Source organism: Mycetocola miduiensis (assembly GCF_900115155.1).
Classification (GTDB): domain Bacteria; phylum Actinomycetota; class Actinomycetes; order Actinomycetales; family Microbacteriaceae; genus Mycetocola_A; species Mycetocola_A miduiensis.
Genome location: NZ_FOVM01000003.1, coordinates 257,422 through 354,554, shown reverse-complemented (window position 1 = coordinate 354,554; position 97,133 = coordinate 257,422). Strand labels below are relative to the sequence as shown.

Annotated in this window: 87 protein-coding genes, 1 tRNA gene and 2 pseudogenes (1 of these 90 running past the window's edge); 57 read left to right on the top strand and 33 right to left on the bottom strand. The window is 63.7% G+C overall.

What is annotated here, in order from left to right; all coding sequences use genetic code 11:
- Positions 1-1,442: HNH endonuclease signature motif containing protein (locus tag BM197_RS07515; protein WP_143095031.1), on the top strand; the 1,442-nt coding region annotated here is incomplete at its 5' end.
- Positions 1,443-1,586: 144 nt separating this feature from the next.
- Here the strand turns inward: BM197_RS07515 and BM197_RS07510 are convergent.
- The 4 genes from BM197_RS07510 to BM197_RS07495 are packed head-to-tail and all read right to left on the bottom strand — an operon-like array spanning position 1,587 to position 6,438.
- Complete coding sequence (locus BM197_RS07510) at positions 1,587-3,254, bottom strand: glycoside hydrolase family 13 protein (protein WP_090710193.1); 1,668 nt, start codon at positions 3,252-3,254, stop codon at positions 1,587-1,589.
- Between the two features lie 50 nt (positions 3,255-3,304).
- Positions 3,305-4,237 (bottom strand): carbohydrate ABC transporter permease, encoded by a 933-nt coding sequence (locus tag BM197_RS07505; protein WP_177216766.1) that lies wholly within the window; start codon positions 4,235-4,237, stop codon positions 3,305-3,307.
- Positions 4,234-5,199, bottom strand: a complete 966-nt coding sequence (locus BM197_RS07500; protein WP_090710192.1) for a carbohydrate ABC transporter permease — start codon at positions 5,197-5,199, stop codon at positions 4,234-4,236. Before BM197_RS07500 ends, BM197_RS07505 begins: the two co-directional genes overlap by 4 nt.
- A 24-nt stretch (positions 5,200-5,223) precedes the next feature.
- Positions 5,224-6,438, bottom strand: a complete 1,215-nt coding sequence (locus BM197_RS07495; RefSeq protein WP_090710190.1) for an ABC transporter substrate-binding protein — start codon at positions 6,436-6,438, stop codon at positions 5,224-5,226.
- A 160-nt stretch (positions 6,439-6,598) separates the two neighbouring features.
- Between BM197_RS07495 and BM197_RS07490 the strand changes: the two genes are divergently transcribed.
- Positions 6,599-7,852, top strand: coding sequence for an ROK family protein (locus BM197_RS07490; RefSeq protein WP_090710188.1), 1,254 nt, complete (start codon positions 6,599-6,601; stop codon positions 7,850-7,852).
- A 132-nt stretch (positions 7,853-7,984) separates the two neighbouring features.
- On the opposite strand, the gene BM197_RS07485 is transcribed toward BM197_RS07490, so the two are convergent.
- Genes BM197_RS07485 through BM197_RS07475 form a run of 3 tightly spaced genes read right to left on the bottom strand, consistent with a single transcriptional unit; the run spans position 7,985 to position 11,257 of the window.
- Positions 7,985-9,649 carry a tripartite tricarboxylate transporter permease gene (locus BM197_RS07485; RefSeq protein ID WP_090710187.1) on the bottom strand — a complete coding sequence of 555 codons (1,665 nt, stop codon included), beginning with the start codon at positions 9,647-9,649 and terminating at the stop codon, positions 7,985-7,987.
- Between the two features lies 1 nt (position 9,650).
- Positions 9,651-10,241 carry a tripartite tricarboxylate transporter TctB family protein gene (locus BM197_RS07480; RefSeq protein ID WP_090710185.1) on the bottom strand — a complete coding sequence of 197 codons (591 nt, stop codon included), beginning with the start codon at positions 10,239-10,241 and terminating at the stop codon, positions 9,651-9,653.
- 2 nt (positions 10,242-10,243) lie between these two features.
- Positions 10,244-11,257 carry a Bug family tripartite tricarboxylate transporter substrate binding protein gene (locus BM197_RS07475; protein ID WP_090710183.1) on the bottom strand — a complete coding sequence of 338 codons (1,014 nt, stop codon included), beginning with the start codon at positions 11,255-11,257 and terminating at the stop codon, positions 10,244-10,246.
- A 182-nt stretch (positions 11,258-11,439) separates the two neighbouring features.
- Between BM197_RS07475 and BM197_RS07470 the strand changes: the two genes are divergently transcribed.
- The 7 genes from BM197_RS07470 (at position 11,440) to BM197_RS16615 (ending at position 16,079) form a co-directional block, all read left to right on the top strand.
- Complete coding sequence (locus BM197_RS07470) at positions 11,440-13,089, top strand: ATP-binding protein (protein ID WP_090710182.1); 1,650 nt, start codon at positions 11,440-11,442, stop codon at positions 13,087-13,089.
- Complete coding sequence (locus BM197_RS07465; RefSeq protein WP_090710181.1) at positions 13,089-13,811, top strand: response regulator; 723 nt, start codon at positions 13,089-13,091, stop codon at positions 13,809-13,811. Before BM197_RS07470 ends, BM197_RS07465 begins: the two co-directional genes overlap by 1 nt.
- Before the next feature lie 51 nt (positions 13,812-13,862).
- On the top strand, positions 13,863-14,252 hold the full coding sequence (locus tag BM197_RS07460) for an ester cyclase (protein ID WP_090710180.1): 390 nt from the start codon (positions 13,863-13,865) through the stop codon (positions 14,250-14,252).
- A 125-nt stretch (positions 14,253-14,377) separates the two neighbouring features.
- Positions 14,378-14,451 (top strand) — tRNA-Pro (locus BM197_RS07455).
- Between the two features lie 181 nt (positions 14,452-14,632).
- On the top strand, positions 14,633-14,887 hold the full coding sequence (locus tag BM197_RS07450) for a helix-turn-helix domain-containing protein (protein WP_245762445.1): 255 nt from the start codon (positions 14,633-14,635) through the stop codon (positions 14,885-14,887).
- 21 nt (positions 14,888-14,908) lie between these two features.
- The gene (locus BM197_RS16620; protein ID WP_245762444.1) at positions 14,909-15,370 is read left to right on the top strand and encodes a hypothetical protein; all 462 of its coding nucleotides are present in this window, start codon (positions 14,909-14,911) and stop codon (positions 15,368-15,370) included.
- Complete coding sequence (locus BM197_RS16615; RefSeq protein WP_245762443.1) at positions 15,330-16,079, top strand: tyrosine-type recombinase/integrase; 750 nt, start codon at positions 15,330-15,332, stop codon at positions 16,077-16,079. Before BM197_RS16620 ends, BM197_RS16615 begins: the two co-directional genes overlap by 41 nt.
- Positions 16,080-16,699: 620 nt before the next feature.
- Here the strand turns inward: BM197_RS16615 and BM197_RS07440 are convergent.
- Entirely contained in the window at positions 16,700-17,044 is a 345-nt protein-coding gene (locus BM197_RS07440; protein WP_090710176.1) for a DUF5335 family protein, read from the bottom strand.
- A 153-nt stretch (positions 17,045-17,197) separates the two neighbouring features.
- On the opposite strand from BM197_RS07440, the gene BM197_RS07435 reads away from it, so the two are divergent.
- From BM197_RS07435 to BM197_RS07415, 5 genes and pseudogenes are all read left to right on the top strand, one after another.
- Positions 17,198-17,647, top strand: coding sequence for a DUF1931 family protein (locus BM197_RS07435; protein ID WP_090710175.1), 450 nt, complete (start codon positions 17,198-17,200; stop codon positions 17,645-17,647).
- A 111-nt stretch (positions 17,648-17,758) separates the two neighbouring features.
- On the top strand, positions 17,759-18,457 hold the full coding sequence (locus BM197_RS07430; RefSeq protein WP_245762442.1) for an SDR family oxidoreductase: 699 nt from the start codon (positions 17,759-17,761) through the stop codon (positions 18,455-18,457).
- Between the two features lie 48 nt (positions 18,458-18,505).
- Positions 18,506-18,850, top strand: a pseudogene (locus tag BM197_RS07425) (EamA family transporter); the annotation flags it as partial.
- Between the two features lie 471 nt (positions 18,851-19,321).
- Positions 19,322-19,702: a hypothetical protein gene (locus tag BM197_RS07420; RefSeq protein WP_143095030.1), complete on the top strand. Its 381-nt coding sequence runs from the start codon at positions 19,322-19,324 to the stop codon at positions 19,700-19,702.
- A 121-nt stretch (positions 19,703-19,823) separates the two neighbouring features.
- Complete coding sequence (locus BM197_RS07415; protein WP_090710170.1) at positions 19,824-20,015, top strand: hypothetical protein; 192 nt, start codon at positions 19,824-19,826, stop codon at positions 20,013-20,015.
- Positions 20,016-20,628: 613 nt separating this feature from the next.
- On the opposite strand, the gene BM197_RS07405 is transcribed toward BM197_RS07415, so the two are convergent.
- Entirely contained in the window at positions 20,629-21,405 is a 777-nt protein-coding gene (locus tag BM197_RS07405) for a tyrosine-type recombinase/integrase (protein ID WP_177216765.1), read from the bottom strand.
- A gap of 52 nt (positions 21,406-21,457) precedes the next feature.
- On the opposite strand from BM197_RS07405, the gene BM197_RS07400 reads away from it, so the two are divergent.
- The 4 genes from BM197_RS07400 to BM197_RS07385 all read left to right on the top strand — a co-directional run bounded on the left by BM197_RS07400 (position 21,458) and on the right by BM197_RS07385 (position 25,671).
- On the top strand, positions 21,458-21,679 hold the full coding sequence (locus BM197_RS07400) for a DUF7687 domain-containing protein (RefSeq protein ID WP_177216740.1): 222 nt from the start codon (positions 21,458-21,460) through the stop codon (positions 21,677-21,679).
- Between the two features lie 394 nt (positions 21,680-22,073).
- Positions 22,074-22,328 (top strand): helix-turn-helix transcriptional regulator, encoded by a 255-nt coding sequence (locus BM197_RS07395; RefSeq protein WP_245762441.1) that lies wholly within the window; start codon positions 22,074-22,076, stop codon positions 22,326-22,328.
- Between the two features lie 21 nt (positions 22,329-22,349).
- Positions 22,350-23,522 (top strand): tyrosine-type recombinase/integrase, encoded by a 1,173-nt coding sequence (locus BM197_RS07390; protein WP_245762440.1) that lies wholly within the window; start codon positions 22,350-22,352, stop codon positions 23,520-23,522.
- Between the two features lie 559 nt (positions 23,523-24,081).
- A complete protein-coding gene (locus BM197_RS07385) occupies positions 24,082-25,671 on the top strand; it encodes a serine hydrolase domain-containing protein (RefSeq protein WP_090710161.1) in 1,590 nt (529 codons plus the stop codon).
- 721 nt (positions 25,672-26,392) lie between these two features.
- Here the strand turns inward: BM197_RS07385 and BM197_RS07375 are convergent.
- The 5 genes from BM197_RS07375 to BM197_RS16105 all read right to left on the bottom strand — a co-directional run bounded on the left by BM197_RS07375 (position 26,393) and on the right by BM197_RS16105 (position 30,307).
- Positions 26,393-27,202, bottom strand: coding sequence for a CPBP family intramembrane glutamic endopeptidase (locus BM197_RS07375; RefSeq protein WP_090710157.1), 810 nt, complete (start codon positions 27,200-27,202; stop codon positions 26,393-26,395).
- Positions 27,199-28,536 carry an MBL fold metallo-hydrolase gene (locus BM197_RS07370; RefSeq protein ID WP_090710155.1) on the bottom strand — a complete coding sequence of 446 codons (1,338 nt, stop codon included), beginning with the start codon at positions 28,534-28,536 and terminating at the stop codon, positions 27,199-27,201. The genes BM197_RS07375 and BM197_RS07370 overlap by 4 nt, the downstream gene beginning before the upstream one ends.
- Positions 28,533-29,483 (bottom strand): CPBP family intramembrane glutamic endopeptidase, encoded by a 951-nt coding sequence (locus BM197_RS07365; RefSeq protein ID WP_090710153.1) that lies wholly within the window; start codon positions 29,481-29,483, stop codon positions 28,533-28,535. The genes BM197_RS07370 and BM197_RS07365 overlap by 4 nt, the downstream gene beginning before the upstream one ends.
- 398 nt (positions 29,484-29,881) lie before the next feature.
- Complete coding sequence (locus tag BM197_RS16260) at positions 29,882-30,043, bottom strand: hypothetical protein (RefSeq protein WP_177216764.1); 162 nt, start codon at positions 30,041-30,043, stop codon at positions 29,882-29,884.
- A gap of 150 nt (positions 30,044-30,193) precedes the next feature.
- Positions 30,194-30,307 carry a flavodoxin domain-containing protein gene (locus BM197_RS16105; protein WP_143095029.1) on the bottom strand — a complete coding sequence of 38 codons (114 nt, stop codon included), beginning with the start codon at positions 30,305-30,307 and terminating at the stop codon, positions 30,194-30,196.
- Positions 30,308-30,503: 196 nt separating this feature from the next.
- Here BM197_RS16105 and BM197_RS07360 point away from each other — a divergent pair, with 196 nt between their 5' ends.
- From BM197_RS07360 to BM197_RS07350, 3 genes are all read left to right on the top strand, one after another.
- Positions 30,504-31,271: a hypothetical protein gene (locus BM197_RS07360; protein ID WP_090710151.1), complete on the top strand. Its 768-nt coding sequence runs from the start codon at positions 30,504-30,506 to the stop codon at positions 31,269-31,271.
- Between the two features lie 63 nt (positions 31,272-31,334).
- Positions 31,335-32,114, top strand: coding sequence for a hypothetical protein (locus tag BM197_RS07355; protein ID WP_245762439.1), 780 nt, complete (start codon positions 31,335-31,337; stop codon positions 32,112-32,114).
- Between the two features lie 70 nt (positions 32,115-32,184).
- On the top strand, positions 32,185-32,991 hold the full coding sequence (locus BM197_RS07350; protein WP_177216763.1) for an alpha/beta fold hydrolase: 807 nt from the start codon (positions 32,185-32,187) through the stop codon (positions 32,989-32,991).
- A 924-nt stretch (positions 32,992-33,915) separates the two neighbouring features.
- Here the strand turns inward: BM197_RS07350 and BM197_RS07340 are convergent.
- The gene (locus tag BM197_RS07340) at positions 33,916-34,380 is read right to left on the bottom strand and encodes a hypothetical protein (protein ID WP_143095026.1); all 465 of its coding nucleotides are present in this window, start codon (positions 34,378-34,380) and stop codon (positions 33,916-33,918) included.
- 293 nt (positions 34,381-34,673) lie between these two features.
- Between BM197_RS07340 and mobF the strand changes: the two genes are divergently transcribed.
- Positions 34,674-37,679 (top strand): MobF family relaxase, encoded by a 3,006-nt coding sequence (mobF, locus tag BM197_RS07335; RefSeq protein ID WP_090710251.1) that lies wholly within the window; start codon positions 34,674-34,676, stop codon positions 37,677-37,679.
- 135 nt (positions 37,680-37,814) lie between these two features.
- Here mobF and BM197_RS07330 read toward each other — a convergent pair whose 3' ends face one another.
- The 7 genes from BM197_RS07330 to BM197_RS07300 form a co-directional block, all read right to left on the bottom strand.
- A complete protein-coding gene (locus BM197_RS07330) occupies positions 37,815-38,939 on the bottom strand; it encodes a mandelate racemase/muconate lactonizing enzyme family protein (RefSeq protein ID WP_177216762.1) in 1,125 nt (374 codons plus the stop codon).
- A 134-nt stretch (positions 38,940-39,073) separates the two neighbouring features.
- Positions 39,074-40,012, bottom strand: a complete 939-nt coding sequence (locus BM197_RS07325) for a dihydrodipicolinate synthase family protein (protein WP_090710143.1) — start codon at positions 40,010-40,012, stop codon at positions 39,074-39,076.
- An 83-nt stretch (positions 40,013-40,095) separates the two neighbouring features.
- Positions 40,096-40,920: a carbohydrate ABC transporter permease gene (locus BM197_RS07320; protein WP_090710141.1), complete on the bottom strand. Its 825-nt coding sequence runs from the start codon at positions 40,918-40,920 to the stop codon at positions 40,096-40,098.
- A 2-nt stretch (positions 40,921-40,922) separates the two neighbouring features.
- Complete coding sequence (locus tag BM197_RS07315) at positions 40,923-41,876, bottom strand: carbohydrate ABC transporter permease (RefSeq protein WP_090710139.1); 954 nt, start codon at positions 41,874-41,876, stop codon at positions 40,923-40,925.
- Positions 41,873-43,126: a sugar ABC transporter substrate-binding protein gene (locus BM197_RS07310; protein ID WP_177216761.1), complete on the bottom strand. Its 1,254-nt coding sequence runs from the start codon at positions 43,124-43,126 to the stop codon at positions 41,873-41,875. Before BM197_RS07310 ends, BM197_RS07315 begins: the two co-directional genes overlap by 4 nt.
- A 161-nt stretch (positions 43,127-43,287) precedes the next feature.
- Positions 43,288-44,196, bottom strand: coding sequence for a dihydrodipicolinate synthase family protein (locus tag BM197_RS07305; protein WP_090710136.1), 909 nt, complete (start codon positions 44,194-44,196; stop codon positions 43,288-43,290).
- A complete protein-coding gene (locus BM197_RS07300; RefSeq protein WP_177216760.1) occupies positions 44,189-44,929 on the bottom strand; it encodes a FadR/GntR family transcriptional regulator in 741 nt (246 codons plus the stop codon). Before BM197_RS07300 ends, BM197_RS07305 begins: the two co-directional genes overlap by 8 nt.
- A gap of 49 nt (positions 44,930-44,978) precedes the next feature.
- Between BM197_RS07300 and BM197_RS07295 the strand changes: the two genes are divergently transcribed.
- Positions 44,979-45,323 carry a type IV toxin-antitoxin system AbiEi family antitoxin gene (locus tag BM197_RS07295; protein WP_218151841.1) on the top strand — a complete coding sequence of 115 codons (345 nt, stop codon included), beginning with the start codon at positions 44,979-44,981 and terminating at the stop codon, positions 45,321-45,323.
- A gap of 317 nt (positions 45,324-45,640) precedes the next feature.
- Here the strand turns inward: BM197_RS07295 and BM197_RS07285 are convergent, their stop codons facing one another.
- Together BM197_RS07285 and BM197_RS07280 are read right to left on the bottom strand one after the other, a co-directional pair.
- A complete protein-coding gene (locus BM197_RS07285) occupies positions 45,641-46,726 on the bottom strand; it encodes an alcohol dehydrogenase catalytic domain-containing protein (protein WP_177216759.1) in 1,086 nt (361 codons plus the stop codon).
- Positions 46,727-46,781: 55 nt separating this feature from the next.
- Positions 46,782-47,666 carry an IclR family transcriptional regulator gene (locus BM197_RS07280; RefSeq protein ID WP_090710128.1) on the bottom strand — a complete coding sequence of 295 codons (885 nt, stop codon included), beginning with the start codon at positions 47,664-47,666 and terminating at the stop codon, positions 46,782-46,784.
- A 121-nt stretch (positions 47,667-47,787) separates the two neighbouring features.
- Between BM197_RS07280 and BM197_RS07275 the strand changes: the two genes are divergently transcribed.
- From BM197_RS07275 to BM197_RS07200, 17 genes are all read left to right on the top strand, one after another.
- The gene (locus tag BM197_RS07275) at positions 47,788-48,453 is read left to right on the top strand and encodes an ABC transporter permease (protein WP_143095025.1); all 666 of its coding nucleotides are present in this window, start codon (positions 47,788-47,790) and stop codon (positions 48,451-48,453) included.
- Between the two features lie 94 nt (positions 48,454-48,547).
- Positions 48,548-49,507, top strand: a complete 960-nt coding sequence (locus tag BM197_RS07270) for an ABC transporter ATP-binding protein (RefSeq protein ID WP_425435695.1) — start codon at positions 48,548-48,550, stop codon at positions 49,505-49,507.
- 1 nt (position 49,508) lies between these two features.
- Positions 49,509-50,309 carry an ABC transporter permease gene (locus BM197_RS07265; protein ID WP_090710124.1) on the top strand — a complete coding sequence of 267 codons (801 nt, stop codon included), beginning with the start codon at positions 49,509-49,511 and terminating at the stop codon, positions 50,307-50,309.
- A 112-nt stretch (positions 50,310-50,421) separates the two neighbouring features.
- On the top strand, positions 50,422-51,357 hold the full coding sequence (locus BM197_RS07260) for a glycine betaine ABC transporter substrate-binding protein (protein ID WP_090710122.1): 936 nt from the start codon (positions 50,422-50,424) through the stop codon (positions 51,355-51,357).
- Positions 51,358-51,416: 59 nt separating this feature from the next.
- Entirely contained in the window at positions 51,417-52,193 is a 777-nt protein-coding gene (locus BM197_RS07255) for an SDR family oxidoreductase (protein WP_090710120.1), read from the top strand.
- Between the two features lie 52 nt (positions 52,194-52,245).
- Positions 52,246-53,709, top strand: a complete 1,464-nt coding sequence (locus BM197_RS07250; RefSeq protein ID WP_090710119.1) for an FAD-binding oxidoreductase — start codon at positions 52,246-52,248, stop codon at positions 53,707-53,709.
- Positions 53,706-55,115 (top strand): FGGY-family carbohydrate kinase, encoded by a 1,410-nt coding sequence (locus tag BM197_RS07245; protein ID WP_090710117.1) that lies wholly within the window; start codon positions 53,706-53,708, stop codon positions 55,113-55,115. Before BM197_RS07250 ends, BM197_RS07245 begins: the two co-directional genes overlap by 4 nt.
- 31 nt (positions 55,116-55,146) lie before the next feature.
- On the top strand, positions 55,147-56,265 hold the full coding sequence (locus BM197_RS07240; RefSeq protein WP_090710115.1) for a zinc-binding dehydrogenase: 1,119 nt from the start codon (positions 55,147-55,149) through the stop codon (positions 56,263-56,265).
- A 29-nt stretch (positions 56,266-56,294) separates the two neighbouring features.
- Positions 56,295-57,776, top strand: coding sequence for an NAD-dependent succinate-semialdehyde dehydrogenase (locus tag BM197_RS07235; RefSeq protein WP_090710114.1), 1,482 nt, complete (start codon positions 56,295-56,297; stop codon positions 57,774-57,776).
- A 46-nt stretch (positions 57,777-57,822) separates the two neighbouring features.
- The gene (locus BM197_RS07230; RefSeq protein ID WP_090710112.1) at positions 57,823-58,356 is read left to right on the top strand and encodes a formaldehyde-activating enzyme; all 534 of its coding nucleotides are present in this window, start codon (positions 57,823-57,825) and stop codon (positions 58,354-58,356) included.
- Positions 58,357-58,962: 606 nt separating this feature from the next.
- Complete coding sequence (locus tag BM197_RS16605) at positions 58,963-59,244, top strand: hypothetical protein (protein ID WP_245762438.1); 282 nt, start codon at positions 58,963-58,965, stop codon at positions 59,242-59,244.
- A gap of 288 nt (positions 59,245-59,532) precedes the next feature.
- Complete coding sequence (locus BM197_RS16600; protein ID WP_245762437.1) at positions 59,533-59,904, top strand: exonuclease/endonuclease/phosphatase family protein; 372 nt, start codon at positions 59,533-59,535, stop codon at positions 59,902-59,904.
- Positions 59,905-60,415: 511 nt separating this feature from the next.
- Positions 60,416-60,865, top strand: a complete 450-nt coding sequence (locus BM197_RS07220) for a hypothetical protein (RefSeq protein WP_143095024.1) — start codon at positions 60,416-60,418, stop codon at positions 60,863-60,865.
- Between the two features lie 84 nt (positions 60,866-60,949).
- A complete protein-coding gene (locus tag BM197_RS07215; protein ID WP_090710109.1) occupies positions 60,950-61,543 on the top strand; it encodes a DUF305 domain-containing protein in 594 nt (197 codons plus the stop codon).
- A 477-nt stretch (positions 61,544-62,020) separates the two neighbouring features.
- Positions 62,021-62,512: a M23 family metallopeptidase gene (locus tag BM197_RS07210; protein WP_090710107.1), complete on the top strand. Its 492-nt coding sequence runs from the start codon at positions 62,021-62,023 to the stop codon at positions 62,510-62,512.
- Positions 62,513-62,664: 152 nt separating this feature from the next.
- Positions 62,665-62,922 carry an SHOCT domain-containing protein gene (locus tag BM197_RS07205; protein ID WP_090710105.1) on the top strand — a complete coding sequence of 86 codons (258 nt, stop codon included), beginning with the start codon at positions 62,665-62,667 and terminating at the stop codon, positions 62,920-62,922.
- Positions 62,922-64,391: a multicopper oxidase family protein gene (locus BM197_RS07200; protein ID WP_090710104.1), complete on the top strand. Its 1,470-nt coding sequence runs from the start codon at positions 62,922-62,924 to the stop codon at positions 64,389-64,391. Before BM197_RS07205 ends, BM197_RS07200 begins: the two co-directional genes overlap by 1 nt.
- An 863-nt stretch (positions 64,392-65,254) precedes the next feature.
- On the opposite strand, the gene BM197_RS07190 is transcribed toward BM197_RS07200, so the two are convergent.
- Positions 65,255-65,905, bottom strand: a complete 651-nt coding sequence (locus BM197_RS07190) for a GntR family transcriptional regulator (RefSeq protein WP_177216758.1) — start codon at positions 65,903-65,905, stop codon at positions 65,255-65,257.
- A 189-nt stretch (positions 65,906-66,094) separates the two neighbouring features.
- Here BM197_RS07190 and BM197_RS07185 point away from each other — a divergent pair, with 189 nt between their 5' ends.
- The 14 genes from BM197_RS07185 (at position 66,095) to BM197_RS07120 (ending at position 82,592) form a co-directional block, all read left to right on the top strand.
- On the top strand, positions 66,095-67,369 hold the full coding sequence (locus BM197_RS07185; RefSeq protein WP_090710100.1) for an iron-containing alcohol dehydrogenase: 1,275 nt from the start codon (positions 66,095-66,097) through the stop codon (positions 67,367-67,369).
- Positions 67,366-68,796, top strand: coding sequence for an NAD-dependent succinate-semialdehyde dehydrogenase (locus tag BM197_RS07180; RefSeq protein ID WP_090710099.1), 1,431 nt, complete (start codon positions 67,366-67,368; stop codon positions 68,794-68,796). Before BM197_RS07185 ends, BM197_RS07180 begins: the two co-directional genes overlap by 4 nt.
- A gap of 39 nt (positions 68,797-68,835) precedes the next feature.
- Positions 68,836-70,008 (top strand): CaiB/BaiF CoA transferase family protein, encoded by a 1,173-nt coding sequence (locus tag BM197_RS07175; RefSeq protein WP_090710097.1) that lies wholly within the window; start codon positions 68,836-68,838, stop codon positions 70,006-70,008.
- A complete protein-coding gene (locus BM197_RS07170) occupies positions 70,005-70,778 on the top strand; it encodes an enoyl-CoA hydratase-related protein (protein ID WP_090710095.1) in 774 nt (257 codons plus the stop codon). Before BM197_RS07175 ends, BM197_RS07170 begins: the two co-directional genes overlap by 4 nt.
- A gap of 111 nt (positions 70,779-70,889) precedes the next feature.
- A complete protein-coding gene (locus BM197_RS07165; RefSeq protein ID WP_090710093.1) occupies positions 70,890-71,852 on the top strand; it encodes a tripartite tricarboxylate transporter substrate binding protein in 963 nt (320 codons plus the stop codon).
- Between the two features lie 5 nt (positions 71,853-71,857).
- Positions 71,858-72,415, top strand: coding sequence for a tripartite tricarboxylate transporter TctB family protein (locus BM197_RS07160; protein ID WP_177216757.1), 558 nt, complete (start codon positions 71,858-71,860; stop codon positions 72,413-72,415).
- Entirely contained in the window at positions 72,412-73,920 is a 1,509-nt protein-coding gene (locus tag BM197_RS07155; RefSeq protein ID WP_090710089.1) for a tripartite tricarboxylate transporter permease, read from the top strand. The genes BM197_RS07160 and BM197_RS07155 overlap by 4 nt, the downstream gene beginning before the upstream one ends.
- A gap of 1,035 nt (positions 73,921-74,955) precedes the next feature.
- Positions 74,956-76,017: a LacI family DNA-binding transcriptional regulator gene (locus BM197_RS07150; RefSeq protein ID WP_090710088.1), complete on the top strand. Its 1,062-nt coding sequence runs from the start codon at positions 74,956-74,958 to the stop codon at positions 76,015-76,017.
- Positions 76,018-76,134: 117 nt separating this feature from the next.
- The gene (locus BM197_RS07145) at positions 76,135-76,884 is read left to right on the top strand and encodes a cupin domain-containing protein (RefSeq protein WP_143095023.1); all 750 of its coding nucleotides are present in this window, start codon (positions 76,135-76,137) and stop codon (positions 76,882-76,884) included.
- A 58-nt stretch (positions 76,885-76,942) separates the two neighbouring features.
- The gene (locus BM197_RS07140; RefSeq protein ID WP_090710085.1) at positions 76,943-77,953 is read left to right on the top strand and encodes a substrate-binding domain-containing protein; all 1,011 of its coding nucleotides are present in this window, start codon (positions 76,943-76,945) and stop codon (positions 77,951-77,953) included.
- A 29-nt stretch (positions 77,954-77,982) separates the two neighbouring features.
- On the top strand, positions 77,983-79,503 hold the full coding sequence (locus tag BM197_RS07135) for a sugar ABC transporter ATP-binding protein (RefSeq protein WP_090710083.1): 1,521 nt from the start codon (positions 77,983-77,985) through the stop codon (positions 79,501-79,503).
- Entirely contained in the window at positions 79,496-80,539 is a 1,044-nt protein-coding gene (locus BM197_RS07130) for an ABC transporter permease (RefSeq protein ID WP_090710082.1), read from the top strand. The genes BM197_RS07135 and BM197_RS07130 overlap by 8 nt, the downstream gene beginning before the upstream one ends.
- Entirely contained in the window at positions 80,536-81,549 is a 1,014-nt protein-coding gene (locus BM197_RS07125; RefSeq protein ID WP_090710080.1) for an ABC transporter permease, read from the top strand. Before BM197_RS07130 ends, BM197_RS07125 begins: the two co-directional genes overlap by 4 nt.
- The gene (locus tag BM197_RS07120; RefSeq protein ID WP_090710078.1) at positions 81,549-82,592 is read left to right on the top strand and encodes a DUF4432 family protein; all 1,044 of its coding nucleotides are present in this window, start codon (positions 81,549-81,551) and stop codon (positions 82,590-82,592) included. The genes BM197_RS07125 and BM197_RS07120 overlap by 1 nt, the downstream gene beginning before the upstream one ends.
- 107 nt (positions 82,593-82,699) lie before the next feature.
- On the opposite strand, the gene BM197_RS07115 is transcribed toward BM197_RS07120, so the two are convergent.
- On the bottom strand, positions 82,700-83,320 hold the full coding sequence (locus BM197_RS07115; protein WP_090710076.1) for a DUF1349 domain-containing protein: 621 nt from the start codon (positions 83,318-83,320) through the stop codon (positions 82,700-82,702).
- A gap of 790 nt (positions 83,321-84,110) precedes the next feature.
- Between BM197_RS07115 and BM197_RS07110 the strand changes: the two genes are divergently transcribed.
- Positions 84,111-85,154: a glycosyltransferase family 2 protein gene (locus BM197_RS07110; protein ID WP_143095022.1), complete on the top strand. Its 1,044-nt coding sequence runs from the start codon at positions 84,111-84,113 to the stop codon at positions 85,152-85,154.
- Between the two features lie 99 nt (positions 85,155-85,253).
- Here BM197_RS07110 and BM197_RS07105 read toward each other — a convergent pair whose 3' ends face one another.
- The 7 genes and pseudogenes from BM197_RS07105 to BM197_RS07075 form a co-directional block, all read right to left on the bottom strand.
- Positions 85,254-86,039, bottom strand: a complete 786-nt coding sequence (locus BM197_RS07105) for a cytochrome c oxidase assembly protein (RefSeq protein ID WP_245762435.1) — start codon at positions 86,037-86,039, stop codon at positions 85,254-85,256.
- Positions 86,032-86,499 (bottom strand): DUF2243 domain-containing protein, encoded by a 468-nt coding sequence (locus BM197_RS07100; RefSeq protein ID WP_090710074.1) that lies wholly within the window; start codon positions 86,497-86,499, stop codon positions 86,032-86,034. Before BM197_RS07100 ends, BM197_RS07105 begins: the two co-directional genes overlap by 8 nt.
- 12 nt (positions 86,500-86,511) lie before the next feature.
- Positions 86,512-86,976: a DUF4383 domain-containing protein gene (locus BM197_RS07095; RefSeq protein ID WP_090710073.1), complete on the bottom strand. Its 465-nt coding sequence runs from the start codon at positions 86,974-86,976 to the stop codon at positions 86,512-86,514.
- 335 nt (positions 86,977-87,311) lie between these two features.
- Positions 87,312-88,262, bottom strand: a complete 951-nt coding sequence (locus BM197_RS07090) for an integrase catalytic domain-containing protein (protein WP_143095021.1) — start codon at positions 88,260-88,262, stop codon at positions 87,312-87,314.
- A gap of 36 nt (positions 88,263-88,298) precedes the next feature.
- Positions 88,299-88,495: pseudogene (locus BM197_RS07085) on the bottom strand (aldo/keto reductase); the annotation flags it as partial.
- A 62-nt stretch (positions 88,496-88,557) separates the two neighbouring features.
- On the bottom strand, positions 88,558-93,528 hold the full coding sequence (locus tag BM197_RS07080) for an isopeptide-forming domain-containing fimbrial protein (protein ID WP_245762434.1): 4,971 nt from the start codon (positions 93,526-93,528) through the stop codon (positions 88,558-88,560).
- Positions 93,529-93,789: 261 nt separating this feature from the next.
- Positions 93,790-95,910, bottom strand: coding sequence for a fibronectin type III domain-containing protein (locus tag BM197_RS07075; RefSeq protein ID WP_090710069.1), 2,121 nt, complete (start codon positions 95,908-95,910; stop codon positions 93,790-93,792).
- Positions 95,911-96,419: 509 nt separating this feature from the next.
- On the opposite strand from BM197_RS07075, the gene BM197_RS16255 reads away from it, so the two are divergent.
- On the top strand, positions 96,420-96,584 hold the full coding sequence (locus tag BM197_RS16255) for a hypothetical protein (RefSeq protein ID WP_177216756.1): 165 nt from the start codon (positions 96,420-96,422) through the stop codon (positions 96,582-96,584).
- A gap of 180 nt (positions 96,585-96,764) precedes the next feature.
- On the top strand, positions 96,765-97,133 hold the 5' portion of the coding sequence (locus BM197_RS07070) for an NAD(P)H-dependent oxidoreductase (protein ID WP_090710067.1). It continues 267 nt past the right edge of the window; only the first 369 of its 636 coding nucleotides appear in the window; it begins with the start codon at positions 96,765-96,767; the stop codon falls past the right edge of the window.

Genomic DNA, 97,133 nt, shown 5'->3' with positions numbered 1-97,133 from the left:
CCGCGGCGCTGGCCGATGGGTGTTCGAACATTGTGGGTGAGATCGCGGACTTGCAGCGGGCTGAGGCGCGGCGGCAGGCGTGGATGGTGGAACTGATCGACGAAGCCCGGCGGGCGTCCGAGGCGAGCTTGCACGGGGTGCGGGTGCTCGGCTCGACCCTGTCCGAGGCGCGGCGGCAGGAAATGGCCCGACGCTCCCTGGTCGCGGAACTCGCCTGCGCGTTGCTGATGCCGGAGACCACGGTGATCGGGATGCTGACCGACGCCGAAGCGCTGATCCACCGGCTCCCGGCGACGATGACCGCGCTCCGGGCCGGGGAGATCACGTACAAGCATGCGAAGGTGCTCGTCGACCAGACCGCGACCCTCTCCCCGGAAGCTGCGCTGCTGTTGGAGGAGCAGGCGGTGCCGTTCGGCCGGTCGTTGACGGTGTCGAAGTTCCGGGCCAAAACCCGGCTGCTCCGGGAGCACCTCGACCCGGACTCGGTCGCCGCCCGGGTCGCGAAGTCAGCGCAGGACCGGCGGTTGGACTTCCAGCCCGCCGATGACGGGATGGCGTGGCTCAGCCTGTACACGACCGCCCCTGAAGCGACCTCGATTTACACCGCCGTGCGTGATCATGCCCTCGCGGTGCGAACCCCGGCCGATCCCCGCACCCTGACCCAGCTGAGCGCGGATGTGTTCACCGACGCCGTCTCGGCGGCGCTGTGCGGGGAACTGCCCGCGGGTGATGGAGGCCCGGGCGATGGAGGCGATCAGCTGGAGAGCCCGGGCGACCTCTCCGACGACGGCCAGAAACAACTTTTCGACGCCCAGAAGCGAAATTCCACCGCCCAGAAGCGACGTTCCGGTTTCGGCTCGGGTGCGGCGTTCCGCAGGATCCGGCCGACGGTCACGGTGACGATACCGGCGATGACCCTGCTCGGCAGGTCCGAGGAACCCGGGACGCTCGAGGGGTACGGTCCGATCGACGCGGACACTGCCCGGGAGCTCGCCGGCCAGTCGAACGTCTGGTACCGGATGCTCACCGACCCGACCGCCGGGGTCCCGGTCGCTCTGGACCGGACCAAGTACAAGCCGACGAAGAAGATGAAACAGTACCTCCGCTGCCGCGACGGAACCTGCCGGTTCCCCGGCTGCAACCGCACCGCCCGGCATTGCGACCTCGACCACACCAACGATCACGCGCACGGCGGCCCGACCGAATGCGACAATTTGGCCCATCTCTGCCGAAAACACCACCGGCTGAAGCACCAGACCACCTGGCAGGTTCAACAACGCGGCAACGGAGTCCTCGAATGGACCTCACCCGGCGGACGCACCTACACAACCCAACCCGAGACATACTCATCCCCGCACCTGCAGGCTCCCGACGAGCCGGAATCCGCGCCCCCGCCACCAGCAGAGGCAGAGACCGGTCTCGACGACGCAGCGCCCTTCTGAACCATCCCGCCCTGAACCATCCCGCCCTTCTGAACCATCCCGCCCTGAACCATCCCGCCCTGAACCATCCCGCCCTTCTGAACCATCCCGTCCACCTCAGCCAGCCCGACGCCTGGACGTGGCCCGAATGGGAGAACAGGGCAGTCAGTCGCGACGAAGCCAGGCGGTCGTTTCGCCGGGGAGCAGCCCGCCCTCGAGGGGACTACTGAACAGCAACACTTCGCCCTCGGGCAGCTCCACCGGCGTATTGCCGAAATTCATCACCGTCTCCCACCCGTTGGGTCGGCGGAAATGCACAACGTCAGACTTCGACGGGATCCACTCGAGTTGCTCACCGGTCTGCAGCACCCGCCGCAGCGCGAGAGCATCCCGGTAAAGCCGAAGCGTGGACTCCGGGTCTCTCTCCTGGACCTCGACTGCGACGGAACCCCATGACGCCGGCTGGGGCAGGTGGGGTTCCCCGGGTCCGAAGCCGAACGAGGGCCCCGTAGCCGTCCAAGGAAGGGGCACGCGACATCCGTCACGGCCGATGTCCACACCGGGGTTCCGGAAGAACGCCGGATCCTGACGTCGATTGGCGGGGATGTCGGCAACCTCGGGTAGTCCGAGCTCTTCGCCCTGGTACAGATAGGCCGAACCGGGCAGAGCGAGTTCGAACAGCGTCGCCGCGCGGGCGCGGCGCAGCCCGCGTTCAGCGTCGAGCACCGGAGACGTGCCACCAGAACGCAGCCAGTCGCTGCCGTGCTTCGTCTTCGGGTCGGCGGGCTCAGGCAGGCCATACCGGGTGGCGTGCCGCACGACGTCGTGATTGGAGAGCACCCAGGTCGTCGAGGACCCGGACAGTCCAGCCAGAGCGAGATTCTCAGTCACAATCCGGCGGAACGTAACCGCGTCGAATCCTGCCTCGAGAAGATCGAAGTTGAAGGCCTGGCCGAGGCCCTCCGGGCTGGCGTACCGGTGCCGCCGGCTCGACTCCACCCACGCTTCGGCCACCCCGGTGCGTGGTGGCGTGTAGCTGTTGAACACGGCCCGCCACTCGGCGTAGATTTCGTGGACTTCGTCGCGGTCCCACAGCGGATGCCCCCCGGCGTCGCGGGGGAGTGCGTCCATGTCGGCCTGGCTGGGCAGGTCGAGGTCGAGCTTCTTGGCAAGGCCGTGGGCGACGTCGATGCGGAACCCGTCTACCCCCCGGTCGGACCAGAACCGCAACGTCGTCAGGAAGTCGTCGCGGACCTCACGATTGTCCCAGTTGAGGTCGGGCTGCTCGGTCGCGAAGTAGTGCAGGTACCACTGGCCGTCACCGACCGGCTCCCACGCAGGCCCGCCGAACGCGCTCGTCCAGTCGGCCGGCGGTTCTGAACCATCCGGCCCGCGGCCGTCACGGAAGATGTACCGGTTGCGCGCGGCCGAGTCGCGCGGCGAGGCGAGGGCCTCGACGAACCACTCGTGCCGGTTCGAGGTGTGGTTGGGCACGATGTCGACGATGAGCCGGATGCCGCTCGAGTGGAGGTCGGCGACGAGGGCGTCGAAGTCGTCGAGGGTGCCGAGGCGGGGGTCGACATCGCGGTAGTCGTCGACGTCGTAGCCTCCGTCTGCGAGCGCCGACGGGTAGAACGGGCTCAACCACACCGCATCGATATCGAGGCGGCGGAGGTACGGAATACGCGACCGGATGCCGGGCAGGTCGCCGATCCCGTCACCGTTGGCATCCGCGAAACTGCGAGGGTAGATCTGGTACACGGCTGCCTGCCGCCACCAGTTGGGGTCTGCGTCGAGTTCTCGGGCGGTTTCGCGCGTGCGCACGTCGGTCACGGGTGATCCTTTGGTGTCGGGAGTGGTGACGAGTTACGGTCGCGAGAGCATCAGCCCTTCACAGCGCCCTGGGTGACACCTTCCATGACCCAGCGCTGAGTGAACAGGTAGACGATGATCGCCGGGGCCATCGCCATGAGGTACGACGCGAATGAGACGTTGTAGTTGGTGCTGAACTGCGTCTGGAAGATGTTCTGCACCACGGGGATGGTCTGCTGGTCCGCCTGGGCGATGATCAGCGACGGCATCATGAAGTCGTTCCACGACGCGAGGAAGGCGAAGATCGCGACGGTGGCGCTCATTGGGGCGAGCAGCGGGAAGATCAGCTGCCAGAACGTCTGCCAGGTCGTGGCACCGTCGATCCGCGCGCTTTCCTCGAGCTCGAGTGGAATTGAGCGCAGGAAGGCGGTGAACAGCAGGATGCTGAACGAGAGCTGGAACATGATGTGCAGGATCGTCACACCGACCGGGTTCGCGAGACCGACCAGTCCGGTGAGCTGGATCTGGGGGAGCGCGACGACGGGGAACGGCAGGAACATGGCCGCCAGCAGGTAGAAGAAGGACCAGCGGAACAGGCGGTGTTCCCAATTGCGCACGATGGCGTAGGAGGCGAGGGCGGCCAGGAGCACGGTGCCGACGACGGTGCCGAGCGTCACCAGGACGGAGATGGTGAAGGTGACGGGGAAGTTGGTGAGTTCCCAGGCCTCGACGAACCCGGAGAAGTCGACCGGCGCCGGGAGCGAGAAGGCATTGCCGTCGACGGCTTGCGCTGTCGTCTTCATCGACATCGAAATCGTGACGTACAACGGCAGCAGAACCGTCAGCGCGCAGAGGAACAGGATGATCATGACCGGCCAATTGGTGGTCTCCTGTCCGACCTTTCCGCGCCTGCTGCGCGTGCTGCGCGTTCCGGCATCCCCGCTCCCCTTGTCGGCGGCTGACCGAGTCGCGGGAGTCGCCGTCCGGATCTTTTCCTGCGTCATGAGATGGCTGCCTTTCCACGAGTAAGTCGAAGTTGAAGGAGCGAAATGAGAATGGCGATGATGAAGAAGAGCGTCGCATTCGCCATCTGGTAGGCGTAATCGCCGCCGGTGAAGCCGGTGAAGATGGTCATGGCGATGCTTCGCGTCGACGTGCCCGGCCCACCGTTGGTCAGACCCACGATGACGTCGTACGCGCTGAGGAAGTTCTTGAACCCGAGAATGACGTTGATGACGACATAACCGGCGACGAGCGGAAGGGTGACCGAGCGGAGCCGGACCCAGGCGCTCGCGCCGTCGATGTCGGCTGCTTCGTATACTTCACCGGGGATGGACAGCAGGCCGGCGATGTAGATCAGCAGGGCGCCCGGGATGGACTGCCACGCCGTGACGATGACGATCCCGATCCAGGCGGTGCTTTCGTTGGCCAGGATCGATTCCTGCAGCCACGGTATCCCGGTGGCGGCGCCCAGCGCCGGCAGTGAGTTCGAGAAAAGGTACTTGAACACGAACGCGATGACGATGCCGGAGATGACCATCGGGATGACGAAGATGGCCCTCAGCGGGGTCTTCAGGCGGATCCGGGAGGTCAGAGCCACCGCAAGGAGAAACGCGATGACGTTGACCACGATCACGGTGACGAGAGCGAAGCCGAAGGTGAAGAGGTAGCTCGAGAGGATCGCGGGGTCCGAGAATACCGCGATGTAGTTGGTGAACCCGACGAGTTGCCAGTCACCGAAACCGATGAAGTTCGTGAAGCTGTAGAAGATCCCCACGAGCGCCGGGAGGGTGATGAACAGGGTGAAGAGGATGAGTGTCGGCAGGAGGAACAGGTAGTAGACCCCGTCGACCTTCGGTTTGCCCCTCTTCGTGTGCGCACCGGCGAGATGATCGGTCTGCCCGTGCTCGGCCGCGGAGACGAGGTCGCCGGCGGCCGCCGAGGCCGGTGTGATAGGAATCGTCATGTCGTTGTCCTCCGAGGCTTCTGATTACTCGCGGAAGGCCAGGCGTGCCCAGTCGGCGTCGAGTCGGGCAAGCGTCCGATCGATGTCCGCACCGGTCGCCATGGCCTGGATGTAGTTGGCGGTGGGGATACTCAGGTGGACGCGCTGTGACGGGCCCAGGTAGAAGCGGCCGTCCTGGTAGTAGTCGGCCATGCCGATGATGCGTTCATCCGTGGGCGGAGCGGCGTCAGTGGTGGTTCCGAAGCCGAGGAAGGCGGCGTTGTACTCGTCCATCGTGTCCTGCTGCATGAGGTACGAGACGAAGGTGCGTGCGGCTTCCTTGTCAGTGCCGGCCTCGGGGACCCAGAGCGCGAGGTCGACGTTCACCCGAACCTTGAGGTCGTCGGGGTCATTCGTGGCCGGAAGGGGGAAGGTGCCGAGGTCGAGACTGTCGTCTGTCTTGGCGATCTCGCCGAGTGCCCACGGACCCTGCATCAGCATGGCCGCTTCACCCTTGGCGAAAGCGACGTTCCCGTCGCCGTAGGTGCGGCTCTCCGCATTATCGTTCGAGTAGGCGGAAAGTTCCACCATCTTCTCGACGGGTTCCTTGAAGTCCTTCTGGAAGGAGACCGGCGATTCGGGCCCCACCTCCGTGCCGAGTTCGTTCATTTGCTCGAAGAAGTCCGGGAGATCGAGCGATCCGCCGGCTGTGTAGTCGAACAGTCCCTGCGCGATCGTCCACGGCTCCGAGAACGTGCTGTAGATCGGGGTGATTCCGGCGTCCTGCAGCGTGTTGCACACCTCGATCAGTTCATCCCAGGTCTCGGGGACCTCGAGGCCGTTCTCTTCGAAGATGTCCTTGTTGTAGATGACGGATGCCGCGGCGACCGAGTACGGCAGCACGCTCGTGCGTCCGGGATAGGTGGAGTACTGGTCGACGAGGTCCTGCACGTCCGGGCGGATGCGGCTCGCCTCCTCCATGTCACCGAGGTCGGAAAGAGCGCCGCGTTCCATGAACCGCGACATCTCCATGTTGTAGTTGAGAAGTCCGACGTCGGGCGGGTTGCCGCGCAGGAAGCCGGCTGACAGGTTCGACGCTGTGTCGAGTGTCACATGGACGTCTGACTGCTCTTCATTGAACTGGGCCGTGAGTTCGCGGAAGAATTCGATCGCTTCCGGCTTGCTCATGTGGAAGGTGATTTCGGCTGGGCCGCTCCCGTCGGCGGCGCACCCTGACAGGGCGGCGGATACGCCCAGCATTCCGGCAAGAGCAAAGCCGACCCGAGTGAGAGATTTTCTTTGGAGCACGTCGTTGTCCCCCTTGATAGAAGCGATCCGGCAGGCGAGGATCGACTAAATATAGGTTGTGCATTTATTTGTGTCGTAAATATTGCGCCCGCCCAATGGAAAGGTCAAGGGGTTGAGTCACTCCGTCGCAGCGTCTTCGCCGCAGCTCATGCGGACGCTCAACGCGCGTCACGTGTTGGAGTTCGCGTGGCAGGCGACTGTTTTCACGGCATCCGATCTCATGGCGGCGACCGGGCTCACCCGCGCCACAGTGATCGGGCTCTGTGACGACCTCGTTGGATTGGGCTGGCTCGACGAACTGGGTAACGCGCGAACCGGCAGCGACTACCGCAAGGGACGGCCGGCTCGTCGCTACACGCTGCGCGACCGCGCTGCCGTCGTCGTCGGCGTCGATGCGGGCTACGACCGGATGTCAGCGACGGTTGCAGATCTTCGTGGCCGGGTCCTCGGCCAGGCGGACGAGAACATCCCTGCCGCAACACCGCAGAGCGTCGAGCGACTCGCGGATGCCGACGATCGCCGCCGGATGGCACGGTCGGTTTTCGATCGGGCGCTCGTCGAATCCGGCATCGACGCGTCAACGATTCTTGCCGTGACCATCGGCGTGCCATCGCCAATCGATGCGGCCGGGGACTCACCGCCACACCGGACCGGGTTCTGGCAGCTGATGAACCCAGGCCTTCTCAACGAGTTCGACCAGGATGCGCCGCTCGTCACCGTGGAGAATGACGCCAACCTCGCGGCGATCGCCGAGCGAACCTCGAGTAAGGGCAGTGGTCGCACGGTCGACTCATACATAGCAATGCTCGTCGGCGAGGGTATCGGCGCAGGGCTGATGATCGACCGGCGGCTCGTTCGCGGACGACGGGGCGGCGCGGGGGAGATGCGGTTCCTCGACTACGTCGACGGAGTCCGTTCGGCAGACGGCCTGGCGCTGATTGCCAGGCAATGGGCCGCCGAGGCGATCCGGTCCGGGAATCTGCCGTTTGGCAGCCCGCTCAGCCAGCTTGACCCGGAGTCGCTGAGCGCTCGCGAGGTCACGGACGCTGCCGCGCGCGGTGATGAGACGGCGGCCGGCATCCTGGAGCGGCTCGCAGAGCGCCTCGCGCGCATCTGCATCGTGCTCGGCGACCTGCTCGACGTCGACCGTGTCATCGTTGGCGGTGCCGCTACCGCGACTTTGCCGACGGTGATCGAGCGGGCGGCTTTGCTGATTGCTGCAAGCGACGACCCGACGGCGCCCGATCTGGTGCCATCGGCGCTCGGCCCCGAGGCGGTTGGCATGGGGGCTGTCGAGCAGGCCCTCTCCCTCGTGCGCGAACGGGCGTTGGAGCTGACGCCCGGGCGGATGTCGCCGGTTGCGTGACGTCCGTTGGGTCTCGCTACGCAAGCTACTCGACCAGCAAGTGATTCGCTACGCGGGCTACTCGACCAGCGAGTGAATCGCTGATCGAGTAGCGCCCGAGCGCAGCGAGGCCGCGTACCGAGATCCCCTGTCCTAGCGACCACCTCGCCTGCGCGACCCTTTCTCCGTCGGCGGCTCTTCAGCGGGAGCCTGAACGCGGATGTCCGATGTCTTCACATCGGTCGGCCGCTCTCCGGCATCCCAGGCCTGGTTCACCGCAGCGGACAGCGACGTGTCCGCAGCCGCGGCCGCGGCCAGGGTTCGCTCGAGGCGGCTTTGGCGACGTCGGAGCCACAGCCCCAGCGCGATGATGAGGATGAGCGCGATGTAGCAAACCGCGGCGAACGGACTGAGGAACAGTGCGCTCAGGTCGCCCTGGCTGAGCTGCAGTGCACGCCGCAACTGTGCCTCAGCCATCGGACCGAGGATGAGACCGATTACCAGCGGCGCAATCGGGTAGCCGAACCGGCGCAGGAAATAGCCGAGCACACCGACGAACAACAGGATCACGATGTCAGCCACGGCAAAGTTCACCGCGTACGCCCCGAGAACCGCGAACGTGAGAATGCCCGCGTAGAGATAGGGCCGCGGGATCTGCAGCAGCTTCACCCAGATGCCCACGAGCGGCAGGTTGAGAATGAGTAGCATGACGTTGCCGATGTAGAGACTGGCGATGAGCGCCCAGACGAGCGCCGGCTGGTTCGTGAACAGTTGCGGGCCGGGCTGGATGCCGTATGACTGGAACGCGGACAGGATGATCGCTGCGGTGGCCGTCGTGGGAAGCCCGAGCGTGAGCAAGGGAACGAGCACGCCCGCGGCGGCCGCGTTGTTAGCCGATTCCGGCCCGGCGACGCCTTCGATTGCACCCCGACCGAACTGATCCTTGTGCTTGCTCAGCTTTTTCTCGCTGGCATAGGAGAGGAACGTGGCGACGTCTGCGCCGCCCGCTGGAATCGTGCCGATCGGGAATCCGATCGCGGTGCCGCGGAGCCACGGTTTCCAGGAACGGCGCCAGTCGTCCTTCGTCATCCAACTGCGCCATCCACGGGTCACCGGGACGAGAGCGATTCGGCCGTGTCGCATCCGGCTCGCAACGTAAAGTGTCTCGCCGACGGCGAAGAGGCCGACAGCGACGAGGACCACGTCGATTCCGTCCGCCAGAGGAAGCAGCCCGAACGTGTAACGCTGCTGGCCCGACAGGATCTCAGTACCGACGAGGCCGAGGAAGAGGCCGATGCCCAGCGAGGTGAGTCCGCGCCAGACGGAGGAGCCCAACAGTGCGCCAACGGTGATGAAGGCGACGACCATGAGGGCCACGTAATCGGCCGGCGCAAGGTTCACCGCCCAGGCGGCGATGATGGGAGCGAGCATGGTCAAGCCGAGCGTCGCGATCGTGCCGGCGACGAAGGAACCGAGTGCCGCTGTGGCGAGGGCGGCGGCCCCACGCCCGAGCTTCGCCATCTTGTTGCCCTCGAGGGCGGTGACGATCGACGCGGATTCCCCAGGCGTGTTGAGCAGGATGCTCGTGGTCGAGCCTCCATACATTCCGCCGTAATAGATGCCCGCGAAGGTGATCAGAGCGGCGGTGGGGTCGAGCGTGTAGGTGAGCGGCAGGAGCAACGCCACGGTCATGGCGGGTCCGATGCCCGGCAGCACGCCGACAGCGGTTCCGACGAGCACGCCGATGAAGCCGAAGATGAGGTATTGCGGCTGGAGGGCGGTTGCGAAGCCCTCCATCAGGCTCAGGATGTTGTCCATGTCAGCCTCTCAGGCTCTGCAGCAGTGGGTCGAGCCAGGTGAGTAGCGGACCCGGCGGGAGGGAGAGCCCGAGGAGTCCTCCGAACACGATGTAGACGACGAATCCGAGGGCGAGACCGATGAGCAGTGCCACCCACCAGCGTTTCGCACCGAGCGACCAGGCCACGCCTCCGAAGAGGAGGGCGGCCGCGAACGGCCAGCCGATGATCTCGAGGAGCGCGATGAAGGCGGCGACGAAGGCGACGATCTTGGCGAGCGTGATCCAGTCGGTTTTCGCTTGGGTGTCGACGTCTTCACCCTGTTCGAGGTCTCCCAGTTTTCCTCTTGCGATGTCGACGATCACCATAGCTGCCGAGATCACGAGGATCGTGCCGACCATGAACGGGAAGACGCGCGGCCCGACCTGGGTACCGGAGGTCGGCAGGCGAATAGCGAAGGCGCCCACGAAGACGAAGATACCGAGCGCGAGCGCGAGCCCCGCGAAAATGTACTCGCCCAGCTTGGAGCGCGGGGCGGATGCTTCGGCCGGTTCTCCACCGGCCGAAGGGCGCGCCGGGCCTGTGCCCGCCGCGCCCATCGATGGTGTGGACATGGTCAGTCGACCAGCCCGATGTTGGTGAGCGTCGTCGTGACCGAGGCGATGTTTTCCTCTAGGAATGTTTCAAAGTCATCACCGGCGAGGAAGGCATCCGCCCAGCCGCGAGTCTCGAGCACCTCGGTCCAGGCCTCGCTGTCGTGCATCTCGGTCACGACATCGATGAGCGCTTCGCGGTCGGCGTCCGAGATGTCCGTCGGAGCGAGCACGCCACGCCAGTTGGTCAGCGTGACGTCGTAGCCCTCTTCAGTGATCGTCGGCACGTCGGGGAGGTTTTCCGCGGGCTCTGCCGAGGATACGGCGAGGGCCTTCATTGTTCCAGCCTCGATGTGCTCGAGGAACTCACCGATGCCGGAGATGCCTGCCGATGCGTTGTTGCCAAGGATCAGCGCGACGGCTTCGCCACCGCCCGAGTTGGGGATGTAGTTCAGGCTTTCCGCGATTTCGGAGCCGGACAGGCCGGCTTCTTCGAGCATCAGGCCGGCGAGGATGTGGTCGGCACCGCCGGCTGATCCGCCGGTGACCGAGACATCCTGGCCGTTCTCCTTGATGTCTTCGACAAGATCCTCAAGGGTGTCGTACTTCGACTCCGCCGGAACCACGACGACGAGGGCCTCTTCGGTCAGGCGAGCGATGGGGGTGGTGTCTTCCATCCGGATCTCGGCGTCATTCGTCTCGACGGCGCCCACCATCACCAGTCCGGTGACCATGAGGGTGTGCGGATCCTTTTCGTTCGCCAGCGAGGCGAGGCCGACCGTTCCGCCGGCGCCCCCGATGTTGGTGACGGGGGCGCTGTCGACCAGGTCTTCGGACGTAAGGGTTTCAGACATGGCGCGTCCGGTCTGGTCCCATCCGCCGCCGGGCTCAGCCGGGACGATGATCGAGAGGTCGCTGACCTTGACGCTTTCTGCTGTGTCACCGTTACCCGTTCCGGTGTCGGCAGCTGGTGTGCTGCAGGAGGCCAGGGTGACAGCCGTTGCTGCGGCCACGATGACCAGTGCGAGTCGTCGCATGATTTTTCTCCTCATTGAGTGATTGCCTCGTTGCAAAACGCGATGATGCTGAAGAGAACGGTAGGTCCCGTCGGCGACGTCGCGCCTCTTTTGTAAGTATTGGACGCAACGACCGCCGGGTCCAGTGGCTTTTTCGGTCGTCGACGGTGGGGCGTTCGGGCGACAATGGGGGAGTGAAGGCAATGTCGCTTCGGGTCCAGCTCCTGCTCTTGCAGGCACTGATCGTGTGCGCCGTCGTGCTGGTGACCGGCATCGTGACGGCCAACCTTCTCGAGCGCGAGATGCGCGACGCCTACCTGGATCGCATGATCGGGGTCGCCCAGTCGGTGGCGACGCTGCCCGCCATCCGCGACGCCTACGACGACAAGAATCCCGCTGCGGTGATCCAGCCGATCGCCGAGTTGATCCGGGAGGCGTCGAACGTGACGTACGTCGTCGTGACGGATGCCGACGGCATCCGTTATTCGCACCCGGATCCTGCTCGTGTCGGCGAGCGGGTGTCGACCGACCCGTCTGTGCCGCTCTCCGGGAAGATGTTCGTGGGGACGCAGACCGGCACGCTGGGGGAGTCGTGGCGGGCGAAGGTGCCCGTGCGGTCCGACGACGGTGAGGTGATCGGCACGGTGTCCGTCGGCATTCTGGAGTCGGCGCTGCAGGAAGACTTCCTTGGTGGGCTGGGTGCGCTGGTGTTCCCGCTGATCGCGTCCGCTGTGGTCGGAATCTTCGGTGCGGCGTGGGTGACGGCGGTGATCCGCCGGCGGATCTACCGGCTGGAGCCGAAGGAGATCGCGTCGCTCGTTGACTCTCGGGAGACGATGCTGCACGGCATGAGCGAGGGCATGATCAGCGTGGATGAAGCCGGTGTGATCGTGCTCGTCAACGATGCGGCGCTCGAGCTGCTGGGACTCGAGGAGGATTCGCTGACCGGACGGTTGGCTGCCGACGTGCTCGACCCGTCGCTGGTCGGTGTGCTGAAGCGCGGTGAACCGGGTGGGCAGCTCGTGCTCGCTGGGGAGCGGATCCTCGTGGCGCGCAGCACCGGAACCGAACTCGATGGCCGCGCCGTCGGTGCGACCTTGCTCGTGCGTGACCACACCGAGCTGCACCAGCTGCTGCGGGAGATGGATGGAGCGCAGTCGCTGACCAATGGTCTGCGGGCCCAGGCCCATGAGTTCGCGAACAAGCTGCATGTGATTTCGGGCTTGCTTGAGCTCGGCCTGGTCGATGACGCGCGCGCATTCGTGGAGCGGACGGGAACCGGTGGTGCGCTTCGGGTTCCCGGCGAGGAGGTTCTCCGTGAATTCCCGGAGCTCGCCGCACTGCTGCTCGTGAAAGCCAGCCACGCGCGGGAGCTCGGCATGTCGGTGTCGATCACACCGTCGGCTCCTCTCCCCGCCTGGTTGCGGTCGGATGCTGCGCTCACTTTGCGCGGAGACCTCGTGACCGTCGTCGGCAACCTCGTCGACAACGCGCTCGAGGCGTGCGCGGCGGGCGACGAAGTTCAGCTCGGATTCGCCGTGGATCCCTCTCTGATCCGGGTCACCGTGGACGACGACGGCAACGGCATCCCGCCAGACCAGTACGAGCGCGTGTTCGAGGAGGGCGTCTCGTCGAAAGCGCTGACGGATGCCGACAGCCCCGCGTTACGACGCCGAGGCATCGGCCTCGCGCTGGTGCGACGCACGGTTATGCGGGCCGGCGGCACGGTAACCGTTGGGCGGTCTGAGCGTGGGGGAGCGGCGTTTACGGTCGAGCTGCCTCTCGGGGATCTTCCGAAGGCTGCGGCGCAGGATCTGCCCGCCACCGTCGATGTTGCGGCGGTGCTGAAGTGATGGTCTCGAATCCGGTCTCATCGCATCCGGTCGCGTCCAAGCTCCGGACGACCATTGTGGACGACGACGTTGAGGTCGCGTCGTTGCACGCGAAGTTCGTGGGGGCGCATCCGGCGTTCGACGTAGTGGCGATCGCGCACAACGGTCCGGAAGCCCTGACGCTCATCGCCGACCACCGTCCTGACCTCGTGCTGCTCGACTTCGACCTGCCGGGTCTGCCCGGGCTGGATGTGCTCCGCGATGTGCGGGCGATGGGCGGCGCGCAGCCGGAGGTGATCGCGGTGACCGCCGCCAGGGATGTCGACAGTGTGCGGCAGGCGCGCAGTGCCGGGATTCAGCATTACCTGGTGAAACCGTTCACGGCGCTCGACCTGCGGGCGCGACTGGACGATGTGGCGCGCGACCGGCTCGCGCTCGTGGCATCCGGAACCCGGGAGGAGTTGGCGCAGCGCGACATCGATGCGCTGATGCGGACAGGTGGGCGTGGACGGGTGCAGTTGCCGAAGGGGCTGAGCGGCGAGACTCTCGCGATCGTCGAGGAGGCGCTCGGTTCGGTGCCGAACAGTTCGGCTGGGGAGATAGCGGAGCTGTCGGGTATCTCGCGGGTCAGTGCACGCAGGTACCTCGAGTACCTGGTGGAGACGGATCGGGCGCGGAAGACGCTCGATTATGCGACATCCGGGCGGCCCTCGACGCGGTTCGCGCGGAGCGTCGTGGGCTGAGCGGAGAGGCAGCGAATCCTCACTGCGGCGATCGGCGCCGATAATGAGGGGGTGGAACTGTGGCAGATGCGCGAGTGGTACGCCGATTACCTCGACGCGTGCAATCGGCACGACTTCGATGCGATCCGTTCCTTCGTCGATCCCTCGGTTCGGCGTGCGCACTTACCCGGTGGTGCCGATGCGTGGATTGCCGACCTGGCCGAGCTCTTCCAGGGGTTTCCCGACTGGCGTTGGCGCCGCATCCAACTCGTCATCGAGGGCGACCGCGTCGCGGTGCATCTGCGAGGAAGTGGAACGCATCTGGGGAGATATGCCGGCATCGCGCCGACGCGTAAGCACGCCAACGTCGCCGAGTTTGCGATGTATCGCGTGGCAAACGGGCGAATCGTGGAGTTCTCCGGCACGGGCGGTCACGAGCTGCTCACCCAGCTGGAGGGATGAATCACTGCCCTCGTCGTGGATCCAGCACTGAGGTGCATCCGGTCGATCTGAGCTGTTCGGAGTGACCGAAGGGCCCCGGAAAGTCCTGTAGCATTGACGAGGTTGCCCGTGAGGGTGACTGGTCGCGGGCTGTGGCGCAGCTTGGTAGCGCACTTGACTGGGGGTCAAGGGGTCGCAGGTTCAAATCCTGTCAGCCCGACCGAATGTCCCGGAAACTCAAGGGTTTCCGGGACTTTTTAGGTTAACGGAATTGACTACCCCATCAAAAACCCACCTTTTACTCCTCTCACAAGGCCCTGAGGCCACGCTCCCGTCCGTCGTGCTGACGTCGTTCTGGGTCCGCTCCGATCATTCGGGATTCTCGTGCACACCTACTGGGTATGAGCATTCACGACAACCACCCAACCTCTCCTCCTACCGACTCATGGGGTCTGGAACCCCTGATGGACGTCGCCGAACTGGCGTCCTACCTCGGCATACCGCTCTCCACGGTCTACGACTGGCGCGTGCACGGCAAAGGCCCGACGGCCTACCGGTTCGGCAAACACCTGAAGTTCGCCGTCTCCGACGTTCGGGCCTGGATTGCCGAGCAGCGCGAACCGTCCAACCCACCCGGTCACACCGATCGGCGGTGAACTGAGATGGCCCGGCCCCGGTTGACGATCGGCACGTTCGGCGACATCACCACGCGGGTGATGCCATCCGGCCGATTCGAGGCACGAACCCGCTACCGCGACTGGGACGGTCGGGCCCGCCAAGTGCAGGCCACCGGTGCCACCGCCAAGGCCGCCGAAGGCGCGCTGAAAGCGAAGCTCGCTGAGCGGTCCCTGTTCCGACCCGCCGACACCTCCCTGACGCCTGACAGCCTGTTCGCAGACCTCGTGGCCTACTGGTTGAACGACATCGATTTGGAGGGCCGGATCTCCAAAACCACCCGGAACCTGTATGAGCGCAACATGCGCACCCTGGTTTCTCCGGCGTTCGACAGCCTCACGCTGCGCGAGATGTGTGGCCCGGTGCGATCAGTTCATCAAACAGCTGGCGAAGCTCTCCTACAGCCGCGCCAAGCAGGCCCGGGTGGTGTTGCGGCTCGCCTTGGAACTGGCGGTGCGGCATGAGGTCCTCCCGCGCAATCCGATGGACCACGTCTCCCGCCTGCACCGCGAGCCGCACATCCCCGATGCGCTCATGGCCCCCGAGGTGAACATGATCCGCGCGGCGATCGCCCAGTGGGAGGGCGCCACTGACCACATCTCGGGGCCGAAGCCCGACGGCCAGCTCGGCGCGATCATCGAGGTGATGCTCGGCACCTCAGCACGGATCGGCGAGGTGCTGGCCGTCCGCCGCCGGGACGTCGACGTCACGAGCTCCGTGCCGTCCATCCGCCTGGCCGGCACGATCATCAGCCGCAAGGGTGAGCAGACGTTCCGGCAGGATCACCCCAAAACCGCCAGGTCCACTCGCGTTGTCGCCATCCCCACCTTCACCGCCGACGCAGTCCGCCGGCGACTCGCCAAGGTTGGCAGCCTAGGCCTGGATGCATTGCTGTTCCAGTCCCGGGACGGCACACCGCTGACGACGGCGAACGTGCGCAGACAACTGCGACAGGTACTCGAGGGGGCGGGCATCAAAGGAGTGACCCCACACATGTTCCGCCGTACTGTTGCCACTGCGGTCAACACCAACGCCAGCATTGAGCTCGCCTCAGAGTTGCTCGGCCACACGGACACGAAGATCACGGTGCAGCACTACATCCAACGCAGCGAGATGGTGAACCCGGTCACCGCCGCGCTCCTCGATCGCGCATTCGCGAAGGATGAAGAGTGAACGCGGTGCTGCCACGGTGGCTGCGCCGCGCCACCCGGGGTTTCGCCGCTCTGCAGCGAATTAAAGACCCGGAACCGCTCTTGGTTTGGTTAATTCCTGACTTGTGACGATTTCGGTGCTCGCGGAAGGACGTTTACTGGGTCCAAAGCTTCTCCTCTGGAGTCGGTCGCGACGTCGTCGCTGTCGTCCGTAAGGGGGTTCCATCGGACCAATCTTGCTGAAGTTTGACCGGGAGCTTCTAGACCCCTGTTCTAGCTGTTCATGTTGACCGGAGGCTAAGGCACTAAGCAGTGAACCGTGAGAGTCGTTCGGCCTTACCGCACCCTGCCACGTTCAAGCGCAACCAGAACGGAGCGAAGCCCTCATGACTCGCGGAGATCCGTGCTCAGCGCTGCGTGCGTGGCGGCCGCCATCAGGGTCGACGCCGCGGCAGCCGCCGACCTCGCCGTACGAGGGCTCGAGGAGTACTCCCTCCTGTTCAGCACGGTCCGGTCCGTACCCGCCGAGTGAGCCCTCACCCGCGCGCCTGCTCCGAACGTGACACAGGCGCCTACCCGGCAGAGCGGATGCACGGTCGGCAGCTCCGGCCGACGTCGACCCGGACCGAGAAGCACCGGCCGTCAGCTGCCGGACGCGGAGAAGAAGGTCACGATGGTCGTGGTGCCGTCCTGCTCGACGACGCGAAAGGCGCCCACGTCCGGGTCGATGTCGACCTGACTCGGGTGCGGAACCATGTGGCGCAGCACGACGGGGTGGCTTGAGGACCTCCCGCCCACGGCCACCACCACCACGTCGTCCTTGGGGTCGTACGACGTGTACGCGAACGGCAGGCGCTCGGCCTCCGTCTGGTCGCCGAACGAACGGTCGAGGACTTCGATCGTCACGTCCTGTCCCTCGCGGTCCTTCGTCAGGCGATCCAAACCCTCCACCCAGCTCGTGCGGTCCGTCGTCGAGATGTCTGCCATCGGTCCTGATCCTTCCGGGCATTGTTCGGGTGCCGAAGCTGCGGCCGATACCCATCTTCGGTCGACCCGGCGAATCGGCGCATCCCGTGTATCCGGGATGTCCTGTGGCGCCGCGTGCGCGAGGCTGGGACGACCCACAACACAGGAGGAACGATGGAGCTCTTCGGCGTCGCCCGTTTCGAACGCTTCTTCCGCGCGGCCGCCGGTCTCGACGTCGACAAGGACGACCTGCGCCGCTTCGACGACTTCGTGAACGACAAGATCTACGACCTCCTGCTGCGCGGACAGGCGAACGCGAAGGCGAACGGCCGCGACGTCATCGAGCCGCAGGACCTGCCGATCACCAAGGGCCTCCAGGAGTCCATCCACGCCTTCAAGGCGATCGACCAGGAGCTGTCCCTGGAGGCAATCCTCGAGCAGCTCACCCGGCGACCGCCGCTCGATGTGACCTACAGCGACGAGGCCCAGGCGCAGCTCCCGCTGGTCGCGGGCGGGCTGGGCGTCGCTCTCGCGCGGACGTTCCCGATCCTCCAGCGGGACCTGGTGAACCCGCAGACCGAGCACTGGGACCGCGCCGTCCAGATCTTCGACCTCCTGCTGTAGCGAGCTACGACGGCCCGCGCGCGGGACGCCTTCGGGGCCGGTGCCGTTCCTCGGCGCGTGCTCCGAACATCCCGTGTTCACGGGCTACCGCGAAGGTCCGCGACATCTACCGTGGATGGATGGCCAGAGTCGCTGTCGTGGGGGGCCACGGGAAGGTGGCCCGCCACCTCCATCCCCTGCTGGTTCGGGCCGGTCGCTCTCGTTCGCAACGAGGCCTACTCCTCGCAGCTCGAGGAACTGGGCGCCGAGGTCCGCCTGCTCGACATCGAGAGGTCCACGGCGGAGGACTTCACGCGTGCCTTCGACGGGTGCCGGGCCGTGGTGTTCGCCGCTGGAGCCGGCCCCGACGGCAAGGTCGAGCGCAAGCGCACGGTCGATCTCGAGGGTTCGCTGAAGTCGATCGAGGGGGCCAAGGGCGCTCGTATCCGGCGCTTCGTACAGATCTCCGCGATGGCCCTCGACGACCCAGTTCCCGCGGATGCGTCACCGGTGTGGCGCGCCTACGTCGAGGCGAAGCGCGAGGCGGACGAGGCGCTGCGGGCCAGCGGGCTCGACTGGACGATCCTGCGGCCTGGGTGGCTGACCGACGACCCCGGCCGGCGCCGGGTGGTCATCGGACGAGACGTACCGGAGGGTGACATCCCCCGGAGCGACGTAGCGGCGGTGATCGCCGCCGTCCTCGAGAACGACGGGACGATCAACAAGCAGTGGAACGTGGTCCAGGACGGTCTGATGATCGTGGAGGCGATCGCCCTCGCCATGCTCGCCGAGGCGGCACCCGGCGCCGGATGGGCTGGACATCACACCTAGACCCGCGGCCCCAGCGTGCGTCGTCGAGCAGGTTGCCGGGACCGAGGCCTCGTCGCCGCACCGCTGATGGTAATCCTCACTGTCGTCGCCTCGGTGCAGCAACCGCCGACCGGCACACCGCTCGAGTGGGCCGCATTCGCCTACCTCGGCGTGGTGAGCATGTTTTTCGGCTTCTTCGCCTGGTATCGCGGACTCGCGATCGGGCCGATGGCGCAGGTCAGCCAGGTGCAACTCATCCAACCCGTACTCAGCATCATTTGGGCTGCCCTGCTCCTGCACGAGGAACTGCTCTGGTCAACAATCCTCGGCGGCATCGCGGTGATCCTCTGCGCGGGTATCGCAGTGCGGGCCCGCCTGAACCGCCCGACACTAATCCCATCGGTCGCGCGATAGAGCCGCCCTGCTCCATGAGAGCCCGCGGAGAGTCCTGACTGTCGCGCTGAGGGTTCCGCTTTCGAGAGGAGCTGGGTCGAAGCAAACGAAGTCTTTCTGGTCAGCCAATGGTGGTCTGTCCGACCAGCGCTGGTCCTCGAAAGAGTCGCTCGAAAACCCCATCATTTACCCATCATTAACCCATGAAAAACAACCGTGAATGAGCGTGTCTGTCCGCGTACAATTGGAGCAAGTGAACCGCCCGGTTCCCTGTAAACACAAGGGAATCCGCCAGTTTTCAGAGATTTTCGGTAAAACCCGAGTTTAGGAAATAACCTCCAAGGGGTCGCAGGTTCAAATCCTGTCAGCCCGACCACGAAAGCCCCGATAGAACCATGTTTCTGTCGGGGCTATTTCTATGCCCAGAAACAAAAACCCGTCCAAAACCCGTCCAAACGGAGAAGCCCCGGAGGGATGCGAGACAATGCAGTCATGAATCCACACGACGGTTTCCCCGGTCCGGACGAGCGACTCAACTCGGCCATCCCTCCGGTAGCAATGATGAGCGGTCGCGAGGTGGACTTCTATCTGCCGGTCGTCTGCACTGATCGGGGGCAGCACAAGGAGACCCGACTCACAGCAGCGATCCGGGAGATGAACGGCGAACTCCACATGCCGAACGCATTGGAAGCCTTTTCTCCGCCAATGGGCAAGGAGGCAACCCCGGGCTCGATGATGAGCCGCGGTGCGTACACGTTCATCTGCCCGCGCTGCTCCCGCACGCCTCAGATTAAGGCCGCAAGGTGGTGGGAATTAGTCCGGCGACACGCCGTTGTTGGTGCGCAGGTTCTGGATGTATCGCTGATAGATTAGACCCGTCCACAAGTAGTGGGCCCCTAGGCGTTGGTAGGGAAATTCCAGACAGCAGCAATGCTCGTCACGCGCTCGTAGCCTGCTCATCCGGTAGGTCCGTTTAGGACGCCCGGAGGACCAGATGGCAAAGTCTCTCAATCGCATGAAGCGCGAGATCCCCGACAATCGGGCATACGGCTCGACCGCGTTGCTCCAGGCAGCGCGCGAGGGCTGGCAGACAACTCTCCGTCTCGCCCTGCTTTTGCTTATCCATCGGGGGCTGCCCGCCGCCCTAGGCCTCTATCTGCTTCTGTCGTTGCGTCCACCGGACTAGGTGTCGCGCACTAGTTGAGGCCGACCACGCGTGTCAACTCGGCTTACAGTTCGGGCGTGTCGCTCAACAGTTTATTCGAACTTATGTCCTAGTCTGTGTTGTGGGAAATTCCCCTGTAAGGCCCACCCGAAGGGCTGAATATGGAGGTCTAGAATTACCGAACGCGCTCAGTGTGACCAGTGCAAACGATTCGCCCCTGTCAGCAACGAAGGTCTGCTGATGTCCCACGAAACTCCGGCAGGTCGCCGTTGTTCCGCCACCAACACCCCAGCCGCCAACTCTTGGGAGGCTCCGCCCGTGGAGCATCGCAGGAAGCCAGAGCGACACGCTCGACAGGCTCCGCTCCCGACACTCGGACTGCCGGACGACTTCTGGAATCCACCAGCAAGCCTCCCGCCGTACGAACCGAAGTTCAAACCGCTCATCCCTAACGAGCGGTTGAAAGAGATCATGGATCGCATCGAGGCCAAGCCGACGTACGAGTACAAGCAGCCCTACATTCGAATTGTCAGCGGAGGCCTGCCCGGTCTCGGCCGTCGTCGATAGATCCTCGACCAAACGGAAGACCCGGCTCCGCGCAGTGCAGAGTCGGGTCTTCCCGTCGTTGAGCCAGTCAGATTGCGCGTAACAGCGCTGCCGGCTGTGAGGCGTTGGCGACGTGGCTGGAGAACAGAGCGCGGTGGCTGGAGTAGTCCTTCTTGCGGAGGTGGGCATAGACCTTGTCGGTGATGGCTTGCGATGCGTGGCCCATGGCCCGTGACAGGTCGAACATACTCAGCGCGCCGGACTCCAACGCCAACGTTGCAAAGGTATGCCGGAGTTCGTGGAGGTGCAGCCCGGAGAACCCGGCACGTGCCGCCGCTGGCTTGAAGGTGTACCGGTAGAAGCCCTTGGGGTCGAACTCGTGCTCAAAGCTGATCTTTGAGTGCCCCGGAACCTTTCCCGGCCACAGCCCCGCGTTGGGCTGGTCAGCCTTGGGGTGAGCGGAGATGTACTCCTCCAGTTCCCGCAATAGCCCCTCGTCCAGAATCGGCACGTCCCGCACTGACCGCGCCGTCTTGGGCGTGGAGGTCACGTAGCCGGTGCTGGTGTGGGTCTTGTTCCGGCGAACCTGCACCTCACCGTGCAGAAGGTCGATATCCCGGATGCGCAGCGCTGCAATCTCCCCGGCGCGTAGCCCGGTGAACGCCGCGAACCGCACGATCAAGTCGTATGGAGCCTGTGTCGAGAGTTCAGAAGCAACCGCCGAGACCTCTTCGACGGACAGGAACCGGGCCTCTTGCGTGTCGGCGCGCGGTTTCGATACTGCAATGCACGGGTTGTAGGTAATGAGCCGGTGCTTGTAGGCGTAGCCGAAGACCTTTGCGACGACCTTGTATGCACCCAGCACAGAAGTCTCGGACCGGAGTTCACCGTTGGGCTTGGGTTTAGTGCGGAGGTACTTGATCGTCGACGCCTACGACACCTGGTGGGGTAAGGGGCGCTCGTATTTGTGTCGGATGGTCGACATGCTGCACATGGGTCTGGTTGACGAAGTGTTATTTGGGCGGGAAGTTGTCACCCGAATTCCTGAACTTGCTGATGAGTGGCTGGCGCTTCGGTCGGCGGGCGTCGCGGGGGACCACTGGGGAGATCCCGCCGCGTTGCAAGACCCGGGCGCGTAACCCGGCGAAAACCCGTCCAGCCACGCCTCTCCGAGGCAATCCAACACACTCCGAGTGCGTCCACCTCGCACTGTCGTGGCGCAGCGGTTTCCGCGAAATTCGGGCGCGAACGGGGAATATCCGAGCGGTTCGGAGCGAAACGGTGCGACTCGGCAAGTGGCGCGATCCTGGCTGGGGGTCAAGGGGTCGCAGGTTCAAATCCTGTCAGCCCGACCGAATGTCCCGGAAACTCAAGGGTTTCCGGGACTTTTTAGGTTAACAGATTTGATTGAGTCATCACTACGTCATCACTTTGAGCACTTTTCAGCCGCTGAACCTGCCCTGTCATCCGGGGCGCTGAGGTCGGTTTCGGTCCGTCCCGATCGCCCGGGATCGTCGTGCGCACCTACTGGGTATGAGTATTCACGACGACAACCCAACCTCTCCTCCCATCGACGACTGGGGCCTCGAGCCCCTGATGGACGTCCACGAGCTGGCGGCCTACCTGGGCATCCCGATCTCCACCGTCTACGACTGGCGGGTGCACGGCAAAGGCCCCGCCGCCTACCGGTTCGGCAAACACCTGAAGTTCGCCGTCTCAGACGTGCGGGCCTGGATCGCCCAGCAACGCGACCCCATCAGCGAGTCCAGGCGCATCGATCGGCGGTGAGCTGAGATGGCCCGGCAACGGTTGAGCATTGGCACCTTCGGCGACATCAGCACCCGTATGTCGCCGAGCGGCCGATACGTGGCGCGGACCCGCTACCGCGACTGGGACGGTCACGCGCGCCTGGTGCAAGCCAGCGGCACCACCGCCAAGGCTGCAGAACTCGCGCTGAAGAGCAAGCTCGCCGACCGTGATCTCTTCCAACCTGCCGACACGACTCTCACGCCGGACAGCCTGTTCAGTGATTTGGTGACCTACTGGCTGGAGGACATCGACTTGGAGGGCCGGAGCTCCCGGACCACCCGGAATCTCTACGAGCGCAATATGCGTACCCTTGTCTCCCCGGTCTTTGACAGCTTGGCCCTGCGGGAGATCGGCGTCGCCCGGTGCGACAAGTTCATCAAGCAGCTGTCCAAGATCTCCTACAGTCGCGCCAAGCAGGCTCGGGTGGTGCTGCGGCTGGCCTTGGAGCTAGCGGTGCGGCATGAGGTCCTTCCGCGCAACCCGATGGACCACGTCTCCCGCCTGCACCGCGAGCCGCACGTCCCCGATGCGCTCATGGCGCCCGAGGTGAACGTGATCCGAGCGGCGATCGCCCAGTGGGAGAGCGCCGCCGACCACATCTCCGGCCCTAAGCCCGACGGCCAACTCGGTGCCATCATCGAGGTGATGCTCGGCACCTCAGCACGGATCGGCGAGGTGCTGGCCGTCCGACGCCGGGACGTCGACGTCACCAGCCCCGTGCCGTCCATCCGTCTGGCCGGCACGATCGTCAGCCGCAAAGGTGAGCAGACCTTCCGGCAGGATCACCCCAAAACCGCCAGGTCCACCCGCGTTGTTGCCATCCCCACGTTCACCGCCGACGCAGTCCGCCGGCGGCTCGCCAAGGTCGGGAGCCTGGGCCTGGACGATTTGCTGTTCCAGTCCCGGGACGGGACCCCGCTGACAACGGCGAACGTGCGCAGACAACTGCGGCAGGTACTCGAGGGAGCGGGCATCAGGGGAGTGACCCCGCACATGTTTCGCCGCACGGTTGCAACCGCGGTCAACACGAACGCCAGCATTGAGCTCGCCGCCGAGCTGCTCGGCCACACGGACACCAAAATCACCGTGCAGCACTACATCCAGCGCAGCGAGATGGTGAACCCGGCCACCGCCGCGCTCCTCGACCGGGCGTTCGCAAAGGATGAAGAGTGAACACGGTGCTGCCACGGTGGCAGCACCGCACGATCTGGGGTTTTGCCGCTTCTCAGTGGATCACGACCGACTTTTGGCGGTGCCGCCACGGTGGTGGCACCGCCTCTTCTGGGGTTTTACCGCCAGCATTGAAGCTCTGTCGCGGGTCGCGGCTACGCACATGGATCAGGAGTTAGCGAGCGTCGACCACGGATCACGGTGGTGCCACCGTGGCACCACCGTCTCATCTGGAGTTATATCGGAAGCCCGAAAATCAGGTCCCGTATGAAGCGTACGGGCCTCCTCAGAACTACCTTCCATTGTGCGCCGAGAATCGAGGCTTCGCAATAAGTCCATCCGCGAAAGCGGAACGCGTCGAGGGGCTATGCAACGCATGGTCCCGACCTCCAGACTGTGGACGTGCGCACGGGGCATCCGCGCAGATAACGGGCTGCCGCACGAGGTCGACTCGCACCGCGATAGCCGGCGCAGAGGATCACCGCGATCCCGAGGATTGTCGGCCAGAGCAGTCGAATGAGGCTCACCGGAGAGACCCCACAATGTAGCGCAGGAGATACAGATGACTGCTTCGTACCGGGCTGCACAGCGAATACCTATCCTGGCCGTGACGCTCTTGATCGTCGGCGTCTTCTCGGGAAGCGCAGCGCTCCCCTTCCCAACATCCCGTGCGACAAGCGCGCTCGACGGAAGAGTCGACACCGGCGCTGTTGACGATTTCCTCGGAGAACAGGTCAGCAGGCACGGGATACCGGGACTCAGCGTGGCGATCATCGAGGACGGGCAGGTCAGCTACACCCAGGGCTACGGCTCAGCCGGCACCGACCGCCCGATGACCGCGAACACGCCACAGCCAATTGCTTCAATGACCAAACCCTTCACGGCCGTGGCCGTGCTGCAACTGGTTGACGAAGGACTGGTCGATCTGGATGCCCCGGTACAGGTGTACCTGCCGGAGTTCGAGGTCGCCGACCATCAGACCTCAACGGAGATCACCGTGCGTCAGTTGCTGACGCACACCAGCGGCCTTGCGGACGCCGGGTACGGCCGGCTGCTCAATCCTGAGACGTCGCTCGAAGAGGGTGTCCGCGACCTGCAGCACGCAGCCCCCACCGCGGAACCGGGAACGAAATACCAGTACTTCAACCCCAACTACTCGACGCTGGCCCTGCTGGTGCAGGAGGTGACAGGCCGCCCGTACGCCGAGGTGGTAGCCGAACGCATCCTTACCCCGTTAGCGATGACCGACAGCACAGCTGACCCCGACCTGAAGCAGAACCTGGCGCAGGGCTACGTGAAGCTGTTCGGATTCGCTATCTCCCAGAACGCCCCTGTCCGGCATTACCGTGACGGAGCTGACAACCTGGTGTCGACCGCTGCTGATATGGCCCGCTTCGCGATCGCGGTCGGGTTGCCATCGGACGACTCCACGAACCTGCTCTCCGCAGACAGTTCAGACGCGATGAACAACCCCACTGGCGGACTCGGCTATAGCCTCGGGTGGGAGGTAACGGAGGTCAACGGCGAGCGGGTCGGGGGCCATGACGGGCTTGACCCCACTTACAGCGGCCAAATGGCCGTGCTGCCAGAGAATCAACGTGGGTACGTGCTGCTGATAAATCAAGGACACCTACTCGAGCACTCGCTGATAAACCCGCAGTTGCGCTCCGGAATGATCCATCTGCTCGCCGGTCGCGACGTCGAAGCGGAGGGTGTGAGCGCCCGCATGCTGGGATGGGCGTTGCTCGCCGTCTTCGCAGTAATCGCGTTCTTCAGCGTCCGATCCCTGGTGAAGTTACGGAGCTGGCCGCGACGACGCATCGGGATGTCCAGTAAAAGACAGGCCTGGGAGATTGTTTCCCACTTCTTCACGGCGGCTCTGCTGATAGGAGTGATGTACATCGTGATACCGACGTTGCTAGGGAGGGCATATAACTTGCGCGAAGTTGGGCTCTATCACCTTCCCGATATCACGCTCATGGTGGCGGTGTCGGTGGTCGCCGACATTGTGTCCGGCTCGATGATGCTGGTGCTTAACCTCGCCGGTCGCCGCACAGCTCGACCGCGCCTTCCGTCAGAGGCGGAAGCGAGCAAGTTGGTGACCACGGGAGGCGGTTCAGACGGAAAACCGGGTGGACACGCAGTGGGGTGAGGGCAAAGGTCGACCGAACGTCGGCAGGCGTGTGGACATACGTCTCGCGACTGTCTCCCTCTTCACCGAAGCTCGGCGTGCTTCGAGGGCATAGTTGCTTGATGGCAGCGGCCCGGTCGAAGTGGCGTTGTGCTCCCTCAGGGAGGCGTCTTGTCTCTCATGGGTCGCGAGACCCAGTCGGCTGCGGGAGGTGGTCCCGTTGAAGGTCCCCCCATGGGCGGTCTGTGCGCGAGGCATCATCTCACCGTTATTCATCTCTTGTGTAGGACACTGACGGAGTATCTCCGACCACGCCTGATCGCTCGGCTGTATGAAGGAGAACGATATACATCATTGGCCACGCCGAACTTGTGGCGCGCCCGGACGCAAAACAGCTTCCGAAAGACCGCGAGCCGGTGCCAGTGCTCGACTTTCATACCGTCCGTGTCGGTGAGGAAGCGACGTTCGCTCTCCAACCGGAAAGCCGGAAGAGCAAACCGGTGAGCAGGATCACTTCAACAGTCGTAGAGCTCGTCCGCATCGCAGCGGCTGCTGCGCTAACCAGCTGACACCGTTGCTGCGTTAGGGGGCCAGATGCCGCCACCCGTCGACGCCGCAAGTGAACTCTTCGTCCAATTACGATTCCCGCAGAAGTTTCTCGTTGAAGGTCCCGATGAGGGTTTCCCTTGGCAGCAGGATAGTGACTCGTTCGAAGTGCGGCGACCGGAACTTGCATCCGGCGTCATACAGCGGACTGCCCCAGATGGGCCAGGGTGACCCGCGGGCCGGTGCGGGACAACTCGCGCGGCCCGTAGACCACGGTGACTATGACCGCCAGGGCGACGGTGACCCCGGTGGTAGCCCAAGGTGCGGCGCTGAACACGCCGACGACGTTGGAAATCCCGTGCAGAAGCACCGCGATGAGCAGGCTGCCACCGGTGTTGTTGTACAGCCAGGTGTACAGCACCGCCTGGGCGAGGATCCAAATCGTGTACGGGACCAGCGGGTAGGTGGACATCCCCGGGTCACCGCCGAGGACCAGAGGCAGGTGCCAAGCCCACCAGAGCAGGCCGACGATGAGGCTGGCGGTCAGCGCGCTGTGCCGGGCCTGAAGCGCCGGCAGGGCGAAGCCGCGCCATCCGACCTCCTCGGGCACCGCGGCCAGCAGGTACCGTGCCAGGGCCGTGGTGACCGCAGCCACGGACCCCAACGCGGCGAGCTCGGTGCCCACGGTGCCGGTGAGAGTGGCCGCGAGCAACCAGACCGCCGGGGCGAGGAGGGTCGCCCCGGCATACCAGGCCCAGCCGACCCGCCAGCGCAGCAGCGGGCCGAGCAGCGCGGCGTCGGCCGCCTTGCCGCGCAGGATCCGCATGACCACGTACGCCGCGATGCCAGGTCCCAGACCGCCGAGGAAGTACAGGGCCGGGAGGTTCAGGTCGGTCCAGCCACGGTTGTAGGCGGCCATGGGCCACCACGCGCCCCAGGTGATCACGAACGTCAGCAGGGAGAACGCCAGCACCGGCCGGGCCCGCACCCAGGTGGTGGCACTCATCGTCGTGCTCGCGTCGCGTACGGCGCGTGCCAGCCGCCGGTGACCCGGAACACCGGGTAGCGGGGCGCCACAGCCGCCAGGTCCTCCAATGTGGGTTCACCGGCCAGGCCGAAGAACATGTCCGCCTCCCGGACGATCCGCTGGTTGCCTGGTTCCCGCCCGCCACGCAGCAGGTAGGCGCGCATGATGGCCGGGCGCGCTTGGACTGGAACCTCTGTCAGCATGGCCGCACGGCGGCGGCGGCCGCGGGCCAGCACAACCCGTCCGTCGGTGGCCTGGACGTTGCGGGCCCACTGGGACCGCCCGGCCAGGGACACCAAGTACTGCTGGCCGTCGTGGTCGAGTAGCACCAGGTTGGTCCGGTGCATCACGCCGGAGCTGCGCCCGGGGACTTCCAGGGTCACGACATTTCGCGGGCTGAGCTCCAGCCTGGTGAGCGCATAACCAAGCCACTGCAGCCGGGCGTATACCGGCGGCGGGGGCCGATACCCCTCGGCTCCGCCGTACCGGGGCAGCGCCGCCGCCGCCCGCAGCCGGCCGAGCGTGCCAACTTCCGACCGGTCCAGGTCGTGCACCAGGGCGTCCAGCGCCTGGGCCGCCCCGGTGGTCACCGGCTGCCCGTGCCCCGGGGCCAGCACCCGAGGCTCGAGCGCCGCCAGGGCAGCCACCGACCGCACCGCCGCCGACCAGTCCCAGGTGGTGTACCGCGGCGGGCCGGCGACACGCTGCCGGCCGGTCAGCACGCCGATAAGCGAGTTCAGGTCCACGGTCACCGCAGCGTCCCCGGCGATTAGCACCCCGTCGCTGCGCCGCAGGTAAACCACATGACCCCGGGTGTGCCCCGGGGTGTGGACCCACTGCCAATCCGGAAGTCCCGGTACCACGCCCTCCTCCAACGTGCGGACCACGTCGGTGATGCTGCCCGCGCGCTCGATCCGCGCCCGGGTGCGTGCCGGTAGCAGCCGCATCAAGGGGACGACCACCCACCGGTCCAGCGGCATCTCGTATTCCGGCAGGTACCGGCCCGGTGCCATCGCCAGCTCCGCGGGATGGACGTACACCGGCACCCCCCACGAGCGGGCCAACGGCCCAGCGGCGCCGGAATGGTCGGGGTGGATATGGGTCAGCACCACCGCCGCCGGCCTCGCGCCCGTGCCGAACACCGACTCCGCCGCCGCGGTGATGCTTCCGACGCTGCCGGGCCAGCCTGCGTCCACCAGCACCCACGCCGACCCCGACCCGACCAGATAGACGTTGGACGCCGCGACCGTCCGCCCCAGCGTGATCATGTGCACGCCGGGAGCCACCTGCCGCACCCCGGCAGCGACAGTCATCGGGTGCCCCGGGGACGGCGGACCTTGTCGGGTCGCGGCTGTGTCACGTCATGCCAGGCCTGGCCAGACTCGGGTCGCGAACGTTCTCTGCGGTCGGCCGCCACGAGCAAGACCACGAGGACCCATAACGTCGCACCTACGACGAGGTTGAAGATAAAGTCAGGTCCCCCCACCATCTCCGGGGAGTTGAGGAAGACCAACGGGTAGACGGTGATCGACAGGTGCATGAGCATCGCCATCAGCACGCTCTGCGTATGGTCGTAGACCCACACCATCAGCACCCGGAAGGGCAGCAGAATTGAGAAGGCCATCACGGGCACGTAGAGCGCCATCGGGATGTTCCCACTCCCGGTTGCCATGTAGAGCGGCACATGCCACAGGCCCCACAGCAGGCCAACGATCAGTCCGGTCGCCACCACCCCATGCCGCTTGCGGAGTTCGTGAGTAGCAAATCCTGTCCAGCCAAGCTCCTCGAAGAAGGGGACGAGCAGCCCCACCACGACAACGGCCATAATCAGACTCGCGATGTCATCCATCGTGATGACGGTGGGGAGAAAAGCCTGCGAGGTGAGCGAAAGCGTATAGAGGAGCGCCGTCATCAGGAGCGGGGCGGTCAGTAATGCAACCGCGTACCAGTGAATGCCCACCCGCCACCGGAACAACCGCGATCGCAGTTCGCGCAAGCCCACCCTGCCGAAGGCGAGGGCGATCACCGTAATGGCTGCCATGGCGACTGCGAGCGATCCGGGGAGAAGGGCCAAATACTGCAGAGGTCCCCCAAGGTCAGCAACCGATGTCGGCTGCTCGGTGCCGGTGCCCAGGAAGCCGGTACCCAGGAAGGCGAGGAGATAGAGGCCGACTTGGAGCGCGAACACCAGAACATAGAAAGCCAGCACCGCGTGCCGCTCAATGAACGCGCGAAAAGATCTTTGCTGCCTTGTCTCCATGGCTCGACCTGACCTTTCCTGACTGCTCTCCGAGCGATTCACCGACGCCGCTACGGCAGGCGCCTTTCGCTTGACCCTGCGACTGGCTCCACCGCGCCATTCCTTGTCGTCACTGGCAGACTAGGATTCGCGCGCTGGCAATAGCCAGAGCCGAAGGTCCCGATTGCGGCCGTCGCCATGTACCTACAGCCCTTCGAGGGCACGCGCATGTTCGCGGTATCTCAGCTCCACACGTCGTTCGGTGCGGTTTCGATCCAGTTCGGGCACGACCCTTGGGCAGATCGGGCGGCATGCCGGCGCCGTTCCCGATCTGCTCGACCTCGACCTCGACCTCGGTGAGACACGCGCGGCTCGCGAGCCAACTGGCGGACACTGCCTAGCGTCCGGGAGGGAACGTCCTACAGTCGCAAATGGGACTTATCGGGTACTGCCGCCAGTATCGCCAGGTCCGACGCCGACTTCTCCGTAGCGTCCACAATCCGTCGCAAGGCACCTGCGACGCTGATTCTCGCGAAGATGACGACCAGCACCAGTACGACGAAAAGCCAAGTGATGTCCATGTCGCCAATCTAGTGGCCCTTGGACTGCCCATTGGTAACGTCCACCGGACAAATCAGTCCCGGCAAGCGCGCGCGATGCGCTCAACGACCGGCCGTGCCGGTCATCGGGAGCCACCGCGAGCTGATGCAGATTGGGCCCCTCCGCGGCGGTCATGGGCGCACGCACAGCATCCGGACAAGGGCGGCGGTCAGGTCAGCGGCGATGCGTTCGGCCATCTTGGCGGTCGATCCATGCCTGCTGGCATAGGTCACCATTACTCGCATTGCTCACCCTTCGTCATCACGTCCGAGCTGGGAGGAGCAACAACCTGTTGAGCACGGAAAGTGAAGGACTCTTGTCCCTCCTCCGCGCGGGACTTTCGGCCCTGCCCGAGCGGCGGGCGCAAGTATGGACTCTGAGTCACCCCAACCTTCAGGGGGCGGGTCGCCTATCACGGTGCGGAGGAACGGAGGTCTGATCATGGCTGACAGGTCGTTCGATGGTGGCAAAATCCCCGAGGGGACGGCCACCCATGTCGAGGAGGGGGCGATGAGGCAGTGGACGATCCAGATAATTCTCGGGCTTCTCGTGCTGGCGGCCGGTGTGCTGCTCCTAGTTGAGACCGTGCTCTCCGATCAGGTCCCGGGCCTGTTGTGGGCCGGACTGCTCGCGGCGGGGTCAGCCGCGTTCTGGTACGCGTACTTCGCCCACCGATCGTGGTGGTGGTCGGCCATCCCGGCGGGGGCTTTGCTCGGCGCAGCCATTGCACCGGTGATGGAGCTCGACCCTGACGGGGCCGGGCAATGGACTGAGGTGCCGTTCCTGGCGGCAGTGAGCACGGGCTTCTGGGCCGTATACCTGCAGGATCACCGCCGCTGGTGGGCGGTGATCCCTGGCGGCGCGCTGCTGACCCTCGCCGTGGTGAGCGGTGTCACGGACGCAGTCGGCGGGCAGGGGACCGGCGCGATCCTCCTGCTCGGTCTGGCCGTGACGTTTGTGCTGGTCGCGATGCTCCCGAGCGGAAGTTCGCGGCGCCGGTGGGCATGGATCGTGGCTGCAGCGCTGGCGGCGGTCGCGCTCGTGGTGGTGCTGCAGACCGCGGAACTGCTGATCGTGCTCAACTACCTGTGGCCGGTTGCTGTCATCGGAGGCGGTGCATACCTGGTTTGGAGTGCCTGGCGGCGACGGCATGCCGAACACAAATACACGCGGACACAAAACACCCCCACCGAGACCGGCACCCTCTGATGCCGGTCGTGCGAGCGCACGCCCTGAGAAAAACAGGGAGCCATCGTCAGATCATGCCGGGTCATGAACGTCCACGGCAAGACACCGCACCGGGCCGGCCTGACGGCGGACGGGAGCGGGGGACGCGTGGCTAGCGCGCAGGATTCCCGCGCCCGCAGCGTCTTGCGCCGGGTCCCGCCGGGAGCGGCGGTTCGAACCGTGGTCGCCGTGTTCGGGGTGCTGGCCGCCGGGGCGGGAGTCGAGCACGGTATCGGCGAAATCCTTCAGGGTTCTGTCGCATCGGACGGACCGTTCATCCGGTCCTGGCCCGACACGGAAGCATTCGACGTCCTCGGCGGCGAGCCGGCGCTGACTGTTCTCCCCACCATGCTGCTCTCCGGAATCGTCACTGTGATCGTCGCGTCCGGGTTGGGGATTTGGGCAATTATCGGAGTGCACCGCCGGTACGGCGGACTTGTCCTGATTGGCTTGTCGCTCCTGCTTCTGCTGGTTGGCGGCGGGTTCGGACCGCCGCTGCTGGCCATCATCCTGGGCCTTGGCGGTACGTGGCTGACCGTGCCATCGCAACCCCCACGCGCTGGCTCGCGGGCCTTCGCCCGGGTGTGGCCGTGGGCGCTGGGCGCTGGCGTCGTCGGGTACCTGGGCTTGGTTCCCGGCATGCTGATCCTGAACACGATGTGGGGCGAACAACCTACCTCGTTGACGTATGCACTCATGATGCTGGCCTTCGGGGGCGTCATTCTGGCGGTGCTAGCCGCCCGGACAGGCGACCGGCTTCTGGCCTGGTCAGGAGTCGCGCAATCGGACGCTGATCGGGGTGTCCGCAAGGGGCGCACCCGATGACGCGTTCAAGCAGCCACGCACGATCACGCCAGTTGACCCGTGTGCCCAGATGTTAGAAGAGGACCCCGTGGTGAAAGCAAACATCGTCGAAGAGGGCAGGCTGGGAGATGGTCCAGCCTTCTTCCGTGTGGGCGCGGGACGCCCGTTGGTCTACCTGCCAGGGCTGACGACGCACCACCGGCCGCCGCGTGGGATGGACCGCGTGTTCCAGGTCGGCCAGCTACGGCCATTCAGCCGACACCGTGAGGTGTGGTGGGTGCAGCGTCGGGAGGGTCTGGCCCCAGGCACCACGATGACCGACATCGCCCGCGACTACGCCCGCGCGCTGAGCGACCGGTTCAGCGGTCCGGTGGACGTTGTCGGCTCGTCGACCGGGGGAACCGCGGCATTGCAGCTCGCCGCCGATTACCCCGAGGCCGTGCGTCGACTCGTGCTCTTGTCCGCGGCATGCCGGCTCGGACCGTTGGGTCTTTCTGCCGAGCGCAGACTCGCGGAGCTACTGCGCAACGGCGACACCCGGCAGGCGAACGCCGAAATGATGTCCATGCTGGCGGCAAACGAACCCACGCAGTGGGCGTTGGCGAAACTTGGCTGGCTGGTTGGGCCTGCGCGTAGGGGTGAGGATCTGTCCGACATGCTAATCACCATCGACGCTGAGAATGCGTTCGACCTCACCGGCGAGCTGCCAGCGATCACCACCCGGACACTGATCGTCGGTGGCGGGCGGGATCGCTACTACGGCGAGGAGGTGTTTCGTGACACCGCGTCGCGGCTCCCGAATGCGCGGTTGCTCTATTACCCTGACAAAGGGCACGTCGCAACACAAAGCAACCGTAAGACCATCAGCGAGGTATTCCGCTTTCTCGACGAGCCGTGAGGCCCGCACCGCCCGCCGTTCCAGCAGCCGCACCTCCCTGGCGAAGTCGGCGAAAGTTCGCCACGTAGGTGGTCAAAGGCTCCGCGGCCCTTCCGCTGAATGCCGCTCTTATCGCGCAGGCTGCGGTTACGTCCCTTTGAGCGGTGTGGTTTCCATCCTCGGAGCGTTGCTTCGTCAACGTGAAGAGCCACCGTGGGATGGTCAGTGAGTACCGACTGAGCAACTCACGAAGGACACCACACGATGGCTCTAGACGAGTCTGCCCTGCTCGACCGCCGACCCCCCAGGCGGCGCGACAGTCCAACCGCTCTTGGAGCGCCCGCTGTTCCTCAATATGGCGATTGAAGTCACTGAGACAGAAGACCTTGTCGCCGCGAACCAGGCCCAGCTACTTCACCAATGGACTACGTACAAAGTGCAGAGAGACGTAATGTCGCCGTTCATAATCTCTTCGCAAGGTCGGCCCGGAATTGGCCACCGCGACGAAGAGCTGGCCGAGACGATCGCACACGCGCACCAGCTCGCTCGGCAGGCAGCACTCCTGATGCTGGAGCGAATTGATGGTCAGCTGGTACTCACAGACTCCATCGCCTGGTCCAAGCTGCAAGACTCGAGCGAGCTCGCGCGCGGAACGACTCTCGCTCTGGTTGCGACGCAGTCTCTCCTGGCACCAACCAACGGCGCCTCCCAAGACGTCCGACGAATCGGATTTGCCCACCGGGCCATTCAAGAGTTCTACTTGGCTTGGGCAATGACCGTTGAATTGGATGTGACGGACGGCGCTCCGTGTCTCGTAGCGAGTTGGCTGGAACAGATGCGCGGAGACGAGCGATTCTCTTGACCAAGGCCGTGGGGGCTGTCCTCAAAAGTTCTGCTCCGAAATATACTGCGACAAGCGGGGATTGAGTGTTGATGTTGAGCTAGTCATCGCTGGAGTTCGACGCGGACCGCCGCTGCGATTCGGCGTACGAGCTCATCCTCATCCCTCTTCGCCTGAGCGTTGCGGGCTAGCTGTAGCCGCCGATTGAAGACGATCAGGCACAGCCCGCCACCTATTGCTGCCCAACCTCCCGTGAGGAGCCGCACGTCATCGATAGGTAGTTGACCCACTTGGATGCCAATCAGGAAGACGTATAGGCCGAATGCGATCCCCATCGTGTGGGCCGGCGTCACCGGGACCATTTGTAAACGTTCGTTTAGAAGACTCGCTACCGGGACCAATCCAGCACACAAGTAGATCGTCGCAAAGAACCATCGGTACTCCATATCCCCGACGGCGAGGGGCGTACCGTACGTGTCTCCAAACATGCCAGCCGCAGCAATGAGGTGGACGATGCTCCACCCAACAAGCGGCTTGAGCAATGAAGGATTTATATTAGTCGGCGCCATGTGAGGAGGCTACCGGAGACGCCCGACATGGGAGGGCACCGCGGAAATCGGCCCAACACTTCCTCTCTGGGCCCCAACCGTCACGGCGAGCGCGTATGGCACTCCGACGTCCGCGTGCCGTGAATGATCGATAACCCGGACCCGCTGAGCGTATACCGTCATCGATCCGGCCTCCATCGATTCCACCTCCGACAATCAGGAAGTGCCAGGCTGTCATACAGTGCCACGCCTCTTGCAGGTCGAGGTGGCGCACCTCCTAAGCGATAGCGGAGGAGTGCGCGGTGACGGTGTCGATGCGGGTGATGAGCGCCGGCAATGGCTACAAGTACCTGCTGCGCACAGTGGCTGCTGGAGACGGGCAGCGGTCGCTGTTCACGCCGTTGACTCGTTACTACAGCGCGAATGGAACGCCACCGGGTCGATGGCTGGGAAGCGGCCTCCCGGGCCTCGGCTCGGGTCGCATCGTCGAGGGCGATGAAGTGACGGAGGCACATCTGCAGAGCTTGATCGGGTTGGGGCGAGACCCGGTCGACGGCTCGCCTCTTGGTTGCGCCTATCCCGTGTACCGAGGCCCAGCAGATCCAGCGCCGACCGGCATGTTCCAGGATATGAGTGCCCGGCGACGTGCGGTCGCCGGGTACGACTTCACGTTCTCGATTCCGAAATCGGCGAGCATCCTCTGGGGTGTGGCGGACGCAGCGACACAGTCGCGGATCGTGGAGGTGCATCATGCGGCAGTGGCCGAGGTCGTCGCATTCATGGAGCGTGAGATCGCGGCGACGCGGACCGGCGTGTCCGCGTCCGACGGCGCCGTTGCGCAAGTCGATGTGACTGGCCTGATCGCCACGGCGTTCGATCATTTCGACAGCCGGGCCGGCGACCCTCACCTGCACACGCACATCGTGATCAGCAACAAAGTGCAAACGTTACTCGACGGCAAGTGGCGCTCCCTCGATGGACGACCGATGCACGCGGCTGTGGTTGCGCTGTCCGAACTACACGAGACCCTGTTCGCAGACGCACTCACTCGAGCGCTCGGCGTGCAGTGGGAGAGGAGGGAGCGGGGCCGAGACCGCCACCCTGCATGGGCGATCAGTTTCGTTCCCGAGGCGCTCGTCGCGGAGTTCTCGACGCGGGCACGGCACATCGATGCCGAGACCGACAAGCTGATCGAAGCGTACGTGGGCCAGCACGGCCATCGTCCCGGGCCGGCCACCATCATGAAGCTGCGCGCTCAGGCCACACTTTCCACACGACCCGCAAAGCGAGTGCGCTCACTCACAGAACTCACTGCAGAATGGCGTGCCCACGCGGAGCTTGTGCTGGGACAGGATGCGACGACCTGGGCGGGCGCCGCATTGGCCGGCTCTCCTGCGCGGGTGATGCGCGCAGAGGATGTGCCGCCCGAGACCGTCCGTTCGCTGGGGTTGAGTGTGATGACGGCGGTTAGCGAGAAGCGGTCCACCTGGCGGCGCTGGAACCTGATGGCGGAAGCCGCGCGGCAGATGATGCACCTCCGCTTCGCGTCGGCATCCGACCGCGAAGCCGTCCTCGGCCGTGTCGTCAAAGCCGCCGAAAGCGCGTCGCTGCGGCTCACGCCGCCGGAGATAGTGTCGAGTCCGCAGGCGTTCCAGCGGGACGATGGGACGTCGGTCTTTCACCCGAAGCACTCCGCCGTGTACACGTCGTCGGAGTTGCTCGACGCGGAGGCCCGGCTGCTCGAACGCGCGGCCGATGAGACTGGACCCAGACTCGCACTGGCACCCTTGCGTTCGGTGTCCCGGAGGCGGCTGCCCGGTGGGGGAGTACTCGCCGAAGGTCAGCTCGGAGCGCTCGCGAGGATCGCTGGTTCCGGACGCGTCGTTGATGTCCTCGTCGGTCCGGCCGGTGCGGGCAAGACGACCGCGATGCACGCGCTCCGTTTGGCCTGGGAGACAGCACATGGTGCGGGATCCGTCGTTGGGCTCGCCCCCTCCGCGGCTGCCGCACAGGTTCTCGGGGAAGATCTTGTGATCACGACCGAGAACCTGGCCAAGTGGTGGCAGAGCCACCTGGTCCATGGGGCGACGTTCCACCCGGGTCAACTCGTGATCATCGACGAGGCGTCTCTGGCAGGGACACTGTCTCTAGATAGGGTCACCGCGCTCGCTGCGAACGCCGGCGCGAAAGTTCTCCTGGTTGGCGATCACGCCCAGCTCCAGTCGGTCGATGCGGGCGGCGCGTTCTCACTACTGGTTCACAGCCGGGCGGACGTGCCCGAGCTCGTCGACGTGTACCGCTTCACCGAAGACTGGGAGAAGACGGCATCCCTCGGGCTACGTCGGGGCGACCCCGAGTCCGTCGACCTATACATCACGCACGATCGGGTTCGCGAGGGCAGAACTGAGGCAATGGCGGGTGCCGCATACGAGGCCTGGCGATGTGACGCTCGAGCAGGCAAACGAACGGTTCTGATCAGCGACTCCCACGAGGCGGTGGCGTCGCTGAACGTGCGCGCTCGCACAGAATTGATTCTTGAAGGTCGTGTCGATGCGCGTCATGAAGTCGCCCTGCATGACGGAACCCGTGCGGCTGTCGGTGACACGATCATTACGCGACGCAACGATCGTCGGCTTCATACGGCCCGATCCTGGGTTCGAAACGGTGACCGCTGGACCGTGATCGGAGTGCGCCCGAACGGCTCGGCCGAAGTGGGACGGCACGGCGAGCGGTGGGGGAGCGCTGTGTTGCTCCCTGCCGAGTACATGAAGCGGCACGTCGAACTCGGCTATGCGGTCACTTCTCACCGCGCGCAAGGGATTACGACCGACACCGCGCACGTCATCGTCGCGTCCAGCACGACGCGAGAGAACTTTTACGTCGCGATGACGCGACGCCGTGATGCGAACCAGACGGCACGCCGAGCGCGCGACGGATCGCTATCACAGCCGTGCTCGGTCCAGTGCGGCGGCGTTCGGAAGATAGTGCGGAGGGCTCGTCGGGTCGCTCAAATGGGTTCAGATGGTCATCATTTAGTCATCAGATTCAATTCCACTGGACTCAAATTGACCGCGTACATTTGGAGGCAGTTAACCGCCGGGTTCCCTGTGAACACAACGGAATCCGACAGTTTCCAGAGATTTTTGGTGACACCCGAGTTTAGGTTATTTCCTTACAAGGGTCGTAGGTTCAAATCCTGTCAGCCCGACCATGTGGTGTGTCGAGGCATACTCGGAACCCTCTCTTCAGGACGGGTTTTCGTCATTTCTTGGCGAGGTAGTTCTAGTCGGGTCGATGGGTTGCGGGACCAGGTTTGTTGAACAGGCCCTCCGCGATGGCGAATAGCACACAACCCAAGACATAAGTACGCGGCACGAACTGTCATGTTCGTCAGGCGAGGGCGGTGGCGTGCGGGAGACGACATCGGCGAAACAACCGCATTACGCGACTTGGGCTCATTTCCAGGCGTGTGCCGCCGGCACGCTCGATGGATGGACTAGACACTTGTAGACGGCATCGTTCTGATAAGCGAACTCTTGCTCGATCTCCGGCGTCAACTCGACTCCGAGACCGGGAAGATCGGAGAGCCTCACGTGCCCATCCTTGACGACGGCCACGCGGTCGAGGAATCGATCGCGCAGTGGGTACGAGGGCAACGGCCATTCCGCGGTACGGCCGCCGGCCGCCGCTGCCGCATGATAATTCGCCAGGACTCCGACGCCGGCTCCCCAGCAGTGGACGTAGACATCGGTGGAGACTTCCCGGGCTGCGGCGAAGACACTCAACACAGGCTGGATTCCACCGATCACCGTGGCATCCGGCTGGGCAATGTCGTATGAACCATTCCTGATCCTGGCGATCAATTCCAATTCCGTAGTGACTATCTCGCCCCCCGCAATCGGCACGTCCGTCCGTCGTCGCAGTTCGGGGAGAGAGTCGATCTGATCTGGACCGAACACTTCCTCCAGGAACGCCGGTGCGCGTCCGCTTCTCGCTTCGATCGCGTTGGCAAACACGAGCACATCGGTGATCTCCCGCGAAGGGCTCACCAGGTTCTGCGTCATGTCTACTGCTATGCCGATCTGCGGCGCTGCCTGTTGCGTCCACACGACCTTGTCGACGTGACCAAAGCGAGCGCGAATCTTGAAGGTCTCGATACCGAGTTGCGCGACAGCGGCGAGCTCTCGGGCCATAGAATCGGGACCGATCGAGTCTCCGCCGCTGGCATAGAGGGCGAGCTGCGGATTGTCGGCGCCACCGAGATACTTCCAGAGGGGCTGGTCTTCGAGCCGCGCATTGCAGTCGTGCAGCGCGATCTCGATGGCACTGATCGCGTGTCTCGCTGCTCCCTGTAGGCTCCAGTATCCAGTGGCGATGACGAGCATCTTCTCGATCTCCGCGAGGCGCCGCACGTCCATGCCAAGAAGAAGAGGCTCGAGCTGTTCCACGAGCGCACGAAACACCTCCGGCGCGAAGACGGCAAGGTACCCTTCGCCGATGCCGCGGATCCCGTTCGCAAGGGTGATCTCGACAAAGCCGCTAGTGCGCAGACCGGATGGCAGGTGGAGTAGATTTTCCATGCTGTGAGCAGGGTCTCCGTAGGGCGCGCTGAGGAGCACTGCTCGCATTGCCACGATCCTGGACATCACGTTCCTTCACATGAACTTCTCGCCTCCGCGTGCGCTCAGTCTTCCACACCACGTTCAGCCAGCATCTAACCGGCAGCAGGACGAAGAAAGGCGGGGAGCATCGTTGTCGCGGAATCGCGGATGTGTGCGACTTCTGCATCGCTGGCTGTGACGTGTGGCCATCGGACATGGCCGACATCACCTAGGTGACCGCCTGCAGCGGCAAGGGCTTTGTCAAGCGTGACGTTCGAGTACCTCTTCGCCACCAGCGGAGCAATCGCCGTGTCAAGAAACGCTGCGATCTGCTTCTCGACGTCGAGCCCCCAAGCCGCCTCGCTCATGCTTCGGCGTGCCCACTCCACAGCGCCCGCCGGGTGCAGGCAAGCGACATTCGAGTACGCACCCTTCGCGCCTTTAGCGAGCCCGGTGGCGAGGTGGTGCCCTGGAACGAACACAGAGACCCGCTGCATGATGGTTGCCATCGACTCGTACCAGTCGGCGTCTCCATCGGCTACCTTGAGGCCGACGATCGAACTGAACTCATCTGTGAGTGCGTCGAGTTCGTCAGGCAGCAGTACGTTCTTGGCGTGTGGTGGGTTGTAGAGCACAAGTCCAACGTCACCAGCGGCGGCTGAGTAGCGTTCAAGGACGGATCGCGTTTCGTCTCGGCTCAGAGGCAACCAGTCGGGCAGGATTACCTGGATGGCGGACGGATTCAGATGACCGGCGAGGCGAATACGCTCCAGCGCAACGACGGGGCTCGGATGGCTGGCACCGACCTGGAATGGAAGCGACGCGGCCTCACTCCGCGTGGCGACGCGAGATACCACGGTGAGCCACTCGGAGTCGGTCTGGTTGAAGAACTCGCCCGCGGTGCCATGGGTGTACATTCCGGAAGGTGAAGCGTCAATGATCAGATCAAGCTGGCGGTCCAGGGCTGCCTCGTTGAGCGCATCGTCCTGATCGAACGGAGTGAGTACCGTAGCCCACGTTCCCTCGATCTCAGCTGAGGTAAGCGGACGCATATGGTGGCTCCTTCGTTAGGTGTTCAGTCGGTGCAGGTGGCCTTACGTTCACGTCGTACCCCAACGCCGTGTTCGTTGTCCGCTCAGTCCTTCACGCCGCCTTCGGACAGGCCTGCGACGACGTACTTCTGGAGGAAGATGAAGATCAGGATGATCGGGATCGCCACGATCGTGGACACCGCCATAAGGTTTCCCCACTGCGTACCGAATTGGGCGACGAAGCGGTTCAGGACGACGGTGATCGGCTGCATGTCGTCGCTCGTGGCCAGAGTGAGACCGAAGACGAACTCACCCCACGCGCTCACGAAGGTGAGCGTGGCCGCCATGATCAATCCGGGGCGCATGAGCGGGAGGGCGATCCGGACGAATGAGCCGAACGTCGTGCATCCGTCGATGCGTGCAGCATCGAGCAGTTCCTGCGGCACGTTCAGCATGTACGGACGCAGGATCACGATGGCGAACGGCAGCGCCAGCGCGATGTTGGCGATGATCAGCGACGCGTAGGTGTCGACCAGGTTGTATTCGCTGAAGATTGCGAAGAGCGGCAGGGCGAGGCTGATCGACGGGAGCATCTGGGCGCCCAGCATGAGCAGCATGATCGCTCCGGTGAGCTTCAGGCTGAACCGGGCGAGACCGTAGGCGGCGGGAATGGCAAGGAGCATCGTGAGGATGAGCGTGGGCACCGAGATGATCGTGCTGCTCAGGATGCCCTGCCAGACGGCGCCGTCACCGAAAACGGTCTCTGCGTAGGCGTCGAACGAGAGGGGCGACGGCACCAGGTCGGGCGGGGAATTGAAGATGTCGGACTTCGATTTGAGTGAGGTCGCGACCATCCAGTACACGGGGAGGAGGTAGGCGATGGTCAGCAGGGTGGCGACCGCCGTTGTGATGCGTTGTTTCTTCACCATCACTACTCCTTCTTTGTGGCGCGGAAATAGATCAAGGCGAGCACGGTCGGGATGACCAGCAGCAGCGTGTTGATCGCCGCCCCCTGCCCGAGTTCGAAGTTGACGAAACCTTCGTTGTAGGCGAGCACGGGGAGCACGGTTGTCGCATCCCCGGGGCCACCGCGGGTCATGATGAAGATAGTGTCGAAGGTGCGGAAGGTGTAAATGAAGCCGAGCAGCCCGACGACGAGCGCCACCGGCCGGAGGAGCGGCAACGTGATGTGGCGAAACTCCTGCCACTTCGACGAACCGTCGAGAGTCGCGGCTTCATAGAGTCCCTTCGGGATGTCCTGCAGCCCGGCGAGTAGAAGGAGCATGGCAAACGGCGCCATCGTCCACGCTGTTGCGAGGATGACACTGAGCAGCGCCGTTTCGGTACGCCCCAGCCAGAAGACAGGTTCCGACAGGATGCCCACCGACATGAGCACGTAATTCACGAGCCCATACGAACCGTCAAGTATCCAGCGCCAGATGTTCGCTGACACCACGGTGGGCAGTATGTAGGGCAGGAACAGAACCGCGCGGAGCAGATGTTTTCCCGGGAACGACCGGTTGAAGAAAACCGCGAGGCTGAGCCCGAGAACGAACATGAGCACGATCGTCGAGATCGTGTAGATGAGCGAGACACCGAGCCCGTTCCACACCGCGGGGTTCGCCAGTTGCTCCTGATAGTTCGCCAGCCCGACGAACTCGAGCGTGCCCTGGAGGAAGTTCTTGAGGGAGGCGTCGTAGAGGCTGAGCGACACGTTGTAATACAGCGGGTACAATGTCGTCGCCGCCACGAAGAGGACGGCCGGCGCAACGTACAGGTAATTCAGCAGTCGGCGCGGACTCTTCTTCCGGCGCTTCCTGCCCGGAGTTGCGCGCACCGTGTCCGATGCGCGCAACTCCGTGGCCAGTGGTGGGGCGGTTGTCATCCCAGAGCCTTGTCGATGACGAGCTGCGCGTCGGTGAGTGCGGTCTGAGGGTCGCTCTGGCCGCTGAGGACGGCCTGCAGCGCGTTCTGAATGGCGGTGAAGATTTCGGCCGACTTGGGCGCGACTTTCTCGTCTGGAGCCCACGCGACATCCAGCTGGTTGATGAAGGTCTGCACCTTGGCGTCGCTCCACTGCTCGTCGCTTGCGGTGTCTTCGCGTACCGGGAGTTTGTTGCGCTCCGGGAGGTACTCGTTCATCACGTCGGGCTGCTGCATCCACTCGACGAGGTCCCACGCCGCGTCGACGTTCGCGGAGTCCTTGGTGATCGTGAGGTTCTCCGCCGACAGGAAGGAGGTCTGGACGGCATCCTCCGGCATCGGGGCGATGTTCCAGGTCGCGTCGCTCTCCTCGCTCACCGCGGTCATGTACGAGGCGGAGTTGATCATCATCGCGGCGGTCTCGTTCTGGAACTGCAGCGTCGTGTCGTCTTCATTCCAGGTCAGTACCCCGGGAGAGGTGGACTTCTCGTCGTTCATCCGGGCGAAGGATTCCATCGCCGCGAGCCCTTCCGGCCCGTCGATCTTCGTGATGTCGCCTCCCGCGGCGAGGAACCGGAGGATGAAGGCGGTTGAGCCCTCAGCGCCTTCGATTCCTGCGTAGACGAGGCCGAAGTTCTGCCCATCGGAGAGGGCCTTGGCGGTGGCCTCGGTCTCATCCCAGGTGGTCGGTACTTCGGTGTTGGCTTCTTCGAGGCGGGTCTCGTTGTACCAGAGAGAGTAGGTGTCGGCGACGTGGGGGATGCCGTAGGTTGCGCCGTCGAACTGTGTCGTCGCCCAGCTTCCGTCAAAGTACTGGTCCTTCTCGCCCCACTTCTCGACCTGCTCGGAGAGGTCGATGATCATGCCCGCGTCGGCGAACAGTGCGGTGTCGAAGGCGTTGACGAGGGCGACGTCGGGCAGGTCTCCGGCGGTCGCTGACTGGAGGAGCGTGCGGTTGAAGTCGCCGAACGGGATCAGCCGGGGAGTAACCTCCACACCGGTCTCATCTGTGTACTTCGCCAGGAGGGATTCGAACGGCGCGGTTGCGCCTCCGCCGTAATAGTGCCAGACCGTGAGAGCGCCGTCGCCGTTCTGCTCGGCCGACTTGCCGGCGTTTTGCGCACCGGGGGCACAGGCCGTGAGGGCGGTGGCGGCGATCAGGCCGATACTGAGCACGATCGCCCTGCGGCGAGCGTACGGGCCAGAAGTCATGAAGAGCATCTTTACTCCTAAATGTGAACTGAATGTGGACTGGTTGGGTGCTGCGGTGTGGCTTCAGGTCGAAGCTGGGATGTCGATGGCGCGCCAAACGACGGTGGGGGCGCTGCGGTGAAGCGGGACGTGGGCGCACCGGCTACGGCGCGCCCACGGAATCAGGCGAGTTGGGGCTGGAGCACGGAGGAGCGGTCGAAGACGGATCGGGTCCAGGCCTGCTCGTCGGCGGTGAGGCGGCGCAGCGGCTGGCGTGGCTCGCCCATCTCGAACCCCTGGAGCTGCATGATCTCCCGTAGGAACGCGAGCACGTCGATTTTCACGACGTCGCTGACGAAGTCGGTGATCTCGCGCTGCACGTCGGCGGCGAGTGTCTGGTCGGCCTGCCGGAACGCGTCGAGCTGGCGCAGGTAGAGCGCTGGGGCAACGTTGAAGGTGCTGCCGATTGCGCCCTTGGCGCCGGCGATGAGGCCGCCGTAGATGACCTCGTCGTTGCCGTTCCAGACGGCGAAGCGTTCGTTGTCGAACCGGGCGAGCAGGCCCAGCTGGAAGACATCGAGTGACGTGTATTTCACGCCGACGATGTTGGGTTCGTCGCTGAGCTCAGCGAAGAAGTCGAGGCTGAGCGTCACGCCCGTGCGGCCGGGAAAGTTGTAGGCGATGAAGGGGGCGTCGACCGAGGATGCTACGGAGCGGAAGTGCGCTGAGATCTCGGCAAGCCGCAGCGGGACCGAAGGCGTGATGGCCGACACGGCTGAGGCGCCGCGCTCGATGGCGCCGTTCGCGAGCCGAATCGTTTCAGCGGTGCTGTTGGTGCCGATGTGGGCGATGATCGGCACGGCGTTCGCGGCCGCCGAGGCGACAGTCGCAACACACGCGAGGCGCTCCTCGGCGGTCTGGAGGACACCGTCGCCGGTGCTGCCGCCGACGTAGAAGCCGTGCACGCCCTGGGCCACGAGCGATTCTGTCATCTCGGCGAGGACCGCGTGGTTGACGGTGCCGTCGGAAAAGTACGGGGTGAGCAGTGCGGGAACGATCCCGAACGCGTCGGAGAAGGAAGTCTCAGGCATGCGTGTCTTTCATTTCGGTGGAGATGTCGGAGTCCTTGGTCTGGATCGACTTCAGGTTGGTGGACATGTGCTCGACGCGGTCCTTGATGTCGAGGAAGTGCTGGTCGAGCGCGGCGACGGGGTCGAGCGTGTAAGGATCACGCAGCGCGATCACGATGTTCTCGTGCAGGGCGGCCAGATTGGCGACCTGGAGCGGCGGGAGCACGGCCTGCATGCGGTCGCGGAGCGACCAGAAGATTTCGAGGAGATCGGTGATGAGCGAGTTGCCGAGCCGCTCGTACAGCTTCAGGTGGAACCGCCGGTCGAGCTCGGGAAACGTGCGCCCTGCCCGCTCGAACTCGTACATGCCGGCCACGATCTCATCGAGCTCAAGGAGGTCATCGGCCGTGACCGTTGACGCGACCTCGGCGATGAGCCCGCGTTCCAGCGCCGCCCGAACCTGCAGCACCTCGGCCAGCTGGGTGCCGGACGTGATGAGCCGATAGGGGAGCCGGTCGAGAATGGGCGTGAGCGAGAAGTCCTGGAGGAACAACCCCTTGCCGGCCTGGGCATAGAGCACACCCATGGACTGCAGACTTCGCGTGGCTTCGCGCAACGAGGAACGGCTTACGTTGAGGCTTTCGGCTAGCTCACCTTCGGAGGGAAGGGCGTCGTGCGGTTTCAAATGACGGTCCTGAATCAGGGCCAGCAGCTGCTGCTGAACCACGATGTAGAGGGACTCCTTTGTGACCATGGAAAGGAACCTATCAGTTATCAGATAGGTTGTCGATAGCCCAAGCTGGGTGAATGTCCTCATCCAGCAAACTGGCCTGCAGGAGTCCGCATCAGCACGGCACGTGGAACTCCCGATGGGGGAGGCGCGGTTCGTGAAGCGGGACGTCGGCAAGTTGGACGCTCAGCTCGAGGCGGCCGATCTCGGTCAGATTCTCGTGACGACGCCGGAGCAGACCGCCTACGACCTTCTCACGCGACCGACCCTCGGCACGACACCGCAGGAAGCGCATGCGGCAGTTGAGAACCTGCGACCGCAGGTCGGTCCGGCACGGTTCCGTGCGCTCGTTGCCAAGAAACGACGGAAAGCCGCTGTCCACGAGTTCGGACAGACCCTTGGCCGGGAGCCTCGGTGAACGCTCGCCGTGCCGACATCCCCGTCCCAGGCCTCGTGTCGGAGACCGACGCAACCCATGTGGAGGCGGCCTTCGGTGGACACGACGTACTTCTTCGCCCGGTCGATCGTCTACACGAACGGGTTTTGCCCCTCATCCATCCAGGCAGGCCATGTGCCCATGGCCGGCTTCCGACACGCTGACTCCATCATCCCGTAGGTTACCCGGCCGAATAGCAGGGCATCGGCTCGCCCTATCTGGGCGGTCCAGTGGCGCACAGGTTCAAATCCTGTAATCCCGACCACACACGCGCCGAGAGGACCCTGTTTGTGTAGGGGTTATTTCTCTGCCCGAAGCGGGACCCCGTCCAAGGCGGGAGTGCGCACGAGCACCTTCATTGTGGCCCCGGAATGAAGATCCTCTATCGCCGAGGCGACGTCTGCAAAATCGACAAAGCGAACCCAGTCCCCGTCGAGTGTGATTCTTCCATCGCGCATCGCGCCGATGACCTCGCGGAAGTCTGTCCTGGAGTACACCGCCGAGCTTCGGATTGACCTCCCTGCGGCCAAAAGTGGTCGTGTCAACGGGATTGGCTCCCGGTACAGGGCGATGGTCACCATCCGGCCGCCAACCGCGAGGCACTGCATCCCTTCCACGAATGCGTGGGGAGCTCCCGCCGCGTCGATAGTTGCCGTGACCCCGTGGGCGCCCGTCAGTCGAAATACCTCTTCCTGAAGGTTCTGGACGAGCGGATTGACGATGTGATCAATACCCAGGCGTTCGAGGGCTGCTCGGCGCTCCGCAAGAGGTTCTGACACGATGATCGTCTCGATTCCCTGGGCGCGCAGGGCGAAATAGACTCCGATCCCGATCGGTCCACCACCAAGCACAAGCACAGAATCACCGGGATGCACGTCGGCGACGCCAACGCCGTGCCAGGCGACAGCCATCGGCTCGACGAGTGCGCCGAGGGCCAGATCTACTTCATCGGGCAAGGCGAAACATAGTTCAGCGTCGACCAGTTTGCATTGCGCCATCCCGCCCGACTGGCCCTGCATGCCTTCGAACGCCATGTGTTCGCAGTCGGTGGGGTGACCGGCCGAGCAGGCGAGACACTGCCCGCAATGGTGGTACGGAAACACCGCGACGCGGTCGCCGGGTTTTACATTGGTGACGCCAGAGCCGATCTCTGTGACCTCTCCGGAGAACTCGTGTCCGAGGATCTGTGGCCACCGGGCACCGGTGAGCGTCGCTGCTCTCGAGAAGTCGGCAGGGTAGCTCTCCGGCTCTACATACAGATGCAGGTCAGTCCCGCACACGCCCGTGAACCCGCCACGCAGCAGCACCATACCCGGTGCGAGGGCGGGCGCGGGGAGTTCCTCAACGCGTAGATCTCGCTTGCCATGGATTCGGAGGGCCTTCACTGAAGCATCCCTTCGTCGTGGGCGGTGTGGTGCTGTGCTATCAGAGCGCGAGCGTTCAGGGCGTGCCCGTAGGGATATCGGGGGAGGGGGGTGCGCCGAGCGTCGTGGAGAGCGCGCGTGCCGCGCGGGCGACATAGGTGCCCAGGCCATGAAGCTGGTCTTCGCCGATGCGCGACTTTGGGGCGCTCACATTTATCGCGGCAACGATTCGGCCGGTGAAGTCGGTTACTGCGGCTGATGCGCCGACGACGCCCAGCTCGAGTTCCTCGTCGAGGGTGGCGTAGCCACGTTCTCGGATGCGCTGCAGCTCGGCGAGGAACGAGTCGAAGTCGCTGACGACGACCTTGCCTTCCGGCGGTGAGTCGAGCGGGGCGAACCCCGCCGCCGCCATCTCAGGGTTCAGAGGCCCAACGAGGGGTCGATCCTGGCCGTGCTCTTCGTACCACCGCGCGAGGGACGCGGGATCCCAGTCGCTGAGGAGTGCTCGCCCGGAGGGGCTACGCCATGCCGCTGTAGTCACACCCTCCCACCCGGTGGTGTGGAACTCATGGGGACTGAGCTCGCTGAGCACGGTGAGCACATTCCCACCTCGCAGCACGCAGAGATGCGTGGTCTCTCGGGTCGCCTGGGCGATGACGCGCAGGTGAGCGCGTGCCCGCCAGATCAGAGTCGTCTCTGCCGTACGCGCGGCGAGTGAGAAGACTCGGCTCCCGATTCGGTAGAGCTTTGTCTGGGGATCGCGTGTGACGAGATCGGCCTCTGTCAGCGTCGACAAGCTTCGGGAGATGACGGCTTTATCGCGGCCGGTGAGCTGCGCGATGCGCATAACCCCGAGCCCGCCTTCGGCGACCGCCTCCGCACTGCCCAGCAACTCGAGGATCTCGATGTCACGCGTGAGGCCTGAGGAATTGTGCCGAGTAGGGCGCGAAGTCGTCATCATAGGCTCAGGCTACCCACTAAGTTGTCATATGCACAACAGTCGTTGCGCTAAAGACATCACCTCCATATGCTGAGCACGTCGTCAGTTCGGCGCCCCCTCAATGGTGAAAGGAGCAGCAGCTATGACCAGTTTTGACTTCGGCAACGCCATGACATTCCTGGAGCGCCGCTGGGAGGACATCCTCGTGCTCGCGGGCGAGCACTTGTTCGTCGTGGTCATCGCGTTGGCGATCGCACTCGTCACCGGCGTCCTGCTCGGACTGCTCGTATGGAACCGTGCGACGCCTCGCGCGACCGCAATCACTGCGGCATCCGTCGCCATCACTGTTCCGTCTCTGGCGCTTCTCGCACTGCTCAGTCCGGTGCTCGGCCTAGGGTGGGGGCCGACGATCGTCGCGCTGGTCTTCTACTCGCTTCTTCCCATCATTCGCAACACGGTCGTGGGACTAACGGAAGTTCCGGAGCACATCATGGAATCGGCGAAGGCGATGGGCATGAGCCCGCGCCGAATCCTGCTCACCACGCAGCTGCCGCTAGCCTGGCCCCTGATCCTCACCGGAACACGCGTGGCAGCGCAACTGGGGCTCGGTGTTGCCGCAATTGCCGCCTATGTGGCCGGCCCGGGCCTCGGGCAATACATCTTCAAGGGTCTGAGTTCGCTGGGCTCGAAGAATGCACTCAACTACGCACTCGCGGGCACCGTCGGGATCATCCTCCTCGCGCTTCTCGTCGACGGTGCGTTCGTACTCATTTCCCGCTACACGACCTCGAGGGGGCTCCGTGCCTGATTCAACGACCGATACGCCCGCAGTCAGTACCAATACCGGATTCCTCTCTGCGATTTCCCAAAAGCAGCGCGGCGTCTCAATTGAACTGGATGGCGTGAGCAAGGTCTATCCTGGTCAGCCGGAGGCGGCCGTCGATGACTTTTCGATGCGCATCGAACCAGGTGAGCTCGTGATGTTCGTCGGGCCGAGCGGATGCGGCAAGACGACGACCATGAAGATGATCAACCGCATCATAGAACCGTCGAATGGGTCAATTCGCATCGACGGGACCGACATCCTCTCGATGGATCCGAATCAACTGCGTCGTCATATCGGCTACGTCATCCAGCAGATCGGCCTCTTTCCGCACCTCACGATCGCCGAGAACATCGGGGTCGTTCCCAAGCTCCTTGGTTGGTCGAAATCGAGAATCGCCGACCGCGTCGACGAATTGCTTCAGACGGTGCAGCTCGACCCAGAGCAGTTCGCGAAGCGCTACCCGAAGCAGCTCTCTGGTGGGCAGCAGCAGCGCGCCGGTGTTGCTCGCGCGCTCGCAGCCGACCCACCCGTCATGCTTATGGATGAGCCCTTCGGCGCAACCGACCCGATCACCCGCGAGAAGCTGCAGGCCGAGTTCCTTCGGTTGCAGGCAGACATCGGCAAGACGATCATCTTTGTCACCCACGACTTCGATGAGGCGATCAAGCTCGGAGACCGCATTGCCGTTCTCAGCGATCGGTCACAGATTGAGCAGTTCGATACCCCGGCGCGGATTCTCGCGAACCCGGCGAACGAGTATGTTTCTTCCTTCATCGGTCAGGGTGCCGCGCTCAAGCGCCTCGCCCTGATCCCGCTGATCGATGCGCCGCTTCGCCCGGCGGTCGACGGAGCACCGCAGATCACGCTGCAGGACTCCCTGCGTGATGCGTTGAATATGCTGGTACTCACCGGTGCGGCAGCGGTCAACGTCGTAGATGTCGACCACCGCGTGTGCGGTTCGATTACCAACGCTTCGATCTCTGCCGTGCTCAATGACGCTCAGCCCGTGGCGTTTGCTGCCGAGGGAACGCGCTGACATGAGTATCGTGACCGAGACCGAGGTGAGCCTCGTCGACGATCTCAAGGCAGTCCCGGACGGCTCCGGTCGTCGTCGGTACGGCAGACTTGCTCGCATCGCGGCCGCCCCTGTCGTGGTGGGGTTCGTGCTCTTAGCCACATACTTGTGGATCGCGTCGATGCAGCTCGACTCGATCGAGAAGCGCACGCTCAATGCGGACTATCTCTTCGCCCGGATCAGTGAGCACTTGGTGCTCACCGTCGCGGCATCCGCGCTGGTTGCAATTCTTGCGATCCCCGCGGGTATCGCTGTCTATCGAAGCCGCTCCAAAGTGGTGCACACGGTGGCGTTCGGCCTCGCCAATATCGGCCAGGCCACTCCTGCAGTCGGTGTGGTGATCCTGCTGGCCATCGTTTGGCAGACCGGGTTCGCTACGGCGCTCGTTGCGCTGGTGGCCTACTCATTTCTTCCCGTGCTGCGCAACACGCTCATCGGTCTCGAGCAGGTTGACGCTGGCGTGAAAGAAGCCGCGCGCGGCATGGGCATGACGTACTCGCAGGTGCTTCGGCGCATCGAGCTACCGCTCGCGTCGCCCGTCATTCTCGCGGGTCTGCGCACGGCCCTTGTCTTCTGTGTGAGTGTTGCGACGATCGCCACCTTTATCAATGCCGGCGGCCTTGGCGACATGATCGTCAACGGCCTCAAGTTGCAGCGATTTCCCGTCCTCTTCGTCGGCGCCATCCTCGTCGCTGCCATCGCAGTGCTCATCGACTGGATCGCCGGGCTGGTTGAAGAGTTCGTCAAACCGCGAGGGCTCTAAACATCAGCTCTTCAACCTCGATTCAATTCACCCGTGTGCAGGCTCGCGCGCGGGTGGCTTCACCCGTGTACAGCTTCGTGCGCGGGTCGCTTCACAACACAAAGGAGTACTCATGAAAAAAAATCTCACTGCCGGTCTTGCGGTTGCTGCCGCCGGTGCACTCTTGCTCAGCGGATGCTCCGGCGCCAGTGCAAGCTCATCGTCGAGCGCTGGCGACGAACTCGAAGGTCTGACCGGGCAGATTGGCTCGAAGGACTTCTCGGAGCAGTACATTCTCGCCCACATCACGACCGAGCTGCTGAATGCACACGGCGCAGACCTGGAAGCGAACACCAAGCTGGTCGGCTCAGCCAACACGCGTGCCGCCCTGGTGAACGACGAGTTTGTTGGGTATTGGGAGTACACCGGCACCGCGTGGATCACATACCAAGGCAACACTGCCGCGGTGAAGGGTGCGGAAGCACAGTTCGAGGCCGTCAAGGAAGCCGACGCTGCCGAAGGCATCGCATGGCTCGACCCTGCGCCATTCAACAACACCTATGCCTTCGCAACGCGCGCAGACACTGCCAAAGAGCTGGGCATCACAACCCTCAGCGATGTTGCGGGACTACCCGGCGAGAAGCAGACCTTCTGCATCGAGAGCGAGTTTTCCACCCGCGACGACGGCTGGACCGGTGTTTCGGAGGCATACGGTTTCGGCGCTTCGGAGTCCAACGTCACGCTTCTCGACACGGGCTTGATCTACACGGCTACCGAGAAGGCCGCCGACTGCACCTTCGGTGAGGTCTTCACGACGGATGGGCGCATTGCCGCACTCGACCTGGTTGTGTTGGAAGACGATAAAGAGTTCTTCCCGACGTACCAGGGTGCGTTCACCGTCAAGGAGTCGACCCTCAAGAAGTACCCGGAAATCGCTGACATCATCGCGGAAATCTCCCCGCTGCTCACCACCGAAGAAATGCAGAAGCTCAATGCCCTCGTCGATGTCGACGGGGAGGAGCCGGAAGACGTCGCAATCGACTGGCTCACCGAGCAAGGCCTCATCTAGCACCTCGCGGACCTGCACAACCCGAAGCGAAAGCTTCACCGAGAAAGGTAAAACGCACGATGGAAATCACCGACTTCTCGTTGGAGTTGTTTTCGCTCCCCGGCCGCAACGCCGTGGTGACCGGGGGCAACTCCGGGTTGGGCCGGGCATTCAGCGTCGCCCTCGCCAAGGCCGGTGCGAACGTCTTCGTAGCGGGGCTCGTCGATGACGACGGAACCACGCGCCAACTCATCGAAGCAGAAGGCCGGGAGTACGAGTTCCTGCAGGCCGACCTCGGTCAACGCGGTGTATCCGCCGAGATCGTGGCGGCCTGCGTGGAACGGTTCGGTTCACTCGACATTCTGGTGAACTCGGCCGGCATCTGCCTGCTCGATGATGTCGAGTCGTTCGGTCGAGACAAGTGGGATCCGATGGTGTCCATCAATCTCACCGCGCCCTTCGAGCTCGCTCATGAGGCCAGCCGAGTAATGCGAGCACAGGGACACGGCAAGATCATCAATATTGCCTCTTTGTTCTCATTCCTCGGCGGACAGCAGTCGCCTGCGTATGCCGCGACAAAGGCCGGCATCGCCGGTTTCACCCGGGCGTACTGCGATGAGTTGGCCGCAGACAACATCCAGGTGAACGCCATTGCTCCCGGCTACTTCGCAACAGCACTGACAGCCCAGACGCGCGCCGACGAAGAGGCCAGCAATCGCATCCTTCAGCACATTCCGGCGGAACGGTGGGGTGACCCGGCTGACCTCATGGGGGCAACGGTTTTCCTCGCCAGCCGCGCCTCTGATTATGTCAACGGACACATCCTTACCGTTGACGGCGGATACCTGGTCCGCTGACCACGTCACTTCAGTCAAACACTCGACTCACCCCGAAAGAGAAGGCCCCTCAATGTCGGCATCCAGATCCACACTCAGCCGTGACGAGATCGTCGCGGGCATCACCAATCTTCTGGGCAGCGACGCAGTTGTCACCGACGAGCACGAGCTTCAACTCGCGAGTGTCGACCGGTTCAAGAAGTACCAGGCCGTGCACGGCATCTTCGATGGGCCGTTCCCGTCGGTCATCGCCTACCCTCGCAACACCGCCGACGTTGCTGCCGTTCTTCAGTTTGCGAACGCCAATTTGGTGAACGTTGTGCCGCGGACCGGCCGCACAGGTACCGAAGGCGGTCTGGAAACCGCTGTCGAAGACACGATCGTACTCGACGGTTCGCGGATGAACAGCATCATCGAGGTGAACGAGACCGACATGCTGGTCACGGTGCAGTGTGGTGTTTCGCTCGAGCATCTCGAGAATCAGCTTCGCAAGCAAGGTCTGACCACGGGGCACTCGCCCCAGTCGAAGCCGCTTGCGCAATACGGCGGCCTCGTCGCCACCCGCTCGATCGGTCAGTTTTCAACACTGTATGGCGCAATCGAAGACATGGTCAGCGGTCTCGAGGCCGTCTTCCCAGACGGAACGGTCACCCGCGTCAAGAGCGTGCCTCGACGCGCAGCTGGTCCCGACATCCGCCACGTGATCATCGGTAACGAAGGCGCGCTGTGCTTCATTACCGAAGTGACCATCAAGGTCTTCCCGTACCGGCCGGAGAACACCCGCTTCTTCGGGTTCCTCATGGACGACTTCGATGAGGGCGTTGCCGCCATCCGTGAACTTGTGACAGCCGGATACCGTCCTTCGGTCTGCCGAGTGTACTCGCCGGAGGATGCGAACCAGCACTTCGCGCACTTCTCCGCGGGCAAGAACGTCGTCATTTTCACCGCCGAAGGACCAAAGCCGCTCGTGGCAGCCACCTCGCAGGCGATCACCGAGACATTCGCGAACCGTGCGCATGAGAGCGTCGACTCGAGCCTCATTGAAGCGTGGTTTGCCAACCTCAACTGGGGTCAAGACAAGATCGACGCCGAAAAGGTGACGATGCTGCAGAACGCTCACCTCGGTTACACCACGGAAGTCTCGATCAACTGGTCGGGCGTCGGTGAGCTCTACCGTGCCGTCATGGACCGCATCCGAACTGAATTCCCGCGGGCCCACGACCTCACGATGCTCGGTGCGCACTCTTCGCACAGCTACCAGACCGGTACCAACCTGTACTTCGTGTACGACTACAACATTGACTGCGACCCGCGGGAAGAGATCGACCGCTACCACATCCCGTTGAACGCGATCATCGTGGAAGAGTCTCTGCGCCTCGGCGGCTCGATGGTGCATCACCACGGAATCGGTAAGTATCGCGCCCCCTGGACGCGAGAGGAGCACGGCAGCGCATATGCACTGATCGAGCACCTGAAGAACACCTTCGACCCCAACGGCGTGATGAACGCCGGCACGATCATCCCGCTCGAAGCGTGACCCGACGCCGCTACGTCGTCGCAATTGACGGCGGTTCACAATCGACGAAGGTTCTCATCGTCGATGAGAACGGTGTCGTCCATTCCTCCGCGCAGCGGCGTCTGAAACCCACAGAGTCACCGTCACCGGGACACGTAGTGCACCCCGGTGACGACCTCTGGGACTCGATCGTTGATGCGTGCCATGAGGCGCTCGCTGGATTCACGGGGGATCGTTCGCGGATCGTCGGTGTCGGGCTGTGCACAATCCGTTTCTGCCGGGCCTTACTTGACGAGCATGGTCAGCTGGTCGAACCCGTGCTCAGCTGGATGGACGTGCGCGTCTCGCGAGCCCACGTTCACGATCCGCGTGTGCGGTATGTGACCACGTCGTCTGGCTATCTCGGGCACCGTTTGACGGGCCGGTTTGTCGACACCGTGGCCAACCTCCAGGGTGTCTGGCCGGTTGATGAAGAGAACTGGGGTTGGTCGACTGATCCGGAGGCCTATGAGCGCACTGGGATGATGCGTGAGCAGCTGTTCGATCTCGTGCTGCCGGGCGCCCCACTCGGCACGATCACCGCCGACGCGGCGGCAGCGACGGGCCTTCCTGCAGGCCTCACCGTGTACGCGACGGCGAATGACAAGGCCGTAGAAGCACTCGGGTCAGGGCTCCGCGACGAAGATACCGTACTACTTTCCCTAGGCACCTACATCGCCGCAATGACGACAGGGTCGCTCGTCTCTGTGGAGCATGACGACGTCTGGATGAACTTCGCCTCCGAACCGCACAGATTTCTCTACGAAAGCGGCGGCATCCGTCGCGGCATGTGGACGGTGAGCTGGTGGCGCGAACTCCTCGACAACGGGACCGGTCTCACTGACGACGAACTGGGGAGAGGTGCGCGCGCTGTCGCGCCTGGAAGCGACGGCCTCTTCGCGGTTCTCGACTGGCTGGCACCCGGCGACGCCCCCTACCGCCGCGGTGCGCTCATCGGATTCGATGGCAGACAGGGGCGCTTTCACATCTACCGAGCAATTCTTGAGGGAATCGCCCTCACCATGCGTCGGCACATCGACGCAATGGAAGAAACGCTCGGGCGACGCTTTGAGCACGTGATCGTGTCGGGCGGAGGATCGCGGTCCGACCTCGTGATGTGGATTCTCGCAGCCGTCCTCGAACGTCCCGTGCGACGCAATCGCCTCACAGATGCCGCCGGCATGGGCTCAGCGATCTGCGCGCTCGTCGGCGCAGGCGTGTACCCGGACTGGGATGCTGCGGTGGCCGCCACGGTGCACCCGGGAGAGACATGGGATGTGGATCCGCACGGTGCTCTCGCATACCGCCCGATCCGTGACGCGTACGCGCTTTTGCCCGTGCATCTCGACCCACTTTTTCAAGAGCTCGACACCATCGCGTGCCGTTAGATACCCGACAACTTAGTCAAGGAGCAACACCATGGAGATCACCGCAGCCTTTCTCGCCGGGACCGATCAGCCGTTCGAGGTCACCTCGCTGGAGCTTGCGGAACCGCGGCCGACAGAGGTGCTCGTGCGCATCGTCGCCAGCGGTATTTGCGCGTCTGATGCGCACACACGCTCCGGTCGCATCCCATCGCCCTTGCCGTGCGTGCTCGGGCACGAAGGAGCCGGTGTCGTCGAAGCTGTCGGCGAGCTCGTGACGCACGTGGTGCCGGGGGACCACGTCGCGCTGTCATGGATGCCGAACTGCGGCGAGTGCCGTCACTGCCACAATGGGCGCCCCGTGCTGTGCACAGCCGCCACCCCGTACACGCTGGCCGGAACCATGCTCGACGGTAGTTCGCGGCTCAGCAAGGACGGCGACACCGTCTACCACTACTCATTCCTGTCGACGTTCGCGTCGCACACCGTGGTGCCGGCTGCGAGCGCGATAAAGATCGACCCGACCGTGCCGCTCGGTGTTGCCGCCCTGGTCGGTTGCGCGATCATGACCGGCTATGGGGCCGCCGTCAACCGTGCCCAGGTGCGCCCAGGAAGCTCGGTGCTCATCTTCGGCGCCGGGGGCGTCGGCCTGAGCGCTGTGATGGGCGCAAAAGTAGCGGGTGCCCTCCAGATCATCGTTGTCGACCCGATCGAGTCGAAGCGTGCCGAGGCGATGGAATTCGGCGCGACTCATGTGATCGCACCCGGCGACGACGTCGTCGAACAGGTGCGCGCCCTTACCGACGGATTCGGCGCCGACTACACCATCGACGCCGTCGGAGCTCCTGCGGTGCTCGCCCAGGCCTTCGATGCAACGGTCGCCGGCGGCACCATCGTGTGCGTCGGCGTGCCCGCGGCGGATGCCCGGCCCTCACTGCCAGGCCCGCAGCTGGTGCGCGAGGAGAAGATCGTCACCGGCTCGCTCTACGGGTCATCGCGCCCGGCCGTCGACATCCCGCTCATCCTGGACCTCTACGCGCGCGGCTTGTTGCCGCTCGACAAGATGATCTCCAAAACCTACGCGCTCGATGACATCAACGCCGCGTTCGATGACATGGCTGCTGGCAAGCTCAACCGCGGTGTTCTCGTGTTCGACGACAAGCTCGCCTACTGATTCCTTTGACGTACGTAAGGTCTGCACTCATGACTAACAGCAACAATTCCTCTGTCGATATCGCTGGGGCCGCTATCCCGACCGGTCTGTTCATTGACGGCACGTGGCGTCCGGGCGAAAACGACGCGACGTTCGACGTCATCAGCCCGGCATCGGGTGCGTTTGTCGCGTCGGTTGCGGATGCATCGGTGAGCGACGCTCTCGACGCTCTCGGCAGCGCAGACCGTGCTCAGGCCTCTTGGGGTCGCACGAGTGGGCGCGAACGCGCCGAAATCCTGCGCGCAGCGTTCGACCTCATCCGGCAGAATCGTGACGTGATCGCGGCTGTGACAACCGCGGAAATGGGCCGCCCGATCGAGCAGTCACTCGGCGAGGTCGACTACGGCGGAGAGTTCTTCCGGTGGTTCTCCGAGCAAGCCGCGCACCTCAGCGGTGACTTCGGTTCCTCGCCGCGAGGAGATTTCGACATCCTCACCACCAAGGTTCCCGTCGGCCCGAGCCTACTCATCACGCCGTGGAATTTTCCGCTCGCCATGGGTACCCGCAAGATCGGCGCCGCGCTGGCTGCAGGATGCACCGTCGTGATCAAGCCTGCCGCGCAGACTCCGCTGACAATGGCGCTGCTCGTACGGTTGCTCGCCGAGGCCGGCGTGCCGGCCGGTGTCGTGAACTTCGTGCCAACCAGTGACTCTGCGCCGCAGTCCGAGGCGCTCATGGCTGACTCACGCCTGCGCAAGGTGAGCTTCACCGGCTCGACCGGTGTCGGCATCCGTCTGTTGCAGCAGGCGGCGCCGAACGTGCTGCGCTCCTCGATGGAACTCGGCGGCAACGGGCCGTTCCTGGTATTCGACGACGCCAACCTGGATGCCGCACTCGATGGTGCGATGCTGGCCAAGTTCCGAAACGGTGGCCAGTCGTGTGTCGCGGCCAACCGTTTCATCGTGCAGCGTGCGGTCGCCGACGAGTTCATCGCCCGCCTCGTCGAACGTACCCAGGCGCTCGCAGTCGGCGACGGGGCCACGCCAGGCATGGATGTCGGCCCGCTCATTGACGCACGACAACTCGCCCGCGTGCAGAACCTCGTCGACGACGCGATCGCTCAGGGCGCGACCGTTCTTACCGGCGGTAAATCTGTTCCGGGTAACGGGCACTTCTTCGAGCCGACAGTACTCGTAGATGTGCCGCCGCACGCGGACATTGCAAACGAGGAGATCTTCGGCCCGGTTGCGGTAGTCAGCGTGGTCGACAGCGACGACGAGGCCATCGCGGCAGCCAATGACACACCGTACGGGCTTGCCGCGTTCCTCTATAGCGATGACGTGACGCGGGCTTTCAACGCGACATCCCGTATCGAGGCCGGAATGATCGGCGTCAACCGCGGCCTCGTCTCTGAGGTCGGAGCACCGTTCGGCGGCGTGAAGGCCTCTGGCCTGGGCCGCGAAGGCGGCAAACTCGGCATCGAAGAGTACCTCGAGACGAAGTACATCGCTCTAGCGCGGCTCGAGCGGTGAGCCCGGGATCCAACCCCTACGTCGATACATCCATAAGGAGAACACGATGAGTCCGCACAACCGAGACATTGACGGCCGTTTTGCGCAGGGCTGGGGCGGGCTGGCGCCCAACGGCGTGCACGTGAACGTGCTGGTGGCACGCCGCGGCACGCCCACCGCCGCTGCAATCACAACAGCCTTTACGTCCCCGAGCCCCGGGTTCACTCCCGTGCTGGCGAGTTTGGGCGCAGATCAGCCGTCATACGAGACGTTGAATCCGCCCACCATCATCCTGAGCAAGTCGCCCGCAGTTGAGGGCGCCCACGAGACCATGATCTTCGGGGCGTGCCCCGTTGGAATCTCCCAAGCGGTTCTCGACGTTGTGGCAGAGGGGCTGATCCAGGCCGATCAAGAGAGCATTGTGTTCGTCTCACTGTGGGTCGACACAGCGGCGACCGATGAGACCGCCGTACGCCTCGCTGCCCGCGAGGCCGCTGCACGTGCTCTGCGTGAAGCGATTCTGGGTCGCTCAAGCGAGGAAACCCAGGCATTGGTCGACGGGCGCGAGTCGATCACGCATCCGTACTACGGCGGCAACTAAGGCCGACCGCCTAGAGCCGTGCAAACTGAAACAGCTGTTCGAGTGTGACGTCGATCGAGTCCGGAGCGGTCTCGTCACGTTGCTCTCCCTCGATGCGCGTCGCGGTCGTCAGACCGTTCTCAAATGATTGCCGGTGCCGTTTCTCATCGACGCCCCAAAATCGCTCCCCGTTTGTGCTTCTCTCGTAATGCGAACCAGGCCGCAAATCGAGCGCGCCAGCACAGCGGTGCTCGATGACGTGCGGCGGGCATGGGCAGAATCGTTTTAAGGGCTCGGTGTACACGCCAAAAGTGGTTCAAATGGTCATCATTTAGTCATCACATTCAACTTCATTTGACCCGAATCGACCGAGTACAATTGGAGGCAGTGAACCGCCCGGTTCCCTGTAAATACAAGGGAATCCGCCAGTTTTCAGAGATTTTCGGGAAAACCAGAGTTTAGGAAATAACCTCCAACGGGTCGCGTGTTCGAATCACGTCAGCCCGACCGCGAATCAAGTCCCGGTGGAACTCTAGATCCACCGGGACTTCTCGCGCGTTAGGCATCGCCTGACGCTTCCTTCTCGGTGGTAGTTCCGTTCCGGGTGGCGGCGTGGTTCCCTGGAGCATGACGACGACCGTTCCGCTCGATGTCGAGGAGAATCTCGAAGGTCTCCACGCGGCGCTGTCCGCCGTGATACCCCCGAAAAACTCCTCCAACCTTCTGATCGGGACATGGAATCTTCGCGCGTTTGGTGATCTAACGAGTAAGTGGCAGTCCGAACCAGATGACTCGCCCAAGCGGGACTGGTACGCCGTGGCTTGCATCGCCGAAGTCGTCGCTCGATTCGACGTGGTTGCCGTCCAGGAGGTACGCCGCAAATACGGCGGCGTTACGTTTCCTGCTTGACCTACTCGGAGAGGAGTGGCGGGTGATCATTCCCGACGTTACTAAGGGCGGTCCTGGGAACGGGGAACGCTTGACGTATCTGTATGACTCGACTCGAGTGCAGCCCTCAGGGCTGGTGGGCGAAATTATCCTGCCGGCGACGGCGGATGGGCCAACGGAGCAATTCGCGCGGACCCCCTACGCGGCGAGCTTTGTTTGCGAATAAGCAGAGTTCACTCTGACCACAGTGCACGTCATCTGGGGGAGCAACCCACGGGCGCGGCTGCCGGAGGTCACGGCGTTCGCAGCGTGGATGCGTCGCTGGCTGACCGCCCCCGCGACTGGAACGACAACCTGCTCGTGCTTGGTGATTTCAACCTCGACCGGATCGGCGATCCGTTGTTCGAGGCGTTTGTGTCGACGGGGCTATGGCCTCCCACCGAACTGAACGACGTCCCGCGGACGGTGTTCGATAACGACAGGTCAAAGCACTTCTATGACCAGATCGCCTGGTTCTCCGATCCGGACGGGAAGTCCCTACTCCGCTCCCTGACCTACCGAATACGTGCTGGATCTTTCGACTTTCTGCCCCCATCTGCTGGGCGGCCTGACCGTTCGGAGGCGTCCTGGCGGATCTCGGACCACTATCCGTTATGGGTGGAATTCCACCTGTCTCCCTAAATCGCCTGCTTATGTCGACAATGGCGGCATCAGTGGGCTTACGTCGCTTTGTAAATTGGGGTGGTGAGGGTTCCCGCGACCCTCTGCTTGAGCTCCCGGGAGAGCGAGCGTCACACCGTCCGGCACAGTAGCGGGAACCGGCGCCATCGCTCGAGCCCTCTCCTACTGATGCCAACTTGGATTGATGCCAACTTGGAGTTCGAGCAGTGGTCGGTTTACATGTCGTTGCAGCAGGCCGCACCTCGTGGTTAAAGCCGGATTGGGCAGTCCTTGTTCCTCAATCCGGGCGGTTGTCGGTAGCGATTTCCGATCGCGCGAGTCAGCCAGTAGGGAGGGAGTCGTCGCACGGGATGACGAGCCAGCGAGACGGAAACCCGGCAGCCAAGTTCGCGCCTAAAGCTTTCCGCATGAACCATTCAGACGCTATCTTCTCTAAGTGGGTACCCTGGGGGGGGTCCGAGGGTCCAACTCACGACGAGGAGAAAGCGAGAGCGAGGTGCGGAGTATCGCGATGAGCCATGTTCCGCTCGATCGTCTGTCCGCTGTCGGTCGTCTTTTGATGGTCGCTTTCCTGGTCGGTTCGGTGCTTATCGGGTTTCTCGCCTTGCACGCCGTGAGCGGTGCGCATGGAATGGAGACTATCGCGTCGTCGAAAACGCACTCTCATGCGGACGATGAAGCCGCCCATCAGACAGCCTTCACCGCTCAAAGCATCACCTCCCAGTCTGGAGCCATCGCTCAGGATGTGTCGTGTGATCAACGATGCGCCCTTGATAATGCGTTGATAGCAATGATGACCGTTCTCCTTCTGGTTCTCACTGCCCTCAAGGTCCTGGCCAGGCATCCCGACATTAAACGTTTGCTAGTCGGCGGGCTGCAATGGTCAGTTCATGCCATCGCTGCTGGCCGACAGCATTCCTACCTGCCCTCTTTGACTGTTCTTTCCATTAGTCGCACCTAAGCCGCACACTGTTTCATCTCTGCAGCCGCCAGCTTTCTTGTTGGCCTGGCTCACAGTGTCCTCGACTTTGAATGGAATAGATCGATGAATCCTCCCCGTAGATATGCGTTGGCGGCCGCGACTTTCGCCCTTGCCATCACACTTAGCGCCTGCTCCACCGCTGGAAACGATGATTCGCCAGAGCAAGAGCCAGCACCAGCGCCGAGTTCTGACGCCGTATCGGGCTTCAACGACGCCGATGTGGTCTTTGCCCAGATGATGGTTCCTCATCACGAACAGGCCGTGGAGATGAGCGACATGCTTCTCGCCAAAGACGGCATCGACGCACAGGTCGTGAGCCTCGCTACCCAGGTCAAAGATGCCCAACAGCCAGAGATTGAGCAGCTGAACGAGTGGCTCGATGCCTGGGGTGCCGACGACAACATGGCCGGCATGGACCATGGCGCGGGCGGCATGATGTCCAATGACGACATGATGGCACTGGACGGTGCGTCCGGTGCCGAAGCCAGCCAACTCTTCCTCGAGCAGATGATCGTCCACCACGAAGGTGCAGTCGAGATGGCTGAGACCGAGATCAACGACGGCGTGAACGCTGACGCCATCGAGATGGCCGGAGCGATTGTCTTGACACAGTCCGAGGAGATCAACGTCATGCGAAACCTCCTCGGGTCCCTCTAGCCCGCGCGACTTGGGCGCGTTCGCGCGTCCAACGGAGAGCCGCCTCTAGCTGCCGCTCTCCACTGGGTGGGGTTGTATGCCCCTGCGACCCCACCCTCTCTTCTTCCCGCCACCCGGCGATGACTTCAAGGACACAATGGACGACGAGATCATCTCTCCCCAACCAGGAACCAGCGAGTTCCCCACCCGTCGCAGCAGGCGAGCTGCGGCGGCTCTACAGCCGCAAGCTCCTCCAGTTCGCGCCTCGCGTCCGATCCCGAAGCGGGTGCCACGACCAGCCGGGCCGCCGTCTCGAGCAGCGGTACAAGCGTGTTCGAGTGGCGATGACCGTGGGCGGTCGTCCCCGCGATTTTTGGAACGCTCGCCCTTCCCGCGTTCGCGGCCCCCGGCGAGCAGGCGCCGACGCACGTCAACGTCCTGCTCAGCGGCGAAGTTCAAAGCTTCACAGTCAACTCCGCTGCTCTCAAAAATGAGTTCATGCGAGACGGCTACTCGGCGACCACCGTTGAGGAGCTCGCGGCCGCGGCGGCAGCCAGAGCTGCTGCTGCCGCTGCTGCTGCCGCGGCTCAGGCCGAGGCAGTAGAGGCCGCCGCGCAGAAAAAATTCAGTGGGCCGGAATTCGGCACCGACAATGATTCGGCACGGACCGATATCTTCACCGGCGTCGTAGGGGAGTGGCAGCGACCGGTCTCCGGACCGATTTCATCGCCATACGGTCCGCGACGAATCATCTGCAACGGAGGTGGATGTTCCAACGGTTTCCATGACGGCGTCGAATCCATCTACGGGCACCTTCAAAGCGGATCTTTTCGTGTGTCCGTCGGCGACTCGATCGGCGCGGGAACCGCTGTGGCCAACGTCGGAGCCACGGTGGTCGTCTCCGGCTGCCACCTGGACCTGAAGATTCGCATCAGTGGGTCCTTCACCAACCTGACACCGTATCTACGAGCCCGCGGCGTTTCCTTGTGACTCCGCCAACGTCGTGCGGTTCCGATTAGGATCCCTGCAGAACGTCGTGATCTGACAGCAGATTTCGGTCCTCATATTCTGTCCTCGTATACCCTCCGGGGGTATCATGGGGTCTAGGGAGATCAACCGGTCAGCGAGTGGAGGAGTTCGCCATGATGTGGGGATCCGGCTGGGACATGGGCCTGTTGTGGCTGTTCGGGTCGCTGCTGCTTGCGGGGATTGTGCTGCTTGTTTGGCTGGCTGTGAGGGTGTTCGCCGGAGGTAGCGGTCGGAGCGGAGGTCCCCGCCCAGCGAGGTCGGTACTTGGACCGAGTCAGGCTCGTCAGATCCTCGACGAGCGATACGCCACAGGCGAGTTGACGGCCGAGCAATATCGGGAACAAATCCGTGTGCTCAGCGAGGACCCCTAGTGGAACCGATCAGTCGCCGGACCGCTCTGACCCTGGGTGGGTTGGGCCTGGCCGGCACCACGGTTGGTGCCGCTGGCCTGCTGTGGACTTCGACGTCAGGAATCGACACCCAAACGCGAGCGGGAGAACAACTCCGGGAGCCGTTCGAACTTCGTAGCGCTGACGGTCGGCTGCAGCTTCGCCTTGACGCTGCCCGAGGCACGGCGCAGATTGGCGGGCGCAGTGCCAGCGTCCTGAGCTATAACGGCGGGATTCCGGGGCCCACTCTCCGGCTGAAAGCGGGGGACCGGCTGGCACTATCCCTGAACAATGATCTTGTTGACCCAACCAACCTTCATGTGCACGGCCTGCACGTCTCGCCCCAAGACAACGGCGACAATCCCTTCGTTATGGTGGAGCCGGGAGATGCCTTCGACTACGAGTACCAACTGCCGGCGGATCATCCGCCGGGCGTGTACTGGTATCACCCGCACCACCACGGCGCTGTCGCCGATCAGATATTCGGCGGCTTGTATGGGGCGATCATTGTCGAAGATCCAAAATCGATAGACGCCGCCCGGGAACGGGTGCTCGTGATCTCGGACATCACCCTGGACGGGCGAGGGAGCATTGCCGCCGTTTCTCCGATGGAGCAGATGCTGGGTCGGGAGGGTGAAATCGTGCTCGTCAACGGGCAGGTAAATCCGACACTGAACGCTCGACCGGGTGAGCGTGAACGGTGGCGGATTGTCAACGCGTGTGTTTCCCGTTACCTGCGACTTCAACTCGGCGGGCAGCGAATGCAGCTCCTGGGAATCGACTCGGGCCGGTTCGCTAAGCCTAGGACCGTGGAGGAGATCGTGCTCACGCCCGGTAACCGGGCGGATGTCTTGGTCACAATGGCCGTTGGCACGGCGATACTCGAAACGCAGTCTTACGACAGGGGCAGCGCCGGGGGGATGATGGGCGGAAATGGACGGCCACGGTCTGGAACCGCGGCTGGCCGAGCCCAGCTGGCGACGTTGGCCGTTGCGGGCGAGACGGTGCCTGCAGCTGCCGAAGTCCCGGTCCAACTGATGCCCCGCGACCTTCGCGGCTCGGTCGTCACAGCCAGGCGGGAACTCACCTTCGCGATGGACATGGGCGGAATGATGGGCCCCAACGGGATGATGAGCTTCACCATCAATGGCCAAAGATTCGACAGAAAGCGCGTAGACGTCACTGTTGCAGCGGGCAGCACCGAGGAATGGACCCTGAGAAACACAAGCCCGATGGATCACCCAATGCACCTGCATGTCTGGCCGATGCAGCTTGTTGGCGACAATAGCGGCTCGGCCGCTGCCGTCTGGCAGGATGTCGTAAACGTGCCAGCCCGCGGTCAGGTCCGGGTGCGGATTGTGTTCGACGGCTTCAGGGGGCGCTCCGTCTACCACTGCCACATTCTCGACCACGAAGACAACGGCATGATGGGCGTCATCGAGGCACGGTAGGTGGCACCGCGCCCTCAATGGCTCCAAGTACATATTTGATGACTGCCCGACCAGCGACTGCAATTCGGTTGCGGGCCCTCAGCGCGAGACGCGAATCTGACGTTCAGAATGGTGCCCCTCCATCGTCTCGTAGGTCACCCGGCCGGATAGCAGGTCATCGGCTCGCTCCATCTGAGTGGTCCAGTGGCGCATCGAGTCCTCGTCCGGAGGGAGTCCTGCTTCGGGCTCGCCGCAGCCGTTCGAGTGTGACGTTGATCGAGTACCGGAGTGGTCCCATCTCGTTGCTCTCCTTCGATGCGCGCCTCGCGTTCGTCGGACCGTCCTCAAACGATTGCCGGTGCCGTTCTCATCGAAGCCCCAAATCACTACCCGTTTGTAGCTCCGTCGTGATCCAACCAGACCGCAGATCGAGTGCCAGCACGGCCATGCTCGATTACACGCGGCGCGCATGGGGAGGATCTTTAGACGGGCCCGGAGTGCAGCCAAAAGGGGTTCAAGCGGTCATCATTTAGTCATCAGATTCAATTTCATCTGACCCGAAGTAACCGAGTACAATTGGAGGCAGTGAACCGCCCGGTTCCCTGTAAACACAAGGGAATCCGCCAGTTTTGGGAGATTTTCGGTAAAACCCGAGTTTAGGAAATAACCTAACAAGGGGTTCGCAGGTTCAAATCCTGTCAGCGCGACCACAATGTCCCGGAATACGCAGGGCTCAAAACTTTTTGGTCAGAGATTTGACCTATCCATCGAAACCCATCCTTTTCCCTCTCTGAAGCCTCCAGCGCCGTTTCGTTCTCCGGAGGTGCGGCACGAGGTCCTCCCGAAGAACCCAAGCTGTCGGACCTAGCGTCTGTAGGCGCCCGTCATGATCGGAATGCCGTGCGAAACCGCTCAGCGGACCGTTCGAGATGTTCGCGCATCGCCTCCGCGGCACGATCGGGCGCTCGTTCAGTGATGGCTGCAACAATTGCGCTGTGCTCATCTATGGCACGAATCGTGATGTCCGCACGATCGGAAAGTCGAAACAGTCGAGCGTGCGTGTGCAGTCGCGACACGGCGTCCTCGATGAACGAGTTCCCGCTCTGTGCGGCGATCGAGTTGTGGAGCGCGGCGTCGAGTTGGGAGAACCGCGCATACGCATGGTGATCGGAAGTATCGATCAAATCTGGCGTGATGCACGCGGCCGCCTGCTGCAGGGCGCGCCGACCTTTCTCGTCTGATCCGGACGCCGCGTACCGTGCTGCGGCGGGCTCGAGTAAAAGGCGAATCTCGACGAGCGCCTCGAACTGCTCACGGGTCAAGCGCGGAGCGACTCGATATCCGGACAGGTGCGCATGAACGACGAGCCCGTCTGCGTCGAGGCGATGAAGAGCTTCACGAATGGGAGTCTGCGAGACGCCGAGGTCGCGACCGAGCGCGTCGATCGTGATGCGCTCCTCCGCCTGAAGTTCGCCGGAGAGGATTCGCGAGAGCACCTCGCCATACACCTGCTCGGCAACCGGGGAACGCGACATCCCAGGTCGCCCCTCAGAGCGGGATTGCACTGCATCAACCATTGGCTCTTCCTCACTCACATTACCGTTCTCAGATCCGATGGTAGAGACCTTCGGAGCGCTTTGCTCGAGTTGTTGACATGACGAGAACATTTCCCATATGGTACCAACAAGATCCGATCGTATCGGATTTCGACTAAAGGACTCAAAATGCCGACGACCGTTACAGCTACGGCGGATACCGACCTCCCGCCCGCTTCTGATTTCCTCGCGATTCTACGAGCGCCGCACGAGGTTCTCTTCGGAGCCGGACAACGCCTCGCTCTTCCGTGGGTGGCCGCTCGCTACGGATCTCGCGCCATCGTATTCGCGGATCCGTTCCTCACCTCCTCGCCCGAGTTCACGGCTGCTCTTGCCGGACTGGAGGACGTTGGTATCGCAACGCATGTCTACTCCGAGATACTGCCCGAACTCCCCACACACACACTTGACGCCGCGGTGGAAGCAGCGCGGCGTGCGGACGCAGAGATGATAATCGCCATCGGTGGTGGCAGCTCGATCGACCTCGCCAAGGTTGTCGCCGTACTCATGGCGCACGGAGGACCGATTCAACGGTACTACGGCGAATTCAAAGTGCCAGGTCCTGGGCTACCCGTGATTGCCGTACCCACGACGGCTGGCACCGGTTCGGAGGTTACGCCTGTAGCTGTGCTTACGGATCCCGATAAGGAGTCGAAGGTGGGGATCTCAAGCCCCTATCTCATCCCTACTGTGGCGATCTGCGATCCCGAACTCACGCTCAGCTGCCCCCCTGTGGTGACACTCGCGTCTGGAGTCGATGCCCTCTCGCACTGCATAGAGTCGTACACGGCAGTCCGTCGCGCCTCCACGGGAGGGCTCGCCGGCGAGCGAGTCTTCGTCGGCAAGAGCGCCCTCACTGACGAGCTCGCTATAACAGGGATCCGCAGCATCGTTGACGGACTCGAGCGAGCGCTCACCCATCCACAGGACGTGGAGGCCCGGGCCGCGGTCATGTACGGGGCGCTGCTCGGAGGCCTCGCCTTCGGTACCGCGGGGACTGCCGCCGCACACGCACTGCAATATCCTGTCGGGGCCGTGACGCACACGCCACACGGGATCGGCGTAGGTGTTCTCCTTCCAGCAGTCATGACCTACAACGCTCCCGCACGTCCGGCTGAAATGGCTGCTATCGCCCGCGTATTCGGCGCCGAGGGATCGCAGGAGGCGTGCGCCGCGTCCGCACCGCACCTGGTCGCCGGCTACCTCGCGCGAATCGGAATTCCCGCCTCGCTCGCTGAGATCGGCTTCCCCCTCGATCGCTTGAATTGGGCGGCCGGGCAGGGGCTCGCGGCGGTGCGTCTCAGCGAGAACAACCCGGTTCCGCTGACGCTCGACGGCGCCCTCAGGATTCTCACCTCAGCTCACTCGGGATACACCGCCTCAGAAGGACAGGACAACGCATGACCTCCACGATCGCCCTTCCGGTCTCCTTGGCCGAACCTGACCCGGACGCTTTGACATTCAACGTCGAGAATCCCGCAACCGGTGAGGTTGTCGCCAAGGTTGCAGATCACGGAACCGACTCCGCCCTCGTCATGCTCCGTGAAGTGGAGTCCGCCGGGCTGGCTTGGTCAGCCTTCTCCCCACGCCAACGTAGCGACGTCCTGATGACGGCGCATAACCTAATGATCGAGCGCCGTGCCGACTTAGCGCGACTCATCTCGCTCGAGAATGGGAAGTCGCACCTCGATGCGCTCGGCGAGGTCTCGTACGCCGCCGAGTACTTCCGCTGGTACGCCGAAGAAGCTGTTCGCCTACGCGGTGAGCTTTTTGAGAACCCAACCGGCACGAATAAGGTTCTCGTCTCCCACGAGCCGATCGGCGTCTGCCTGCTCGTGACCCCGTGGAATTTCCCAGCCGCGATGGCGACACGGAAGATCGCTCCGGCGATCGCCGCCGGCTGCTCCGCCATTCTCAAGCCGGCCGCCGAGACACCGCTGACCGCACTCGCGATCGCAGACATCCTGGAAGAGGCCGGCCTGCCCGATGGTGTGCTCAGGGTCGTCACCACCACGTCGGCGAGCGATGTCGTCGGTGCGCTTATGCGTGAGCCGGCAGTTCGCATGATCTCATTCACCGGTTCTACTCCGGTAGGGCGCGTCCTGCAGCGACAGGCCTCGGAGTCCATCATGCGCAGCGCCATGGAACTCGGCGGTAACGCGCCGTTCCTGGTTCTCAAAGATGCCGACCTCGACGCCGCGCTTGACGGAGCCATGGTTGCGAAGCTCCGCAATGGGGGTCAGGCGTGCACCGCGGCAAACCGATTTTACGTGCACAGCTCTGTGCACGACCGATTCGCCGAAGCGTTCGCAGCGCGATTCGACGCCGTCAGCGTAGGGGATGCCGCAGACGAAAGTGTGGCTTGTGGTCCTCTGATAAATGATGCGGCCGTCGCCAAGGTCCAGGAGCTGGTCGACGACGCACTCGCACGAGGAGCAAGAGTGATCACCTCCGCCCGCGTGCCAGCCGGACCGGGGTCGTTCTTTCCGCCCACGGTGCTTGTCGACGTGCCGTCCGAGTCGCGAATCCTCCACGAGGAGGTTTTCGGTCCGGTCGCTGCGATCGTTCGATTCGAAGAGGAAGAGGAAGCTGTGAAAGCGGCGAACGCCACCGAGTTCGGTCTCGTTGCCTACCTTTACACCAGAGACCTCGCTCGGGGGCTACGCCTCAGCGCACGGTTGCAGGCAGGCATGATCGCGCTCAATCGGGGACTCGTTTCGGACCCGGCGGCACCGTTCGGTGGCGTCAAGCAGAGTGGTATCGGACGCGAGGGATCCCACGAGGGATTACTCGAATACGTCGAGACGAAGTATGTCGCCACCGACTGGTGAGAACCAACACACCCGATGACCAATGAAAGGAATCACGGCATGAACAACCGCGCACTCGAAGGCATCCGCGTCCTTGATCTCACGCAGGTCATGGCGGGACCGTTCTGCACGATGCTGCTCGCCGACCTCGGCGCCGACGTCGTCAAGATCGAACCGCCGGCGGGCGATCAGACAAGGCACTCATGGGGTCGCTCCGGAGGAGGGTCAGACGGGCCAGCGTTCTTCGCGCTCAATCGCAACAAGCGCAGCATCGTGCTCGATCTGCGCAGCGAGGAGGGCAAGGCCGACTTCCTGAAGCTGGTCGCCGATGCCGATGTCGTGGTAGAAAACTACAGGCCAGGTGTGACGGAGCGACTCGGTGTGGACTATGAGACGCTCCGAGCCATCAACCCGGGCATCATCTACGCGAGCATCTCGGGTTTCGGTCAGGATGGTCCATACGCACAACGCCCGGGCTACGACCTCATCGCCCAGGGAATGACGGGGCTGATGAGCATCACCGGCATGCCCGACGGGCCACCGGTGAAGGCCGGCGTACCCGTCGCCGACCTCGGGTCGGGGCTGTTCTGCGTGTACGGAATTCTCGCAGCATATGTGCACAAGCAGAGGACGGGCGAGGGGCAGCGGCTCGAAACGTCGCTTTACGACGCAGCACTCTCCTTCACTGTTTGGGAAGCGACCGAGTACTGGGCGAGTGGACAGGTGCCTCAGGCGACTGGATCATCGCACCGGATGTCCGCCCCATACCAGGCATTCCGCACTCGGGACGGTTGGATCACTATCGGCGCGAACAATCAGCGCCTCTGGGGATTCCTCTGCGCGGCACTCGAAAGGCCGGACCTCGAAGACGACGCACGTTTCGCGAGCAATCCTGACCGGATGCGGAACAAGGCCGAACTTGCCGAGCTGATCGAGAGCGTGCTCGCAAACGACGATACTGAGGCATGGGTTGCAAAGCTGCTTGACGGCGGCGTGCCTGCCGGACCGATCCGCAGCTACGGCGAGGTTCTCGACGATCCGCACACTCGGGCGCGAAAGCTCACCCAGTCAATCCCTCATCCTGTCGAGGGTGAGGTGAAGACTCTTGGCTTCGCTGTGAAGTTCTCGGAGACTCCCGCCGTAACCCGGCGTCACCCTCCGTTGCTCGGCGAGCATCAAAACGAGGTGCTGGGAGAACGAGCCCCCCAGCAGGCGAGCGGGGGAGTGGTATGACCGGCGAGGTCATCGTAGAGCGAGACGGCGAGGTGGTCACGATCACCCTTTCCAATCCTGGACGGCGGAACGCTATCAGTTTGGACATGTATGACGTTGTAGAACGCGAATGCATCGCCGTCAACGAAGATTCGTCGGTGCGCGCCCTCGTGCTTCGTGGAGCGGACGGCGCCTTCGCCGGCGGCACCGACATCTCCCATTTTGCGGGCTTCGCCTCGGGGGAAGACGGCGTTGCATACGAAGCGCGCATCTCCCAGGTCCTGAGCGCGATCCGTCACGTTCAGGTGCCTGTGATTTCGGTCGTCGACGGCCCCTGCGTCGGCGGAGGCTTCGTGATTGCTGCCCTGAGCGACCTAGTGTTGTGTACACCTGGAGCGCGATTCGGCTCGCCGATCGCCTATACCATCGGGAACTCGATCGCTCCAACGTCGATCGCGCGTCTCTGGTGGCACCTCGGGCGCCGCCTAACGAGCGAGGTGCTGATCACCGGCCGCCTGCTGACAGCGGACGAGGCGTTAGCCGCTGGCTTCGTGAATGCAGTCCTCGATCCTGCGGGGCTTGAGATGCGGCTGGCAGACATTCTCGCCAAGATCGCCACTGCGGCCCCCGCCAGTCTGCGCTCGTTCAAGGAATTCGAGCGTCGCATCGATGCTTCTCTCGCCACTATCGTCTCGGACGACGTTTTCGACGAAGTCTACGGCTCGGGCGACTTCCACGAGGGAGTCACGGCGTTCCTGCAGCGACGGCCCCCTCAATATTCCGGAACCTAACTCACGAGTCGGCACCGTTTCGGCTCACCAGGAGGCGAGTCGGGCCTGACCCAGTAGCGTCCACACGTTCGTCGTGACGCAAACACCACATCACAACAGGAAGGCATGACAATGAAGTCGAGAACCAACCACCTCGCAATCGGAGCAGTGGCCGCAGCCGCGGTGCTGCTCGCAGGCTGCTCGTCAACCGGATCATCCGCGGAGGAGTTCGCCGCCCCGACACGGGCGACGATGATTGTCCCGTTCGCCGCTGGAGGAGGATCAGACGTGTCCGGGCGCGCGGTCGCGTCCGGGCTGGAGGGCGTAACAGGCCTCACCGTCACGGTGGAGAACCGCGAGGGAGGCGCCGGCGCAGTCGGCTACTCCGCTTTGCTCGGTATGGAGGGTCGCGAGGACGTGCTTCTCGCCTCCGAGCTGGCGCTGGTCTCGCTGCCCCTCGCACAGGATGTCTCCTTCCGGTCCGACTCCTTCACCCCGATCATGAATCTCGGCGGCGATTACGCGCTACTCATGACAGCTGCGTCGTCGGAGTTCGAGACGTGTGCCGACGTCGTTACCGCCGCGAAGGCGGAGAGAGTCGTGACTGCGGTGACCGGAGCTACCGGCATCGACGAGATCACGGTCTCGCTCATCGAGCAGGACCAAGACGTCGAATTTGCACGGGTCCCCTACGAATCGGGCGGTGAGGTCGTCGCAGCCCTGCTCGGCGGTCACGTAGATGTCGCCCCGCTCAATCCGTCCGAGGTGGTCGGGCAGCTCGAGTCGGGCGATCTTCGGGCGCTCTGCGCATTCACCGAGGAGCGCTATGCGTACGAGGAACTCGCCGCAATTCCGACCGCAGCTGAGCAGGGAATCGATGTTGCGTTCGCGCAGTTCCGCGGCTTCATAGCCCCGGGAGGTATCTCCGAAGACGCGCGAAAGTACTGGATCGAGGCAGCCGAAGCATTTGCCGACAGCGAGCAGTACACCGACTACATCGAGAGCAACATGATGCAGCCTAATGCCGTCTATGGGGATGAGTTCGTCGCATTCCTCGACGAGACACGTGCCGACGTCGAAGCCGCCCTCGGGTGATCTCCGTGACCGCGCGGCCCGCAAACCTCACCGTCGTCGCGGCACTTGCTCTTCTTGGAGCGGGTGCCGTGCTCGGCGCCATCGAACTTGGTGTGCTGGATTCATCCGGACATATCGCAGCTGGATTCATGCCGTTCGTCGCAGGCGGTGCGATGCTTGTGCTGGCTTTGATCGATCTCGTCCATCAGGCACGCCATGTGCCCGGCGCCCGCGCCGTCGACGACCTGCTGTTCGAGCAGCTCATCGACGGCAGGCCCGACACGACGGATCAGCTCCAGGTCGTGTCAGACATCGACATATTCGGCCGTGACCAGCGCGCCCGGAACCGACAGCTGGCGAAGATCATCGTGGCACTCGTCCTCTGCGTCGCCCTCATCCCGTTGCTCGGCCTGTTGGCCAGCCTCGGCCTGCTCATGGCGTTCGCCGCTATTGCTGTGGAGCACCGCAGCGTCGTGCTGTCTCTCGTGATCACGGCTGTGACGCTCGCCGCGCTGTACCTCATCTTCGCCGTACTGCTCAGTATCCCGCTGCCTGGCGGCATTCTCGGAGGCCTGCTCTCATGATCGACAACTTGATACTCGGTTTCCAGACCGCGCTGACACCGGAGAATCTGCTGTGGTGCCTCGTCGGGGTTGTCGTCGGTACCGTTATCGGCCTTCTCCCAGGACTCGGATCGACGACGGGCGTGGCAGTTCTCCTGCCACTCACCTTCGCCTTTGAACCCGTGACCGCCCTCATCATGCTGGCTGGCATATATTACGGCGCCCAGTATGGTGGAACGATCACCAGCGTGCTGATCGCTACACCGGGCGAGGCCGCCAGCGTCGTAACGACTCTGGACGGCTATCAGATGGCGCGGAAGGGCAGGGCTGGTGCAGCCTTGGCGATCGCGGCGATTGGTTCGTTCGTCGCAGCTATCCTTTCGCTTGTGCTGTTGATGGCGGTAGCACCGCCTCTCGCCCAGCTCGCCGTGCAGTTCGGACCGGTCGAGAATCTCGCGATCATGACTCTCGGACTTGTCATCGTCGTAACGTTCCAGGGCGGAAAGCTGGTTCGCGGCGCGATGATGGCCGCCCTCGGCCTTCTTCTAGCCACCGTTGGTGTCTCGACTGGATTTGGCGAGGCACGATTCACGTTCGGTGCCGTGGAGCTCCTCGGCGGTATTCCCTTCGTCGAGGTGACAATTGGTCTGTTCGCCCTGGGGGAGGTGCTTCACCAAATCCGTGTTGGAGCTGCTGCACCCATCCGCGCAGGTTTCCGCGACATGGTCATCTCGCGGCGCGACGTGAGCAAAAGCATCCCATCGATCTTGCGAGGGAGCGGGATCGGCTTCATGCTCGGCATCCTCCCGGGGGCCGGCTCCACCCTCGCTTCCTTCATGGCCTACGGGATCGAGCGGCGCGTCTCACGAAATCGAGACCAGTTCGGCCGCGGAGCTATTGAGGGCGTCGCATCACCTGAGTCGGCCAACAATGCTGCCGCCAACGCGAACTTCATCCCGACACTCTCGCTCGGAATTCCCGGAGGTGCCACGACCGCCGTGCTCCTCGGCGCGTTCACCATGTACGGACTCCAGCCGGGCCCGCTGCTGTTTGAGACCCAGCCTGCGCTCGTTTGGGGACTACTCGTCTCGTTCTTCATCGGCAATGTCGTGCTGCTCCTGCTCAACCTCCCCCTTGCTCCGGTGTTCGCGCAGATGCTTCGTGTGCCCTACGGGTACTTGTACCCAATCATCCTGTTGACGAGCATCATCGGCGCATATGCCGTGTCGAACAACACGTTCAGCATTTGGATTGTTGTGGTCTTCGGCATCATCGGCTGGATTTTGAAGGAGATCGACCTTCCGCTGGCACCGCTCGTGCTGGGGCTTGTGCTCGGCCCACTGCTGGAGAAGGCGCTCGTGCAGACATCTGCTGTAGGCGACGGCAACCTCGGAGTGGTGTTCACCAGCCCGATGGCGGTCGTTGTCCTCATACTATGCATGCTTCTCTGCACTGGACCGAGTATCCTTCGTGCTCTCCGCAAGCGGAGCCAGGATCCCGTGCGCGAGCACTCTCAGGTGGAATGAGGCGCACACTTTTATTCGCCTATGAAACGGGCAATCGGTGGCATTCCGCGAGTAAGGGGTGCCATCGGCGTAGCGAGTTTCACCGGCATCCTGATCGTCGATCCGGACCTGCAGTGCACCGGAAACGTCTCTCGGCCACCAGCAATAACCCGTACTCTTCCGTACCAGCGCATTGGCTGTGTCAATGAGAACCGCGGAAATCCGCAGGATCATGCTCCGATCGCGGGTGGACGAGACGGCGAAAAACACTCTCATTTGTTCCTGGTTCAAATTGTCGGGATACCCATCATTAACCCATCACAATCAATCGTGACCGACCGATCGTGTCTAGGTACACGGAGGCAGCGAACCGCCCGGTTCCCTGTAAGCACAGGGGAAGCGGCGAATCTCCGAGACATCCGGTGTCGTCCAGAATCGCTCTGCACGTCCAAGGGGTCGCACCGTCTGGCACATCTCCGGCCCGCCCCGGATGGATGGCGTCGGACGCGCGGCAATTTGGCTGGTGCATGGAACTCTCCGAGAGCGGACGACGCCCCCGCCGCCCGTGACGACGGCCGACTGGAGTGCAAAAGCGGGATACGAGGCCGGACTTGGGCATGATTGATTTTGCCAAGGAATACAGTCACCGGTGGAGTCGCAAGCATCAGATCTATTAGGCCCGCGAGCTCCGGTCACATGTGCACCTCGTGAGCGATTTCCTCGGGAACGTGATCTCTCCTGGACTTACTCCTGGGCGATTTCCCAAAGCGGCGATTTGGTTGGGCTGAGGCTCTTGGCGTAAGCGGTGGGCTTAGGCGGCGAGTTGGAAATGGTGCTCGAGAAGTGGCCCCGCTGTATCGTGACGGTGATGACGATTGGGATGATAGCAAACGTCCTATCGCATGAGAGGTCGAGGAATCAACGCTGCAGGACTGTGAACCGGTTCAGGATTCGCTAGAATAGTCCCAGTCTCTCTTTCGACAGTCGCGCCGGGCCTCGGTCTGGCTTGCCGGTTAGATTGCCACAATCGTCTGATGCTATAGCGGATGGAGGAAGATGGTTCCGGCTGTCACATCCGATCGAAGCGACCCAAGCAAGGGTGCCGATGTCCGCCGAGCCGTCGGCGTTCGCGATGTTGCGAAGAGGGCCCAGGTCTCTCTGGGAACGGTCTCGAACGTGATCAACACACCGGATAGCGTGAGGCCGCGCACTCGCGCGCGTGTGGAAAAGGCGATGCGCGAACTCGGCTTTGTCGGCTCGCGTGCTGCCGGTCAGCTGCGTAGCCGGAAGAGTGGCCTCGTCGGCGTGGTTCTGCCTGATGTCGGGAATCCTTATTGGGCGGATGTGCTACGTGGGGTGGAGTCCGTGCTCGAGGAGCACGACCTCACCCTCGTCGTCGGGTCGACCCACCAGGATCCCGCTCGACAGGAACGTCTACTTCGAGCTCTCGCCCAGCAGGGCGTCGACGGATTACTCGTTGCCCCGATCGACAAACTGCGAAGTTGGGAGCAGTTCGCAGACCGACGCCTGGGGGTGGTGGCGCTCGAGAATGGTGATGCGCCAGACGCCGGAAGCAGCATCAGCCTCGACAACGTGGAGGGAGCTCGCCAGGCGATCACTCACCTCCTGGAGCTCGGACATCGCTCGATCGCTTTCATCAATGGTCCTCGCAATGTTCCTTGGTGTGTCGAGAGGCGCGAGGGTGTTCTGTCCGGGATCCAAACGGCTGGCCTGGAAGCCAGTGACGTGCTCATCGAGGTTGAGGTGTCGGATCTGACTGCGGCAATGGGGATTACCGCGACAGACGAACTGTGGGGTAGATGTGAGCCGACGGCGATCGTGTGCGCCAATGACCTCGTTGCCCTTGGTGCTCTGCTTTCGCTGCAGCGTCGTGGACTGAGGGTGCCAGAAGATGTGTCGTTGGTCGGATACGACGATGTCGAATTCGTCGAGGCATTGCGCCCACCCTTGACGACCGTTCGGCAACCTTCCTTCGAGGTTGGAGTGATCGCCGGGCAGATGCTCTTGAGCGGCGCGACCCGTGACGGTGGTGAGCGAGAGCTCCTCACTCCCGCGCTCATCGTGCGCCAGTCGACGGGGCCCGCTCGTTTGCGTTAATGAAGCGCAGGTCCTGAGGTTGACAACGGGCCATGGATGTCGGAAGATCGAACCGGTTCAAAAATGAACCGGTTCACCGTCGAGATGGGCGGTGCTCGGACTGCACCGGAGGTTTTCATGACAAGGACGTCAATTACACGTCGCGAGTACGACGAATGGGTGCGGGAGGCCGCTGCCCTCGGCACGGCGGTTCGCTACCCGATCACCAGCGACATGGTCAACGACTCTGCTGGCATTGTCTTCGGTGCCGACCAGTACGACGCATTCGAGAACGGCCTCTGGTCGCGGGAACCCTATGAAGCGATGATCATCTTCGAATCGCTGAATGAGCCTGCCGTCGACGGGTTGCCCGCTGGCGCGGCACCCTACGCGGACTACTCGGGACTGTGCGACAAACTGATGATCGTGCACCCGGGCAAGTTCTGCCCGCCGCATCATCACGCTCGGAAGACCGAAAGCTACGAGGTCGTCCTCGGCGAGATGGAGGTCTTCTACAGCCCGACCCCGTCCGTGGAGCCGGGTGTCGAAGTGCTGACGTTCTCGGGGATGCCAGAGGGTGAGGCATGGCCGGAGGGTGTCGCCCTGCCCAAGGGACGCGAGAAGTCCTATGAGCAACTGACCAGCTACGTGCGACTGCGCGCTGGTGACCCAAAGTTCGTCATGCATCGCAAGCACCTTCACGCTTTCCGCTGCCCGCCCGACTCGGACGTTCCTCTGGTCGTGCGAGAGGTCTCGACCTACAGCCACGAGCCCACCGAAGCCGCCGAGAACAACCTTGCCCCGCTCCCCAGCTGGGCCGGCGTGCACGATAACGACTTCGTCTCGGACGCCGCCAATACCGGGCGCCTCCGGACGGCCATCAGCTAGTTCCATTTCCTCAAATCACAACCACAACCACCACAAAAACACAGTCAAAGGAGACATCATGCGTCGACGTTTGAGCTTGCTCGCACTCGTAGCTGTTCCGCTTATCGCATTCACCGGGTGCGCCTCGGGGTCCGACGAAGCAACCGCAGGGGGTGCAGCCACCGAATTCGTCAAGCAGGACCCGCTTGTCATCGGATACTCGGTCTACGACCTCCAGAACCCCTACTGGCAAGCCTGGTCTGCTGGAGTCAAGGCGGCGGCTGAAGAAAACGGTGCGACCGTCGTCGTCGCGGACCAGAAAAGCTCTCAGCAGGAGCAGGTCTCCGGGAGTCTCGACCTGATCAACCAGGGCATCTCAGCGCTGATCGTGACCCCGGTGCAGCCGTCGGCTCTACCGGCCACGATTGACGCGGCACACGACGCCCAGATTCCTGTCGTCATCGGCGACATCGGCACCGCCGGTGACTACGATGCCTACGTTCTGTCGAACAACTACAACGGTGGAGAGCAGGCGGCGCAGTACCTCATCGACCTCGCCGGCACCTCAACCGAGTCCAAGAAGGTCGGTGTCATCGAGCTGCACGCAGGTTCGGTCGTCGGCGAGGAGCGGGTCGCCGGTTTCAAGGACGCGCTGGCCGAGGACACCCGGTTCGAGGTCGTCGCGAGCCTGAGCGGCGAAGACACCGTTGACGGTGGCTACGCCGCCGCGCAGGACATGCTTTCGGCAAACCCCGATCTCGATATCATCTATGCGGCGAACGACGCATCTGCGGTTGGTGCACAGCGCGCGCTCGAGACTGCGGGCAAATCAGTCGCCGACGGCTTCACCCTCATTGGGTTCGACGGCAACGACGACGCACTCGCGTTGATCGAGGACGGACTGATGTCGGCCACCATTGCACAGGACCCGTACGGCCAGGGCGAAGCTGCGGTCAAGACCGCGCTCGCACTTCTGGATGGGAAGGACCCTGAGTTCTCAGACGCCGACACCAAGACGGTGTTCTTCCCAGTCACGGTCGTGACGAAGGAGACCGTGGCTGACTTCACAGCTGGCCGCGAAAACCGCTAACATCCACCATCCTGAAGAGAGGACAGCTCATGCCTGCCATGCTCGCCGTCGAGAACATCGTGCAGCAGTACCCCGGTGTGCGCGCCCTGAAGGGGGTATCGCTTGCCCTGGACGCGGGCCGCGTACTTGCCCTTGTCGGCGAGAATGGGGCAGGTAAGAGCACTCTCATCAGGATTCTCGCGGGCATCGAACAGCCCGTCGAAGGTCGTCTGCTACTCCGCGGAGAGAGCCTCCAGCTCGCCAACTCCGCGGAGTCGCAGGCGGCGGGGATCTCGGTGGTGAGTCAGGAATTTCGGCTCGTGCCCCAGCTCTCAATCGCAGATAACATCATGCTCGGCCACGAATTGACGAGCGGAGGAGTGGTCCGCGCCGGGCACACTCGGGCGCGGGTTCAAGAACTGCTCTCGACGCTCGGACTGGATCTCAACCCCGACCGACTCGTGAGCTCTCTGACGACAGGCGACCAGCAGATGGTCGAGATCGCCAGAGCACTCTCGCGTGACTTCGATGTGCTGATCATGGACGAGCCGACCGCGGCGCTCAACCGCGCCGAAATCGGCCGCCTGCACGGGATCGTGCGGCGGTTGGCAGCCCAAGGCAAGGCGATCATGTATGTCTCGCATCACCTCGACGAGGTCTTCGACCTTTGCGACGAGGTGGCGGTGCTTCGAGACGGATCCCTGGTGCACCGTTCCGAAACCGGTGCGCTCGATGAGCAGGCTCTCGTAGAGCACATGCTCGGCCGTAAGCCGCAGACGTTTGAACGAGCAGTCGACGCAGCGGCAACCGGGAAGGATCCGCGCCTGGTTGTCGACGGGCTGCGCGTCGGAGGTTTCGACGAACCCTTCTCTCTTTCAGTGGGAGCGGGTGAGATCGTTGGCCTCGCCGGCCTTGTTGGATCAGGTCGGGGGGAGCTCACGCGCGCTCTCTTCGGCGACCGTGCCGCGCTCGCTGGACGTATCTCCATCGATGGTGTCCCCGTGCAGGTGAGATCGGTGCACGCCGCCATCACTGCCGGGATCTACATGCTGAGCGAGGACCGCAAGAGCGAAGGCATCCTTCCCCATCTCGACGTCACTGAGAATACGATGGTTTCCCGTGACCCCAAGTCGGTGTCCGGGTGGCGTCGGCTGGTACCGTCTCGACGCAGCGAACGCGCGGTTTTCGAGCGATTGCGCGGCGAATTGAGCATCCGGGTACCTCACGGCGGCCAACTCATCGGCAATCTCTCTGGAGGCAACCAGCAGAAGGTCCTGCTCGGCCGGGCACTTCAATCCGGATGCCGGGTCCTGCTGCTCAACGAACCCACTCGCGGCGTAGACGTCGGCGCCAAGCTGGAAATTTACCAACTGATTCGACGTCTGGCGGCACAAGGTGTCGCTGTGATCGTGTCGAGCTCAGATGCCCCCGAACTCACCGCAATCTCTGATCGGTGCCTTGTGTACCTTGCTGGGCGGCAGACCGCAGAGCTCGCCGGACCGGACATCACCGAGGACAACATCGTCGGCGCTTCTGTAGGACAGGTTGCCGTTGGAGGAACGCATGCTTGACACATCCAAGGCCCAACTGGACGCTGTCGCGTCGATTGAGCATGAGCGCGAGGAATCCGCTCGCCGTGGTGCCCGCGCGGCCCGGCGGCAGAGCCTACTGCAGAAGCTTGGCATCATCGTCCCCTTTGCCTTGGTGCTCTTGGCCGGGATCGTTCTCGTGCCGAGTTTTCTGAGCGCCTCAAACATTACGAACATGCTCGTCAACGGCGCGATTCTCGCCATCACGGCTTACGGCATGACTATGGTGATCGCGTTGCGCGGTATCGACCTCTCGGTCGGCTCATCTCAGGCCGTTGCGGCATGTGTGGTTGCGGTGTCCGTCAATGCGTGGGGCCTTGTGCCCGGCATTCTGTCCGGCATCGCCGCGGCGATCGTCCTCGGACTGCTCAATGGCGTGATCGTGACGAAGTTCCGGGTCCCCGCCTTTATCGCGACCCTCGCCACCTTGGGGATCTACCGAGGGGTGGCTCTGCTCTTCACCGATGGCGCCCCCGTCATGATCACCGACACAGCGTTTCGTTCCATCGCGACGTCGTCACTGTTCGGTATTCCTGTACCCTTCATTCTCTCTGTGCTCGTCGGAGCCGGGTTCTGGTTCGTTCTGGAGAAGATGCGGTTCGGCAAACACCTCGTCGCCGTTGGGGGCAGCCCCGAATCTGCCACCGACAGCGGCATCAACGTCAAGCGCATCCAGCTCATCGCCTACATCGCCGCCGGAGCCACGGCTGGTCTCGCCGGAGTTCTCCTGGCCAGCCAACTCGGCAGCGTCAACGGCTCGCTGAGCACCGGTCTCGAACTGCAGGCGATCGCCGTGGTCGTCCTCGGTGGTACGAGCATGGCCGGCGGACGAGGCAATATCGTTGGCACATTCCTGGCGTCGCTGTTGCTGGCGATGATCAACGCCGGTCTGAACCTGTTGAACGTCCCCTCGTTCTACCAGTACATCGCGCTCGGCGTCCTCCTGGTCTTCGCGCTCAGCGTCGACAGCGCGCAGCGAGCGGCCGTTCGTCGCGTCTTTGAAGGGAGAGTGGCGTGACCACTACATCAGCCATCACCGAACCTGAGACCACACGGACAGCGCCCACGTCGTCGGTGACCTCAACCATCCTCAGTTTTCTCTCGCACCAGTACCTCGTCGTCGTTGTCGCCGTCGCATTCATCGTCGTCGGACTGATCAAACCTTCGTTCTTCGGCGCGGGCAACATTCAGAACATCCTGTTCGAAACCGCCTTCGTCGGAATTGCAGCATGCGGAATGGTCCTGCTGATCACTGCCGGTCTGCTCGACCTCTCGGTCGCCGGCGTCATCGCTGTCAGCGCTATCGCCGTTGGAACGGTCCTGCCTTATACCAACATCGGAATGGCGATACTTCTCGCAGTCGTGATCGGTGCGATCCTCGGCCTGGTCAATGGGCTGCTGGTCACGTACGTCAAGATTGCGCCGTTCATCGCGACGCTCGGCACGCTCTACCTGTTCCTTGGCGCCTCCTTCATCTGGACTGGGGGGAAAGTTGTCACCGTCACGTCGTCGAACTTTCGCGCGCTGACGACCGACTCCATCGGCTTTCTGCCGTACCCGTTCCTGACACTCATCGTGCTCGCGGTGCTGACGTACTCTTTGCTGTACCGCACATCGTTCGGTCGCACGCTGCGCGCAATGGGATCAAACCAGCGCGCTGCGGAACTGGCCGGTATGCGAGTGAATCAAAGCAAGGTGGTCGTATTCATGGTCGCTGGCGCCTGCTTCGCCCTCGCCGGCGTGTTCATGGCTGGCAGGCTGTCATCCGCCGAAGCAAACATGGCCACAGGCATCGAAATGGGCGTCATCGCCGCTGTCGTTGTTGGAGGCACGTCGTTACGGGGAGGGCGAGGAACCGTCTTCGGAACCGTTATCGGCGCCATGTTGTTCGCCGTCCTGTCCAAGTCTCTGAACATGCTGGGCGTCTCCTCCTACTGGCAGTACATCGTCACCGGCGCCGTGCTCGTTATCGCCGTAGCGGTCGGTGCTCGGCGCCGGTCGGCCGCCGAAGTGCGAGGAGCCGGCTGATGCGCAGCTCCTCGTCACCGATCATGGGCGAGGACGCCAGGCGACGCGTCGGTAGCCCAACCCAGCTCGTTCGGGTGGATCGCGCGGAACTCACCGATGGGCCGGGTGCCGGCTCTCCTGTTCTTATCGTGCGGAACCCCCGAGGTGTCTCGTTCGAGGTGCTTCTTGACCGTGCGATGGACATCGGGTGGGCCGATGCTTTGAACATGCCCTTGGCGTGGAGCACTCAACGCGGCCGGGTCGCCTCAACACGCTACGAGCCCGCCGGCGCTAACTGGACCCGCACCTTCGGTGGCGGACTGATTACCACGTGTGGGCTCGCCTCCACCGGAATGCCCTCCACCGTCGACGGGATCGAGTATGGCCTCCACGGGCGCATCGGCCACACTCCCGCCGAAAATGTGACATGGCGGTTCGGCGCCGACGTTTCAGGACCACTCGTCGAAATCACTGGTGACGTGGTCGAAGCAGCGCTGGGCGCGCCGACCTTGCGACTGACCCGCATCATCCGCGCGTGGTGCGATCGCCCGGTCATCGAAGTGCACGACGTTGTCACCAACGACGGATTCGTCGAGGCCGGGCATATGTATCGCCACCACATCAATCTCGGATACCCGCTCATCGACGCGGGATCCTCGCTGTCGACGGACGCTGCAGCGTTCGCGCTCCGTGGGGGAGGGGTTGCCGATCCGCTCGACACGATGCGACTGGATGTTGCGGAGCATGTCGTCGACGAGAGCGTTACCTATGCGCGGAGCGGCCCGACCGGGGCCCTGACCGTCACGGCCCCTCACCGGGGCGTTGCGTTCTCGATCGAATGGACCGCGGAGACCTTCCCGCTGCTCGTGGCATGGCGGGACCCCAGCCCTGGAGTCAACGTCCTCGGAATCGAGCCGTCGACGTCCCGAGACGACGGGCGTGCGGAAGCAAGTCAAACCGGCGAACTCATCACGCTCGCACCCGGCGAGACTCGCACGTACCGCACCCGCATGTCACTTCTCCCGATTGCCGCCCATGCGGATCTGAAGATCGACGATCTGTAGGGACAGAACGTCAACGAAACCGGTGGAGCACCCGGGCGACCTCGGTCGAGATGAAGTGGCGAACCGGCTTTGATTGCTTGGGGCGGGAGCAGTTCTGGGACCGGCGGTCAGGTGCCGTCGCGCAGATCGTGGGGGACGGTCAAGGCGAAAGCTATTCGATCGAACACTGCGGTACACGCTGCACCCATCGGTGCTTGTGCAAGGAACCCTACGAGAGGTGGTTCTGGGAAGGTCATACGGAATTGGCGAACGAAATGCCATGTGGCTCCATCACGCGACTCGTGGAATGCCCAACCCGAACCAATGCGCGTCAGGCGAAGGTACACCGCATCCGCCTCCACCACCGATGAATTGGCGTCGTCGGAGAAACCGTCGGCGGTCACGACGCTGACCACCATCGCTTGAGCTTGGGGTGAGAACTCAAAACAGAGCTTCGCCCAATGGTCGCGATCAGCCCAAATCGCGAGTGCTCCCGCATCGAATGTCGAGCGCTGACCTACCACGCTGACGCGGGCCGAGAACGTGAATTCATCGGGGGCTTCGAAAGCCAGGGCCGTGGCGTTATGTTGATGCTCCGCACCGAACGCATCATTTGTCCAGTCAACGCCCGAAGCAGACACGAGCGTGAGCCTCGACGTGTCGGGATCGAAGTGGGCATCTCCGTCCTCGCCGGTCCACCGAAGGGGAGGTAGTGCGGGAACGTCGGTGGCGGCAGATTCGTGAGACATGAAGCCACGGTAGCAACTGACTGTTCCCCGATTCGGCGTAACCCATCGCTTCTTCGTCCGATGTGCCTGTCTCCGCAAGCGACAGACAATCGAGCTGCTCGCAGACGCTTGCTGGAAGGGTGCGGCCCTTCGGCCTGACTCACACGCATTCTGGATTCTGGTAACACTCAGCGCGCTGGATTTCCGAGTAGTCTCGCGGTCGTCGCGGAGACGATCAGGGCGATGAGCAGATCCACCCGCCCCTCCGCTGACTCAGCAGGTTTTGGTGCCCTGGGCTTCGCCGTTTGGAAGCTGGGCGGCAGCGAACCGTGTTTGTCGGGCCAGCGGGGGAGGGGAGCTACCGAGGTTGATGCGGCTCCCCAACTTGCACTCGACTGGTTCGTTCGGACGCCCATCATTTACCCATCAAAAACAACCGTGACCGACCGGATTTGTCCGCGTACAATCGGAAGCAGTGAACCGCCCGGTTCCCTGTAAACACATGGGAATCCGCGAGTTTTCGAAGACATTCGGCAAGGACCAAAATAGGGCCTGAACCTCCAAGGGGTCGCGTGTTCGAATCACCAGCGCGAAGAGTCCCGGTGGGTCGTCAGATCCGCCGGGACTTCTCGGTCTCCCGGTTCGGGTGCCAACCCGCTGATTAAACTCAGTTGCCGCCCGCAAGCCGCTCAGCCGTCCTTACGCGTGTTGACAGCGAGGGAATATCCGATCAACTACTGGCGTTCCCGAGCGGGCCGGGTCTTCTGGCAAGGGGTTGACCGTATGCCCGCACTTCGATGACTGTGTCGGCATGAGCACACGCGTCGACGTGGGGCCCGCGGTAGCGACGTCCTTTGAGGACGAGCACAACGACGACTGGCTGGAGGCCGAGTACGTCCTCCCGCTGAAGTGGGCGAACCACCGCGCGGGTGAGATGATCCAGCTCACCGACTACTTGCTCACCATTTCTGAATATCTCGACGTCACGATCGTGGACGGGTCACCCGGGCCGGTTTTTGCAGCGCACCACGCGCTTTGGAGGAATCTTGTTCGCCATATTCGGCCCGACGGTCCGACCATGCGGAACGGAAAAGTCGCCGGCGTGCTCACCGGCATCCGCCTCGCGCGTCACCCCAAGGTGATCCTCGCCGATGACGATGTTCGTTATGACCGCCGCGGCCTCGAGCGGATGGTGGCCGAGCTGCACAGTGCCGATCTCGTTCGTCCGCAGAACTATTTCACGGTGCTTCCCTGGCACGCGCGCTGGGACACCGCTCGCAGCTTGCTCAACCGGGCGGTGGCGTCCGACTATCCGGGCACGCTCGGCGTGAACCGGGACCTCCTGCTCTCCCTCGGCGGGTATGACGGTGACGTCCTGTTCGAGAACCTCGAGCTCATTCGTACAATTCGTGCCGGCGGCGGGCGTGTGCGGTGCGTCGACGATCTCTACGTCGGACGCATACCGCCGGCCTTTGGTCACTTCGCCCGCCAGCGAGTTCGGCAGGCATATGACGATTTCGCGCAGCCGGCCCGGCTCGTTCTCGAACTGGCCCTTCTGCCGTTACTGGTGTGGAGCATGCGTCGACCGGGTCGCCTTGCCGGATTTGCCGCAATGCGCCTCACGCTGGCCGAAGTGGGCAGACAGCGTTCCGGTGGGGCACAGGTGTTTCCGGTAACGAGTGCTCTGTGGGCGCCTGCGTGGCTGCTGGAGCGCGCGATCTGCGTCTGGCTGGCTGTGGGTGCATGGATGCTCGGAGGCGCGAAATACGGTGGCTCCCGCCTGAAGAGGGCAGCAAACTCGACCACTGTGCTTCGCGTGAAATTTGGAAGAGGGAACTCGACGTTGCGTTTGTGATGACGGGCCAGTCGTTGGCGGCCAAATTTCCGCTTCGCAGCGGATTCATCAAGAATCACCCGTTCGCGTGGCGAGGCGAGGCCGAGGCCGAGCAAGTCGTCAGATCGGTGACGGCCGTCGCACGAGCCGGGCATGGTTCCGCGCGTGCCCGGCCTGCCGGTACCATTCGGCGCAGAGCAGGACGACGAGGGCGACCGAGACCACATCGCCGCCGTAGTACATGACCATGCTCCCCACTTCGGCCGCGGCATCGGGAACACCTGCGGGCGGATTCCCAAAGACGTGCTTTGACAGGATGCTGTGACCGGCCATGACAGCGCAGAGCACGATCGCTCGGGTCAAGAAGCGAGCGCGGTGAGGGTTCGGGTCCACGCCGGCGATAGCGGCCGAGAAGAGGTAGCCCGACGCGAAAACGTGCACGTGGACCACGGCGAACAGGAACCCGTTTTCGTGGATACGCGGGTATAGACCGCCCGCGTAGAGCAGCCAGAGCCCGCCGATGTAGAGGATGGCGGCTGTGACCGGATGCGTCACAAAGCGAACCGGTCGGCTCCTCAGCATCCGGGCCAACCGCCTCGCGGGAATCGGGCTCAAGGAACGAAGCGCGAGAGTGACCGGCGCTGACAGCATCAGAAGCAGCGGAGCGAGCATACCGAGGCCGACGTGGGCGATGGCGTGACTGGCGAAATCGTCGTGGTTCGCGATCGCGACTTGCACACTCAACGCCGCGACGAGACATCCGGTGATCCAGAAGATGATGCGATGTCTCGGCCACCGCGGGCGGGTGCTCGGGCGCAGCGCGGCGGCAAGATAGAAGGCAATGGTGGTGAGAAGGAAGAGGCTGACGAAATCGGCGAGCGAGATGCCGCCGCTGTGGTTATGCACGGCCGGCCTCTGCCCGCGCCGGGCTCCGGCGGGCCCGGAGGACAAGGGCGGTCCCCGCCGCTGTCAGAAGGACGGCGACGATGTTCCAGGCGAGGTCGTAGGGGAGCAGGTCCACGTCGTAGCGGATCTGGTGCAGGCCGAGGAGCTTGTGCTGCACCGTGCCGTCGTATAGCTGGAACAAGCCGGCGCCGAGCAGGATGCCGCCCCACCAGCGCGTCCAGTCCAGCCGTCCCTGGCGACGCAGGTCGGCGAACAGGAACAGCGCCGCCACGGTGGCGAACCACCCGAACGCATGGAAGATCCCGTCGGAAACCAGCCCGGCAGCAGGCGTTGAGCGGTCGAAAAAGTGATGCCAGTGCAGAATCTGGTGGAACACCGTCTCGTCGACGAACGCCGCGATCCCGACCCCGAGCAGAACACCCGACAGGAGGTTCCGCCGGGAGCCGGTCGAATGGTTCATTCAGCGGCTCGCTCAGCGGCGGGTGGTGGCCTCGCGACGACCGAGAAGCAGCCCGAGGGCGACCATCGCGATCGCGAGCACGAGGTGCAGCCAGTTGTCCGCGTTGTTGAGCGGGACGATGTTCGCCGCGGTATCCATGCCCGCAACGAAGAGGCCGTAGATCCAGAGGACGAAGTAGATCACGCCGCCCCAGATCAGGAAGTTTCTGGCACCGGAGAACTTGCGTGACAGTACGATACCGGCGACGCCGAACAAGAGGTGGACGATGTTGTGCAGGATCGACACCTGGAAGACGCCGAGCAGGAGGGCTCCTGAGTCATTGCCCGCAAAGAGCAGCGCATCGTAGTTCGTCGTCACTCCGGGAATGAAACCGAGAATGCCGACGAGGACGAAGACAATTCCAAAGACGAGTGCCGCCAGCTGCACGGGTGCTCGCCGGGTACGGGTCGATGGTGTGTTTGCCGGTCGAGAGGTCATGGTGTGCTCCTTTGTCGAGGTAGAAAACCACATGATGGGAGTTCCGTTCACCTGGGACCCCCAGCAGAGTCACAATATTCCTGGTCAGCAATTCCTCGTTAGTGCTTGACATTGCAGTCCCGTGTGCTTCGACGGTCTGAACCCAGGCGTCGAGCTGCGTGCCAAATCACGGTTCGACAGATGGATATCGTTAGCCGCCGGGTGTGAGCTCGGGCCGGGTGCGGATGAAGCGTGCCGGGTGGCGAAGCGATCCGCCGGTGAGGGCGGTGTCTGCTGTTACCTAGGGCCCTGTTGCCTCATGTCAATACCTCCGGGAACGTTGATACGTTGCCTCATTACGAGATCTCCGCTTTGTGGCTATGCATTCGACGGTTGTAGGTCGGGTTCACCGTGGGTTTTCTTGGCGCGGGGGTTTTCGTCAGCGACAGCGTCTCGAGCTGGCCGGTGAGAGCGCCGATCCGACGTGACAACGCAAGCGGTTTGATCTTCTTGAACTGGGCGTTCATGCCGATCACCGCTCGTTTTCCCACGGTCGGGTCGGCGAGAGCGCGCTGGTGCGGTGTCATCGCCCGGTCATACCGCTTGGTGACCTTCGCTCCGTTGCGTTGCTTGAACAGCAGCTTCTGCTGAGGCAGCAAGTAGTTCGTGAGCACCCGGTCCAAGTCCCAGATCTGGTTCAGCAACTCCAACTCTCCGCCGGTGTCATAGCGGAGATATCCGACGAGTTCCCGCACTCGCGCCCAGTTCTTCTGTTCGACATGCGCACCATCGTTCTTGTTCCCCGACCGCGACCTTGTGAAGGTGATCCGCTGCTCGCTGCAGTAGTTGAACAGGTGCTCGTTGATGAACTCGCTGCCGTTATCCGAATCGATGCCGCGGATCGGGAACGGGAACACAGACGTGACCTGCATCAGCGCCTCGAATACCCACTTCGCCGCCCGGTTGCGCACCGACCGGTTCACTGTCCACCCGGTCGCGATATCGGTCACGGTCAGGGTGAAGCAAAACTCCCCGGACGAGATCCCACCGTCATGACCGACGAGGTCGATCTCCACAAACCCGGGGACCGCGTCATCCCAATGCGCCCAGGTCCGGATCGGGATCTGTGACTTCAGCCAGGTTCCCGGCTTGGTATGCGACCGGCCCCGGGGCATCATCGTCGCCCGCTCGCCGGCAAGTTTCCGGTCGATCGTCGCGGCGCTCATCCGCGCTAACAACGACGCCTGCTCGTCGGTGAGATCGATGCCGCCCTCGGCGCGCAGCATCGGCACCAAGACGGGGAGCATCGGCGCGAGGATTTTGCCGTCCCGCTGAAGGTGCAGCTACGGGACCAGATGGCCTGCTGCCCGGCACAGCTCGTACCATTGGGGCTTGGTGAGCGGCAGGTCGCAGCCGAGTGCGGCGCCGGCTAACCGTTCGGTGCCGTGGTGCCGAGTACGACCTGGATCTGCGCCGGGTGTCGCGCGATCCAGGCTGTGGCGATTGCGATCGGTGGCACGTCGTACTGGGTGGCGACCTGGCGGCTTACCTGGGCATCCCGATCTCCACGGTCTACGACTGGCGAGTGCACGGCAAAGGCTCTTATGCTGTGCCGTTACGGCGACGCAGCAATATCAGCACTCCGCCGCTGAGCAGGAGCGCCACGCCAAGGGTCAGAACCCAAGGGAAGATCTGCGCACCGGTCATCGCAAGCGCTGTCAGCACGGGGTGGTCGGTTACGCTCGGCGGAGTCGTGATCGTTTCACCACCGGGAGGCGTCGCTGACGCGACGGCCACGTTCTTCAACGTCTTCCCCGCGGCATCGTCGTTGACGGTCACCGAGTAGGTGATCGTGACGCTCTCGCCCTGGGCGAGGCTTCCGACCCAGGTCAGCTCCATGCCGTTCAGGACCGGTCGGGTGACGTTGCTGTCTCCGACTGTGCTCACCACATCGTTGTTGAACTTGACGTAACGCAGTATGTCGCTGAGGTCGTCGGTGATGACGACCTCGTCGAGGCCGGTCTCGCCGGTATTCACGCCGGTGAGTGTGTACGTCACTCTACTTCCCGTGGCGACCGAGGTGCGGGAGGCGGGGTTCGAGGTCTTTTCAAACGTGAAGCCGGGCTCGCCGACGGGGTGCTCGGTGGTCACCGAAGGTGGTGTGAGCTCCTCGTTGCCGGGGGGCATCGCGACGCCTGTCGCCACGTTCGTGATGGCTTCGCCGCCGGCGTCGCCGTTTACAGTGACCGAGTAGGTAATCGTGACACGCTCGCCGATTGCCAGGGCGCCTGACCAGAGAATCTCATCGCCCGCTACCGTAGGTACCGACACCGGTATGCCCCTCGTTGTCGCGGACGCATCGCCGTTGTACTCAGCGTGCGTGAGCACTTCCGAGAGATCATCGGTGATCGTCGCTGGGTCGAGCGCCGTCTCTCCAGTGTTGATGCCCGTCACCGTGTAGGTGATGACACTGCCTGGGTCGACGTGGCTGCCCGATACCGGATTGGCCGTTTTGGTGAGTTCGAATCCGGACTCGTGGACCGGATGTTCGATGGTCGCCGGAGGCGTCTCGATGGGTGGTACGCCGCCCGGAGGGCTCGCGCTGCCGCTCGCGATATTCTCGAGTACATTCCCGCCGGCGTCACCGTTCACAGCCACCGAGTAGGTGATCGTAACGGTCTGGCCGACCTCGAGCGCACCCGTCCACGTGAGCTCGTCGCCTTCAATTTCGGGTGCTGAGGCGGACCCGCCTGCAATGGTCACGACGGCGTCGCCGTTGTACTCAGCGTGAACGAGCACACCCGACAGATCGTCGGTGATCTCAACAGAATCAAGCGCGGTCTCACCCGTATTCACACCGGTCACGGTGTAGGTGATGATGCTGCCGGGATCGACGGCGGTACCGGTCTGAGGATTTGCGCTCTTCGACACCGAGAACCCAGGCACGTTCACCGGGTTCGTGGTGGTGGCGGGCGGAGGCGTGATCCCCAGACCGCCGGGCTGGGTCGCGGCACCTGTCGCCGAGTTCTCGAGCGTCTCGCCCACAGCGTCAAGCCTCACCGTCACCGAGTATGTGATCGTGACTGCCTGGCCCACCTCAAGCGAACCAGCCCAAGCGAGCTCGTTGCCGACGACGACCGGAGCCGAAGCTACGCCTCCGTTGATCGTCGCGGCGGCGTCGCCGTTGTAGGAGGCGTACTCAAGCACACCCGACAGGTCATCGACGACGTCGACCGGAGTCAGCGCCGTCTCGCCGGTGTTGGTGCCCGTCACGGTGTAAGTGAGCACCTGACCGGGATCCACCGCGGTTCCCGAGCCCGGGTTGACGGACTTGGAGAACGTGAAACCGGGCTCGTTGACCGGGTGCTCGGTTGTCACCGCGGGCGGGAACACCGGCAGACCGGGTTTCGTCGGGCTGTTCGGGTCGCTCGGGTCCTCAGGCATCAGCGGAGTCGCCTGGCCGGTCACCGAGTCGGTAATGATTTCGCCACCGGCATCGGCGTTGATGGTCACCGAGTAGGTGATCACAACGTCCTGGCCCGGGGTGAGCGCACCGGCCCAACGGAGGGTCTTCCCCGTCACCTCGACAGCCCCCCGCGAAGCGGCGACATCATCGTTGTATTCGGCGTTCGCGAGCACACCGGCGAGGTTGTCCGTGATTGCGGCGGGACTGAGCACGGTATCACCCGTATTCGTGCCGGTCACGGTGTATGCGATTACGCTGCCGGGATCCACCCGGGCGCCCGTCGCCGGGTCCGCCGACTTGATGATCTCGAAGCCGGGGTTGGCCACCGGGTGCTCGGTCGTCACCTTCGGCGGCGTCAGAGGCTGACCCGGGTTGGTCGGACTGTCAGGGTCGGTCGGATCCTCCGGGATCAGCGGTGTCGCTTCACCGCCGACGGTGTTCGACAACAGCACACCGGTCGCGTCATCGTTGACGGTCACCGTGTAGGTGATCACGACGGCGGCGCCAGGGGCGAGCATGCCGCTCCAGCTCAAGGTAGTGCCCTGGACCTCGGCGGTGCCGACGGTGGCCGTCACATCGCCGTTGTACTGACCTGCGGTGAGCACGGCCGACAGGTCGTCGGTGATTGACGCAGGATCAAGCACCGTGTTGCCGGTGTTCGTGCCGATGACGGTGTACTCCATCGTGTCGCCAGCCTTAACCGCGGTTCCCGACGCGGGATCAGCCGACTTCGCGACCTCAAAACCAGTGTCCACCACCGGGTGCGCCGTCTCGGCCGGCGGCGGCGTAACCGGAACGCCCGGGTTCGTCGGGCTGTCCGGGTCTGTCGGGTCCTGCGGAACCTGCGGCGTGGCTTTCCCGGTCGCCACGTTCCTCAAAAGCGCAGTCTCCACGCCCGCGTCAACCGTGACGCTGTAGGTGATGGTTACCGACTGCCCCCGAGGGATCGAGCCGGTCCAGGTGAGCGTCTCGTTGACGATCTCCGCCGCGCCGCGACTGACCACGACATCATCGTTGTACTCCGCGTCCTCAAGAACCGCCGAGAGGTCATCAACGATCTCAGCAGGATCGAGGTCGGTGTCGCCGGTGTTCGTACCAGTGATCGTGTATTCGATGCTGTCACCCGCCCGAACCGCCGTGCCCGACGCCGGCGTGGCCGACTTACTCAAAGTGAAGCCGGATCCGATCACGGGGTGTTCGGTCGTGACGGCAGGAGGTGAGATGGGTTCGCCCGGGATTTGGGGACCGGTGGGGTCCGTCGGATTCGGGGTGGTCGGGGTCGCGGAGCCGGAGGCGGTGTTGTTCAGGACTTCGCCGGAGGTGTCTTCGTCGACGGTCACCGAGTACGTGATTATCACGGTTTGCCCGGCTTGCAATGAGCCAGCCCACGCGAGGTTGTTTTCCGAGAGGGCGGCTGAGCCTGCGGTCAGTTCAGTCCCGTCAATCTCAGTTGTGATGTCGTCGTTGTATTCCGCGTGGTCGAGCACGTCGGCCAGGTTGTCTGTGATCGTCACCGGGTTGAGCGCGGCGTCGCCTGCGTTCGTGCCGGCCACGGTGTATTCGATGACCTGCCCGGGTTCCACGACGGTCCCCGATGCTGGGTTGGCCGTCTTTGTGAGGGAGAATCCGGCGACTCGGTGTTCGGTCGTCACTGCCGGAGGAACGATGGGATCAAACGGCGCGGGTGGAGTGCCCGAGGATGTCACGCTGTTGGCGATGCGCTCACCCTCGACGCCATCGTTCACGATGACCGAGTAGGTGATCGAGACGACCTGGCCCGGCTCGAGAACACCGTTCCATGTGAGGTCATTACCGGTGATGGTGGCGGCGCCCGCGGTGACCTCGGATCCGTCGATCTCGGTGGTGACATCATCCGAGTACTCCGAGTACGCGACGACGCCTGCGAGGTTGTCCGCGATCTCGACGGGGTCGAGCACTGTGTTGCCGGTGTTTTCTGCCTCGACCGTGTATGTGATCGTTTGCCCGGCGCTTACCGGAGAGCCGTCGGCTGGGTCGGAGGTTTTGCGCAGCTCCATGCTGGGAGCAAGTCGGTCGTTTGAGAAGGTACAAACCACCTCGGTGCCTCGGGCGCCTGCGGGCTGTATCACCACGTTCGATGAACTCACCGCAACGGGTGTCGTTGTACCGTCAGAATTCGACTGATCACATCGCAATGACGTGTCGTAACGGCTCAGAACTGTCGTGCCGGATGCCGATTCGGTGAGATCGAAGGAATCACCCTGGTTGGTGAAGACCGGGCCCGCATAGTCAGGCTGAAGACCAGGCTGATTGCCTGTAGTGGTGGCGTTGGTCTGCGCAACCTGGTATCCGTCCGGTGACTGGATGCGGAGCCCGAATTGGTCGGTTGCAGCATGGCGTCCACCCGGCACATCCTTTTTCAACGTCAGAGTGTTCGGAAACGTGCAGCTGGACATGTCGGTCGGTGAGAAACTGCCGATGCTTGTCTCGTTGATTGTTTGGCCGCGTGCGAGGTCGACCTCGATGATGCGGCTGCCGCCGTTTGTCGCAGAAACGAAGATATGACCCAGGTTGCCGAAGGCGATGCCGTTGCCTTGGACGGTAGAACCCATATCGTGCACCTGCTTCGCGCCGATCGTCGCGGAGCTCGAGGCCAGGGACTGTGGGATGTCTGCCGAGTAGATGTATCGATCCGCAACGAGGACAAGCTGGCCGGAAGCGCTGAACGCCATGTCGCCGTTTGCACCGAAGGCACTGCTGCCGGTCGCAGGGCGGAGAGTGCCGACCTGAACAGCGCTCTGCGGCGTGGTGCTCTCATTCCACGCGTAGAGGTTGATGCCGCTGTTGGCGGTATTGCTCCCGAAGTAGTAGACCCCGGTGGTTGGGTGCACCGCACCGCGCAGTACCGCGGAGTCGAGATCGAACGACGTCCGAGTGGTCTCATTGGTGACACGGTCGTGCCTCGCGAGCGTCTTGTTGCCTGCCGAGTTCGTCACTGTATAGGCGTAGCGGCCATTTGCCGAAATGCCGAGGCCGTTGTCCGAGTGGTTGGAGCCGAGGCCAGTGGAGCTGAGGGTGCCGCCGTTTCCGGGAGCGCCGCCCTGCACGTTCACCGTAAATTCGCGCACCTCTGTTGAGCTTTGAACGTATATCGAGCCCGGCGTACAAGAGAACGGGTCTGCCGCTGCCGCAGGGGCAGCAACACCAAAGATGACGAGTGAAGACGCAAGGATGGCGACAGTTGCGAAGCCGCCGACAACTCGCTTCAGGCCCCCCTGCCAGCGGTTCCCCTTCACGCCATGCTGATGCTCGGACGGCAAGTGGCGCTCGCGCGCAACACGAAATCTCAAACTGCTCCCCTGAAATTAGCGAACCGCGGCCGGATCAGCTCAGCGCCGCAGGGTGCGCTGGCGACGCACGGTGGTCAGCACGCCGCCGACTGCGAGCAGTGCCAACGCGAGCACCAGGGCGTCCTGGGTGCCGGCGGAGCCTGTGTAGGCCAGGCGGGATCCGGTTCCGGTCGGGTCGGTGCCGGCCGTCGCGGTTCCGTCCTGGTTGGTCCCGTCGGTCGGGTCCGTTCCGTCGATTGGGGCAGCGACCATGAGGGCGACCGCGAACGGGTTTGATGACAGAGACTGGGATGCGAGGTCGTCGCCCGAGATGGTGGCCACAAGTCGGTGTTCACCGATCTCCGCGTTGGCGGGCAGCGACGTGCTGATGTGCACCTCGCCGTCGGCGCCCACGGTGCTCGTCGCGAGCACGAGGGGTGACGAGTGCAGTTCGAGCACGACGGTCGCGCCGACGGGCAAGCCGGTCGCGTAGAACACGACCGGAGCGCCGGTGCGGACCATGCGGTCGCTGCCGGAGAAGTCTCCCGTGAACGCACCCGTGAACGTGAAGGGCTGCACCGTGTTGGCGACGCCCGGGTCGGTCGTCCACGAGCCCGGACCAGCCGCGGAGACCCCGCGGATGCGGAACTGGTACGCGGTGCCGTCGACGAGCCCCGTCACGGTCGCGGGGGAGGACGCGCTGCTCAGAGCGGGCGTCCAATCCCCGCCGACGGTCCGGTGCTCGACTTCGTAACCGAGGACGTCGGAGCCGCCGTCGTCTGCAGGGTTCGACCAGCTCAGCACCGCCGAACCAGGACCGCTAACGGCCGACAGGGCGGTGGGCGCGGACGCGGGACCGACCGGCACCGCTTGCGCGAGTGCGGAGTCGCTGCGGCCATCGATCGAGTCCGCCGAGACGCGGAAGCGGTACTCGGTGCCGTTAACGAGCCCGGTGACATCGGCGGAGGTGTCCGGAGCGTCATGGACGACGATCCAGCCGGAGCCGTCGAAGACCTCGACGCGGTAGCCGGCGACTGGAGCGCCCCGCTCGACGGCGGCCTGCCACGCGAGGTGGACGCCGCCGTCGGTGCCCGTCGCGACGAGGCCGGTCGGTGCGAGCGGCACGTCGGTGGTCGTAGCGGCGACCGGTGCGGTCGGTGTCGTCGTGCCCGCGGCCGACGAAGCCGTCACGCTGAAGGAGTACGCCGCGCCAGCGTCGAGACCCTCGACCGTGCAGGCGCTGCCCGTCGTCGTGCACGATGCGCCGCCGGGCGACGCGGTGACCGTGAAGGTCGCGGCGTCGTCCCCGGGGTCGCCGGTCGTCCAGGAGACGAGGGCGGAGTCGCGTGCCGGCGCGACGGTGATCGCGGACGGCACGGCGGGGGCGATGCGCGGACGCACCGTGATGCTTCCCGTCGTCGTGGCGGCGCCGTCGGCGTTCGAGGCCCGCACCGTGAAGTCGTAGGTGCCGGTGGCGGTGGGCGTCCCGGCGATGCCGTCAGCGGTCAGGGTGAGGCCGGGCGGCAGCGCGCCGGCCACGACCGCGAGTGCAGGGTTCGGCGTGCCAGAGAGGGCGTAGGTCGACGAGTACGCGGACCCGACCGGCACGGTGACCGTACCCGGTCCGCCACTGATCCGGGCGCTCCAGTCCAGGTATGTCCGGAAGATCCAGTCCATGTCTTCGGAGCCGACATTCGGGTTACCGCTCGGGTAGCGGTCGCCGGTCGTCAGCATCTGGCCGGGACCGTTGCGCACCAAGGCGTACTTCTGGCCCGCCACGAGCTGTGCTGGTTCCGCGAAGTCAGACGTGATCCAGGCGGGACCGCCCGAGCCGGTCACCGGCGTGGTCGCGAGCGGCGGCTGCGACTGGTCGGCGCCGCCCCAGCCGTTTGCGGGGTAGATCGAGAGGGTCTGCGCGTCCCAGCCGTACCAGTACTCGTAGATCTCGACCCGCGAGAGCGCTCCAGAGGACCCAGCAACGAAGGTCTGAGAGATGTCGCCGTACGCTGCGGCCATCGGACCAGCGGCGCCGGTGTCGTCGTTTGCCTGGTCGAGGTGGAGCGTGCCCGCGGCAACGGCCGTGGCCGGGACCGCGAGGAGCCCTCCCAGCGCTACAACACCTGCAATCGCGACGGCGGCGAGGCGGAGGGAGCGGGCAGGAGAACGGCGGAGAGCGCGCATGGGGTCCTTTCGGGCGGACAGCGCGGTGCGCGTCCTGACGAGGGTACTGACCGCTCGTCAGTACCCGCTCGCCCCCGTTCGGGACGTCGAATCCGCCTGGATCGGCGAAGACGAATGCGTCAACGTCGCTTGGCGTACTCGAGGATCTCGTCCGGTGTTCCGCTGAACTGTCACGGCGGGAAACGGGAACGCCCCGAGTCTCGAGCCTCGGGGTGTTCCCGTTCGTCGCTGAGCACCGTCGGAAGCTGGGGGCCTCCGTCGTGGCGGCCACGGGCGGCATGGGGACGGAGTGTCCCGTGCCGTCTTGAGGTCGCGATCACAGTGCGCGAGCACGGCGCGGCAGCGCGGTTCAGCTTCTTTGGGCTGCATACCAGACCCAGTCAGCCCGACCACAAATGCCCCGATAGAACCAAGTTTCTGTCGAGGCTGTTTCTTGCGCGGAACGGAATCCCGTCCAAGACCCGTCCGAGAGCAGAGGGATCGTCGTCGGGATAAGTCACAATGGGGCCATGGCGAAGATCAGTGCAGAGGGCGTGTTGGGCGTCGGTCTCGGCGTACTCGGCATTGGTTTCGGAGCCACGCTGCAATATCCAGAACCGTCGGGGATCACAGATGAGGTGAGCCGTTCCTCGCGTGGGCTTCAGGCGCGCCTGTTGCGGTTGGATTGGTTTTGATCGTCCTTGCAGATCTGGAGCTATGGGCCGAGATCGCTACCGTCGCATCGTTTGGGGACTTTCGACGAGCAGATCGTCAGGAACGCGAAGGCACAGAGCGCAATCAAGCGGTAACGCCCGCGGGGTCGAACACACCTTTGGCATGTCGCCCTGCCACTGCCCGTCGGAAGGAGAACGATAGTGCATACCCTCATCGTCGTAGCCCACCCAATCCCCGGCTCACTCAGTCACCACCTCGCGAAGGAGCTCCGCGATGACTTGACCAGATTGAGTTCTGGCGCGAGTGCTGAAGTCGTGGATCTGGCTGCGGAGGGGTTCGACCCCCGATTCACCGCGCGCGACCACGCCGCCTACCGCGATGGTGGTGGCTATCCCGCAGACGTCATCGCGGAGCAGGCGCGCATCGAGCGGGCAGACAACCTAGTTCTGATGTTTCCTGTGTATTGGTGGTCGATGCCCGCATTGCTGAAGGGATGGGTCGACCGAGTCTTCAGTAACGGGTGGGCATTCAGCTACGGCCGGGCGACGGGGTCGACGCCGATGATGAAA

What these genes read in the sequence shown, in the direction of transcription:
- BM197_RS07505 (WP_177216766.1), bottom strand. Translation starts at nt 4,237, where the DNA reads ATGACGCAGGAAAAGATCCGGACGGCGACTCCCGCGACTCGGTCAGCC.
- BM197_RS07500 (WP_090710192.1), bottom strand. Translation starts at nt 5,199, where the DNA reads ATGACGATTCCTATCACACCGGCCTCGGCGGCCGCCGGCGACCTCGTC.
- BM197_RS07495 (WP_090710190.1), bottom strand. Translation starts at nt 6,438, where the DNA reads ATGCTGGGCGTATCCGCCGCCCTGTCAGGGTGCGCCGCCGACGGGAGC.
- BM197_RS07485 (WP_090710187.1), bottom strand. Translation starts at nt 9,649, where the DNA reads ATGGACAACATCCTGAGCCTGATGGAGGGCTTCGCAACCGCCCTCCAG.
- BM197_RS07480 (WP_090710185.1), bottom strand. Translation starts at nt 10,241, where the DNA reads ATGTCCACACCATCGATGGGCGCGGCGGGCACAGGCCCGGCGCGCCCT.
- BM197_RS07475 (WP_090710183.1), bottom strand. Translation starts at nt 11,257, where the DNA reads ATGCGACGACTCGCACTGGTCATCGTGGCCGCAGCAACGGCTGTCACC.
- BM197_RS07470 (WP_090710182.1), top strand. Translation starts at nt 11,440, where the DNA reads ATGTCGCTTCGGGTCCAGCTCCTGCTCTTGCAGGCACTGATCGTGTGC.
- BM197_RS07465 (WP_090710181.1), top strand. Translation starts at nt 13,089, where the DNA reads ATGGTCTCGAATCCGGTCTCATCGCATCCGGTCGCGTCCAAGCTCCGG.
- BM197_RS07450 (WP_245762445.1), top strand. Translation starts at nt 14,633, where the DNA reads ATGAGCATTCACGACAACCACCCAACCTCTCCTCCTACCGACTCATGG.
- BM197_RS07440 (WP_090710176.1), bottom strand. Translation starts at nt 17,044, where the DNA reads ATGGCAGACATCTCGACGACGGACCGCACGAGCTGGGTGGAGGGTTTG.
- BM197_RS07435 (WP_090710175.1), top strand. Translation starts at nt 17,198, where the DNA reads ATGGAGCTCTTCGGCGTCGCCCGTTTCGAACGCTTCTTCCGCGCGGCC.
- BM197_RS07420 (WP_143095030.1), top strand. Translation starts at nt 19,322, where the DNA reads ATGAATCCACACGACGGTTTCCCCGGTCCGGACGAGCGACTCAACTCG.
- BM197_RS07415 (WP_090710170.1), top strand. Translation starts at nt 19,824, where the DNA reads ATGGCAAAGTCTCTCAATCGCATGAAGCGCGAGATCCCCGACAATCGG.
- BM197_RS07395 (WP_245762441.1), top strand. Translation starts at nt 22,074, where the DNA reads ATGAGTATTCACGACGACAACCCAACCTCTCCTCCCATCGACGACTGG.
- BM197_RS07385 (WP_090710161.1), top strand. Translation starts at nt 24,082, where the DNA reads ATGACTGCTTCGTACCGGGCTGCACAGCGAATACCTATCCTGGCCGTG.
- BM197_RS07375 (WP_090710157.1), bottom strand. Translation starts at nt 27,202, where the DNA reads ATGAGTGCCACCACCTGGGTGCGGGCCCGGCCGGTGCTGGCGTTCTCC.
- BM197_RS07370 (WP_090710155.1), bottom strand. Translation starts at nt 28,536, where the DNA reads ATGACTGTCGCTGCCGGGGTGCGGCAGGTGGCTCCCGGCGTGCACATG.
- BM197_RS07365 (WP_090710153.1), bottom strand. Translation starts at nt 29,483, where the DNA reads ATGGAGACAAGGCAGCAAAGATCTTTTCGCGCGTTCATTGAGCGGCAC.
- BM197_RS16260 (WP_177216764.1), bottom strand. Translation starts at nt 30,043, where the DNA reads ATGGACATCACTTGGCTTTTCGTCGTACTGGTGCTGGTCGTCATCTTC.
- BM197_RS16105 (WP_143095029.1), bottom strand. Translation starts at nt 30,307, where the DNA reads ATGCGAGTAATGGTGACCTATGCCAGCAGGCATGGATCGACCGCCAAG.
- BM197_RS07360 (WP_090710151.1), top strand. Translation starts at nt 30,504, where the DNA reads ATGGCTGACAGGTCGTTCGATGGTGGCAAAATCCCCGAGGGGACGGCC.
- BM197_RS07355 (WP_245762439.1), top strand. Translation starts at nt 31,335, where the DNA reads ATGAACGTCCACGGCAAGACACCGCACCGGGCCGGCCTGACGGCGGAC.
- BM197_RS07340 (WP_143095026.1), bottom strand. Translation starts at nt 34,380, where the DNA reads ATGGCGCCGACTAATATAAATCCTTCATTGCTCAAGCCGCTTGTTGGG.
- mobF (WP_090710251.1), top strand. Translation starts at nt 34,674, where the DNA reads ATGCGGGTGATGAGCGCCGGCAATGGCTACAAGTACCTGCTGCGCACA.
- BM197_RS07330 (WP_177216762.1), bottom strand. Translation starts at nt 38,939, where the DNA reads ATGGAAAATCTACTCCACCTGCCATCCGGTCTGCGCACTAGCGGCTTT.
- BM197_RS07325 (WP_090710143.1), bottom strand. Translation starts at nt 40,012, where the DNA reads ATGCGTCCGCTTACCTCAGCTGAGATCGAGGGAACGTGGGCTACGGTA.
- BM197_RS07320 (WP_090710141.1), bottom strand. Translation starts at nt 40,920, where the DNA reads ATGGTGAAGAAACAACGCATCACAACGGCGGTCGCCACCCTGCTGACC.
- BM197_RS07315 (WP_090710139.1), bottom strand. Translation starts at nt 41,876, where the DNA reads ATGACAACCGCCCCACCACTGGCCACGGAGTTGCGCGCATCGGACACG.
- BM197_RS07310 (WP_177216761.1), bottom strand. Translation starts at nt 43,126, where the DNA reads ATGACTTCTGGCCCGTACGCTCGCCGCAGGGCGATCGTGCTCAGTATC.
- BM197_RS07305 (WP_090710136.1), bottom strand. Translation starts at nt 44,196, where the DNA reads ATGCCTGAGACTTCCTTCTCCGACGCGTTCGGGATCGTTCCCGCACTG.
- BM197_RS07300 (WP_177216760.1), bottom strand. Translation starts at nt 44,929, where the DNA reads ATGGTCACAAAGGAGTCCCTCTACATCGTGGTTCAGCAGCAGCTGCTG.
- BM197_RS07280 (WP_090710128.1), bottom strand. Translation starts at nt 47,666, where the DNA reads ATGATGACGACTTCGCGCCCTACTCGGCACAATTCCTCAGGCCTCACG.
- BM197_RS07275 (WP_143095025.1), top strand. Translation starts at nt 47,788, where the DNA reads ATGACCAGTTTTGACTTCGGCAACGCCATGACATTCCTGGAGCGCCGC.
- BM197_RS07265 (WP_090710124.1), top strand. Translation starts at nt 49,509, where the DNA reads ATGAGTATCGTGACCGAGACCGAGGTGAGCCTCGTCGACGATCTCAAG.
- BM197_RS07260 (WP_090710122.1), top strand. Translation starts at nt 50,422, where the DNA reads ATGAAAAAAAATCTCACTGCCGGTCTTGCGGTTGCTGCCGCCGGTGCA.
- BM197_RS07255 (WP_090710120.1), top strand. Translation starts at nt 51,417, where the DNA reads ATGGAAATCACCGACTTCTCGTTGGAGTTGTTTTCGCTCCCCGGCCGC.
- BM197_RS07250 (WP_090710119.1), top strand. Translation starts at nt 52,246, where the DNA reads ATGTCGGCATCCAGATCCACACTCAGCCGTGACGAGATCGTCGCGGGC.
- BM197_RS07240 (WP_090710115.1), top strand. Translation starts at nt 55,147, where the DNA reads ATGGAGATCACCGCAGCCTTTCTCGCCGGGACCGATCAGCCGTTCGAG.
- BM197_RS07235 (WP_090710114.1), top strand. Translation starts at nt 56,295, where the DNA reads ATGACTAACAGCAACAATTCCTCTGTCGATATCGCTGGGGCCGCTATC.
- BM197_RS07230 (WP_090710112.1), top strand. Translation starts at nt 57,823, where the DNA reads ATGAGTCCGCACAACCGAGACATTGACGGCCGTTTTGCGCAGGGCTGG.
- BM197_RS16605 (WP_245762438.1), top strand. Translation starts at nt 58,963, where the DNA reads ATGACGACGACCGTTCCGCTCGATGTCGAGGAGAATCTCGAAGGTCTC.
- BM197_RS07220 (WP_143095024.1), top strand. Translation starts at nt 60,416, where the DNA reads ATGAGCCATGTTCCGCTCGATCGTCTGTCCGCTGTCGGTCGTCTTTTG.
- BM197_RS07215 (WP_090710109.1), top strand. Translation starts at nt 60,950, where the DNA reads ATGAATCCTCCCCGTAGATATGCGTTGGCGGCCGCGACTTTCGCCCTT.
- BM197_RS07210 (WP_090710107.1), top strand. Translation starts at nt 62,021, where the DNA reads ATGCGAGACGGCTACTCGGCGACCACCGTTGAGGAGCTCGCGGCCGCG.
- BM197_RS07205 (WP_090710105.1), top strand. Translation starts at nt 62,665, where the DNA reads ATGATGTGGGGATCCGGCTGGGACATGGGCCTGTTGTGGCTGTTCGGG.
- BM197_RS07190 (WP_177216758.1), bottom strand. Translation starts at nt 65,905, where the DNA reads ATGTCGCGTTCCCCGGTTGCCGAGCAGGTGTATGGCGAGGTGCTCTCG.
- BM197_RS07185 (WP_090710100.1), top strand. Translation starts at nt 66,095, where the DNA reads ATGCCGACGACCGTTACAGCTACGGCGGATACCGACCTCCCGCCCGCT.
- BM197_RS07180 (WP_090710099.1), top strand. Translation starts at nt 67,366, where the DNA reads ATGACCTCCACGATCGCCCTTCCGGTCTCCTTGGCCGAACCTGACCCG.
- BM197_RS07175 (WP_090710097.1), top strand. Translation starts at nt 68,836, where the DNA reads ATGAACAACCGCGCACTCGAAGGCATCCGCGTCCTTGATCTCACGCAG.
- BM197_RS07170 (WP_090710095.1), top strand. Translation starts at nt 70,005, where the DNA reads ATGACCGGCGAGGTCATCGTAGAGCGAGACGGCGAGGTGGTCACGATC.
- BM197_RS07165 (WP_090710093.1), top strand. Translation starts at nt 70,890, where the DNA reads ATGAAGTCGAGAACCAACCACCTCGCAATCGGAGCAGTGGCCGCAGCC.
- BM197_RS07155 (WP_090710089.1), top strand. Translation starts at nt 72,412, where the DNA reads ATGATCGACAACTTGATACTCGGTTTCCAGACCGCGCTGACACCGGAG.
- BM197_RS07150 (WP_090710088.1), top strand. Translation starts at nt 74,956, where the DNA reads ATGGTTCCGGCTGTCACATCCGATCGAAGCGACCCAAGCAAGGGTGCC.
- BM197_RS07145 (WP_143095023.1), top strand. Translation starts at nt 76,135, where the DNA reads ATGACAAGGACGTCAATTACACGTCGCGAGTACGACGAATGGGTGCGG.
- BM197_RS07140 (WP_090710085.1), top strand. Translation starts at nt 76,943, where the DNA reads ATGCGTCGACGTTTGAGCTTGCTCGCACTCGTAGCTGTTCCGCTTATC.
- BM197_RS07135 (WP_090710083.1), top strand. Translation starts at nt 77,983, where the DNA reads ATGCCTGCCATGCTCGCCGTCGAGAACATCGTGCAGCAGTACCCCGGT.
- BM197_RS07130 (WP_090710082.1), top strand. Translation starts at nt 79,496, where the DNA reads ATGCTTGACACATCCAAGGCCCAACTGGACGCTGTCGCGTCGATTGAG.
- BM197_RS07120 (WP_090710078.1), top strand. Translation starts at nt 81,549, where the DNA reads ATGCGCAGCTCCTCGTCACCGATCATGGGCGAGGACGCCAGGCGACGC.
- BM197_RS07115 (WP_090710076.1), bottom strand. Translation starts at nt 83,320, where the DNA reads ATGTCTCACGAATCTGCCGCCACCGACGTTCCCGCACTACCTCCCCTT.
- BM197_RS07110 (WP_143095022.1), top strand. Translation starts at nt 84,111, where the DNA reads ATGAGCACACGCGTCGACGTGGGGCCCGCGGTAGCGACGTCCTTTGAG.
- BM197_RS07100 (WP_090710074.1), bottom strand. Translation starts at nt 86,499, where the DNA reads ATGAACCATTCGACCGGCTCCCGGCGGAACCTCCTGTCGGGTGTTCTG.
- BM197_RS07095 (WP_090710073.1), bottom strand. Translation starts at nt 86,976, where the DNA reads ATGACCTCTCGACCGGCAAACACACCATCGACCCGTACCCGGCGAGCA.
- BM197_RS07090 (WP_143095021.1), bottom strand. Translation starts at nt 88,262, where the DNA reads ATGCTCCCCGTCTTGGTGCCGATGCTGCGCGCCGAGGGCGGCATCGAT.
- BM197_RS07075 (WP_090710069.1), bottom strand. Translation starts at nt 95,910, where the DNA reads ATGCGCGCTCTCCGCCGTTCTCCTGCCCGCTCCCTCCGCCTCGCCGCC.
- BM197_RS16255 (WP_177216756.1), top strand. Translation starts at nt 96,420, where the DNA reads ATGGCGAAGATCAGTGCAGAGGGCGTGTTGGGCGTCGGTCTCGGCGTA.